Origin of the sequence: Pannonibacter sp. XCT-53 (assembly GCF_009915765.1) — a bacterium.
Classification (GTDB): Bacteria; Pseudomonadota; Alphaproteobacteria; order Rhizobiales; family Stappiaceae; genus Pannonibacter; species Pannonibacter tanglangensis.
In genome coordinates this window covers 1-112,470 of the sequence record NZ_JAABLQ010000004.1, presented here as the reverse complement: position 1 = coordinate 112,470, position 112,470 = coordinate 1, and the positions used below count along the sequence as shown (strand labels likewise).

Below are 112,470 nucleotides of genomic sequence, written 5' to 3'. Positions count from 1 at the left end.
CGCGGCCGCGTCGAGCGCCGACAGGTTGGTGAGGAGCCGCAGCAGCGCGAAGGCGATGAAAGGCAGCAGGAACGACAGCAGGACACCGGTCAGCAGGGACAGTGCCAGCGTCGTGTCGAAGCCGTGCGCGGCCACGCTCACCCCGCCCTTGAAGCCGATCGAGAACAGCAGGTAGAGCGACAGGGCCTTGGCCGCGGCTTCCGGAACCGACAGGTCGGAGCGGGCCAGCGCAGCCCCAAGGCCCAGCGCGAATGACAGGATGATCGGCGAGATCAGGTTCTGACCGGCCAGGGCAAGGAAGCTCTCCATCCAACGATCCTCGAATGCGGGCAAAGGGAGGCGGCCCGCCGGCAGTCCAGAAGCCGGCTAGGTAGTCCCACGTACACGCCCGTCCCCGGCGGAGCAATGGGAAAGCTGGCTTCGGGCCCTCCGACAAAGGTCCCTATTGCTTCGCAATGCAGCATGGGTTCACTCTCTGGTGCAACTGCCTGAATGCGACGCGGTGCCGGCGACGGTGCCGGTGCATCGGCATCACCGGAACAGGCTGCGGCCGGGCGCGACATGCCGCCGGCAACCGTGGCCAGACAGGGGAGAGAACCGGCGTGACCAAGACGAATCCGGGCAACTTCTTCGAGGATTTCTACGTCGGCCAGGTGATCCGCCATGCCACGCCGCGCACCGTCACCGAGGGGGACGTCGCGCTCTACACGGCGATCTACGGCCCGCGCTTCGCCGTGCAGTCGTCGGACGCCTTTGCCCGCAAGCTCGGCTATCCGCGCGCGCCGATCGACGACCTGCTGACCTTCCACATCGTCTTCGGCAAGACCGTTCCGGACATCTCGCTCAACGCCGTGGCCAATCTGGGCTATGCCGGCGGCCGCTTCCTGGCCCCGGTCTATCCGGGCGACACCCTGTCGGCCGTCTCCGAGGTCATCGGCCTCAAGGAAAACTCCAACGGCAAGACCGGCGTCGTCTATGTCCGCTCCACCGGCTACAAGTCCGACGGCACGGAAGTGCTCGACTACGTCCGCTGGGTGATGGTCAACAAGCGTGACCCCGGGTCGGCCGCGCCGGTTCCGGTGGTCCCCGTCCTGCCGGAGAGCATCGATCCGGATGCCCTCGGCGACGCCTGTCCGCTGCTCTCGGCGCACGGCTGGGATCCGGCGCTGGCGGGCAGCCGCTTCCGCTTCGGCGACTATGTCGCCGGCGAGCGCATCGACCACGTTGATGGCATGACGGTCGAGGAGAGCGACCACATGCTGGCCACCCGCCTCTACCAGAACACCGCCAAGGTGCATTTCAACCAGCACACCGAGGGTCAGGGCCGCTTCGGGCGCCGGCTGATCTATGGCGGCCATGTCATCTCGCTGGCCCGCGCCCTGTCGTTCAACGGACTTGGCGCCGCCTTCCACATCGCGGCAATCAACGCCGGGCGCCATGTCGCCCCGCTGTTTGCCGGCGACACGGTCTATGCCTGGTCGGAAGTCATCGACACCGCACGGATCGAGGGCCGCAGCGATGTCGGCGCCCTGCGCCTGCGCCTTGTCGCCACCAAGGACCTGCCCTGCCGCACGTTCCCCTATGCCGACGACAGCGGCGTCTATGCCGCCAATGTGGTGCTCGACTTCGACTACTGGGCCCTGATGCCGCTCTGAGCCTGCGCGCGACCCGGCTGCGGGCAAGGCGGGGTGCGATGCTCCCGCCGCCCGCGGTGCATCGCCATAGGCAGACCTCCCGAAGCTTGCTAACCTTTGCCGCTGAAACCGGAGGTTTGGCGGGATCGGGAGGGGGCGATGGTGACAGGCTTGTCGGCACGCGAGGCAGGGGCGTTGTGCCGTTTGCTTACAGATCTCACGCACCCCCGGGACAGGCGTGAGCTGCGCGAGGTCATCGGCGTCCGCCTGCTCGACCTGTTGCGCGCGGACCATTTCGCCTCCTACGTCTGGAACCCGGACAACCGTGCCTATGAGGACGGGGTCAGCCTCAACATGAGCCCGGACAACCTGTCGGCCTATGTTGCCCATTTCCAGTTCCGCGACCCGATCACCGCGCGCCTGCGCCAGCGTGCCAGGGCAACCCACGTCAACGAGATCCTGCCGCAGGCCGAGCTGGAGCGGACCGAGTTCTTCAATGATTTCCTCATCCGGGACGGGCTTTGCCACGGCATGAATTTCCACGCCCATGATGGCGCCGCCCATCTCGGCGACATCCGGATCTGGCGCGGCCGGCACCGGTCGAGTTTTGACCGCCGCGACGTCGAGCTGCTGGGGCTCATTGGGCCTGCCTTTTGCAACGCCCTGAAAACCGCCCGCCGGCTTGAGAGCCTCACCGCGACGCCTGCGCCGCTCCCTGCCGGCCTTGGCGAAGCTCTCGACGGTTTCGGCCTCACACCGCGTGAACGGTCCGTGGCCACCGAACTTCTGGGCGGCAAGCGCGACAATGACATTGCCCTGGCCCTCGGCATCGGCCCGGCGACGGTCCGCAGCCATCTCGGCCAGCTGTTTGCCAAGACCGGCACCGCCGGCCGTGCCGCCTTCATCGCCCGCTTTGCCCGGCTGAATTGACACCGGACTCTCGCGCGATCTCCCCGGTTTCGAGGAGGCGCGGCCGGTGCAGCTGCGCTTGGATTGCCCTGTCGGTCCAGACAGGGGGACACAGGGATGCAACGACATCTGACATTTGCGGCAACCGGCCTGGCCTTCGCCCTCGCCGGCCCGGCAGCGGGAGAGACAGCCATGCGCGATGTGCGCGAGATGACCATTTCCGACCTTCAGGCCGCCCGGACGTCCGGCAGCCTGACCACCACCGCCCTTGTGGCCGCCCTGCTGGAGGCCGCGAAGGCGCGGGCGGGCGACAACATCTTCATCACCCTCGACGAGGCCGGTGCGCGCGCGGCCGCAGCCGCGTCTGACGCAGCGGGAGCCGCGGCGTCCGGCCCGCTGCAGGGCGTGCCGCTGGTGATCAAGGACAACATCGCCGTCGCCGGCCTGCCCAACACCGCCGGAACGCCGGCGCTGAAGGACTGGGTGCCGGCAACGGATGCGCCCGTGGTCGCCCGGTTGCGCGCCGCCGGGGCGATCATCCTCGGCAAGACCAACATGCACGAGCTGGCCTTCGGCATCACCTCGAACAATGCCGCCTTCGGTGCCGTCGCCAACGCCCATGCACCGGAGCGGATCGCCGGCGGCTCCAGCGGCGGCACCGGCGCTGCCATCGGCGCGCGTCTCGCCCCGGCCGGCCTTGGCACCGACACCGGCGGCTCCGTGCGCATCCCGGCCGCGCTCAACGGCATCTGCGGCTTGCGACCGACCGTGGGGCGCTATCCGGGGACGGGCATCGTGCCGATCTCCCGCACGCGGGACACCGCCGGCCCGATGGCCCGCAGTGTCGCCGATCTTGCGCTGCTCGATGCGGTCATCACCGGCACGACCAGCGCGCTGGCGGACGTCGCCCCGCAGTCGATCCGCCTTGGCCTTGCCGCTCCCTTCACGCAAGATCTCGATCCGGAGACCGCTGCCGTGTTCGAGACCGCGCTCGACCGGCTGCGCCAGGCCGGCGTGACGCTTGTCCCGCTCGACCTGACGAACATCCGCGACCTCAGCGATCAGGCCGGCTTTGCCATCGCTCTCCACGAGATCCGCCGCGACATGCCGGCGTTTCTCGCGGAGCATCGCACCGGCGTGACGCTCGACAGGCTCGTTGCCGGCATTGCCAGCCCGGACGTTGCCCATGTCTTTGCGGAGTATGTCACAGGCACCGGCGCGATCCCCGAGGCGGTCTACAGGACAGCGATGGACGATCTGCGCCCCCGGCTCCAGGCCGCCTATGCGGAGGTCTTCACGCGCGAGCGGCTTGACGCGCTGGTGTTCCCGACCGTGCCGCTGGCCGCCACGCCGATCGCCACCTCGGACCGTACCGTGCGCCTTGATGGCGTCGAGGTTCCGACCTTCCCGACCTTCATCCGCAACACGGATCCGGGATCGAATGCCGGCATCCCGGGCCTCTCTCTGCCGGTCGGGCTCACGGCGCAGGGCCTGCCGGTCGGCCTCGAGATCGACGGTCCGGCCCATTCCGACCGGCATCTCCTTGCCGTCGCGCGGACCCTCGAGACCCTGCTGCCGGCAACGCCGCCGCCGGCCCTCACCAGGTCCCGCTGAGCCTTAAGCCTTCGCAAGCGGGTGATGTGTCTCGACGAGATCGCGCAGGCGCTCGTCGAGCACATGGGTGTAGATCTGCGTCGTCGAGATGTCGGCATGCCCAAGAAGCTGCTGCACGACGCGCAGGTCCGCTCCGTTCTGCAGCAGATGCGAGGCAAAGGCGTGCCGCAGCACATGCGGCGACACCTGGTCGGCCTGAAGTCCGACGCCCACCGCCAGGGCCTTCAGGTCGCGGGCGAAGGCCTGCCGGGTGACATGGCCGCTTTCCGAATGGGAGGGGAACAGCCAGGGGCTTTCGGCAAAGGCACCCTCCGCCTTACGCAGCGCCACATAGGCCCGCATGGCCTCCTGCGCGCGCGGGCTCAGCGGCACCAGCCGTTCCTTGCCGCCCTTGCCGCGGATCTCGATCAGCCGCGCATCGCGCAAGGCCGCCCTCACCGGAAGCGCCACCAGCTCCGACACGCGCAGGCCCGTGGCATAGAGCACTTCCAGGAGCGTGTAGAGCCGCGCCGCACGCAGCTGCCGGCCGGGTGTCTCGTGCACCTGCGTGGCGTCGAACCGCGCCGCCTCGATCAGCCGGTCCACCTCGGCGACACTCAGCACCTTGGGCAGCGCCTGCCGTTTTTTCGGCGCGGTGAGAATGCGTGTCGGCTCGTCCTTGCGCCGGCCTTCGGCAAACAGGAACTTGAAGAACTGCCGGAGCGCCGACAGCCGCCGCGCCTGGGACGACGCGGCAAAGCCCCGCGCCGCCAGGTCGCCGAGATAGGCGCTGACATCGTCCTGGTCTGCGTCCGACACCCGCGTCGAGCCCAGAAACTCGGCAAAGTCCTCCAGATCCCGCCGATAGCTCTCGAGCGTGTTCAGCGCCGCGCCGCGCTCGGCCGCCAGCATTTCCAGAAAGGTCTCGATGCCGGGATCGGCGGCCATTCCTCTCCTCCTGGGCGGGCGCCGCCTCAGCGGGCGAACCCGTCCTTCTGCACCCGGATGGTGATCTCGCGTTCCCGCGGCTCGACGAAGTTGGCCAGCGCGAAGACGGCGCCATAGCCTAGCGCCGCGAGCAGGATCACGGCGGCGATGAGGCGGGTCAAGGTGGGCACGGCGTCGTGAACTCCTGCGGACCTGGCCGGCATCGCACCGGATGCCCGCGCCTGGCCCTGTCCTGCGGGGGTGCGCGGCCTCCGACTCGGTTGCGACGCGCTTGCATTTTGTCGGAATATGATAAAAGGCGCGAAACGAGACACAAGGGAGGACCCGCCGTGGGGGCAGCCGGATCGGGCACAATCATCACCGACGAACGCGCAGCCCGGCTGGTCTCGGCGCTGGGACCGCGCTGCATCGTGCTGGTGGGCATCATGGGCTGCGGCAAGTCCAGTGTCGGCCGGCGCCTCGCCCAGCGTCTCGGCCTGCCCTTCGTCGATGCCGACACCGAGATCGAGACGGCCGCCAACATGACGATCTCGGAGATCTTCGCCGTGCATGGCGAGCCCGAGTTCCGCCGCGGCGAAGAGCGGGTCATCGCCCGTCTGCTGCAGGAAGGCCCGATGGTCCTTGCGACCGGCGGCGGCGCCTTCATGAGCGAGACGACCCGGCGGGAAATCGCCCGCGCCGCCGTCTCGGTCTGGCTGCGGGCAGACCTCGACACGGTCATGGCGCGGGTGCGCAAGCGCCCCACCCGGCCGCTGCTGCAGAACGCCGATCCCGAGGGCACCATGCGGGCACTGCTGGAGAAGCGCGAACCGGTCTACGCGCTGGCCGATACCTCCGTGTGGTCGCGCGAGGTGCCACACGAGACCGTCATGGAAGACATCATCCTGGCCCTTGAGGACTTCCTGTCCCTGCGGCCCGCGCCCGACGCGGCGTGACCCCCAACAGCGGACCTGCCCTCGACATGACCAGTGTGTCCCCGACTGAGCCCATCACCGTCCGCGTCGATCTCGGCGCCCGCTCCTATGACATCCTCATCGGCCGCGGCCTCCTCGCCTCTGCGGGAGAGCGCATTGCCGCGCTGATGCCGGGCGGCCGGCTCGCCATCATCACCGATGCCACCGTCGCCCGCCTGCATCTCCCCACGCTCACCGCAAGCCTTGATGCCGCCGGCGTCGGCTCCACGGTGATGACCGTTCCGGCGGGCGAACAGAGCAAGTGCTTTGCCGAGTACCAGCGCCTGTGCGACGAGGTGCTCGCGGCCCGGCTGGAGCGCGGCGATGCGGTGCTTGCGTTCGGCGGTGGCGTCGTCGGCGATCTCGCCGGCTTCGTGGCGGCCTCCGTGCGCCGGGGCATGAGCTTCATCCAGATCCCGACCACGCTCCTGTCCCAGGTCGACAGCTCCGTCGGTGGCAAGACCGGCATCAACTCCCGCCATGGCAAGAACCTCATCGGCGCCTTCCACCAGCCGGATCTCGTCCTCGCCGACACCGCCCTGCTCGACACGCTGAGCGAACGCGAGTTCCGCGCCGGCTATGCCGAGGTCGCCAAGTACGGCCTGCTTGGCGATGCTGCCTTCTTCGACTGGCTCGAGCAGAACTGGCAGGACATCTTCGCCGGAGGCCCGGCGCGGGAGGAGGCGGTGGCGCGCTCCTGCGCGGCCAAGGCCGCAACGGTCTCGGCCGACGAACGCGAATCCGGCCAGCGCGCCCTGCTCAATCTCGGCCACACCTTCGGCCATGCGCTCGAATCGGCGGTCGACTACGCCAACGAACGCCTTGTCCATGGCGAGGGCGTCGCCATCGGCATGGCGCTGGCGCACGAGTTTTCCGCCCGCCTCGGCCTCGTCGACGATGCCGTCGTTGCCCGCGTGGTCGCCCATCTGCAGGAGGTCGGCCTCCCCGTCCGGATCGGACAGATCCCGGGTCAGATGCCGCCGGCCGGCACGCTGCTCGACATCATCGCCCAGGACAAGAAGGTCAGCCGCGGCGCGCTGACCTTCATCCTGACCCGCGGCATCGGTCAGGCCTTCGTCGAGAAGGGCGTCGACCCCGCCGCTGTCCGGGACTTCCTTGAGGAGAAACTCCGCTCATGATCGAGACAGCGCTCTGGTTCACGGTCGGCGGCATCCTGTGCCTGCTGGTCATGTCAGCCTTCTTCTCCGGATCGGAGACAGCGCTGACAGCCGCGTCCCGGGCGCGCATGCACCAGCTGGAGAAGGCCGGAGACCGGCGCGCAGGGGTCGTTGCCCGGCTGATCCAGACCCGCGAGCGCCTCATCGGGGCGCTGCTGCTCGGCAACAACATCGTCAACATCACGGCGTCGTCCCTGGCGACCAGCCTGTTCCTGAGCCTGTTTGGCGAGGCCGGCGTTGCCATCGCGACGCTGGTCATGACCGTGCTGGTGGTGGTGCTGTCGGAGGTCATGCCGAAGACCTGGGCGATCTCCAATCCGGACCGTTTTGCCCTTGCCGTTGCACCGCTGGTCCGGATCGTGGTCGCGGTTTTCGGTCCGGTGGTCATCACCATCGAATGGATCGTGCGCATGATCCTGCGTGTCTTCGGCGTGCGGGTCGACGACAACGCCGCGGTCCTCTCCGCCCATGACGAGCTGCGCGGCGCTGTCGATCTGCAGCATCTGGAAGGCGGCCTCGTCAAGGCCGACCGCGACCGCCTCGGCGGCCTGCTCGATCTTGCCGAGCTCGAAGTCTCCGACGTGATGGTCCACCGCACCAACATGATGGCCCTCAACGTCGATGAGGACGTCTCGAAGCTCGTCGATGCTGCCCTTGCCGCGCCCTACACCCGCATGCCCCTGTGGAAGGGCGAAAGCGACAACTTCGTCGGCGTCCTGCATGCCAAGGACCTGCTGCGCGCCCTGAAGGCCGCCGATGGCGACTTCAGCCGGCTGGACGTGATGAAGATCGCAACGCCGCCCTGGTTCGTCCCCGACACCACCAGCCTGCAGGACCAGCTCAACGCCTTCCTCAAGCGCAAGTCCCACTTTGCCTTTGTCATCGACGAATATGGCGAGGTGCAGGGACTGGTGACGCTGGAGGACATCCTGGAGGAAATCGTCGGCGAGATCGCCGATGAGCATGACCTGGAACTGACCGGCGTCCGGCCGCAGGCGGACGGCTCGGTCATCGTCGACGGCTCGGTCCCGATTCGCGACATCAACCGCGCCAACGACTGGAGCCTGCCGGACGACGAGGCCACCACCATCGCAGGGCTCGTGATCCACGAGGCCCGCATGATCCCCGACGAGCGGCAGATCTTCACCTTCCACGGCTTCCGCTTCACGGTGCTGCGCCGCGAACGCAACCGCATCACCCGCCTGCGCATCCAGCCGCTCAACGGCAAGGAGACCAGGACACCCGGCAAGACACCCGACGCCCGCTCCGCCAGGCAGACGCCGTCACCGACGTCCACCGCCTGAGGGCCGACACTGCCCCGGACCCCCGCACCAGGCCGTTTCGCTGTCAGACCGTCCCGCTCACCCGGGCGGCACGCGGATCGGGCTCGTCCGGCGCCCGCACCTCGATGGCGAGGGCGTGCACGCCGGCCGCGATGCAGGGCGCCAGCACGGTGTTGATCGCCCGGTGACGGTCCACCCGTCCCTTGCCGGCAAAGGCTTCGGCGACGATGCGGACGCGGAAATGGGTTTCCCCGCCCTCGCGCCAGCCGCCATGGCCCTTGTGCTTGTCGGATTCGTCGATGACCGCGAGTTCGCTGGGCGCGAAGGCATCGGTCAGGAGGTCGGTGATCTGCTGGCGAATGGTCATGGGCTATGTTCTGTGCCTGTCCCTGTCGCGCGTCAAGCCTGTTGCCCCGATGCCCGCCGGACGGAAACCCTTTCTTTTATTCCGGTCGCTAACCTTGTTCGACCGAGCCACCCTGTCCATAATCGGGCCATGAAACTGGATTCCAAGCTGTTCGACCGGATCCGCGTCAAACCTGACCGGGACCGGCTGGACGAAGACGACTTTCCGCCCTGTCAGCACCCTGGCTGTACCCGCCCCGGCACCCACAAGGCGCCCCAGGGCCGGGACCGCGAGGGCAAGTATTTCTTTTTCTGCATCGACCATGTCCGCGACTACAACAAGTCGTACAACTATTTCACCGGCATGGATGACGACGCGGTGCGCATGTACCAGAAGGATGCGCTGACCGGACATAGGCCGACCTGGCGCATGGGCGTCAACCGCGAGGCCGCCCAGGGACCCGACGGGATCGACCCGCGCGCGGCCGGTCGGGCGCGGGCCTACGCCCGCCACGGCGGAACGCCGCAGGCGCGGGATCGCAAGCTGCTTGCCCTTGAAAAGCGGTCGTTTGATGTGCTCAATCTGTCGGAAAGGGCGCGTGGCGACGAGATCAAGGCGCGCTATAAGGAATTGGTGAAACTCCATCATCCGGACGCCAACGGCGGCGACCGGTCGTCCGAGGATCGCCTGCGGCAGATCATTCAGGCCTACAATGTCCTGAAGAAAGCCGGCTTCTGCTAGCTGGTGCGTTCGCGCCGGCTTCCCCCCAATGACCCTGACCCCGGCCCGGCCGAGGCAGCGGAGGACCGATGACTGACAAGATGACCGTGGCCGATGGCATGCCCGACACCGAAGTTTCCGTCGAAGAGGTGTTCGGCTTCCGCAGCGACCTGAAAGTGCCGGCCTACAAGACCCGGACCGAGCACGTGCCGGACGTGGATCCGGACTACCTGTTCGACCGGGCGACGACGCTGGCAATCCTCGCGGGCTTTGCCCGCAACCGCCGCGTCATGGTCACCGGCTTCCATGGCACCGGCAAGTCGACCCACATCGAGCAGGTCGCGGCCCGTCTCAACTGGCCCTGCATCCGCGTCAACCTCGACAGCCACATCAGCCGCATCGACCTGATCGGCAAGGATGCAATCGTGCTGAAGGACGGCAAGCAGGTCACCGAATTCCGGGACGGCATCCTGCCCTGGGCCTACCAGCACAACGTCGCCCTGGTGTTCGATGAGTACGACGCCGGCCGTCCCGACGTGATGTTCGTGATCCAGCGCGTGCTGGAATCCTCGGGCCGCCTGACGCTGCTTGACCAGAGCCGCGTGATCCGTCCCCATCCCTATTTCCGGCTGTTCGCCACCGCCAACACCATCGGCCTCGGCGACACCTCGGGCCTCTACCACGGCACGCAGCAGATCAACCAGGCGCAGATGGACCGCTGGTCCATCGTCACCGCGCTGAACTATCTGCCGCATGACAACGAGGTCGGCATCGTGCTGGCCAAGGCCAAGCATTTCCAGGGCGCCGAAGGCCGCGCGACCGTTTCCAAGATGGTCCGGCTTGCCGACATGACCCGTTCGGCCTTCATCAACGGCGACCTGTCGACCGTGATGAGCCCGCGCACGGTCATCACCTGGGCCGAGAACGCGGAAATCTTCGGCGACGTCGGCTTTGCCTTCCGCCTGACCTTCCTCAACAAGTGTGATGACACCGAGCGGTCGCTCGTCTCGGAGTTCTACCAGCGCTGTTTCGGCGAGGAACTGCCCGAGTCGGCCGTCAAACTGGTGATGAGCTGAGCACCATGGCAGGGCCAGGCAGCAACAGCGGCGGCGGCGGCAAGGGGCAGTCGCCCAATGAACCTTTCAAGCAGGCTGTTGCCGGCACGATGCGCGCCATCGCCGGCACTGCCGAGCTGGAGGTCATCTTCTCCGGCGACCGTCCGGCGCTGGTCTCCGGGTCGGCCCGCCTGCCCGAGCCGGCGCGCAAGCCCTCGGCCCGCGATCTGTCGATCACGCGGGGCCTGTCGGATTCCATGGCCCTGCGGCTCGCCTGCCACGATGCCCGCGTCCACAGCAAGGCCAGCCCGAAGAGTGCCGAGGCCCGTGCCATCTTCGACGCCGTCGAGCAGGCCCGCTGCGAGGCCGTCGGGGCCAGCCGCATGCCGGGCGTGGCGGACAACCTGTCCGTCATGCTCGACGACCGCTACACCCGCCTGGGGGCGATGGACGTGTCCCGCCGCGAGGATGCCCCGCTGACGGATGCCCTGTCACTGATCGTGCGCGAACGCCTCACCGGCGCTCCGCCCCCGCCGGCTGCACAGAAGCTCGTCTCGCTCTGGCGCGACTGGATCGAGGAGCGGGCCGGGCGCGATCTCGACCGTCTGGTCACCCGCCTCGACAATCAGGCCGCCTTTGCCGGACAGATGCGCCACGTGCTGACCGCCCTTGAGATGGGCGAGGACTTCGGCGACGAGCCGGACAAGGCCGAGGAGCCGGACGAGACCGACGACAGCGGCCAGAACGATGACGCCGAGACCGGCTCCGACAGCCAGGAGCAGGACGGCGAGGAAGAGACCGCGCCGCAGGAGACAGAGGTCACCGGCGAGGAAATGGCCGCCGGCGAGACAGAGGCTGCCGACAGCGACGCGTTCGACATGGAGGACCAGGACCTCGACATGGAAGCCGAGGAGCCGGGCGAGAGCCAGCGCCGCGAGCTGCCGCAGTCGAACAAGCCGGTCACGGACTACCGCGTCTACACCACCCGCTTCGACGAGGAGGTCTCGGCCGAGGACCTCTGCGACGTGGCCGAGCTGGAGCGCCTGCGCGCGTTCCTCGACAAGCAGCTCGTCAACCTGCAGAGCGCCGTCGCGCGCCTCGCCAACCGGCTGCAGCGCAAGCTCATGGCGCAGCAGAACCGCTCCTGGGACTTCGATCTCGAGGAAGGTATCCTCGACACCGCCCGCCTCACCCGCGCCGTCATCGACCCGATGCAGCCTCTGGCGTTCAAGCAGGAGCAGGACACCAAGTTCCGCGACACTGTCGTGACCCTGCTGCTCGACAATTCCGGCTCGATGCGCGGCCGGCCGATCACGGTCGCTGCTGCCTGTGCCGATATTCTCGCGCGCACGCTCGAGCGCTGCGGCGTCAAGGTCGAGATCCTTGGCTTCACCACCAAGGCCTGGAAGGGCGGACAATCGCGCGAGGCCTGGCTTGCGGCCGGCAAGCCGGCCCAGCCCGGACGCCTCAACGACCTGCGCCATATCGTCTACAAGGCCGCCGACGCGCCCTGGCGCCGCTCGCGCCGCAACCTTGGCCTGATGATGCGCGAGGGCCTGCTGAAGGAGAACATCGACGGCGAGGCGCTCGACTGGGCCCACCGCCGCCTGCTCGCCCGGCCGGAAAACCGCCGCATCCTGATGATGATTTCCGATGGCGCTCCGGTCGATGACTGCACCCTGTCGGTCAATCCGGGCAACTACCTCGAGCGGCATCTGCGCTTCATCATCGAGGAGATCGAGACGCGCTCGCCGGTGGAACTCATCGCCATCGGCATCGGCCATGACGTCACCCGCTACTACCGCCGCGCCGTCACCATCGTCGACGCGGAGGAACTGGCCGGCGCCATGACGAACCAGCTCGCCGACCTGTTCGAGGACACCTCGGCGCAGCCCGCGACAGGACGCGGCGCCGCACGAGGAAAAGGCCGCGGCCAGGCCCGGGGCGCAGGCCGCGCCCGGACGCGGGCCTGATGCGTCTGGCAGCCCTCCCACGCACGCTTGCCGCCGCGCTTCTCCTGTGCGGCGGCTTCGTCCTGCCGGCCGCTGCCGCCACGCTTCTCCTGTGCGGCGGCTTCGTCCTGCCGGCCGCTGCCGCCGGGCCCCTCCTGTCCGACGGCACGCCCGTTGCCCTGTCGGCGGCCCGCATCGAGCGGTTTGCGCGCGGGGAGGACACCACACGTTTCGGCCGCCTCACCTTCCTCGGCGGCCTCGACATCACCTCCGCGAACCGCGATGTGGGCGGCCTGTCCGGCCTCATCGTGCTGGACGCGGGCGCCGAGATCCTGGCGGTCACCGACAACGGGCTCTGGGTCACCTTCGGCCTCCAGCAATCGGCAGACGGCACGCCGCTGGCCCTGCGGGCGCCGCGCTTTACACCGATGCTGGACGCCAAGGGGATCGAGCTGCGCCGCACCCAGTCCAGTGACACCGAGGCGGTGACACTCGGCCGCAACCGCGGCAAGCAGGAGCTCTTCGTCAGTTCGGAGCGCAGCAACCGCATCCTGCGCTTTCCCTGGCCGCCTGCTGCCGACAGCCGTCTGATCTCGGGCGTGGAGACGCCGAAGGCCCTGCGCGAGCTGCGGGGCAACAAGGGTCTTGAGGCCCTGGCCGCCGCTCCGGATGCCGGTCCGCTTGGCGGTGCCCTCATCGCCATCGGCGAACGCGGCCTCAGCCAGACCCATGACCTGCCCGGGTTCATCATCGGCGGCCCCCGGGCCGGCACGTTCTCGATCACCCGCTCCGACAATTACGACGCCACCGACGCCGCCTTCCTGCCCGATGGCGACCTGGTGCTGCTGGAACGGCGCTTCAACCTGCGGGACTGGGTCGGCATGCGCCTGCGCCGCATTGCCGCGGACGAGATCCGGCCCGGCGCCGTGCTGGGCGGCGAGATCCTCATGGAGGCCGGCCCCGCGCATCAGATCGACAACATGGAGGGGCTTGCGGTGCATCAGGACGCGCAAGGACGCACGATCCTCACCATTCTGTCGGACGACAACCGCTCGCTGCTCCAGCGCACCCTGCTGCTGCGCTTCCGGCTGGAGGACTGAAATGCCGGAAACGGACAGGCCGATAGCCCACCCGCGTCATGCCATCCCGGCAGGGCGTGAGCATCTTGCTCCGTGTCACCCCGGCCGAGCACCGCGAGAGCCGGGGCCAACTCGTTTGCAGAGCCGAAGAGATGAGCCGAGGCGCAACGGCAGCCGCGTGCCTGACGCTGGAGCGAACCCTGCTGCTCTGTAAACGAGTAGACCCCGGGCCTCCGCTTCGCAGCCCCGGGTTGACGCCAGCTATACGTAAAAAAAAGCCCCGGACCATCGGCCCGGGGCTTTCTTGTTTCATCGGAAGCCGTGCTGTCAGGCCGCGCTCTGCTGCGGTGCCGGCACGAGGATGGCCATCAGCACGCGGTAGGGGGCAAGCAGCGCGATCGCCACCAGCATCTTCACCGTGAAATCGCCGAGCGCCCAGGAAATCCAGCGCGGCACGTCGGTGGCGAACACGCCGAACAGCGGTGCCAGCTCCAGCGCGAAGGCGTCACTGCCGCCGAACAGCGGCGAGAAGGCGATCGAGAAGAAGATCAGCGTGTCGACAATGGAGCCGAGCAGCGAGGAGATGAACGGTGCCTTCCACCAGGTGGCCTGACGCAGGCGGTTGAAGACCGTCACGTCGAGCAGCTGCGCCACGAGGAAGGCCGTCCCCGAGGCAATGGCGATCCGCGGCGTCGCCAGCCAGATCGAGAGGGCCACCGCCAGCACAAAGCCGGCATAGACCACCTGACGCGCGGCCTGCGGGCCAAAGCGCCGGTTGGTCAGGTCGGTGACGAGGAACGCCGCCGGATAGGTGAACGCTCCCCAGGTGAGCAGGTCGGCCAGCACGATGCCGCCGAGCGTGCCCTGCACGGGGAACTGCACCAGATAGTTGGACGCCAGAACGACAATCGCCATCGCAGTGACTGCGATGGCGATGCGACCGGCAGAGAAGGTCTCGGCCTTGTTCATCATGTCACCCTTTGGGTGTTGGTCACGTGTCGGTGTCAGGCCGCTTCGGCCTGACGACGCTTCACTTCAGCCTTGATCAGGCGTGCCTTGTCGGACAGCTCGCCGTCGGAAGCCTTGACGAGGAAGGCATCCAGGCCACCGCGATGCTCGACCGAACGCAGGGCATGCGCGGAGATGCGCAGCTTGAAGGTCGCACCCAGCGTGTCGCTGATCAGCGACACGTTGCACAGGTTCGGCAGGAACCGGCGACGGGTCTTGTTGTTGGCGTGGGAAACGTTGTTGCCGGACATCACGTCCTTGCCGGTCAGCTCGCAGCGGCGCGCCATGGGATCACCCTTTATTCTTCTGGCCGGGCCTCGGGAGGCCCGGTATGGTTACAGCCGATTTGCGGCGGACCGCGAGGTCCGGCAACGTCTCTACCGGCCAATTTCGGAAAAATCGCGCCTCGTATACTGGCCCCGGGCGGCATCGTCAAGGCTTCGCCGACGAACGAGCGCCAAACAATGGTTTTTCGCCGCAGAACGCGATATTTTAACCAAGCGGTTACCATGCTGCCCGGAAACTTGGGCCAGCATGTGATCGGGTGCCGGCACTTGCGCGGATCGCGCAGGGCCGGGGCCTACCAGAAACGGATACCGGCCCCTGCCGGACGGACTGCAGGGCTCCGAGGAGGACGAGTTTTGTCGAGGATGATGAAAGCCGGGTGGCGCACCGCCATCCCCGCCGTGGCTGCCATGCTCCCGGTCCTGTTCGGCGGCAGTGCAGCCGTGGCGTCCAGCACCAAGATCGGCGGCCTCTATGACATCACCGTGGCGGGCCTGACGGTCGGCCGGGGGACCATGTCGCTGGTGCTGCAGGGCAATGCCTATTCCGCGAAGGTCGGAATCGAGCCGGCCGGCATCGGCAGCGTCTTCTCCACCGGGCAGGGCGGCGCGGAAGCGTCCGGCTGGCTGGTGGGCAGCAAGGTGGTGCCGTCCAAGTACACCATGACCTCCAAGGCCGCGAGCCGCGACTTCTATGTCTCGCTGCTGCAGGGGTCCGGCAGCATCCGCAACTTCGAGGCGACGCCGCCGTTCAAGCCGGTCCCGGACCGCGTCGAGGTGACCCGCAAGCACCGTCAGAACGCGATGGATCCGCTCAGCGCCGCGCTCATGCCGGTCAGCTCGGGCAAGGAGGGCCTCGGCCCCGCCGCCTGCAAGCGCAAGCTGCCGGTGTTCGACGGCTGGACCCGCTTCGACATCCAGCTCTCCTACAAGGAAACGCGCGAGGTCTCCGGTCGCGGCTATGACGGCCCCGTTGTCGTCTGCTCGGCCAAGTGGATCCCCGTGGCGGGCCACCGTCCCGGCCGCGAACAGGTGCAGCAGATGGCCTCGGCCGACATCGAGACCTGGCTGGCGCCGATGGGACGTGACGACGTGCTCATTCCCTACCGCATCTCCATTCCCACCAAGAGCGGCCAGCTCGTGGTGGAGGCGAGCAAACTTCGCCTTAACGGAGAAGGCACGGATCACGCCGCGCGCTGACGCCCGAGCTTGCACCCCATCCGGCCACCTGATACAGGGCCCGCTTGACTTGGCGGGCCTTGCTGTCCAGTGTCGCGCCACGACATAAGGCCAGTCCCCAACGATCAGCCCGGGTGCTGCGCGAACCGCGCGAGCGCGCCCGGGCCTTCAGGTAACCGGTTCATGCACAGCTATCTGGAATTCGAAAAACCCGTCGCCGACATCGTGGGCAAGGCCCAGGAACTGAAGGCTCTCGCAGCCTCCGGCGAGGCCGTGGACGTGGACGGGGAAATCGCCCGCCTCGAAACCAAGGCGAACCAGACCCTCGCTGACATCTATGCGAAGCTCACGCCTTGGCAGAAGACGCTGGTCGCCCGCCATCCGGACCGCCCCCATGCCGCCCATTACATCGCGGCGCTGATCGAGGACTTCACGCCGCTGGCCGGGGACCGCAGCTTCGGCGAGGATCAGGCCATCATCGCCGGCTTCGGACGGTTCCGGGGTCAGTCGGTGGCCATCCTCGGCCAGGAAAAGGGCTCGGACACCGAAACGCGCCTGCGCCACAACTTCGGCATGGCCCGTCCGGAAGGCTACCGCAAGTCGGTCCGCATCATGGACCTCGCCGAACGGTTCGGCATTCCGGTCCTCTCGCTCGTCGACACCGCCGGCGCCTATCCGGGCCGCGGCGCGGAAGAGCGGGGCCAGGCCGAGGCCATTGCCCGCTCCACCGACCGCTGCCTCAGCCTGGGCGTGCCCAATGTGGCCGTGGTGATCGGTGAAGGTGGCTCCGGTGGCGCCATCGCGATCGCCGCCACCAGCAAGGTGCTGATGCTCGAACACGCGGTCTACTCGGTCATTTCGCCGGAAGGTGCAGCTTCCATCCTGTGGCGCGACAGTGCCCGGGCGCAGGAGGCGGCGACCAGCATGAAGATCACCGCGCAGGACCTGCTGCGCATGGGCGTCATCGACGGGATCATCGAGGAGCCGGTCGGCGGGGCCCACCGCGCCCGCGAGATCATCATCGACCGCGCCGGCACGGCGATCGAGACCGCGCTCGCCTCCATGGCCAGTCTCTCGCCCGACGAGCTGCGGCGTCAGCGCCGGGACAAGTTCCTCGCCATCGGCCGCTCTCTCTGAGCTGGCTGCCGTCGCTTTGCCACAGTTTCGGGGATCACTCCGGGTTCCGGACTGCGGCAGCCGCGGGGAAAAGGCCGGTTCGACGGATCGTAAGGTCTCGTAAACCATGCCCCCTTACGCTTAAGCTGAGCAGGACCGGGTGATGCTGCCATGCAGCGGGTTAGTTGGGTGTCTTGGATGATGGGCAAGGCCGAGCGGAAGAAGCGGACGTCAGGGCGGCTGATGCGCACGGTAGGCGCAGTGATGCTGGCGGGTCTCCTGGCAGGATGCCAGGCCGACGAACTCTACCTCGGTTCGGGACCAAAGCATCTGCGCGAGGTCTCGCCGGAAGTCCGGGCCAAGTTCGCGGAACTCAAGATGGAGCCGAACTCGCCCATCATGATCCGCATCTTCAAGGAAGAATCGACGCTGGAGGTCTGGAAGCAGACCCGCAGCGGACGCTTTGCCCTGCTGGAAGACTTCGAGATCTGCAAGTGGTCGGGCGAGCTCGGGCCGAAGTTCAAGGAAGGCGACCGACAGGCCCCGGAAGGGTTCTACGAGATCACCCCCGGCCTGATGAACCCCAATTCGAGCTATCATCTCGCCTTCAACCTCGGCTTCCCGAACGATTTCGACCAGGCCCACAACCGCACCGGTTCCAATCTGATGGTGCATGGCGCCTGCTCGTCGCGCGGTTGCTACGCCATGACGGACCAGCAGGTGCAGGACATCTATGCCCTGGCCCGCGACAGCTTCAAGGGCGGCCAGCGCTCGTTCCAGGTGCAGGCCTTCCCCTTCCGCATGACTGCGGAAAACATGGCCCGTCACCGCAACAGCCCGCACATCGAATTCTGGCGGATGCTGAAGACGGGCTACGATCACTTTGAAGTGACGCGCATGCCGCCGAAGGTGGATGTCTGCGAGAAGCGCTACGTCTTCGACGCGACGCCGCTGGTGGCCGGTGTTCCCTTCCGCGCCACGGCCCAGTGCCCGAAGTTTGACGTGCCGGATGCCATCGAGGTCGCCGTCGCCGCCAAGCAGAAGAAGGACGAGGCCCAGTTCCAGACGCTGGTTGCCGAACTCGACGCCAAGGACGCCCGCGAGAAGCGCTGGAAGGAAACCCAGACCAAGATCGCGGCCTTCGTCGGCAACCGGGATTTCGATCCGAGCGCACCGCTGCCGGCAGGGTCCGACGACGCGCCGGCGGCAGACGCGCCGCAGGTGGCTGCGGCCGCGCCTGCGGCAACGACGCCGGCACAGCCCGGCGCAATCACGCCCCCGGTTGCGGCGACGGCAACGGCCCAGGCCGGTGCCTCGGCGCCCGCGCAGGCCGTTGCTGCGGCGGGTGAGACGCCGCGCTCGGGCGCGACGGCTGCCACCCCGCGACCCAACGGCGCCTTCGCCAGCCTCTTCACCGGTCAGCAGACCCCGTCCGGTTCCGCCTCCGCTGCCGCTCCGGCCCCGGCAAGCCAGTCCGGCGAGGTTGCCGCGACCGCCTTCGCCGCCGAAGGCGCGTCTGGCCAGGGCGAGACCAAAGGCTTCCTGAAACGCTGGTTCTCCTTCGGCGACAGCGCCGAGGAGACGCCGGACCTGCCGCAGCTGACGCCGGAAGCGGCCGCTGCCGCCGCTGCCAACGCTGCCGCAGCCCCGGTCGCCCAGGTCTCGCGGGTTCCCGCCGCCAAGCCCTGAAGTCTTTGGGCTCAGGCCCAGATGGCCATCTGCAGGCCGCAGGCGTCGCGCTCCGGCTCTGCGGGGAAAGGCGTGGCCGTTCCCTCAAGCAGGCGGCGGGCGATCAGCAGGCAGACGCAGGCATCGACAAGGTCGTCGGCGGCCGCACCACGGGGCGGCCGCTGCTGCAGGACCTCCGCAGGCAGGCCCTCGGCGCGCAGCAGTGCCCGGCGTTCGTCAAGCCCGTCCGGATTGACCTTGCCCTTGATCTTTTTCGGCAACTGCATGGCCCGGCCGCCGTTGAGGCGCCAGAACGCGACCTCCGGATGGACCTCGTAGACCCGGTCGCTTGCCCCCGCGCGCAAGAGCCCGTCCAGCTCGCGGATCTTTGGAAACAGGTAGAAGGCTTGCTTGGACACCTTGCGCGGCGGCTCCGAGGTCGCCAGCGCCTCCGCGCAGGCCGTCGCGTAGTCCGGCGCATAGACTGCCCGGCGCGAGGGAATGGAGAACACCGAGGATTGCCGCGCGCCCAGATGTGGCCGGACCGCCGCCTCGGGGCCGCGCCCGCCCGGACGCGTGCGCTCCGGCAGACCGATGGGCATGTCGACGGCCAGCACCTCGACGCGCGGGGTCGCGTCCAGCAGCTCGTCCAGGCGGGGCACGACGCGCACCGTCGCCCGGGACAGGTCATCGGCCGGCGCCAGCACCGCGATCCAGCCTGCCGGGCACCCGTCCACGCCTGCAATCCAGCGCGGCGCGGCGGTCATGTCAGCGCACCGCGGCGGTTTCGAGCACCCGGCGGGTGCTGACGAGCGCCATCGGTCGCCCGATCGTCTGCTGCTCGGCGGCCAGCAGAAGCTCGCTGGACCCCTTGCGGACGCTGCGTGCCACCATCTCGAAGGTCGCCCCTGCCGCCCGCATCAGCGCCGTCTCGTCGTCCAGCCCTTCCAGCCGGCGGGCCAGGAACAGCGCCGAGAGCAGGTCGCCCGTTCCGTGCGGCGGGTTCTCGACGGCCGCGTGTTCGGCTGCGATTGCCCCGCGCGGACCCACCAGCAGGTTGGAGATCGACTTGCGCCGCATCGCCGGCGCCGAGGTGACGATGACCCGTTCAGGTCCGAGCCGCCGCGCGGCCGACAGGGCCTGCAGCTCGGTCTCGACCTCGCGCCCCGTGAGCCAGGCAAGCTCGTAGCGGTTCGGCGTCGAGATGTCGGCCAGGGGCAGCAGGTTGTCCCGGATCGAACGCGCCGTTTCCTCCGGAACATAGAGGCCGCCAAGATCGCCGATGACCGGGTCGCAGAGATAGGGCACGTCCGGCGACACGGCCTTGACGGCCTTGACCAGTCCGGCAACGGCTTCGGCCTGGGCGGCGTCTCCGAGATATCCGGTGAGGATCCCGCCGATCTCGCCCAGTTTCGGCGACCGGGCAAGGTCCCCGGCAATCGCGCCAAACTGCTCGGCCGGCGCAACGATCCGGGTGCCGCGTCCCTGCCCCGGATGCCAGGGCAGCAGCACCGTGGGCAGGAACCAGACCGGAAAGCCCAGGCGCTCAAGCGCAAAGACCGCGCCCCGCGCCCCGATCCCCCCACGCACGACCTGGGACGTGATCACCAGGATGGCCGGACGATCGGCCACGGGTTCGCTCGGGGGGGTCTGCATGGGGGAACCTGTCCTTGTCGCTAGTCGGCCGAGGTCCGGATTTCGGGCACAGCCCGGGCACCGCGGCCAAACCGGCGCTCGATGTAGTCGAGCACCATCGTCTTGAATTCACTGGCGATGTTTGGACCGCGCAGCGTCGCGACCTTTTCGCCGTCGATGAACACCGGCGCCGTCGGGGTCTCCCCGGTGCCGGGCAACGAAATGCCGATGTCGGCAAACTTCGATTCGCCCGGGCCATTTACGATGCAGCCCATGACAGCCACGTTAAGGTTCTCGACGCCCGGGTATTTCTCGCGCCACTCCGGCATGGAGTCGCGGATGTGATCCTGGATGTCCCCGGCCAGCTCCTGGAACACCGTCGACGTCGTCCGGCCGCAGCCCGGACAGGCCGCCACCACCGGAACGAAGGCGCGGAAGCCCATCACCTGCAGCAGTTCCTGCGCCACCTGAACTTCCCGCGAGCGGTCCCCGCCCGGCTCCGGCGTCAGCGACACCCGGATGGTGTCCCCGATGCCCTGCTGCAGCAGGATGCCCATCGAGGCCGAGGAGGCCACGATGCCCTTGGTTCCCATGCCGGCTTCGGTCAGGCCGAGGTGCAGGGCGTAGTCACACCGGCTGGCGAGATCGGCGTAGACGGCGATCAGGTCCTGCACCTGGCTCACCTTGGCCGACAGGATGATCCGGTCGCGGCGCATGCCGAGCTCCTCCGCCCGCGCCGCCGACAGCAGGCCGGACTGGATGATGGCCTCCCGCATCACCGCTGCGGCGGAGATCGGATTGGCGCTCACCGCATTCTCGTCCATCAGCCGGGTGAGCAGCTCCTGGTCGAGCGACCCCCAGTTGACACCGATGCGCACCGGCTTGTCATGGCGCAGCGCGATGTCGATGATCTGGGAAAACTGGGTGTCGCGCTTTCCCTTGAACCCGACATTGCCCGGGTTGATGCGGTACTTGGCAAGCGCCTCGGCGCAGGCCGGAAAATCAGCAAGAAGCTTGTGACCATTGTAGTGGAAGTCGCCGATCAGCGGCACGTTCACGCCGATCCGGTCGAGCCGCTCGCGGATGCGCGGCACGGCCATGGCCGCTTCCTCCCGGTCAACCGTGATGCGCACAAGCTCGGATCCGGCCCGGGCGAGCGCCGCCACCTGGGCAACGGTGGCGTCGGCGTCGGCCGTGTCGGTGTTGGTCATCGACTGGACCACGACAGGCGCGTCGCCGCCCACCATGACATGCCCAACCTGAACGGCAACGGACCTGCGGCGCGGCAGGCGCATCGGTGTGTATTCGGTCATTGCACAGGCCAACCTGTTTTCGTCCGCATGGGAAACGCCCCTCACGCCCCCGCGACTGCTTAATTTGCCTTTGCGAAAAGGGCAATCAAGAAGCGCGCTGCAAGAAACTGGGGCATTCCGGCAGGAATAGGAAGACGCATGCCGTGGAAAAGGACAGGAACACGGGCTAAGGTCATCCCGGCCGGAGTCGCCCCCTCGCGGCCTGCTGCCCGGAGCCCTCTGATGCCCCCGCTGAAGTCCAGCCCCTTCCTCGACGATCCTCACCAGGCACCGGTCGGGGAGAGCCTGCGGCGCGCCTGCGGATCTCGGCGGCCCGGGTCGTGTCCCTCGTCCGCTTCGGGCCCGCCAATGGCAGGGCCTTCGGCAGGCGCACGGCGCAGGTGCCGCCGGAAAATCGCGGACACCCGGTGTTTGCAGGCCATCGCGCCCTTACATGTCAACCGTCCCCAAGCTGGCCGGAGGCCGTCATGATCCTGTCCGTGCTCGAACGCGCCCTTGCCCTCGCCTTCGGCAGGATTGGCACCTTGCTTGCTGCAAGCTGGGGCTACATCCTGCTCATGGCCGGGCTGAACCTGGCGCTGAGCGGCCAGTTCCTGCCCGGCGACGGCTTCACGACTGTCTCCTATCTGACCGAACCGGTCGCCGCCGCCGATGACGGGGCGGTCCGGGTCCTGGCCGGCCTGGCCAACGTCCTGCTCGGCTTTGCCGCCGCCACGGCCTACATGCGCCGCATCCTCATCGACGCCCGCGACTTTCCCTTCTCCTTCGCACCGCGGGTGCTGAAGGTGATGATGAAGCTGCTCCTCCTCCTGCTTCTGGGCGGACTGCTGATGATCCCGCTGCTTGCCGTCGCGGGCGCCATCACGGCCATCACCGCCGGCTTCGGCATCATCGCCTTCCTCGCCACGCCATTTGTCGCCCTGATGCTGGTGCAGAAACTGTCGCTGATCCTGCCCGCGGCCGCGCTCGAGGACCGGCTCAGCCTGCGCCAGTCATGGAGCGCCAGCGCCGGTCTCGGCTGGCCGATGGCCCTGGCGGCGCTGGTCATGGGCCTGTTGTCGGTCGTGATCACGCTGGCCTGGATCTGGGTGCTCGGGCTGGTCAAGGCGGCCGTTCCGGACGCCACCACCGCGCTTGCGGTATCGGCAGCGCTGCCGCTCGGCAGCGTCGGGGTCAGCGTCTGGCTCTTCGCCAGCCTGCACGCGACCTGCTACGGCCTCGTCCGGGAGCGTTATGCCGAGCGGGTGGGCCTGACGCCCGGCATCACCGACGCCGCCCGGACCCGCCACGAAGCGGCGGCCGCGATCGCCCGCGTTCGCAACATCGGCAAGTCCTGAGCGCCTGCAAGTGACACGAAACCATCATCCTTTGCCGTGTTGCAGTGCAAGGTGATTTCGTGGGAAGCTGCCGCCACTGCTCAACGGGAGTCCCTTTGAATGCTGAAGAACAAGACCGCCGTCATCACCGGATCGACCTCGGGCATCGGCCTTGGCTATGCCCGCGCGCTCGCCGCGCAGGGCGCCAACATCGTCATCAACGGCTTCGGTGACGCGGCGAAGATCGAGGCAGAACGCAGCGCCATCGAGAAGGACTTCGGGGTTCAGTGCGCCTATTCGGCTGCCAACATGATGAACGGCGAGGAGATCGCCACCATGATCCTGAACGCCGAGAACGAGTTCGGGTCGGTCGACATCCTGATCAACAACGCCGGCATCCAGCACGTGTCCCCGGTCGATGAGTTTCCGGTCGACAAGTGGGACGCGATCATCGCCATCAACCTCTCGTCGGCCTTCCACGCGATCCGTGCCGTCCTGCCGGGCATGAAGACCCGTGGCTGGGGCCGCATCATCAACACTGCCTCGGCCCATGCGCTGGTCGCCTCGCCCTACAAGTCCGCCTATGTGGCGGCCAAGCACGGCATCGCCGGACTGACCAAGACCGTGGCGCTGGAAGTGGCGGAAAAGGGCATCACCGTGAATGCCATCTGCCCGGGCTATGTCTGGACACCGCTGGTCGAGGCGCAGATCCCCGACACCATGAAGGCGCGCAACATGACCGAAGACGAGGTCAAGCGCGAGGTGCTGCTCAAGGCGCAGCCGACCAAGGAATTCGTCACGGTCGACCAGGTGGCCGCCCTCGCCGTGTTCCTCTGCTCCGATGCCGCTGCCTCGATGACGGGCACCCTGCTGCCGATGGACGGCGGCTGGACCGCCCAGTAAGGCATGACCGACCACCCTGCCAAGACGACCGACGCGGCCGGCCCGGGTCCCCGCCGCAAGCGCATCAACCTGGCCCTGCAGGGCGGAGGCGCCCATGGCGCCTTCACCTGGGGCGTGCTGGACTGGCTGCTGGAAGACGACCGCATCGACATTGACGGCATCTCCGGCACATCGGCCGGCGCGATGAATGCGGTGGCGCTCGCCAGCGGTTATCACGCCGGCGGCAGTGCCGGGGCGAGGGAGATGCTGCACCGCTTCTGGAGCAAGGTCAGCGAGCACGCCCTGCTGAGCCCGATCCGGCGGTCGCCGCTGGACATGATGCTCGGGCAGTGGAGCCTCGACTTCTCGCCGAGTTTTCTCGCTTTCGACCTGATGTCCCGCTTCGCCTCGCCCTACGAGTTCAACCCGCTGAACATCAATCCGCTGCGGGAGGTCGTCGAGCAGGTGGTGGATTTCGAGGCCGTGCGCGCCTGCGACGGCCTGCGCCTGTTTCTGGCCGCCACCAACGTCCACAGCGGCAAGATCCGGATCTTTTCCGGCAAGGACATCACGCTTGATGCGGTGATGGCTTCCGCCTGCCTGCCGCAGATGTTCCAGGCCGTGGAGATCGACGGCGTGCCCTACTGGGACGGCGGCTACATGGGCAATCCGCCGCTCTATCCCCTGTTCTATGAGACACGGACGGCGGACACGGTGCTTATCCAGATCAACCCGGTCGTGCGCGAGGAGACGCCGCGCACGGCGCGCGAGATCGTCAACCGGCTGAACGAGATCACCTTCAACTCGACGCTCTTGCGCGAAATGCGCTCGATCGAGTTCGTCAGCCGCCTGATCCGCGAAGGCAAGCTCAGCAACGACGCCTACATGGACGTGCGGCTGCACCGCATCGACGGGGAAATGCTCAAGCCGCTTCAGGCCTCCTCCAAGGTCAACGCGGAATGGGCCTTCCTGGAGGAGCTGTTCCGCATCGGCCGCGAGACGGCGGCAGCCTGGGTGGAGCGCAACTTCGACAGCATCGGCCATCGGTCGACGATCGACCTCAGAAGCGAGTTCGAGTGAACGCCTGTTCCCGGGTGCCGGTTAACATCGGTTAACCGGCACCTTGCAGATTGCGAGGCGGTCTGCAAGCTTCACAAATTGAATACTTAATTTTTACTTATCACAAAAGATCGAATTCATTCGACAGGACCAATCTCACGCAAACCATTTGGCAATACATTTGACCTAGGTTGAATGTGCTGATTGTCAGGTTGTGCGTCGTCAGCGTCTGCGGACGGAAGAAAGTGGCACCTGCGACCCCGCCACTTTCTTCCGTGCCGCTCTGCCCCTCTCCTCCCCCCTTGCTTCTGGACCACCGAACGTCCTGCCCGCGCGCTGCCCGCGTCGGCAGCGCCCTTGCGTCGTGCGCACAAAGGTCTAGAACGTCGGGAGCATCAAGGAGACTGCCCATGGTAACGTCCCGTGCCTTTCCCGGTCTGGCATCCGCCCTGCTCGTCGTCGCACTCGCCGCCCTGCCGGCGGGGGCCCAGGATCAGACACAGGAAACGGCGCAGGACCCGGCCCGGGGCCAGGCCGCAGAGATCCTGCGCAATCGTGGCTGCCCGGACTGTGACCTGCGGCTCATCACCCTGCGCGGCCTGCAGATGGCCGGGGTGAACCTGGCGCAGGCAACCTTGCGCGAGGCGGATCTCAAGGAAATCGTCCTTGCAGGCGCCAGCCTTGCCGGTGCCGACCTGCGCCGCGCCGAGCTGGAGCGCGCGGATCTGTCGGGGGCCGATCTGACGGGCGCCTCGATGCGGGGCGTGGACATGGAAAAGGCCACCCTGCCCGGCGCCCTGCTGATCGAGGCAGACCTGCGCGACAGCGACTTGAACGAAACGCGCATGGAGAATGCCGACTTCACGGATGCAGACCTGCGCAATGCGTCCTTCATCCGGGCCGCCCTGATGCGGGCCACGTTTGCCGGCGCGAAGATGGACGGGATCGACCTGGAGCGGGCGGACGCCTCGGGAGCGAGTTTCGCCGGCGCCCGGCTGGTGCAGGCGGACCTCGACCGCGTCATCGCCCGGGGAGCGTCCTTCCGCGATGCCGACATGACCGGAGCACGGCTGAGCAGCGCCGACCTGTCCGGCGCCGACCTGTCGGGGGCCGATCTGACCGATGCCCTCCTGCGCAACACCCGGCTGACGGGCGCCGATCTCAGCACGGCGCGCGGCCTGTCGCAGGAGCGGATCATCAACGCCTGCGGCGACGCCTCCACCCGGCTGCCCGGCGGCATCACGCTGAAACCCTGTTCCTGAATGCAGAAAGGCCGGGCAAATGCCCGGCCTTGCGCAGATCCTTGCTCCGGACCGCTCAGAACAGGTCGAAGGAGAAGCGGTAGGTGACGCCCGTTCCGATGTTGAACTGGTCCTTGCTGCCGGCCTTGACCAGCGGGCTCTTGCCGGCATCGCCGATCAGGCGGTCGTATCCGCCCTGCAGATGCAGCTTGACCTTGTCGTTCAGGTCATAGGTGAAGCGGGTCTCGAGGCCGACGCTCTTGAAGCCGCCACCCGCCTTGTAGCGGGGCAGGCCGCTTGCGGCCGACTCGGCTGCCGACACGCTGAAATAGGTGTCCATGTACTTGGAGGAGGCAAAGCCCGCACGCGGACCAATGCTCCATTCAAGCCGGTCCATCGGACGGGTGATCAGGTCCGCCCCGAGCTGGCCGACCTGGCCGGTGTGCCCGTTGAAGCCCTGACGCAGCTCGGCGAACACGCGGAAATACTCCGCCTGGTAGCCAGCGCCGAGACCGGCTTCCAGCGCCCAGTTGATCTTCCGGGTGCCACGCAGGTCCTTGTCGTCGGACGGCTTGCGCTCGCCGACGAAGTTGAACGACGGGAAGAAGAACAGGCCGGTCTGCTTCTGGCCGTCCGCCACCTGGCCGAGGCCCGGCAGATAGAAGCGGCTCACGGCAAAGATCGGCATCGGCGAGATCAGGTAAGAGTCCGAGCCATCGTAGCGCGGCTTGGCCATGGCCCCCAGACCGATGTCGAGCACATACTGGGTCTGCGGCAGGGGAGCGGTGTCCTGGGCGAAGGCAGAGCCTGCCCCGAGCAGGACTGCGGCGGCGGAGCCGAGGGCGAGAAAACGAGACGAGAGCTTCATGTCGGATCCGGGTTAGAACTGACCGTGGCCGTCACATTACAGGACAAAAGCGACTGCAGGGTTACCGGTCTGTCAATTTCGTCGGACTGTGTCGGCAATGACACGCCTCATACGCGCAGGACGGCGGATGGTTCACCCGACCGAAGCAGATCTGCGTTTTCCTCAAGGCCGCAGCGAGACGATGTAGGCCGCGAGATCGCGGATATCCGGATTGGAGAGGCCCATGTCCGGCATTTTCGGATGCGGGTCAGCCAGAAAGGTCTCGATCTTCTCGCGCGTCATGTCCGGGTTTGCGGCGATGTCGAAGAACGACGGCACCCCGATCGTCGCCGCGCGGTCCTGATTCTGGGCAACCACATGACAGGCCGCGCACCATTGCCGCGCGAGGCGCCCGCCCGCGTCGGCCTGTCCGGCGCCAGCCGCGACCGGCGCAACACCGGCGCCCGACAGCAACACCAGCGACGCGCCCACCAGGACGCGCAGCCATCCCCGGCGAGGGGACGGGCGCAGCGGGTGGCCCGGACACACGGACCGCGGCAGGGGCATGGGCAGGAGTAGGGGCATCATCAGGTCCTCGGCAACCGGCCGCCTCAATCCGGCACGGAGGGCGAACCTAGGCTGCAGGACGACATGACGCCTTGCGCAAGATCAAGGCCTGCCCCCCGGTCGGCGAGCAACCGCCCAAGAAGCTCCGGGAACTGCGGCATCTCGGCCAGCACGAACCGGCTGCGGCGGGGATCGGAAAACCCAAGGACCGCATAGCCGTGCACAAGCGACCAGACGGCAATCTCGAGGGCCGGATCAGGCGCCGGCGCCCGGCTGGAAAACGGCAGGCAGGCGAGGCGCAGCTCCGCATAGGCCGCTTCGGAGGAGGCCATCAGGCTGGCGTTGGTGCGGTCGACCTCGCCGGTCAGGAACATGACGTGGAACAGGCCGGCGTGGTCGGCGGCAAAGCGGAGGTAGCCGGCACAGACCCCCTGCAGCCGGGCCATCGGGTCCGTGCCCGCGTCCCGGCGTGCCTCGCGCATGGCCTCGGTGAAGAGGTCGAAGGCCCGGGCTGCCACGGCAGTCAGGAGGTCAGGCAGGCCCGCGAAATGATGCGCCGGGGCCGCATGGGAGACGCCGGCCCGGGCCGCTGCCCGGCGCAGGGTCAGGCCCGCAGGTCCCTCGGCATTCAGAAGCTCGATCGAGGCCGCGATCAGGGCTTCGCGCAGGTTGCCGTGATGATGCGGACGCGGAGCGGCAGCCAGAGTCGAGGCCGGAGTCGTGGCCGGGGTAGAGGCCGGAATCAAGGCTGGAGGTGCAGGTGATGCCGGCGCACCCGCCTGTCCCGGAGTGGCCCCGTCGGCTCGAGGGTCCCGGGTCACGGCGCGGCCGGAGGGCGGTTTCGGGGTGGTCATGAGCCATTTAGGCCCGCCATCTTGACACTGTCAAGAAGTCTGCCACGATGCCGTATCTTTACAGTGTCAAGGAGACCTCGATGCCTGTTTCCCTCCGCTCGTCCCGCCTGGGCCTGGCCCTGCTCACGCTGTCATGCCTCGTCGTCGCGCTGGCGTCCTGGCGCACGGCGGTCGCTCCCTTCGAGCTGGCGATGGCGCACATGGTCCACTACCTCGACGGCTACAGGCTGCCGATGTATGCGCACATCATCTTCGGGCCGGTCGCGCTCGCGCTGGTTCCGTTGCAGGTCTGGCGCGGCTCGCGGCGCAGACCCGCCCTCCACCGCTGGAGCGGACGGCTCTATGTCCTGTCGATCCTTCTCGCCGCCCTCGGATCGCTGGCGATGCTGCCGGCCTACCAGGGCTCGACCTTCACCGCGGCCGGCTTCCTGACCCTTGCCCTGCTCTGGATCGCGACGACCGGAATGGGGCTCGTCCGGGCCCTGCAGGGCCGGTTCGACGATCACCGGATCTGGATGCTGCGCTCGGCCGCACTCACGGTCGCTGCCGTCACGCTGCGGCTGATCATGTTTCCGCTGATGGCCTCGGGGCAGTCCGTGCTGGAGACCTATGAGATCACGGCCTGGGGCAGCTGGCTGATCAATCTGGTTGCGGTCGAGGCCTGGCTGGCCTGGCGCGACCGCTGGCGCCTCGCCTGACCGCCCGGCCTGATCGCACCGCATGGTCGCCCCGCCTGATCGCCCCACGCCCGGGCCGGGACTGCGGGAAGCAACAAGGCCCACGTGCGCGGTGGACCGCTGAGCGCGCAGCGCCGGATCGGCTGTCGGCACGCGCAAGCCAGAGGACGGAGGACAGAAAAGCAAAAAGCCGCCTTCCGGCGGCCTTGTCGCTGCTCTCGACCCGAGAGAAAATGGAGCGGGCGAAGGGATTTGAACCCTCGACCCCAACCTTGGCAAGGTTGTGCTCTACCCCTGAGCTACACCCGCATCCTGCACGCCGGAGGGTAACCCGGCCGCGACCTCTGAACCACACTTCTTCCGCGGCCATGCGACCTGAGGAAGAAATGGAGCGGGCGAAGGGATTTGAACCCTCGACCCCAACCTTGGCAAGGTTGTGCTCTACCCCTGAGCTACACCCGCATTTTCCGGCGCCCGGCATTGCCGCCCGCCGTCGAGGTGGGGTGTATATGAACCAAGCCGGTTCAGATTGCAACAGGGTTTTTTGCGCCTTTTTCGCCCCTGCCGCCCCCCTTGTGGACGAGCTGTGGAAAGCGCGGAATGGGGCACCGGCCGGCCGGGGTTAAGCTTGGGGCAGAAGGGCGCACCGGAACCTTAGCGCGTCGCCTGCCGCCTTGAGCGGGGCAAGCCGCTTCGGCTAGAACATCGCCCACGACAGACGACCGCGCCGCCGTGCGCCCCCTGCAGGAGTTCCCGATGCCCGCGACCCGCGATGACCTGATGGCCTTCTTCGACAAGCTGGGCATCAAGACCACGACCGTCGATCATCGGCCGGTCTTCACCGTTGCGGAAGGCGCCGACATCCACGCCCGCATCCCGGGCGCGCACACCCGCAACCTCTTCGTCAAGGACAAGAAGGGCAAGCTGTTCCTGATCGTCGTGCTGCATGATGCGACGGTGGACCTGAAGCAGGTCCACACGCTGATCGGCGGGTCGGGCCGCGTGTCCTTCGGTTCGCCGGAGCAGATGATGCAGTATCTCGGCGTGGTCCCCGGATCGGTGACACCCTTCGGACTGATCAACGACACCGGTCAGGACCTGACGGCCATCTTCGATGCGGCGATGATGCAGCACGAGGTGCTCAACTTCCACCCGCTGTCGAACGACGCCACCACCACCATCTCGCGCGACGACCTGCTGGCCTTCGCCCGCGGCTGCGGCCACGATCCACTGGTGATTGCAGTCACCGAGGAAGCGAAAGCGCAGGGTTTGTAATTCTAGAGCCAAGCGTCCATGTTATGGACAAGACGACGGTCGGCGCCAATGAAACCAGCGCCGGACCAATGGCATGCGGCCGTCCTGGACGGCCGGAGTTCAAGGGACCTGAGGATCATGAGCACAGGGAGCTATTCGATGGGCGGCCAGGTCGGGGGCGGCTTCGGCGGAAGCTTTGGCGGCGGCGGCTTCGGGGGTGGCGGCGCACGCCCGGCGCAAACGCCGGCAGCAGGCGGCGACGACCTGATCAAGGACGTGTCGACGGCCAGCTTTGCCCGCGACGTTCTTGAGGCCTCGCGCCAGCAGCCCGTCCTCGTCGATTTCTGGGCCCCCTGGTGCGGCCCGTGCCGCCAGCTGACGCCGATCATCGAGGCTGCCGTCCGGGCCGCCAAGGGCAAGGTCAAGCTGGCGAAGATGAACATCGACGACCATCCGGAAGTCGCCGGCCAGCTCGGCATCCAGTCGATCCCGGCGGTCATCGCCTTCAAGAACGGCCAGCCGGTGGACGGCTTCATGGGCGCCCAGCCGGAAAGCCAGGTGAAGGCCTTCATCGACCGGCTGGGAGGCCCGGCCGCGCCTGGTGGTCCGGAAGACCTGCTGACCGAGGGGGAGACCCTGCTGGAGGCCAAGGACTTCGGCCACGCGGCCCAGATGTTCGCCGCCGTGCTGCAGATGGAGCCGGAAAATGCCCGCGCGCTGGCCGGCCTGTCCCGCTGCTATCTCGGCGCCGGTGACCTTGAGCGCGCCCGCCAGGCGCTCGACATGGTGCCGGAAGCCGGCCGCAAGGAGGCGGCCTATGCCGCAGCACAGGCTGCGCTGACCCTGGCCGAGCAGGCCGAAGCGCTCGGCGATCTGGCCGAGCTGGAGGCCCGGATTGCGGCGGATCCGGCCGACCACCAGGCCCGCTTCGACCTCGCCCTCGGGCTGAATGCCCGCGGCAACCACCAGGCCGCGGTCGATCACCTGATCGAGATCGTGCGCCGGGGACGGGACTGGAACGAGGACGCCGCGCGCAAGCAGCTGCTGCAGTTCTTCGAGGCCTGGGGCCCGAAGGAGCCTGCGACAAATTATGGCCGCCGCAAGCTGTCGTCCGTTTTGTTCTCCTGATCGTAGAAGGAGCGCGGGACAGACAGTCCCGCGCGCCAACGAAGCGAGGACGAGATCATGCAGGCCGGGAACGCCCACTACCGCACGCTGAAGGACCTGCCGGCAACGCTGCCGGTCTTCCCGCTGTCGGGGGCCCTGCTGCTGCCGCGCACCCAGCTGCCGCTCAACATCTTCGAGCCGCGTTACATCGCCATGATCGATGCGGCGCTGGCCGGGGCACGTCTCATCGGCATGGTGCAGCCGGCGCTCGGGCAGCCCGATGCAGCGCGTCGGCCGGCACTTGCCCGCGTCGGCTGCGCCGGCCGGATCACCAGCTTCCAGGAGAGTGGCGACGGCCGCTATCTGATCACCCTGCAGGGTGTCGCCCGCTTCCGGCTGGCGGACGAACTGGATGCCATCACCCCGTTCCGCCAGGCCGCCTGCGACTTTGCGCCCTTCGCCCGCGATCTGGAGACCGGAGCCGGCGAGAGCGAGGTTGACCGGGAAGGACTGCTGCGCGCCTTCCGGGCCTATCTCGATGCCCATGGCATGGAGGCGGACTGGGACAGCGTCGACAAGGCCGAGACCGAGGTCCTGGTCAACGCCCTGTGCATGATGAGCCCCTACGGTCCGGCGGAAAAGCAGGCGATGCTCGAGGCCGTCGACCTGAAGACACGGGCCGAGACGCTGGTTGCGATCACGGAGATTGACCTGGCGCGTTCGGCAGGCAATGACGGCGGCGCAACACTGCAGTGAAGCCCACAGGACTGGACAAGAGATGACCGACGACACCCCGCGCCACAGCGAGCGCAAGATCGACCGCAAGATGCTGGAGCTTCTGGTCTGTCCGGTGACGAAGACGACGCTGGAGTATGACGCCGCGCGTCAGGAACTGGTCTCCCGCGTGGCGAAGCTCGCTTACCCGATCCGCGACGGCATTCCGATCATGCTGGCCGACGAGGCGCGCAAGCTGGACGACTGAGGCCACCGCGCCTCCGGTGGCGGCATCAGGTTCAGGGCACCAGCAGACGGCGGAGACGGTCAGCCAGATCCGCCGCATCGCCGCTGACCCTCACCTGCTTCAGCCGGGCGGTCGCGCCGCCTTCGACCCGCACCAGGCTCTTGCCGAGCCCGAGTGCTCCGGCCAGCAGTGCCTCGAGCGCCGCATTGGCCGCCCCTTTTTCCGGCACCGCCCGCACCCGGGCCAGAAGCACCTGGCGACCGTCGGACAGCGTCCCGATCCCGTCAAGCGACTCGCGTGCGGCCTTCGGGGTCAGCCGCACGGACAGGACAAGGCCGTCCCGGTCGGCCCGGAACGGCAGGGCGGTATCGGCCACGACGGGAAACGCCGCAGGATCAGAAGACGTAGGGATAGACGTACCGCATGATCACGTTCTGCAGCAGGAAGATGCCGAGCAGAAGCACGATCGGGGACAGGTCGAGGCCGTTGAGCGAGGGAACGACACGGCGGATCGGACGCAGGACCGGTTCGGTGAGATTGTAGAGGACCTGCCCGATGGTCGCGATGAACTGGTTGCGGGTGTTCACGACGTTGAAGGCATAGAGCCAGGAGAAGATGGCGCTGGCGATGATCACATAGGTGTACATCGAGAGCACCAGGAGAAGCAGGTCGAGAATTGAACGCATCGTGGGGTCCGTGTCCGGTTTGGCCGTTTTGCATGATGTAGCGGCCCCCCTCTGCCCCTGCAAGCCGCGATCGTGCAATAGCCTTAAGCGAAGCGCTTGACAGGCTTGCCGGGCCTCTCCTAAATGCCCGCACCGGAATGGGGCCGTAGCTCAGATGGGAGAGCGCTGCAATCGCACTGCAGAGGTCAGGGGTTCGATTCCCCTCGGCTCCACCAGTTCCCCTCCGTCCCGATCCTGACCGCTGACGCAGGTGGCCCTGAGCGCCGCCCGATCATGCCTCGCGTCTCGCTGCGCGCGCGACGCCCCCATGCCGTCAGCACCTCAGCCTGTCGCCCGGTCGAACGCGAAATCGGCCGTCACAGCTGCGTGATACGAGGCCGCTGTGCCACCGGCAGCGAAAACCTCGTCAGGCAGACCGGCGTTGTGGACCTCCACCTGGATGGCCAGCTGCCGCAGCGCGGGAGAGACAAGGATGTGATCCAGCGTCTGGAAGCGACCGCCGTGCAGCACCGTCCCGCGCCGCCCATCCGGACGCACCCCGTCCAGCGCCGACAGGCTGCGGCCCGCGAGATCGGGGTTCCCGGTGTCGTCGGCACCGGCCGCCAGCAGCCGCAGGGCAGCCGACGACAGGTCGGCATTGAAGTCTCCCGCCAGCGCGATCAGCGCATCCGGATCGGCAGCGAGACGCTCCTCCACCCAGAGCCGCGCCTCGAGGGCCTGGGCCACCTGCTTCACCGCCGCAAGGAAATAGCCCTCCGCCCAGGCGGCGCTGCTGCCCCAGCGGTCAGCGGCAAGCTTGCCGCCCGCCACCGGCGCGGCGATGGGTGCCCGCAGGTGCAGGCACAGGACATGCAGCGGACGCCCGTCCGGCAAGGCGATCGTGACGGCCAGCAGCGGCCGGTCGAACAGGATCGGCAGCGGTGCCGCGACCGGCGGGTCCGCCGTCTGCGGACGCCACAGCGGCGGCATCACGCGGGTGTTCCAGAGCGTCTCCGCGCGCAGGATGGGGTGGCGCGAGACGACGGCCAGATTGTGCCGGTCCGCCGGACCATGCCCATCGGCGCGCAGGCTGGTGACCACCGGGAAGTCCGCATAAGGGGTGCCGGCCAGAAGCTGCTCCAGCGCCAGATGCTGGCGCAGCGTCGCCCCCGGCGGCTTCTGCGCGTTGATCTCCTGCAGGCACAGGACGTCGGCCGACAGGGCGACGAGCCTTGGCCGGAGCGCGCTGATTCGCGGCACGAGCCGCGCCGGATCGTCGGTCTCGGCGCCGAAGGATTCCAGATTGTAGGTGGCAATCCGCATGGACGCGCGCTCCCCGCCCGGATCAGGCACCCCAGCCTTGCGCGGACAGCGCAATCAGGCAAGGTGGCAGGAAACCGGACCGGACCTCGACCATGACCCTTGCTGCCCCCGACAAGCCCTGCCCCTGCGGCTCGGGCCAGACCCTTGCGCTCTGCTGCGGCCCCGCGATCAGCCGGGCCGTCCCGGCCCGGACGGCCGAGGCGCTGATGCGATCCCGCTACACGGCCTATGTGCTGCAGGACATCGCCTACCTGAAGGAAACCCTCTGGCCGAAGTTCCAGCCGGGCTTCGACGCAGAGGCAACCGCCCGCTGGGCCCGCGAGAGCCGCTGGACCGGGCTGACGGTGCTGAAGGTTGACCGCGGCGAGGCCCCGGCACGCGAGGGCACCGTGCTGTTCGAGGCCCGCTATCTGGCCGGCGCCGCGCTGCACACCCACCGCGAGCTCAGCCAGTTCCGCAAGTCCGGCGGCCGCTGGTACTATGTGGAGGCGCTTTCGGAGCGATGACATCTGCTGCCCGTTGAGCAAATCCTAAGGGCAGCCATGCCATGGATTGCAGCCGGAGCGGCGAGCGGAAGGGCAACACGGGGTGGCGGTGGACACAGGCGCAGGCAGGAAACCGGCGACCGGCGCCGGTGCGCGGCTGGCAGGGCTGCAGGCCCGGCTTGCGGCCCGGCTGCCCGGAGGCGGTGCCGGACGCATGGCGCTGGTCACATTCGGCATCCGGATTGCTGGCGCCGCGCTGGCCTATCTGTCCCAGGCCGTGCTCGCCCGCTGGATGGGCGCCCATGACTACGGCGTCTTTTCCGTCGTCTGGACGCTGGCGCTGGTGCTCGGACTGCTCGCCTGCCTCGGCTTTTCCGCCTCCCCCGGTCGCTTTGTGCCGCAGCATGCCGGCGAACCGGACCAGCGGCGCCTCAGGGGCTTTCTCGAGCTCAGCCGGCTGATTGCCCTTGCCGCCGCCTGCGTGCTGACCCTTGTCGGACTGGAGGTGCTCATCCGCGCGAGGGGGAGCGTGGACCCGGCCTATGTCTGGCCGGCGGCCTTCGCCCTGTTGGCGGTGCCCCTGTTTGCCCTCACGGCCGTGCAGGACGCGATCGCGCGCAGCTATGACATGCCGGCCCTCGGCCTGCTGCCCAGCTTCATCTTCCGCCCCCTGCTGCTGCTCCTGTTGCTGCTGCCCCTCGTCGCGACAGGCCATGTGGTGACCGCAACCCTGACCGCCGCCGCCGCCCTCGCGGCCAGCCTGCTCGTAACGGCATACCAGGCCCGCCAGCTGTCGCGGGCCCTGAAGACCCGCGTGGCACCGGGCCCGGCCAGCTATGACACCCGGCTGTGGTTGCGCGTCTCGCTGCCGCTGCTGATGGTCGAGGGGTTCCTCCAGCTCCTCAGCAGCGCCGATGTGGTCATGGTCAGCTTCTGGCGCCCGCCGGACGAGGTCGCGGTCTATTTCGCCGCCGCCAAGACCCTGGCGCTGGTACAGTTCGTGCATTTTGCGGTGCGCGCTGCCTCGGCCCACCGGTTTGCGGCGCTGGCGTCGGCTGCCGACCCCGGCGCCCTCAGCCACTATGCCCTGCAGGCGAGCCGCTGGACCTTCTGGCCATCGCTGGCGGCCGGCCTCTGTCTCGTGGCGGCCGCACCGCTGCTGCTGTGGCTATTCGGACCGGAGTTCCGGTCCGGAGCCCCGCTCGTGGCGGTCCTGCTCGTCGGCATTCTCGTCCGCGCAAGCCTGGGCCCGGTCGATGCACTCCTGTCGATGAGCGGTCACCAGATGGCCTGCGCTGCCGTCTATGGCGCTGTCTTCAGCCTGAATGTCGCGCTGAACGCGCTGCTGATCCCGAGCCACGGCCTGCTGGGCGCCGCCACCGCCACGGCGCTGGCGGTCGTGGCCGAAACCGTCGCGCTGGCGGTCCTGACCTGGCGACGGCTGGGCTTCGTTCCCTTCGCCCTGCTTCCCCTGCCGGCCACCGCGCCAAGAGGACCCCACGCCGGATGACCCCGACCCGCCCGCCTGCCGATACGACAGCCAGCCTGCCATCGACCCGCCCGGGTAGCGGGTCGGGGCGCCTGACGGCCCGCCTGCGCCCGGTCGAGGCCTCGCCCGCCTGGGCGGCGCTGGCGGAGGTTGCAATCGAGCCCAATCCCTTCTTCTGCCCGGCCTTCCTGCTGCCCTACGCCCGACACATGATGCGGGACCGGCTGATGCTGGCAACGGTCGAGGAGGCTCCAGATAACCATGGCGGCCAGGACGCGGCACGGGACATCGCAGCGGACGGCGGCACGGCCGGAGGACGCTGGCTGATCGCGGCCCCTGTCGGCCTGCAGACGGCAGGCCTCCTGCTGCGCAGCCCCGCGCTCTGGGCCTCCGACTATGGCCCCGTCGGGACGCCGCTGGTCCACCCCGACTGCACGCCGGAGGCAGCGGCGCTGTTTCTGCAGACAGCCGCCGGTCTTGGCCCCTGGCCGGGCGCGCGCCTCCTCGACCTGCCCTTCCTTGTCACCGGGGGACCGGTCATGTCGCTGCTCCGGGCGGCCACATCCGGCTGGTCGGGCCAGTCGATGGCCGGCCAGGCGGAACGGGCGGCCCATGCCGGCGGCACCGAGGGCGCCCGCCAGCATGACGAGGTGATGTCGGGCAAGCGGCGCAAGGAGTTCGACCGGCTGTCGCGCCGGCTGGCGGAGCTTGGCACGGTCACCGAGGAACGGCTGCGCGGTGCAGCCGCCTGCGATGCCTTTCCGGAGTTTCTCGCCCTCGAAGCCGCCGGCTGGAAGGGCGAGGGCCGCACGGCACTCGGATCAACCCCGGACACGCGCGCCTTCGCCCTCGCCTTCATCGCCGCCCTGGCAGGGCAGGACGCGCTCTGCCTCGAGGTCCTGAGGCTGGATGGCCGCGCGATCGCCATGCTTGTGCAGGTGGAACACCAGGGCCGGACGCACGCCTGGAAGATCGCCTATGATGAAGGCCTTGGCCGTTTCTCGCCCGGCCAGCGTGTGACGCTGCAGGCCCTGCGCCATGCGGCTGCCGATCCGCGCCTGCCGCTGGGCGGCGATTCGCTGGCTGTGCCGGATCACCCGATGATCAATCCGCTGTGGCGCGGCCGTCTGGCTTACGCAAGGCTCGAGCTGTCCGACGGTCCGCTCGCGCCCCTGGCCCGGCAGGCGCTCGCGGTCGACCGCCTGTGCCGTCGCCTCGCCCGCCACATCGTGCATCGCCTCCGGCGGCTCGCTGCCGGACGCCAGGGTTAGGCGGGGTCCAGGCGGGGGGCAAGGCCGGGGCCGGAGGCGCCCGCCCGACGTGCCTGTGCCCGATCCGCCCCTGCCCCGCCGGTCTGGCTAGTCGCCGGCCCGGGCCCGTTCACGCAGGGCACGGCGGATGATCTTGCCCGTGGTGGTCATCGGCAGTTCGTCGAGGAAGCTGATCTCGCGCGGATACTCGTGCGCCGACAGGCGCGTGCGCACATGCGCGCGGATCTCTGCGGCCAGCGCCTCGCTCGGCTGATGGCCGTCGGCCAGGACGATGTAGGCCTTGACGATCTCGGTCCGGAGCGGATCCGGCTTGCCGACGGCCGCCGCCAGCGCCACTGCCGGGTGGGTCAGCAGGCAGTCCTCGATCTCGCCCGGTCCGATGCGGTAGCTCGCCGAGGTGATGACATCGTCGTCCCGGCCGATGAACTCGACATAGCCGTCGGCATCCATGACGCCCTGGTCGCCCGTGGTCATCCAGTCGCCGATGAACTTTTCCGCCGTTGCCTCCGGCTTGTTCCAGTACTGCAGGAACATCACCGGATCCGGGCGCCGGATGGCGATCTGGCCTTGCGTGCCGCGCGGCAGTTCCGTGCCGTCGGGCGCGATGATCGCCACCTGATGCCCGGGAATGACGCGTCCGATCGCCCCGGCGCGCGACACGCCGAGCCCGGCGCAGGAGCCAAGCACGGCGTTGCACTCGGTCTGGCCATAGAATTCGTTGACCGGCAGACCAAGCTCGGCCTGCGTCCATTCAAAGGCCTCGCGGCCCAGCGCCTCGCCGGCCGAGCCGATGCTGCGCAAGGCAAGCGGAAACCGGCGGGCCGGTCGCTCGACCGACCGCATGATCTTCAGCGCCGTCGGCGGCACGAACACATTGCGCACGCCCTGCGTCGCCATCAGGTGGAAGGCCTGCTCGGGATCGAACTTCTGTTGCGCGAAGGCGATCACCGGCACGCCGAGATGCAGCGACGGAAACAGCGCGTTGAGCAGCCCGCCCGCCCAGGCCCAGTCGGCGGGCGTCCACAGGAGATCGCCCGGCTGGCCGAGGAATTCCTGCGACAGCTGGATCCCCGGCAGATGGCCGAGCAGCACCCGGTGTCCGTGCAGCACGCCCTTGGGCTGACCCGTGGTGCCCGAGGTGTAGATCATCAGCGCCGGATCATTGAGCCCGGTGTCGAGGCAGGCGAAGCGGTCGCTCGCGCGTGCGGTCAGATCGGCAAGACCGAAGGCGCCATCGCCCGGGCCGTCGATGCTGATCACGAGGCCGAGACCGGCAAGTCCGGCGCGCAGCGGCGCGATCTTGGCGAGCCCTGCCGCATGGGTGACGAGGGCGCGCGCGCCGGAGTCGGTCAGCCGGTAGCGCAGGGCATCAACCCCGAACAGCGCGGCGAGCGGCACCGCGACGGCGCCGATCTTGTAGACGGCCAGATGCACGACTGCCGTCTCCGGTGCCTGCGGCAGCAGCAGGGCGACCCGGTCGCCGGCCCGGATGCCATGCGCCTGCAGCGCATTGGCAAGGCGATTGGAGGCGGCCGCAAGCGCCCCGTAGCTCCAGTCGGTAACGCGGCCGTCGGCGGCGACCTGCCGGATGGCCAGCCGGCCGGGTTCACGCGCGGCCCAGTCATCGCAGGCCGAGCGGGCGATGTTGTAGCGCTCCGGCAGGCTCCAGGAGAAGCCGGCCGTGAGGCTGTCGAAATCCTCTGCCCGGCTGAGCATCGGCTGATCCTTTCCCCTGTGCGACGAGGCGGAGCCTAATCAGCCCCGTGCTGCAGCGCAATAGACGGCGAAGGACTGCCGTCGAGGCAGGAGATCTTTCAGTTCAGCGTCACGAGGCTGGCGTTGAGGGCCGAGGCATAGCCGACCCATAGCGCATAGGGCACGAACAGGAGCGCGGCGATGCGGTCCTGCGTCCAGGTCGCGCGGATGAACAGGACGATGGTGATGAGCATGGCCAGGATAAGACCTAGGCCAAGATCGAGCCGGTGCAGCGTGAAGACCACCGGGCTCCAGGCAAAGTTCAGGACGAGCTGCACAGTCCACAGACGGAACGGCGCGCGGGTGGCGCCGAGAGCGAGACTGCGCCACCCGGCCACGGCAATGGCGAGATAAAGAACGGTCCAGACGGGACCAAAGAGCCAGTTCGGCGGCGTGAACCCGGGCTTGACCAGGCCGGCGTACCAGGCGCCCGGCAGGTTGGTCGCCCCGATGAGCAGCCCGCCCCCGGATACGACCAGGATGAACAGACCAAGCGTGATCAGCGATCTCGGCGCCATGTGATGCTCCCGGATGCGCCGGCCGGCTGACCGCAGGCGGCAAGGACAGGCTGACGGGAAAGGAGGCGGACGCTGTCACGCCCGCCACCGGCTTCCCTGCCAGGGTTCAGTTTTCCAGCTTCTCTGCCATCACGCCGATGGTCTTCACATAGACCTCGGCCTTGTTCCATTCGCGCAGCACATCCTCGTTGGGCGTGCCCGGGCCCCAGCTCTCGCCGGTCCGCCACCCTTTCTGCTTCAGGTAGTTGGCGGTCGAGGCCAGAACGTCGGGAATGGAGCGGATGAGATCGCGCTTGCCGTCGCCGTCGTAGTCCACGGCATAGTTGAGATAGGAGGTCGGCAGGAACTGGGTCTGGCCAAGCTCGCCGGCCCAGGCGCCGCGCATGTCCTCGGGCTCCTTGTCGCCGCGCTCGATGATCTTGAGAGCCGCAACCAGCTCGCGGGTGAAGAACTCGCTGCGCCGGCAGTCGTAGGACAGCGTCGCCAGCGAGCGCACCACCTGCATCTTGCCCGATCCCGAGCCATAGCCCGTCTCGAGGCCCCAGATCGCGAGGATGATCTGCGGCGGGATGCCGTAGTCCCGCTCGATGCGGGAGAACAGGCCGCCATACTGGGCCCACAGGGTCTGCCCACGCTTGATCAGCGCATTGTTGACGCGGCGCTTGTAGAACTCGTCGAAGCTCAGCTTGAAGGAGCGCTGGCCCCGGTCGAGCTTGATCACCTGTGCGTCATAGGTGAGGCCGTCCAGCGCCGAGCGCACGGTGAAGGAGCTGAGGCCATGCGTGCTGGTCGCTTCGTCCTTGAACGCCTCCAGCCAGGCCGAGAAGCCGTTGGCATCCTGGCCGCATTTCGGAGCCGCAACAGCCGCTCCGGCAAGGGACACCGACACACCGAAAGACAGACAGGCAACGAACGAGCGCAGCGCCTTGCGCATGAGAGGACCTCCGACTGGAAAGAAGCGGCGCCCTGACGTGGCGCATCCCTCGCAACACGACAGGAATGTGGCGGATTTCCGTCCGGTTAACCCATCAGCCAGACGTTTTTTCTCCGGCAAGTGTTCCGCAACTTCTCTGGGGCAGTCTCGGGATCGGGTCAGGTCGCCCGACGCGCCGGCCCGTCGCCCTTGCGGGCCAGACAGAGGGAGGAGCCGGAATGCGTGCATCCGAACCGAACACCCAGACCGAATTCGAGCTGGAGCGCTACATCATCGAGCACCGCGACACCCGGGACGAGGCGGCCCCGGCGGCAGCGCATCCCGGGCTGCTGGCGATGCGCTACCTGTTCGAGAACGGACATCTCGCCGCATGCGGCTTCGCATCCGACGCAGATCCGTCCCGGCCGCTGCCGATGGACGCCCTCGCGGACGTCCAGGTCGCCGCACTCCAGACGACCCTTGCCGCACTGCGCAAGGCCGATGGCGCCCCGGTCGCCGCAGCAGTCCCGCGGGCCGGCTGAATGCTGCCCGCCGCCGGAAGAAAACCGGACAAGCTGTGACGCAGCGCACAGTCTGACGCAAGGCTCACGCCCATCGTATCCGCCGAGGCTGCGCGGACCGCAGCCAGGCGGGAGACGATGATGCGGGGACTGGCGTTCTGGTTCTTCATTTCGGCGATGCTCTATGGCCTCGGCGGCGTGGCCTTCGGACTGCAGATGGCCACGGCGCATGACCACAGCCTGGCGGCGGTGCAAGGCCACCTCAACGGTCTCGGCTGCCTCGCCATGGGCCTGTTCGGCCTCTATTACAACGCCGTGCCGCAGGCCGGCGAACGTCTGGCTGCCCGCCTGCACTTCCTTCTGTCGACCATCGGCCTGTGGCTGCTGATCCCCGGTGCGATCGTTGCCCTCAACGGCGGGCCTGCGCATCTCGCCAGCGCCGGCCTCGTCGTGACAGGCCTTGCCACACTGCTGTTTGCGGCCATCGTCGTGCGACACCGCCGGCCGGTTTCCCTGCGCGCCTGACCAGGACGCCGGCCGGAAAACCGGCCCCGCGACGACGCGTCCGGGCGGGCGGTGGCTTTTGTCCTTTTCAAGCCACCTGCGCCTGTGTAGCGATGGTGTCCGACGAGATCTGACCAAGAGATTGCGCATGTCCCTGGATGCCGATGCGATTGTCGACCGCCGCAGGCTGCGCCGGAAGCTGACCTTCTGGCGCCTTGCCGCCTTTGTCATCCTGGCCGCAGCCCTCGGCGCGGGCATCCTGGCCGTTTCCGGCCTCGATGTTCCCTCCAAGCGCGCGCCGCACATTGCCCGCATCGCGGTGGAAGGGGTCATCCTCGACGACCGCCGGCAGCTGGAGATGATCCGGGACATCGGCGAGTCCGGCACCGTGGAAGGCGTGCTCCTCTCGATCAATTCGCCGGGCGGCAGCACGACCGGCGGCGAGGCGCTCTTCGAGGCGCTGTCCGACCTGGCCGAAAAGAAGCCGCTGGTGGCCGAGATCCGCACCGTGGGCACCTCGGCCGGCTACATGATCGCCCTGTCGAGCGACCACGTCGTCGCCCGCTACAACTCGATCACCGGGTCGATCGGCGTGCTGTTCCAGTATGGCAATGTCGAAAAGCTGCTGGACACCCTCGGGGTCGAGATGGACGCAGTGAAGAGCTCGCCGCTGAAGGCCGAACCGGACTTCTACTCCTCCACCAGCCCCGAGGCACGGCAGGTGCTGGAGACCCTCGTCGGCGACAGCTACGACTGGTTCGTGCGTCTGGTCGCCGACCGCCGCGGACTGGACGAAGCGCGGGCGCGCGAACTGGCGAACGGCGCCATCCTCAGCGGCTACCGGGCCCGGGAAGTCGGGCTGGTCGATGCGATCGGCGGCGAGGAGACGGCCATCGCCTGGCTCGAGAGCGAGCGCAAGGTGCCGGCCAACCTCCCGGTCGTGACCTGGAAGGTCCCGGCCGAATCCGAGTCGCTGCCCTTCTCGATGCAGATCGGCCGCAGCCTCGGCGAGGGCGTCGCGAGCGCCCTGATCGGCCATCTCGCAGACGCTAAAGGATTGATTTCCCCGAGCCTTACGCTTGACGGGCTCGTCTCCGTTTGGCACGCTCCCAACGCGGCTGAGAAAGATGCAAGTCGAGGGGGCGGGGAATGATCAAGTCCGAGCTGGTTCAGCGCATCGCCGAACAGAACCCGCACCTCTACCAGCGGGACGTCGAGAACATCGTCAACGCAATCCTGGACGAGATCACCGAGGCGCTGATGCGGGGCGACCGCGTCGAGCTGCGGGGCTTCGGCGCCTTTTCCGTGAAGAACCGGCCCGCCCGCGTCGGGCGCAATCCGCGCACCGGCCAGAAGGTGGACGTGGACGAGAAATACGTGCCCTTCTTCAAGACGGGCAAGGAAATGCGCGAACGCCTGAATGATGGCGTCGACCACGGCGAGGACGACGACGACTGATCGTCGGCCTTCCAGCGAAAGGCTCCGGATTCGTGACAAGGTTCCTGAAGAACACGGTTCTCTTCCTCATCGCGCTCGTGCTGCTGCCCCTGTCCGTTGCCAACCGCCACGGCGTCGACATCGCGCTCAATCCGTTCGACCCGCAGGACCCCCGCCTCACGCTGACCGATGTGCCGCTGTTCTGGGTGATGTTCTGCGCCATCCTGGTCGGCATCGTCATCGGCGGCCTGGGGGCCTGGGCGAGGCAGGGCAAGTGGCGCCGGGAAGCGCGCGTGAAGCGCAATGAAGCCGACAAATGGCACCGCGAGGCCGACCAGCTGCGCGCTGCCGCAGCCGATCAGGCCGCAACCGCCTCTGCAGCCCTGCCCGCTCCGGGCAAGGACAGCCGTGCGGCCTGACGACGGCCGGACCAGAGCCTGTTTACAGTCTGAGCACCAGCCGCATCGGAGGGCAGGCGACCGGCAGCCAGCCTAGCGGGCAGCGGGCGGACGGTAGCTCGGCAGCGTCCAGCCGCGGGTGATCGCCCCCGCACGAAGGACGAATGCCGCTGCGGCCCCGATGATCGCGGCCGGCCAGAGGCTGAGGCCCAGGATCGTCAGGATCACGAAGACGGTCGAGCCGATCACCGCGGCTGAAATGTAGAGTTCCGGTTTCACGATCGCCGAGGGATCCCCCACGACCACGTCGCGCAGGATGCCGCCGAAGGTGGCGGTGGCCACGCCCATGAGCACCGCCACGACCGGCATTTCGGACACGGACAGGGCCTTGGCCGAGCCCATGACGCAATAGGCCGCAAGCCCGACCGCATCGGCCCAGCGCAGCGGCTTGCCCCAGCCCTCGACGATATGGGCGCCGAACCACATCAGCACGCTGACCGTGAAGCAGACCAGCAGGTAGCCTTCCGACCGGGTCCAGAACACCGGCACGCCGAGGATGAGATCACGCAGCGTTCCACCGCCGATCCCGGTCATCGTGGCGAAGAACAGGAAGGCGATCAGGTCCATGTTCTTGCGCGAGGCGACAATCGCACCGGTTACGGCAAAGACCGCGACGCCGAGATAGTCCAGGATCTGGAGGAAGTTGAGCAAGGGGTCGATCGGCAGGTCGAGCGGCAGGTCGAGCGGCTGGGCCATGGGCACTCGCGGGCTGGAAAGGCAGGGATAACAGACGGTACCACAGCGGCGCCCTCCTGTCCGGACGCAAGGTCCCGCAACAAAAATCCGGCGCGAATTGCTTCGCGCCGGACGTCAGGACGATGCAGCTGCGGCGTCAGCCGAGCTTGTTGCGCTTGGCGAGCGTGCGCAGGCGCAGGGCGTTCAGCTTGATGAAGCCGGCCGCATCCTTCTGGTCGTAGGCGCCCTGGTCGTCCTCGAAGGTGACCAGCTTGTCGGAGTAGAGCGACTTCGGGCTCTCGCGACCGATGACCATGACGTTGCCCTTGTACAGCTTCAGCGTCACCTCGCCCTCGACATGCTCCTGGCTCTTGTCGATGAGAGCCTGCAGCATCTCGCGCTCCGGCGAGAACCAGAAGCCGTAATAGATCAGCTCGGCATAGCGCGGCATGATCTCGTCCTTGAGATGCGCGGCGCCGCGGTCCAGCGTGATCGATTCCATCGCCCGGTGTGCCGCCAGCAGGATGGTGCCGCCCGGCGTCTCGTAGACGCCACGGCTCTTCATGCCGACGAACCGGTTCTCGACGAGATCAAGACGGCCGATGCCGTTGTCGCGGCCATAGTCGTTGAGCTTGGCGAGCAGCGTTGCCGGCGAGAGGCGCTCGCCGTTGATCGACACGGCGTCACCGCGCTCGAAGCCGATCTTGATGACGGTGGCCTTGTCCGGGGCAGCTTCCGGCGAGATGGTGCGCATGTGCACGTATTCCGGGGCCTCGACCGCCGGATCTTCCAGCACCTTGCCCTCGGACGACGAGTGCAGCAGGTTGGCGTCGACGGAGAACGGCGCCTCGCCCTTCTTGTCCTTGGCCACCGGGATCTGGTGCTTCTCGGCGAACTCCAGCAGGTCGGTGCGGCTCTTGAAGGTCCAGTCGCGCCAGGGCGCGATGATCTTGATGTCCGGGTTCAGCGCATAGGCCGACAGCTCGAAGCGAACCTGGTCGTTGCCCTTGCCGGTCGCGCCATGGGCAATGGCGTCGGCGCCGGTCTTCCTGGCGATCTCGATCAGGTGCTTGGAGATCAGCGGACGGGCAATCGAGGTGCCGAGCAGGTAGACGCCTTCATAGACGGCATTGGCGCGGAACATCGGGAACACGAAATCGCGGACGAATTCCTCGCGCACGTCCTCGATGAAGATTTCCTTGATGCCGAGCATCTCGGCCTTCTTGCGCGCCGGCTCCAGCTCCTCGCCCTGGCCGAGGTCGGCGGTAAAGGTGACCACTTCGGCCCCGAGCTCCGTCTGGAGCCACTTCAGGATGATGGAGGTGTCGAGACCGCCGGAATAGGCAAGCACGACCTTCTTGATGTCGCCATGGGCCATGAGAGATGTCCGATCGCTGTTTCTGATAAGTCCTGGCCGCACGGTGCGCTGACCGGGCCGGCCTGAAAAACCGGGGGCACTCTAGTCACGTGGGCCGGGGCTGGAAAGTCCAATTTGTGAGGCGGCTTCACCTTGTTTGTATTTGGCGGAATTGGGCACGATTCTGCCGCTTGCGGGCCCCTTGCCGCAGTTGTATTTTCCGCCGCCGCCGTGTGGGGAGGCGGAGGACCGCCCCCCTGCAACTTCAGGCGCATTTGCCACAAGGATGACCCATGCGTCTCATCGCTTCCTGTCTTCTGTTCCTTGGAATTCTCGCCGCCCCCGTCCTCCCGGCGGCCGCAGGCGAGCTCGCTGCCAAGCGCGGCCCGGCCGAGCCCTTCAGCTTCGATGCCGTGATCGATCAGGCCAAGGCGCTCGCTGCCAAGCCCTATGCCGAGCAGCGCACCCGCGCCGCCGAAACGCTCGAAAAGATCGATTATGACGCCCACTGGAAGATCCGCTTCGACGCGGACGAGACGGTGAACATCTCCGACAAGGCGCCGGTGCAGTTCTTCCACCTGGGCCGCTACTTCAAGCAGCCGGTGAAGATCTACGAGGTCAACAGCGGTGTTGCCCGCGAGATCCTGTACGATCCGTCCTACTTCAGCAGCCCGGACGACAGCCCGTCGCGCGACCTGCCGGCCGACATCGGCTTCGCCGGCTTCCGCATCATGCGCCCGGATCTCAAGACGGACTGGATCTCCTTCCTCGGCGCGTCCTATTTCCGGACCGACGGCCAGTCGAACCAGTACGGCCAGTCGGCCCGCGGCCTGGCTCTGAACACCGGCCTGTCGCAGCCGGAAGAGTTCCCGCGCTTCACCGCCTTCTGGCTGGCGCCGGGCGAGAACGCCGACGAGTCGCTGGTGCTTTACGCCCTGCTCGACAGCCCGAGCGTGGCCGGCGCCTACAAGATGACCATGCGCAACACCGAAAGTGAGGGGCAGACCATCGACGTCGACAGCCGCCTGTTCTTCCGCCAGCCGGTCGAGCGTCTCGGCATCGCGCCGCTGACCAGCATGTACTGGTACTCGGAGACCAACCGCTCCATGGGTCTCGACTGGCGTCCGGAAGTTCATGACACGGACGGCCTGTCCATCGTCATGGAGAACGGCGAACAGATCTGGCGTCCGCTGAACAACCCGAAGGGCCTGCGCACCTCCACCTTCCAGGCCTCGAACCTGCAGGGCTTCGGTCTGGCCCAGCGTGACCGCGCCTTCGAGAACTACGAAGACGACGGCGTGTTCTACGACAAGCGTCCCTCGGTCTGGATCGAGCCGATGGCTCCGTTCGGCGAAGGCGCCGTGCAGCTCGTCGAGATCCCGACCGACGACGAGATCTACGACAACATCGTCGCCTACTTCCTGCCGAAGACCCTGCCGGCCGCCGGCGAGGAGCGCCGCTTCGCCTACCGCATGCACTGGAAGGATCACCATCCGCTGCCGGGCGTGGGCTCCCGGACTGTCGCGACGCGCGTCGGCCAGGGCGGCGTGCCCGGTCAGCCGCGTCCGGCCGACCAGATCAAGATCTCGATCGACTTTGAAGGCCCGGCGCTCAAGGGGCTTGGTCAGGGTGACGGCGTGACCCCGGTCGTCGAGCTGTCGCGCGGCGAGGCGATCAACCCCTACCTGCTGCCGGTCGTCGGCACCGACCGCTGGCGCCTGATCTTCGACGCCAAGGTTGCCGACCACGACCCGATCGAGGCCCGCGTTTACTTGAAGCGCGGCGACGATGTGGTCAGCGAGACCTGGCTGGGCCAGATCACGCACGAACTGGTCGCACACCTGCGCTGACGCGCAGACCCGCGCCTTGAGACGGCGCACACGGACGCAGACGAATGGGGCCGGTTCACGCCGGCCCCTTTTTTGTGCCCGCCCTCATGTGTACCGGCCCTCAGGGATGCCCGATGGCGGAAGGAGCGGTGGACGGGGCTGCAGGTGTCGCGTCAGTCAGCCCGGGCGAAGGCCTTGATCATGAAGGCGACCGCATCGGCGACGATGGCCTGCATGAGATCCCGGTCCGGAGCGCCGCCGGTCAGCAAATACGGATAGAAGCCGCGCGCCTTGATCAGCGCCATGAACTGGGTCGCGGCCAGTTCCGGCGTGCCGGCAACCAGGGCCCCGTCGGCAAAGGCCGCGTCCATGAACGCGCCGAAGGCCCGCATCTTGTCGACACGCTGCGCGAACTCGGCCGCCAGAACGGGATGCCGGATGGTTTCGCCCATCAGCATCCGCGCCATCCGCATGAAACAGGGATCAACCAGCAGGTTGCCCTCGGCCCAGGCCAGGCGGGTAAGCTGGTCCCGCAGGTCCTCACCCGGAACATAGACCACATCCAGGGCTGCGGTCATGCGGTCGGCGAGACAATCGATGATGGCCCGGAACAGCACATCCTTGCTGGCGAAGTGATTGTAGACCGTGCGCTTGGACACGGTCGCGCGGTCGGAGATCCGGTCCATGCTGGCCCCGGCGAACCCCCGTTCCTGAAACTCCGCAATCGCCGCCTCGAGGATCTGCTGACGCTTCTGATCGCTGATCGAGACACCCTGAAAATCGCTCATGGGGGTTTGATCTCAAAATTTCGCGCCTATGTAAACTCGGGAGTTTACAGATCACGCCCCGGCAAGTAAACTGCACCGTGTAGTTTACTCCTTGAGCCAGGTTTTGCAGCCACGGGAGACGTGACATGCCAGTGACCCTCACCCTGAATGGGGAAAGCCGCGTCATCGACGCCGATCCCCAGACCCCCCTTCTCTGGATCCTCCGCGACACGCTCGGCCTGACCGGCACGAAGTTCGGCTGCGGCATCGCCCAGTGCGGCGCCTGCACGGTTCATCTGGACGGGGTTCCGACCCGCTCCTGCCAGACCTATCTCGGCGACCTCGAAGGCGCGAGCATCACCACCATTGAAGGCCTCGAAACCCCGGCTGCGGCCGCGATCCGCGCGGCCTGGACCGAGCTCGACGTGCCGCAATGCGGCTATTGCCAGTCCGGACAGATCATGGCTGCCACCGCCCTGCTGAGCGAGACGCCAAAGCCGACCGACGCGGACATCGACGCGGCAATGGACGGCAATGTCTGCCGCTGTGCCACCTATGCCCGCATCCGCAGCGCCATTCATCTGGCCGCAGAAAAGCTGGAGGGCTGACCCATGCTGCATCATCTTGCCAAGCCGCTGGAAGCCGCAGCCCCGAGCCGGCGCACCTTCCTGAAACTGACCGCCGGCGCGGCCGGCGGGTTGTTGCTCGCCCTGAAGCTGCCGGGACAGAAGGCGCTGGCAGCCGCGTCCTCCGACACGCTGGCGCAGCCCTTCGTGCACATCCGCGCCGACAACACGATCGTCGTGCTGTCGAAGCATCTGGACAAGGGGCAAGGCATCGCCACGGGTCTGGCAACGCTGGTCGCCGACGAGCTTGACGCCGCCTGGGAGCAGGTGAGTGTCGAGTTCGCCCCGGCCAATGCCGAGCTCTACAAGAACCTCTTCTTCGGCATGCAGGGCACCGGCGGCTCGACCGCCATTGCCAACTCGTTCCAGCAGTACCGCCAGGCCGGCGCCACCGCCCGCGCGATGCTGGTGGCCGCAGCCGCGAAGGCCTGGGGCGTCCCGGCCGCCGAGATCAGCGTCTCGTCCGGCACGCTGTCGCACGCCTCCGGCAAGAGCGCCACATTCGGCGAGATGGCCGGCGCGGCGGCGGCGCAATCGGTCCCGCAGGATGTCGTCCTGAAGACCCCCGACCAGTGGGTCTACATCGGCAAGTCCTTCCCCCGCGTCGACACCCGGTCAAAGATCACCGGTGCCGTCGGGGCCTACGGGATAGACCAGCGCTTCGACAACATGCTGGTGGCCGTCCTTGCCCGCCCGCCCCGCTTCGGCTCGAAGGTGGCGTCGGTGGATGACACGGCCGCCCGTGCGGTCGCCGGTGTGGTGGATGTGATCACCGTTCCCTCCGGCGTCGCCGTTCTGGCCACCGGCACCTGGGCTGCGATGCAGGGCCGCGATGCCCTGACCATCACCTGGGACGACAGTGCAGCCGAGATGCGCTCGACCGATGCGATGGAGGCAGAGCTGGCCGAGTTGGTCGGCAAGCCGGGCCTGAAGGCCCATGGTCATGGCGATGCCGCTGCGGCCATGGCGAAGGCTGCCCGGGTCATCGAGGCGGAGTACCAGTTCCCCTATCTGGCGCATGCGCCGATGGAGCCGCTGGACATCACGGTGCTGTTCGATGGCAGCAGCGCAACGTTCTGGACCGGAGCCCAGTTCCAGACCATCGACCAGATGGTGGCTGGCCAGGTGCTTGGCCTGACCCCGGACAAGGTTGCCATCAACACCCTGTGGGCGGGCGGCTCCTTCGGCCGCCGGGCGCAGCCGGACAGCCACTACTTCGCCGAGGCGGCGCTGATCGCGAAGGCGCGGCACGCGGCAGGCCATGCCGCGCAGCACATCAAGATCGTGTGGACTCGCGAGGACGACATTCGTGGCGGCTACTACCGGCCGATGATGCGGCACAAGGTCCGGGTCGGCCTCGACGGCACCGGCAACCTGCTGGCCTGGGAACACCGGATCGCCGGCAAGTCGATCATGATCGGGACGGCGATGGAACCCTTCGTCGTGAAGAACGGCGTTGACGAGACCATGGTCGAAGGCATCTCGGGCACAACCTACGCCCTGCCTGCCTTTGCCCTCGAGGTGCATGCGACCAAGACCCCGGTCCCGGTGCTCTGGTGGCGCGCGGTCGGTCACACGCACACGGCCTATGTGATGGAAACGATGATCGACCGTCTCGCCCGCGAGGCCGGGCAGGACCCGGTCGCCTATCGCATGGCACTGCTCAAGGATGACCCTCGCAGGCTGGGCGTTCTGAAGCTGGCGGCGGAGAAGGCCGGCTGGGGCACCCCGCTCCCCGAAGGCCGCCACCGTGGCGTTGCCGTCCATACATCCTTCAACAGCCATGTCGCCGAGATCGCCGAAATCTCCTTCCGCGACGACGGGACCGTGAAGGTGGAGAAGGTCGTTTGCGCCGTCGATTGCGGCATCCCGGTGAACCCCGACACGATCCGGGCCCAGGTGGAAGGCGCGATCGGCTACGGCCTCGGGGCCGTGCTGCGCAACGAGATCACCTTCACCGACGGTATGGTCGATCAGTCGAACTTCGACACCTATCAGCCGCTGCGCCTGACCGACATGCCGCAGATCGAGGTGCATATCGTGCCCTCGACCGAAGCCCCCACGGGCATCGGTGAACCCGGCACGCCGCCGGTCGGCCCGGCCGTCGCCAACGCGATTGCTGCAGCCCGTGGCGAGTGGGTGACCACGCTGCCGCTGTCCCGCAGCGGTCTCGCCTGATCAACAGACGCCGCGACACACCCCGGAAGTTGCAAAGGGCCGCCCCACCGGGCGGCCCTTTCCCGTTGCAGCTGCTCGACCCGGACGTGCACCTGTCAAAAAATGCAAGTCAGTATTACGTTACAAAAAAATACGGCCTCGTTTCGTACAGACTTCATTTACTACAGAATTAGAAACCGAACCCCAGAAAAACAGCGCAACATAACGCAAGGACTTCACGGGGCAAAGCGCGGGATTCTTTAGATATTTCTTAAACGGCCAGGTGTTTAGTCGCATCACGAATTCGGTTCTGCGTCCCACAGAGGCAAAAGTCAAAAATGGCTTTCTCACTTGCACGTCTCAGCTTCCGCCTCCCCGTTGCAATTGTCGGTGGCGCCCTGATCACCGGGGCCCTCATCGGCATCCTGTCCTATCAACGCAGCTCTGCCGAATTGCTCCATGACGCGGAAGTCCGGCTGGCGGCGCTCTCGGAAGCCCGCAAGACGGAACTGTCGTTGTATCTCAACAGCATCGTCGAGGATCTCGGGGTGATCGGGCGCAGCCCGATGGTCGCTTCGGCGATCGAATCCTTCGATCAGGCCTGGACCGACACCGGCGCGGAGGCGACGCAGACGCTCCAGAAGGCCTATATTCATGACAACCCGAACCCGCTCGGCCAGAAGGACGCCCTGACGACCGCAGGCGACAGTGCCTATGACCAGGCTCACGCCACCTATCACCCGTGGTTGCGCGACTTCCTGAAGACACGCGGCTATTACGACATCTTCCTCTTCAATCCGGACGGCGACCTGATCTACACCGTCTTCAAGGAACTGGACTTTGCCACCAACCTGAACACGGGACAGTGGAAGGACACCGACCTTGGTCAGGCCTTCCGCAAGGCATTGGCCCTGCCGGCCGGCGGAGTGACCTTCTTCGACTTCGAATCCTACGCGCCCAGCAACGGCGTCCCTGCGAGCTTCATCGCCACGCCGGTCTACCGGGACGGAACGCTTCTCGGCGTGCTGGCATTCCAGATGCCGATCGATCGCATCAACGCCATCATGCGCCAGACCCAGGGGCTCGGCAGCACGGGAGAGAGTGTCCTGATCGGCTCGGACGCCAGGTTCCGGGCCGACTCGGCCAAGACACCCGACGTGAATGACATCCAGACCACCGAACTGACCGGCGACCTGGTGCAGCAGGCCCTTGCAGGCCAGCGCGTCGTCGGTCAGATCGAGGGCTACCGCGACTCGAGCTTCGTTGCCGCGACCACGCCGATGGACTTCGAGGGCACCCGCTGGGCGGTCATCACGCTGCAGGCCTACGACGAGGTGATGGCCCCTGCCCGCGCGCTGCGCAACCAGATCATGATGATCTTTGCCGGCTGCGCCGTCGCGGCTGCTGTCGTTGGGCTCTTCATCGCCCGGGGCATCGTCCGGCCGATCCAGGGCCTGGTGAAGGACGCGACCGATCTGGCCGGGGGCAATGTCGACGTCGCCTTCCTGGCGGCCAGCCGCAAGGACGAGATCGGCGACATTGCGCAGGCGATTGCCGGGTTCCGGGACACGGTCGCCGAGCAGGCACGCCTCGCAGCAGCCGAAGCCCGCGAGCAGGAAGAGCGCCTCGCCCGCCAGAAGCGGATCGAGGACCTGCTGGACCAGTTCCGGTACCAGTCGGAGGAAGTGCTGAACTCCGTCTCGGCCAACATGCAGCAGATGCAGGCGACCGCTCAGAACCTGATCCGGATCTCGACCTCGGCTGCAGAAACCGCGGGCAGCGCCTCGCACGCCACCTCCACCGCGTCCGAGAACGTCCAGCTGGTCGCCTCGGCCGCCGAGGAACTGTCGGCCTCCATCACGGAGATCGGCGGACGGGTCAACGAGACGACGGCGGTGATCCGCACGGCGACCCTCCAGGCCAGCGAGAGCAACGAGAAGATGAGCAATCTCGCGACGGCAGCCCAGCGCATCGGTGAGGTGGTGACACTCATCCAGGCGATTGCGGCGCAGACGAACCTGCTGGCGCTCAATGCCACCATCGAGGCGGCGCGTGCCGGCGAGGCTGGCAAGGGCTTTGCCGTCGTGGCCGCGGAAGTCAAGGAACTCGCCAACCAGACGTCGCGTGCCACCGAGGAAATCAGCGCCCAGGTGGCCGAGATCCAGTCCTGGACCGGCGACGCGGTGCGCTCGATCAGCGGCATCAGCGAGATCATGGAACGGGCCAATGCCTTCACCGGGTCGATTGCCGCCGCGGTGCAGCAGCAGGATGCCGCCACCCGCGAGATCAGCCGCAGCGCCAGCGAAACCTCGACGAGCACGATTGCTGCAGCCCAGAACATGGGAGCCGTCACCGGTTCCGTCGCCGAAACCCGGACCTGCGCCGATGAGGTCGATGCTGCCTCGGGCTCGGTCGCCGGTCGGGTCAGCGAGCTCGGCACCCTGGTGAACACGTTCCTGCGCAACGTCGCGGCTGCCTGACCTCCCTCCCCGGCGCTCCTCGGGGACAAGACGAAAGGCCGGTGCCTGCGGGCACCGGCCTTTCTGTCATTTTGCCGATTGGTCGGGGAGGCGCGCGGCCGGGATCAGGCAGCGCCCTCGAGGGCGTCCCGGTCCTTCTTGCGCATCCGCTCGGACGCCGACTTGAGCTGGCCGCAGGCGGCGAAGATGTCGCGGCCGCGCGGCGTGCGGATCGGCGAGGCATAGCCCGCGCGGTTGACGATGTCGGCGAACTGCTCGATGCGCTCCCAGTCGGAGCACTCGTAGGCCGAGCCCGGCCACGGGTTGAACGGGATCAGGTTGATCTTGGCCGGAATGCCGGCCAGCAGACGCACCAGCTCGCGCGCATCGGCGTCGCTGTCGTTCACGCCCTTCAGCATCACGTATTCAAACGTGATGCGCTTGGCGTTCGACAGGCCCGGATAGCGGCGGCAGGCGTCCAGCAGGTCCTTGATCGGCCACTTCTTGTTGATCGGCACCAGCACGTCGCGCAGGTCGTCGCGCACCGCATGCAGCGAGATTGCCAGCATGCAGCCGATCTCGTCGCCGGTCCGCGCGATTTCCGGCACGACACCGGAGGTGGACAGGGTGATCCGGCGCTTGGACAGGGACAGGCCGTCGCCGTCCGAGGCGATCAGGAGCGCCTGCTTGACGTTGTCGAAATTGTAGAGCGGCTCGCCCATGCCCATCATCACGATGTTGGACACGAGCCGGCCCTCGGACGGCACGATGGCGCCCTGCGGGGTCGAGGCATCGGGGAAGTCGCCAAGCCGGTCACGGGCCATCAGCACCTGCGACAGGATTTCCTCCGCCGTCAGGTTGCGCACCATCTTCTGGGTACCGGTATGGCAGAAGGTGCAGGTCAGCGTGCAGCCGACCTGGGAGGAGACGCAAAGTGTCCCGCGCCCTTCCTCCGGAATGTACACGGTCTCGATCTCGACCGGCCGCCCGGCCCCGCGCGGCGGGAAGCGGAACAGCCACTTGCGCGTGCCGTCGACGGAAATCTGCTCGGAGACGATCTCCGGCCGCGCGATCGAGAAGTGATCCTGCAAGGTGTAGCGCAGATCCTTGGCGATGTTGGTCATCTGCCCGAAATCCGAGGCGCCGCGGACATAGAGCCAGTGCCAGAGCTGCTGCGCGCGCATCTTGCGCTGGCGCTCCGGAATGTCGATCGACGCCATGGCTTCGGCCAGACCCGCGCGGTCGAGGCCGATCAGCGTCGGCTTCTCGGGGGCCGCCACAAGGTCCGGCACGGGCTGGGTCGAGGCTGCGCGCTGCGCAAGATCAAGCGTGATCGCCATGTCGGTCGCTACTGTCCTGGTTCCGGAAACGGGAGGCGCGCTCCGCCACAGTGGCGTCGGCACCGCGCGGCCATCCTGCAACAGGCAGTCCGCGCCTCAAACAAAAAGAGCGCGGCGTCCTTGCGGAGCCACGGCCTGCATGGGGAGAAACCACAAAATGCCGCTGAAATCAACTCTCGACGCGGCGTCAGGCGGCCTCACCGGGCCACTCTGGGGGTCTTCCGGGGCCGCGCGGGCCCCGAAGGGCCCGCCAGTCCCGCAATCAGCGACAGCCGCGAGCTGCCATGTCGATCGCTGCCGAAACGCCTGCCAGCGAGAATTCGTAGCTGGTGCCGGTGCCGCGGGCCGACTGGGCCTTGATCACCATCTTCCTGCCAGCCCGCATCGCGGCAATCAGCTGCTGCTCGGTTGCTGCGTTTTCAACCCAGGCGCCGTCGCCCTTGGTGAACATGTTGAAGGTCTTGCCGTCGACGTCGACCACGGCCGGGGTGCCTTCCTTCAGCGGATACCCGACCTGGAAGCTCGGCTCGTTGGCGACGCCTTCGGCCTTGCGGGTCGACACGAAGAAGAACACCTCTCCGTGATTGCGGTCGCTTGGTGCCATGACCTTGGGCCGGGTCAGCGCGAAGCAGACCTTGCCGCCCCCGCTGGAATGCGTGAACGCTGCCCAATCCCTTGTCGGTTCACCCAGAGGCGTTGGGGCCTGGGCGAAGGCTGCAGCACCGGACAGAGCCAGAAATAGGCCGGCGGTAACCAGTGTACGTGCTTGCATCATCTCCACACCGTTTCCTTGCGCGTCTATCGCTACGTTTTTACTTAAGCTTCTGGAGCCTTATAAACAGTCCCTTAAGGCTACCTTGAAGACGGTTACGAAAGGGTTGAAAGCCAATTTCACCGATGGCGCGAAGCGTCGCAGGCGGTATTATCGGCTCCCAATGCGAGCACGCTGGCTGCATAAATCAGGCGAGAGTGTGACGGAAAAACACGTTATATCGAGAGCCAGGGTCAGCTAGACCTGTGGTCCGGGAGTTAAGTCTGCGGTGGTTCAGGCGCAGTATTTTTCAAGTCTGATCGAACGGGTTGCGCAGTCTCAGGACCAGTCCGCATTTGCCGAGCTGTTCGACCATTTTGCCCCGCGCATCAAGGGCTACCTGATGCAGCAGGGCAGCGACGCCGCATCTGCGGAGGAAATTGCGCAGGAGGTCATGGTGATCCTCTGGCGCAAGGCGGGCCTGTTCGATTCCTCCAAGGCGTCGGCCAGCACCTGGTTGTTCCGCATCGCCCGCAACCGGCGGATCGACGCGCTGCGCCGGCTGAAGTCGGCCGACCTCGACCCCGAAGATCCGTCGCTGCAGCCGTCAGCGCCGGACGACATCGACGGGATGATGGATACAACTCTTCGTGAAGAGCGTGTCCGCGCCGCGATCGCGCAGCTGCCCGAAAACCAGCGCGACGTCGTGCGCCAGGCGTTTTTTCTCGGGCTTTCCCACAGCGAGATTGCCGAGAAGACCGGACTGCCGCTCGGCACCGTCAAGTCACGCATCCGCCTCGCCTTTGCCCGGCTGCGTCAGGTCCTGGAAGCGGATGCGGCCATCGATCTGGACTGAGCCGCCGCCTCAGTCCTCCGTCTCGCCCGGGACGGTTCCGGCCTCTGCCTTTTCCCACCCCGGCACCTGCCGGCCCGTCCTGAAGATCGGTCCGCCATGCGCATGGCTCGCCCGCTCCTGCTTCGGCCCGCCGGCCGTGACCGGACGGTCGGCGTAGCGGCCCAGCGCCCGGTGCCGGTCATAGAGAACGATCGCCCCGGCCGTCGCCACGTTGATGCAGAACTTCGTCGGGATCCGGATGATGTGATCGCAGCGGGCCAGCATCGAGGAGGACAGGGAGCCCCGTTCCGGCCCCAGCACGTAGGCTGCCCGCAGCGGGTGCATGAAGCTGGGCAGGTCGATGGCGTCATCCGTCAGCTCGACGCCGACAAGCTGGCACCTGGATGGCAGGTTCATCGTCTCGACCGTATCCCAGGCAAAGACCGGCAGATGGTCCGGGCTGTTGGACGTGTCCGAGCGCGGCGCGCGGCGGATGGCCGGCCCCGCATCCACCGTGAAGAAGAAGCTGGCTCCGAAGGCGTGAGCCGAGCGCATCAGACTGCCCAGGTTCATCCGCTTCGACAGACCTTCCGCCCCCACTCCGAAATACCCGCGCATTGCCAGACTGCCTTCCTGTCGAAACCGTTGGCGACGTGTCCCGTCGCGCCAGACCAGGGCGCCTGTTTGCCCCAGCCGACCGTCGCATTCAACCCGGCGGGGCCGCATCTTTCGCAGCGCGGAATCTTTCCGCAGCGACATTGTCATGATACGCAATGGACCTGCGTGGTCGGGAATTCCGTCGGGGGGAATGATCGTGAAAGCAGTTCTGTGCCGCACTCTGGGTCCAGCCAGCGGGCTGACGCTCGAAACACTGGACGAGCCGGCTCCGGGACCCGGAGAGGTCAAGGTCCGGGTCAAGGCCTTCGCGCTGAATTTCTTCGACACGCTCATCATCGAAGGGCGTTACCAGATCCGGCCCGAACTTCCCTTCTCGCCGGGCGCCGAGTTTTCCGGGATTGTCGAGACCATCGGCGAGGACGTCGAACGGTTCCGGCCCGGTGACAAGGTGATCGGCTACATCCGCTTCGGCGCCGCGCGCGAGGCGGTCATTGCCGTCGAGGACGATCTGGTTCCCATGCCGGACGACATCTCGTTCGAGGCCGCCGCCGGGCTGTCGGTGACCTATGGCACCACGCTGCATGCCTTCCGCGACCGGGCCGGGCTGCAGGAGGGCGAGACGGTTGCCGTCCTCGGCGCCTCCGGCGGCGTCGGCCAGGCTGCCGTCGAGATTGCCACGATCATGGGCGCGCGGGTCATCGCCTGTGCCTCCTCGCAGGACAAGCTTGCCTTTGCGCGCAGCCTCGGGGCGGTCGAGACCATCAACTACGAGACCGAGCCGCTGAAGGACCGCCTGAAGGCCCTGACCTCCGGCATGGGCGTGGATGTCGTCTACGATCCGGTGGGGGGCGATCTGGCGGAGCAGGCCCTGCGCGCCACCGCGTGGGAAGGCCGCTATCTCGTGGTCGGCTTCGCTGCCGGGCAGATCCCGAAGATCCCGCTCAACCTCGTCATGCTGAAGGGCTGCGACATCCGCGGCGTGTTCTGGGGCGAGGCGATCATCCGCGATCCGGAAGGGCACTGGGCCAACATGGCGCAGATCCTCGACTGGGTGCGGCAGGGCAAGCTGAAGCCGCACGTCCACGCGGTCTACCCGATGGAGCGGACAGCCGAGGCGATCCAGGAGATCGCGGACCGCAAGGTCCGCGGCAAGATCATCGTGAAGCCGTGATCCCTCAGCCCTCGAGCACCGTCATGACCGGGACGTGATCCGAGGGCTTCTCCCAGCCCCGCGCCTCGCGCAGCACGGCGACCGAGCGCAGCGTGCCGGCCAGGGGCTGCGACAGCCAGACATGATCGAGACGCCGCCCCTTGTCGGCCGCGTCCCAGTCCTTGGCGCGGTAGCTCCACCAGGTGTAGAGCTTGTCCGTCGGCGGAACGACCTCGCGCATGGCGTCGATCCAGTTGCCGGCGCGGCGGATCTCCTCGAACAGCTCGGTCTCCACGGGCGTGTGCGAGACGACCTTCAGCAGCGCCTTGTGCGACCAGACATCATGCTCGAACGGCGCCACGTTCAGGTCGCCGACGACCACCGCCGGACGCCGCGCCTCCTCGCCCGCAAGCCAGCTCCGCATCTCGCCCATGAAGTCGAGCTTGTGGCCAAACTTCTCGTTGATCTCCCGGTCCGGCTCGTCGCCCCCGGCGGGGACATAGAAATTGTGCAGGCGCAGGCTGGTCCCGCCGAAGGGGACCGACACGGCAATGTGCCGCGCATCGCCCTTGTCGCAGAATCCCCGCCGCTCGACCTCCGCCAGCGGCCGTCGTGAGACCACGGCAACGCCGTGGTAGCCCTTCTGGCCGTTGATGGCGACATGCTCGTAGCCCAGCTTGCGGAAGGCCCCTTCCGGGAAGTTCGCGTCCGGACACTTGGTCTCCTGCAGGCAGAGGACGTCGGGACCATGATCGCGCAGGAGACGCTCGACGATCGGCATCCGCAACCGGACCGAGTTGATGTTCCAGGTGGCAATCGTCAGGCGGTCGGTCATGGCGGGCAGTCCGGAGAAGAGACAGGCAAGGGCCTTCTTCATAAGCGCCGGGGGCGTGGACGCCTAGTGCAAATTCAACCCGCCGAGGCAGGGAAAATCCGGCGCGACATGTTCCGTCGAGGAGGCAAATGCCCCATTCCGGCCATGATTTCTCTACGGTCCGTTAGGGAATTTCCCGCATTTTGAACGTCAGCTTTTGCAATTCGTTAACCCGTGGAGTTCCCGTGTTCGCGTTGTGGCGTCGTTTGGCCATCTTCCTGCTGACCTTCTCGCTTGGTGCCTGTGCTTCCTACGAGGATCGCGATCCGATCCCCGAGGATTTCCCGATCCACGGCATTGACGTCTCCCGCTGGCAGGGCGACATCGACTGGCACAAGGTGCGCAAGGCCGGCACCGAGTTCGCCTTCCTCAAGGCGACCGAAGGCGGCGACCACCTCGATCCGAAGTTCATCGAGAACTGGAACGGTGCCAAGGCCGCCGGCGTGCCCCGCGGTGCCTATCACTTCTACTTCTTCTGCCGGCCGGTCGAGGACCAGATCGCCTGGTTCATCCAGAACGTCCCCGTGGACCCGACCGCGCTGCCGCCGGTCCTGGACATGGAGTGGAACGGTGAATCGAGCTGCCGGGCCCGTCCGCCGCGCGGCAAGATCATCGCCGACATGACGCTGTTCCTCGACACGCTGCAGCGGCACTACGGCAAGCGCCCGATCATCTACACGACCGTCGACTTCCATCGCGAGATCCTCGTCGGCCACTTCACGGCGCATGACTTCTGGATCCGCTCGGTCGCCCGTCACCCGATGCACATGTACTACAAGCGCAACGACTGGGTGTTCTGGCAGTACACCGCCGAAGGCACCGTGCCGGGCATCAAGGGCGATGTCGACCGCAACGTCTTCTTCGGCACCAAGCGCCAGTGGCAGCAGTGGCTGCGCGGCGAACTGCCGAACCCGGCCCCCTGAACCGGGCACCTGAACCGAGCACCTGAACCGGGCACCCGAACCGGCTTCCTGAACCCGGCAAGCGGATGGGCGCAGCCGGTCGGCTCACCCGGGCAGAACGGCCGCAGTCGCGGGAGTGTGGCCCATCCAGACCCTTCGGGACGCCCGGCCAGGCCGGGCGTCCTGTCGTCTCCAGCGGGATCAGTCTGTCAGGCGGACAACCTCGTCCGTACCGGGACACGCCGCACGTGCGGCGGCCACGCTCAGTCCGTCCGTGATCACGGCCTCCGGCCAGATGTCGGCCAGCGGCACCAGGACAAAGGCCCGTTCGGCCATGCGCGGATGCGGCAGTGTCAGTTCGGGATGATCCAGCCGGACCCGGTCATAGAGCAGCACGTCGATGTCGATGAGCCGGGGCCCCCAGCGCACATCGCGGACCCGGCCCATGTCCTTCTCGACCGCCAGGCAGGCCCGCAGCAGCTCGACCGGCGACAGCGATGTCTCCACCACCAGACAGATGTTGCGATAGTCGTCCTGCGGCACCGGCCCCCACGGCGGCGTGCGATAGGCCGGCGAGACGTCGACGACGCGCAGGCCCGGCAAGGCATCGAGCCGGGCGACGGCCACCGCGAGGTTCTGCTTCGGATCACCCATGTTCGACCCGAGACCGAGGGCGGCCCGGTGCGGCAGCGCTCCGCCGGACGAGGGGACCGGGGAGGTGCGGGTCAAGGGCGGGCTCCTTCCGGCGCAACGGGGACATGCTCGGCGCGTGTGGCCGCCAGGATGGCCATGGCCTGCACATGCGGGCGCACGTCATGCACGCGCAGGATCGCGGCCCCCTTGGCGGCCGCCAGGAGATGCACCGCCAGCGAGCCGAACAGGCGCTCGTCCGTCGGCACGTCGAGGACAGCGCCGATCATGCGCTTGCGCGAGGCGCCCGCCAGGATCGGCAGGCCGTGCTTGGCCAGCGTCTCGAGCCGGTTCAGGATCTGGTAGTTCTGGTCCATCGTCTTGCCGAAGCCGAAGCCCGGATCAAGGATCTGCCGGGAGCGGGGAATGCCTGCCCGTTCGGCAAGGGTCATGGAGCGCTCGAAGAAGCGGTCGATGTCGGACAGGATGTCGATGCCCGCATCCGCCTCGCGCCGATTGTGCATCATCACCACCGGCACGCCGGCGGCCGCGACCGCGTCCGCCATCGCCGGATCCTTCTGCAGCCCCCAGACATCATTGACGAGGGCGGCGCCGAGGGCGCAGGCGCGGGCGGCGATTGACGCCTTGTAGGTGTCGATGGAAACGGGCACGCCGAGCGCGATCACTGCCGACAGGACCGGCTCGAGCCGGGCCCATTCCTCGGCCTCCGGCACGGCCAGGGCACCCGGACGGGTGCTCTCGGCGCCGATGTCGAGGATGTCCGCCCCTTCCGCGACCATGGCCTGCGCATGCGCCAGCGCCGCGTCGGCCGCCGCGTGACGGCCACCGTCGGAAAAGGAATCCGGCGTCACGTTCAGGATGCCCATGACATGCGGCCGGCCTCCGGCGGACACCGGCAGGGGCAGGGTGTAGGGGGTCGGCACCATCTCAGAGGCGTTTCCACAAGGCCGGCGGACAGGGCAGCAGGCCCGCCCGGCGGCAGCAATGAACAGGCGGGCGTCATCGCGTGTCCGCGCGTCCAGGTCAAGCCTCGGCGCGACGCCGGGCGGAGGCCAGGCGACATGGACCGCCGCCTTATCCCCGCGAGGGTCGCACCAGCGGTGTCAGCGCCAGATAGCAGCCGACCGCCAGCAGCGGCATTCCGGGAGCAACGATCAGGAGCGCCAGATAGGGATCGCCCAGTGCCGCAGCGACCAGACTGCCCACGATGCCGGACCCGAACTGCAGGAACCCGGTCATCGAGGCGGCAGCGCCGGCCATCTGCGGAAAGCCCTGCAGGGCCGCCGTCATGGCCGCCGGCAACAGCGTGGCCAGCGAGAAGGCGAACAGGCCGACCGGCAGCATCACGCCGAGAAACGACGGCTCCAGCAGCTGATGTGCACCGATCATCGCCACCGCAGAGGCGGTCAGGCCCACGAGCCCGGCCGGGATCAGGCGGTCGGCATCGAGGCGCCGCAGCAGCCAGCCGGTGATCACCGTGCCGGAAATGAAGCAGCCGGACTGAACCATCATGCCGACACCGAACTGGCTCGGCGACAGGCCGATCCGGTCAATGAGCACGAAGGGCAGGATCGTGGCCAGGGTGTAGATCGAGCCGATGCCGAAGCCGACCAGCAGGCTCGGCCGCAGGAAACGCGGATCGGCGAGCAGCGTCGCGTAGTTGCGCAGCAGCCGCCCGACCCGCAGGTTGGCGCGGTCGATGTAGCGGTTGGTTTCCGCCATCAGCGCAGAGACCGCCAGCATCAGCAGGACACCGTAGACGATCATGAACCAGAAGATCGGCCGCCAGCCGAGGTACTCCAGCGTCAGGCCGCCGATTGTCGGCGAGACTGCCGGACCGATGGCCAGCATGGTGCCGATGGCATTCATGATGCGGGCGGAGGTCTGGCCGGTGAACTGGTCGCGCACGATGGCGCGCGAGACCGAAATGCCGACAGCCGCCCCGACGCCCTGCAGGGTGCGGGCGACGATCATCCATTCGACCGTCGGCGCCAGCGTCGCCAGAACGGTGGAGGCGAGATAGATCACGAGGAAGGCCAGTGTCACGGGCCGCCGCCCGAAGGCGTCGGTCAACGGACCGCAGACAAGCTGCGTCAGGGCAAAGCCGGCGAAATAGGCCGTCAGCGTGAGCTTGATCATCGCGCGCGACGTCTCGAAGGCGTCGGCGAGGACCGGCATTGCGGGCGTGTAGAGTGCCATGGTCACCGGACCGATGGCGACAAGGGCAGCCCCGAGCGCGGCGGTCCGCCGCTCGGTCATCAGGGGTTCGGGCTGGTCACGCATCGGCGTTCGATCCGGCAGGCGCGCCGGCGGCTCCGGTCCGCTGGTCGGCATCGCACAGGTTGGCTTTCAGGGTCAGGAGCAGCTGCTGCAGCTGGCTCTCCTCGGCAGGGGTGAGGCCGGCGGTCAGCTCGGCCCGGACAAGGGCCAGGCCCTCGTCGATGCGCTGCATCACGACATCGGCCTCTGCCGTCAGCTCGATGATGCGCGCGCGGCGGTCACAGGGATCCACGACCCGGCGGATCAGTCCGCTGCGCTCCAGCCGGTCCAGATGCCCCACCAGCGTCATCGGTTCGACGCCCATCAGCTCGGCCAGCACGCCCTGGCGCCGGCCCGGCATCCGCCGGATCAGGTTGAGGGCGCGGGCCTCGGCCGGGGTCAGCCCCGTGTCGACACGCTCGAGCGCGGCATCGAAGCGGCGCCGCAGCAGGCGCGAGACGTCGGTGATCAGCCAGCCCAGCGTCGGCGCCGGAGTCGGCATCGGCCCGGGGGCAGCTTCGGCCTGCGGGGACAGCGGCACCGGGGAGGCGGGACGGGAAAGCTCGGGATCGGCGGAACTCATAAGGAACCTAGATAATAAGGATTCCTTATTAACTACTCCGGCTTCCACCTCGCGTCAACTGCAGCTGCCGCGTTGCACAAATCGGCCGTCCGCACTATACAGGGCGCGACTTTTCGTCCTGCCCGAACCGGGCCGGACGCCACGATGCAAAGACACGGGACTGCGGGCCACGGCGCCCGCAGTGTCTTTTGGAGCCATTAATGAAGCTGCGCAACATCGCCATCATCGCCCACGTCGACCATGGCAAGACCACCCTGATCGACGTTCTGCTCAAGAAGTCGGGCTCGTTCCGCGAGAACCAGCGCACGGAAGAGCGCATGATGGACTCCAACGACCTGGAGCGCGAGCGCGGCATCACCATCCTGGCGAAGGTCACCTCGCTGGTCTGGAACGACACCCGCATCAACATCGTGGACACCCCGGGCCACGCCGACTTCGGCGGCGAGGTGGAGCGCATCCTTCACATGGTCGACGGTGTGGTCCTGCTCGTTGACGCCGCCGAAGGTCCGATGCCGCAGACCAAGTTCGTGCTCGGCAAGGCACTCAAGCTCGGCCTGAAGCCGATCGTGGCGATCAACAAGATCGACAAGCCGGAACAGCGCGCCGAAGAGGTGCTGGACGAGGTGTTCGACCTGTTCGCCGCCCTGGACGCGAACGAGGAGCAGCTGGACTTCCCCGTTGTCTACGGCTCGGCCAAGCAGGAATGGATGGCGACCGACCCGACCGGGCCGGCCGAGTCCATGGCTCCGCTGTTCGACCTCATCATCAGCCATGTCCCGGCGCCGAGCGCCGAGGAAGGCTCCTTCCGCATGCTGGCGACCACCATCGAGAGCAACCCGTTCCTGGGTCGCATCCTGACCGGTCGCATCGTGGCCGGCGAGGCCGTGCCGAACATGCCGATCAAGGCGCTGTCGCGCGATGGCCGCGTGGTTGAATCCGGCCGCATCTCGAAGGTGCTGGCCTTCCGCGGTCTCGAGCGCCAGCCGATCGAGAAGGGCGAGGCAGGTGACATCGTCGCCATCGCCGGCCTGCAGGAAGCAACCGTGGCCGACACGCTCTGCGCCATGGATGTCAACACGCCGCTGACGGCCCAGCCGATCGACCCGCCGACCCTGTCGATGACGTTCTTCGTCAACGACGGCCCCCTGGCCGGCACCGAGGGCGACAAGGTCCAGTCGCGCGTCATCCGCAAGCGCCTGATGGACGAGGCCGAAGGCAACGTCGCCCTGAAGATCGAGGACACGCCCGAGGGCGATGCCTTCGTCGTCTCGGGTCGCGGCGAACTGCAGCTGGCCATCCTGATCGAGAACATGCGCCGTGAAGGCTTCGAGCTGTGCGTCGGCCGCCCGCGCGTGGTCTACAAGTTCGACGAGGCCGGCACCCGTCTTGAGCCGATCGAGGAAGTGACGATCGACGTGGACGAGGAGCACTCGGGCGTCGTGGTGCAGAAGCTGTCCGAGCGCAAGGCCGAGCTGCGCGAGATGCGCCCGTCCGGCGGCGGCCGCACCCGCCTGCAGTTCCTGGCTCCGACCCGCGGCCTCATCGGCTACCAGGGCGAACTCCTGTCCGACACCCGCGGCACCGCGATCTTCAACCGCGTGTTCCACGAATATGCGCCCTACAAGGGCGACATCCCGACCCGTCACACCGGCGTCCTGATCTCCAACGGGGACGGTGAGGCCGTGGCCTACGCCCTGTTCAACCTGGAAGACCGTGGCCCGATGATGATCGACCCGGGCGTCAAGGTGTACCAGGGCATGATCATCGGCGAGCACACCCGTGGCAACGACCTTGAAGTGAACGTGCTCAAGGGCAAGCAGCTGACCAACATCCGCGCTGCCGGCAAGGACGACGCCGTCAAGCTGACGACCCCGATCCGCCTGTCGCTGGAAGCGGCGCTGTCCTACATCGCCGACGACGAGCTGGTGGAAGTGACCCCGAAGAACATTCGCCTGCGCAAGGCGCTGCTCGATCCGCATGACCGCAAGCGCGCCGAGCGCGCTTCGGCCAAGGGCGCCTGATTACCGCTCCTTGCAGCACCAGAAATGCAAAGGGCCGCCCGTTCACCGGGCGGCCTTCAGACTGCTGACAAACCTGCTCACAGTCATCCCGGCCCAGCTGAGCGTCAGCGAAGCGCCGAGCCGGGATCCAGATATCAGCCGCGCGAAGCGCGACACACCAGCCGGTCGCAAGTCGTATCGAGGTGACGTGGTTTTGCGCTCGCTTGCGCTCGCACAGACATGCTGGATTCCGGATCTGCGGTTCGCTGAACGCTCACCTTGTCCGGAATGACGGCAAACTGACGAAACTCCGAAGTTTGTCATCAGTCTGAGGGCCGCCCGTTCACCGGGCGGCCCTTTTGTTTGGTGACCCTCGACCTAACCAGCGTCATCCGGCCAAGCGCAGCGCCGAGCCGGGACGAGCATCCAGGCTCGTCACTTGGCCGAAGGCTGCCAGCCGTCTGGCGCCATCTCGAAGGTATCGAACAGGAAGCCCGGCGCGACGGTGCAGCCCACGAGCGTGTAGTCGCCAAGGCTCTGGGCCTGCTGCCAGGCATGGCGGGGCACGATGGCCTGCGGCTGCTGTCCGGCCACAAGGTCGTCGCCGAGCGTGACGCGCTGCGTCGCCTGCCCGGTCTCGCTGATGAACAGCTCCAGCGGCGCGCCGCCGTACCAGTGCCAGACCTCGACCGCATCGATGCGGTGCCAGCGGGACACGACCCCTTCCGGCAACAGGAAATAGATCGACGTCGAGGCCGGGCGTCCCGCCTCGTCGGTCTGGGTGTCGCGGAAGGCCTCGACGTAATAACCCCCCTCGGGATGCGGCTGCATGCCGAGACGCGCGATGATGTCATTGAGCGAAAGATCCGTGAGATGCATGGGTCAGAACCTGTCCTTGGCGGCCCGCAACCGGGCGAAGACTTCGGCCGGCGTCGCACCGGTCATGCCGAGAACCGCCGCCATGTCGGCGGTGGCCGCCCGCAGGAACGGATTGGTCGCCTTTTCCTGGGCCATGGTGGTCGGGAGCGTGGGAAGATGTTCCTCCCGCAGCCGGTCCACCTCCTGCGCCCGGCGCCGCAGGGCCTCGTTGCGGGGATCGACAGAGAGGGCAAACCGGGCATTGGACTGGGTGTATTCATGCCCGCAGTGCAGGATCGTGTGGTCCGGCAGCGCCTGCAGCAGCTTGGCCAGCGAGGCCCACATCATCGCCATGTCCCCCTCGAACACGCGGCCGCAGCCCAGCGAGAACAGCGTGTCGCCGGTATGGGCAACACCGGCATCCGGGAAGTGCCACGAGATCTGGTCGAGCGTATGCCCCGGCGTGGCGAGGGCCGTGACGCGCACGCCACCCAGGTCGAGCTGGTCACCGTCCTCCACCACGTCGTCCAGATCCGGGATCTTGTCGCGCGAGAGTGCCGGCCCGATGACCCGGGCGCCGGTTGCCTCCTTCAGCGCCCCGAGACCCTGGACATGGTCCCAGTGGTGGTGGGTGATCAGGACATGGGTCAGCAGCCAGCCCGTCTCGCGCAGCTCCTGCAGGTAATGCGCGGCGTCCGGCACATCGATGGCGATGACCGTATGGCTCGCCTCGTCCTTGAGAAGAACGCCGTAGTTGTCCGTAAGGCAGATGAACTGCCGTCTGACCAGACGTGTCATGCAAGGCTCCCTGTCGCGTCGGCTGGCCGGAGAGTGGCAGGACGGCGGCACGGGAGCAAGCACCCGCTGGACGGGATGACGGCTTGCGTTGGGGGGCAAGGCAAGGTTCAATCGCCGCGACCTGAAGCGGATGGGCCATGTATCTCGACGTCGGCGACCTCAGAACCTTTTACGACCTGCCGCTTGGCCGCCTGCTGCGCAGCCTCGTCGGCGCGCGCATCCGTGCGCTCTGGCCCAGCGCGCGGGGCGAATCGCTGCTCGGCCTCGGCTATGCCGGCCCGTTCCTGCGTCCCTACATGGACGAGGCCACCCGCTGCATCGCCGCCATGCCGGCGCCGCAGGGCTGCGTTCACTGGCCACGCGAGCGCGCCAATGGCGCGGTGCTGGTCAGCGAGACCGACCTGCCCTTTTCCGATGCGGTGTTCGACCGGGCGATCATCGTGCACGCGCTTGATTTCACCGGCGATCCGGCCGCCATGCTCCGCGAGGCCTGGCGCGTGCTCGCGCCCGGCGGCAAGCTGATCGTCATCGTTCCGAACCGCAGCGGCCTCTGGTCCCAGTCGGAAACCTCGCCCTTCGGCTATGGCCGTCCCTATTCCAAGGGACAGATCCAGTCGCTGCTGAAGTCCTGCCAGTTCGACGTGCTGTCCAAGGAGGAGGCGCTCTACCTGCCGCCGAGCCGGTCGCGCTTCATCCTGCGCGGGGCCCGGACCTGGGAGAACATCGGCCGGGCGCTGTGGCCCGCCTTCGCGGGCATCCTCGTGATCGAGGCCGAAAAGCGGGTGCACCGGGGCGTTCACAGCGAAAGCGGCAAGAGCGTGTTCCGCGTGCTGCGCCCGGTGTTCATTCCGGAAGGCATGGCGGCGGGCATGAAACCGGCCAGTCCCGGATCGAGCCGCCGCCACCGCCACACGGCCCGCCGACGGCGGCAGCCGTCCGTCAGCGCTTGAGCAGGAACACCGCCTGCTCGCCGATCAGGTTCCACAGCCACCAGGGAGCCGAGAAGCCGATCCGGTCGCCGCGCCCGCTCAGGGCAACCGCCTTCACCACCGTCGCGTCCATGTCCTCGACCAGCGCGACAAAGTCGCGGATCGAGCAGAAGTGGATGTTGGGCGTGTCGTACCACTGGTAGGGCAGGTACTTCGTCACCGGCATGCGGCCACGCCAAAGCAGCTGCATGCGGTTGCGCCAGTGGGCGAAATTCGGGATCGACACGATCACCTGGCCGCCGATGCGCAGAAGCTGTTCCAGCACGCCCTTGGGATCGCGCGTCGCCTGCAGCGTCTGGCTGAGGATGACCACATCGAAGGCATGGTCCGGATAGTCGGCAAGATCCGTGTCGGCATCGCCCTGGACCACCGACAACCCGCGGGCCACGGCCTTGTTGACCCCGCTCTGGGACAGTTCCATGCCGCGTCCGTCGATCTGGCGGCGTTCGGTCAGGAGTTGCAACAGCGCGCCGTCCTCGCAGCCCACGTCCAGGACGCGGGCGCCGGCGGGCACGAGGTCGCAGACCACAAGATGGTCGCCGCGAATGGCGGTCCCGGTGGCAGGGGTGAGGGACAGGGTCATCAGGCCGCTCCTCCGGGGGCGGGAATGCCGCGGGCATGGGCGGCACCGGTCAGGAAACCGCGGACCGTGCGGAACATCTCCGGTTCATCGAGCAGGAAGGCATCGTGCCCCCGGTCGCTGTGAACCTCGACGAAGGACACGTTGGCTGCCGCCGCATTGAGCGCGCGCACCACCGCCTTGCTCTCGGATGTCGGGAACAGCCAGTCCGTGGTGAAGGAAATGACGCAGAAGCGCGTGCTGGTGCGCAGGAAGGCGCGCGCCAGCGAGCCACCGTGCTCGGCAGCCAGATCGAAGTAGTCCATCGCCCGGGTCACGTAGAGATAGGAATTGGCATCGAACCGGTCGACGAAGGTGAGACCCTGGTGGCGCAGATAGCTCTCGATCTGGAAATCCGCATCGAAGCCGAAGGTCGGTGCCTCGCGGTCCTGCAGGTTGCGCCCGAACTTGCGGTGCAGCGAGGTATCGGACATGTAGGTGATGTGCGCCGCCATGCGCGCGACGGACAGGCCCTTGCTGGGGCGCCGGCCGGCCGCGATGTAGTTGCCCCCGAGCCAGTCCGGATCGGCCATGACCGCCTGTCGCCCCACCTCGTGGAAGGCGATGTTCTGGGACGAATGCCGCGCACCCGTGGCGATCGGGACCGCAGCGAAGACCTTCTCCGGATAGAGCGAGGCCCATTGCAGCACCTGCATGCCGCCCATGGACCCGCCGACCACCGCAAACAGCGTCTCGATGCCGAGATGCTCGACCAGCCGTGCCTGGGCCCGGACCATGTCGCGGATGGTGACCACCGGCATGGACAGCGCATAGGGCGCTCCGGTTTCCGGATTGGTCGAGGCGGGACCCGTGGTTCCCATGCAGCCGCCCAGCACGTTGGCGCAGATGACGAAGTACCGGTCCGTATCGACGGGCTTGCCCGGACCGACCAGCATGGTCCACCAGCCGGGCTTGCGGGTGACCGGGTTGGTCGAGGCGACATACTGGTCGCCGGTCAGGGCGTGACAGATCAGGATCGCGTTCGACCGGTCGGCGTTGAGAGTGCCATAGGTCTCATAGGCGATCTGCCACGGCGCCAGCGTGACGCCGGCATCGAGCGGCAGCGCGTCGGCCGGACCGAAGCGCATCACCTGGCTGCTGGGCGTGTCGATCTCGCGCCGCTGCGCCTGCTCGAGATCTGCGGGAGTGAGCCCGGCCGGCGCCGGACTGTCCTGAACTGGTGTGTCGCTCATGGCTCGCGGCAACGTCCCTGCGCTCTGGGGGATGGCTCAGGCAAACCACCCGTTTCAAGGGGTTGTTAGCTAGGGTTGCACCCCCGCCGGTGTCAATGTTTTCTTTTGCTTTCCCGGTTTCTCCCTCCTATGACTATCCGCCGCGACGACAGCGTTTCAGGAAGGTCCACCCCCGTCATGACCACCGACCAGGCCCCCTCCCCGGCCCTCGACGCCCTGCGCCAGCGCATCGACACGATCGATGCAGAGCTGCACCGGCTTCTGATGGAGCGCGTCCGCGTGATCGACGGCATCGTCGCCGCCAAGCGCGCCAGCGGCGCCGACGGCGTCATGTTCCGCCCGGACCGCGAGGCCGACATGATGCGCCGCATGGTCGAGCGTCATGCCGGCACCTTGCCGCTGACCAGCGTCGAGCATATCTGGCGCGAGATCATCACCGCCTGCACGCGCCTTCAAGGTGATTTCCGCGTCTTCATCGACGGCAGTGCCGATGTCGCCGACATGCGGGATCTCGCGCGCTTCTATTTCGGCTTCTCGGTCGAGATGGACTGCCCGGGCGATGCCTCCGACGTGGTGGGCACGGTCGCCGCGTCCCATTCCGACCTCGGGCTCGTCGCCCTGACCGAACGGTCCGAAATTCCGTGGTGGCGAGGTCTCGGCCTCGAGGGCGCGCAGATCATTGCCCGCCTGCCGTTCCTGGTGGCCCACGAGCGTCCGGCCGATCTTGACGGGCTGGTCATCAGCCGTCCGGTCCCGAATGCGGGCGAGCCCGACACGCGGGTGTTCGACGCGCGCTGGACCGGTCTGCTGCCGGGCAGCCTGATGAACACCGGCATCGAGGTGCTGAGCTTCTTCCGCACCGCCGACGGGGTGGATGCCCTGCTCGCCGCCTCGGGCGAGATGAGCGAGGCCGACGTGCTGGCGCTGTGCGCGGCAGCCGGGGCCGAACCCGACGTGATCCGACCGGTCGGCGGCTATGCCTCGCCGATCGACATCGAAACCGATTCTGACGGCGACGAGGATTTCGACACCGGCGCCGACTGAGCCGGCCGGCCTGACCATCCCCGGTGCAGCGGCAACGCCCCGCCCCAGCGGGCCGGTCGCCGCCGCCACCCGCGGGACACGCGGGCCAGCCCACATGACCCTGACGAGGATCTGAGATGAGCACTACCGCCAAGAGCCGCCCGACGCCCCGCGCCGGCATTCTCGACATCGCCCCCTACGTGCCCGGCAAGTCCAAGGCCAGCGGCGGCGACAAGGTCTACAAGCTGTCCTCCAACGAATCACCGCTCGGCGCCAGCGAGGCGGCCAAGGCTGCCCTGGCCAGCGTCGCCGGCTCGCTGGAACTCTACCCGGACGGCTCCTCGGCCGCGCTGCGCGAGGCCATCGGCGACGTGACGGGCATTAACCCCGATCGCATCATCTGCGGCGCCGGATCGGACGAGATCCTGTCGCTGATCGCCAACACCTATCTCGCCCCGGGCGACGAGGCGATCTATTCCGAGTTCGGCTTCCTCGTCTATCCGATCGCCATCCGGGCGGCCGGCGCCAGGCCGGTCGTTGCCCCGGAGCGCAATCTCACGGCAGATGTGGACGCGATCCTTTCGCTGGTGACCGAGCGCACCAAGGTCGTCTTCCTCGCCAACCCGAACAACCCGACCGGCACCTATCTGCCCTTCGACGAGGTTCGCCGCCTGCATGCCGGCCTGCCGGGCCATGTTGTGCTGGTGCTCGACGCGGCCTATGCCGAATATGTGCGTCGCAACGACTACGAGAGCGGCCTCGAGCTGGTGGCCAATTCCAGCAACGTGATCATGACCCGCACCTTCTCCAAGATCCATGGTCTGGCGAACCTGCGGCTTGGCTGGTGCTTCGGCCCGGCCGAGATGATCGACGCCATGAACCGGATCCGTGGTCCGTTCAACGTGTCCGGCCCGGCCATGGCCGCCGGCATCGCGGCGATCCGGGACCGCGACTTCGTCGAGCGCGCCATCGCCCACAACGACACCTGGCTGCCGTGGGTGACCGGCGAGCTGGAACAGCTTGGCCTCAAGGTGACCCCGAGCGTCGGCAACTTCGTTCTCGTGCATTTCCCGGACGTGGACGGCAAGCGGGCGAAGGATGCGGATGCCTATCTGTCCGGCCGCGGCTTCATCCTGCGCGCGGTGGCGAACTACGGCCTCCCCGGGGCCCTGCGCCTGACCATCGGCACCGAGGAAGCGAACCGCAAGGTCGTCGCCGCCATCGCCGATTTCATGCGCCAGTAAACACCGGCAGAGCCGGGCAGGACGGGCCCGTCCCGGGTCCCGCCGCCCTCGTCCCGGCTCGCAGCCGGATCCAGACCGCCGGCCGGCAGGACATCCCTGCCGGACCCGGCAAGCCTTCAAGACAGAACCATGCCCAGCGCCCATTTTGAACGCATCGCCCTCATCGGCATCGGCCTGATCGGCTCGTCCCTCGCCCGCGTGATCCGCGACAAGGGGCTGGCCCGGGACATCGTCATCTCGACCCGCTCGCCGGCCACACTGGCCCGGGCTGCGGAGCTGGGGCTGGGCGACCGATATTGCGCCGATGCAGGCGAAGCGGTCGAGGGCGCGGATCTCGTCATCGTCAGCGTCCCGGTCGGCGCCAGCGAGGCCGTGGCACAGGCCATCGCGCCGCATCTGAAGCCGGGCGCGATCCTGACCGACGTGGGCTCGACCAAGGCCTCCGTCGTGGCCCAGATGGCACCGCACGTGCCGGCCGGCGTGCATTTCATCCCCGGTCACCCGATCGCGGGCACCGAGCACTCCGGCCCGGACGCGGGCTTTGCATCGCTGTTCCAGAACCGCTGGTGCATCCTGACCCCGACCGAGGGCACCGATCCGGAGGCGATCGAACGGCTCGCGGCCTTCTGGCGCGACTGCGGCTCGAATGTCGACGTGATGGATCCGCAGCACCATGATCTGGTGCTGGCGATCGTCTCGCACCTGCCGCACATCATCGCCTACAACATCGTCGGCACCGCCGATGACCTGGAGACGGTCACCAAGTCGGAAGTCATCAAGTATTCGGCTTCCGGCTTCCGCGACTTTACCCGCCTCGCCGCGTCCGATCCCACCATGTGGCGCGACGTCTGCCTGCACAACAAGGAGGCGATCCTGGAGATGCTGGCCCGGTTCTCGGAGGATCTGGCGGCGCTGCAGCGGGCGATCCGCTGGGGCGATGGTCAGGCGTTGTTTGATCTCTTTACACGCACGCGTGGTATCCGCCGGTCGATCATCGAGGCCGGACAGGAAACCGCTGCCCCGGACTTCGGCCGCCAGAAGGTCTGACAGTAACCGTTTCTTATTCATAGCGCCGGATGCCCCAGCGTCCGAATAGAATGTCTTAGGGAGTCTGCTGCAAGGATCCTCGCAACACGCGAGGGATGACATGCAGATTTATGGGTGGCACAAGGACAACCGGCTTTGGGTCGGCATGGCGTTCGGCGCCATGGCCTTCCTGTTCGGAGCGTTCTTCCTGACCGGGCTTGCGGTCAACCACTGGATCGCAAAGGATGCGGAAGCGCACTCGAGGCTGTGGGCCCACACGCTTGCGGACCACCTGCCGGACCTGAAGGCGATTGCCAACGGCGCTCCGCCCTCGCTTGAGTCCCTCGACATGATCGAGATGGCCGAAGGCATGGGCAAGGTCTTCCGGTTCAAGATCTTCGACCGGGAGGGCACCGCCCGGCTGATTTCCGACCGGAACGGCATCGTCAGCACCACCGAAGAAACGCTGGCCGAGCACAATTCCAAGGCCGCGAAGGTGATCGCCACCGGCAAGCCCTACACGGTCGTCAAGGACGGGCGGCCGGAAGGCCGGCCGGCTGTCTATGCCTCCACTTATCTGCCGATCCTGGAAAACGGCGAGATCATCGCCGTCGTTGAAGCCTATGTCGACGAAGCGGAGACGGCGGCCATGTTCCGGCGCGAGCTGACGCTCGCGGGGATCGGCATCAGCCTGCTGCTCCTCGTGCTCATCGTGGCGCCCTTCGTTGCGCTGCGCCACCTCGCGAGGGCCAAGACCCTGAGCGACGCGCGCGCCAACTTCCTGGCCGAACACGACAGCGTCACCGGCCTGCTCAACCGCGCGGCCTTCCTGCAGCGCCTGGACAAGCGCATCGGCCGCCCGGCTGGCGGCACGTCGATCCTGGCGCTGCATCACATCGACATCGACGGCTTCAAGGGCCTGTCGGAGGAACTCGGCCCGGACCTGAGCGATGCGCTGATCCGGCTTGTCGCGATCCGCACCCGCGAGATGATCCGTCCCTATGACTTCGTCGGCCGGCTGGGCAGCGACGAGCTGCTGGTCACCCAGTGCGGCATCGCCACGCCGCAACAGGCCGAGGCGCTGGCCGCGCGGCTGATCCGGCGGCTGTCCGAACCCTACATTCTCGACGACCGCGAGGTCCGTCTGACGATCAGCCTCGGGTCGGCCATGTCGCCGTCCGATGCGGAGACGGCGCGCGAGCTGGTGCACAAGGCCGGTATCGCCCTGCTCTTTGCAAAGGGCGCGGGCGGCAACAGCCACAGCGCCTTCCGCGACACGATGGAAGACGACATGCAGAAGCGCCGGCAGCTGGAGCGCCGTCTGCGCCAGGCGGCCCGGGAGGACGACTTCGCCCTGTTCTTCCAGCCGATCATGAGCGTTGCCGACGCCAGGGTCGTCGGCTTCGAGGCGCTGCTGCGCCTGCCGGACGGCCAGGGCGGCCTGATTCCGCCCAACGACTTCCTGCCCCTGGCGGAGCGGCTGGGTCTTCTGCCGCAGATCGGCGAATGGGTCCTGCGCAAGGCCTGCGAGGCGGCGACCAACTGGCCGGACACGATCTCGATCGCGGTCAACCTGTCACCGTCGCAGTTCGAGACCGGCAAGCTGCCCCAGCTGCTTGCACAGATCCTTGCGGAGACAGGGCTGACCCCGAACCGTCTGGAGCTGGAGATCACCGAGCACCTGCTGCTGAAGCACAGCGACAACGTGCTGGCGCAGCTCAAGGAGCTGAAGGCACTCGGCGTCAGCGTCGTCATGGACGACTTCGGCAGCGGCTACTCCAGCCTGAGCTACCTCTGGCGCTTCCCCTTCGACAAGATCAAGATCGACCGCAGCTTCATGGCCGGCTACGCGGAGTCTGCCGAAGCCATCCAGAAGATCCTCTCCGCCACGGTGGCGCTCGGCCATGCCCTCAACATGCAGGTGACCATCGAAGGCGTGGAGACGGTGTTCCAGGCGCGGGCGCTCGAGGCGGTGGCCTGCGACCGGCTGCAGGGCTATCTGGTGGGCAAGCCGATGGCCGACATCGAGATCCCGGCCAGCCTGCTGAAGGAATTCCTGGTCACGGTCAACCAGCTGTCCGACCTGTCCTCGCCCGGCGCATCGACACCGGCCGAGGCCACGGCCCAGAGCGAAGCGGACCGGGTGCAGGCCGTGACCGGCTGATCTCCGTTCGTCCCGGCCCGTCTCAATGCGAGCGGAAGGCGACAAACGCAGCAATGCCCGCCAGCCGCTCGCCGGCAGGCCCGAGCCCGGCGACCAGCGTGGTCGCCTCCTCGACCAGACCAGCGAGGATCTGGCGCGTCCGGTCCGCCCCGTAGAGGCTGACCAGCGTGGCCTTGCCGGCCTCGGCATCCTTGCCGGTGGCCTTGCCCATGACCTCGGGCGTCGCCTCCAGATCGAGAAGATCATCGGCCAGCTGGAAGGCGAGACCGATCACCTCGCCGTAGCGGCGCAGCCGCGCGACGTCCTCCGGGCTGGCGTTGCCCAGCCGCGCGCCGGCCTCGCAGGCATAGCGCAGCAGCGCCCCCGTCTTCATCGCCTGCAGGGTCCGGATCTCTTCCTCGCCGAGCGTCCTGTGCTCGGCCTGCAGGTCCAGCATCTGTCCACCCGCCATGCCGCCGACGCCGGCCGCCCGGGCCAGATCCTGCGAAAGGCGCAGCCGCACGGCCGCATCCGGGTGAACCGAGGGCTCCGCGATCAGGTCAAAGGCCAGCGTCAGCAGGCTGTCGCCCGCCAGGATCGCCGTCGCTTCGTCGAAGGCCTTGTGCACGGTCGGCTGGCCGCGGCGCAGGTCATCGTCATCCATGGCCGGCAGGTCATCATGGACGAGCGAATAGCTGTGCAGGCACTCGAGCGCCGCTGCGGCCACAAGCACCCCGTCATCCGCACGGCCGAAAGCCGCGGCGCATTCCGACATCAACAGCGGGCGCAGGCGCTTGCCGCCATTCAGGGTTCCGTGCTGCATGGCCGCCAGCAGCCGCTCCGGCCGCATCAGCTCGCCCGCGCGGGGCTCGGGCGACAGGGCAGCGCGGATCGCAACATCCATGCGCTGCGTCATGTCGCGCAGCGCCTCGTCAAGCCAGCTCATGCCCTACCCCATCCGGATCCCCAAACCGGCCTGCCGCCGATGACGCCAGACCGCAATCGCCGCCTTGGGTGTCCGGTTTTCACACGCCCGTCAAGCCTCTTGGCACGACAGGTCCGCGGCGGCGCTTTGACGCAACCGGCAGGCGCATGTAGAAGGCTGACAGGCCTCGCAACCGGCAAGGCATCCGGTGCGTCAGAAGAAAGGTTTCCGACAGGGCGATGCTTGAACCGGTGGCGGACAACGGCGGGCAGCGGCACCCCGACGACACGAACGCCGAAGAGGTGGCCCCGGTGACGGCCCGGCGCCCGCGCAGGGGCCTCGGCCGCCGCATCGCCCGCGCCGTGATGATCACGCTGCTGGCGCTGGTCCTCGCCCCGCCGGTGCTCACGGTCCTGTACATGCTCATCCCGCCGGTCAGCACGCTGATGCTCGGACGCACGGTCCAGGGCCTGTGGGTCGACCGGCAGTGGCGCACGCTCGACGAGATCTCGCCCAATCTGGTGCGGGCGGTGATCACCTCGGAGGACAGTGGCTTCTGCAGCCACAACGGCGTCGACTGGGAGGCCCTCGAAGGACAGATCGAGCGCCTGAACGCCGGCAAGGAGGCGCGCGGGGCAAGCACGATCACCATGCAGCTGGCCAAGAACCTGTTTCTCTGGGGCGACCGGAGCTTCGTCCGCAAGGGCATGGAGCTGCCGCTCGCGCTGATGCTGGATGCCATGCTGAGCAAGCGCCGGATCATGGAGCTCTATCTCAACATCGCCGAATGGGGCGAGGGCATCTTCGGCGCGGAGGCCGCCGCGCAGGCCTGGTTCGGCAAGCCGGCGGCGGCGCTCACGACGGCGGAGGCGGCCCGTCTGGCCACCGCGCTGCCCAACCCGATCCTGCGCAATCCGGCCAAGCCGGGCCGCGGCCACGCCCGTCTCGCCAGCACCAACCAGAGCCGGGTCACCCAGGCCGGAGACATTTTCTCCTGCGTGCTCACCCGTCCTTAAGGGGCAAAAGAAAAATTCGGCTTTCCTCTGGCAAATCCCGGACATTGCCTGTATAAGCCCCACCATTCCGACACGCTGCGTGGTGCCACGCCCCGGGCAAACCCGGTCCGGGCCGCGTGGACTATGGACTACGGAGAACAAGAACATGGCCGTTCCGAAGAGAAAAACCTCGCGCATGAAGCGCGGTTTTCGCCGTTCCGCGGACGCCCTGAAGCAGCCGACTTACGTCGAGGACAAGGATTCGGGCGAACTGCGCCGCCCGCATCACGTCGACCTCAAGACCGGCATGTACCGGGGCCGTCAGATCCTGCAGGTCAAAGACGACGTCTGATCCCAGGATCGCTGCGGCGACTGAAATCCAGATCAAGGCCGGCGGAAACGCCGGCCTTTTTCGTTGCCGGCGCCCTCCCCGTCCCTGCCGGTGGGTGGCGGACATGTCGCCTCCTGTCAATTTCCGCAGGCGCGGGCCGACAGGGGCGTCGATGTGGTGTACAAGTCGCAGACACAGACGACCGACACCGGACCAGCGCCGCCTGGCTTCCGGCTGATCCGGAGGGGACCGATGCCGACACTGCTGTCCATCCCGCTGACCATCGTGCCGTTGATCCTCTACAACTTCGTCGCGTTCGGCTGGTTCGGTCCGCTGCAGGGCGACCCGTGGTACATGCCGGTCCTGACGATCGAGATGGTCTCCTCGGCGCGGTTCACGCTGGTGATGGGCGACCTGATGCTGAGCGTGGCGCTGGTCCTGCTCTTCGTCGAGATCCTCAAGGCCACCCGGACGGGTGCGGCGGTGCTCTCCGACCACATCCTGTCGATGCTTGTCTTCGTGGCCTATCTCATCGAGTTCCTGACCATCCGGCAGGCGGCGACCTCGACCTTCTTCCTGCTGCTGGTCATTGCCGCGATCGACGTGATCGCAGGCTTCACGATCACCATCACCGGCGCGCGCCGCGATGTGAGCTTCACCGGCCGGGACGAGTAGCGCCCGTCCTGCTCAGGCATCCGGCCGCGTGTCGGGCGCGCCAGGCTCGGGCAGGGCGTGGCGCTGGATCAGCGGCAGCTGGAACATGGTGAAGACCAGCGTGATCGGCATGATGCCGAAGACCTTGAAGCTGACCCAGAAATCCGTCGAGAAGCTGCGCCAGACAACCTCGTTGACGACGGCGAGGAACAGGAAGAACAGGCCCCAGCGCAGCGTCAGGATGCGCCAGCCCTCGTCCGTCAGCCGGAAGGCGCTGTCGAAGACATAGCCCAGCAAGGACTTGCCGAAGGCAAGCCCGGCGAGAAGCGTCACGCCGAAGAGGGTGTTGATGATCGTCGGCTTCAGCTTGATGAAAAGCTCGTCATGCAGCCACAGCGTCAGCGCGCCGAAGACGAAAACGATGACACCCGAGACCAGCGGCATCACCGGCAGGCGCCGGGTCAGCCACAGGGACACGCCGAGCGAAAGGGCAATGGCGACCATGAAGGCGGCCGTGGCCAGGAAGATCGGTCCGCCGAAGACGGCCAGCTGCGGCAGGGCGGCGGCGATCTGTTCCCCGCGCGAGTTGAACAGGAAGAACACGCCGAGCGGCCCCAGTTCCAGCGCCAGTTTCAGCAGGGGGGACATCTCCTTGCCCCCGGTCTCCTTCAGCCGTTCGGGATCGTTGGGCGCGCGTTCCAGGTCCATCTTGTCTCCACGGGCGCTGAGGCCCTGTCCAGCATGTGTCTGCGCAGATAGGAACAGGGACACCGTCGGGTCAACAGGCAAGGACGCGGAAAACGACCTTGCCGATGATATGGCATCGCTTTCCCGATGAGGCAGCCAAGGACCGGGCTGACTGCAGGACCCGGCGGCAGGCCATGAAAAAGGGCGCCCGGGTGGGCGCCCTCGGACTTGCAGCCAGACTTGCAGCCAGACTGGCCGTTCGCGCTGCGCTGCCCCGCAAGGGGCGGCAGCCGCATCCCGTCAGCCGTTGGCGATGTACTGGCCACCGTTCAGCGTCAGGACGGCACCGGTCATGAAGGCCGCACTGTCAGCCGCCAGGTAGACGACGGCCTGCGCGACTTCCTCGGGGTGGCCGAGACGGCCGACCGGGATGCCGGCCACGATCTGCTGCAGCACCTTCTCCGGCATGGCAGCGACCATGTCGGTGTTGATGTAGCCCGGGCAGATGGCGTTGACGGTGATGCCCTTGAAGGCGTTCTCCTGCGCCAGGGCCTTGGTGAAGCCGATCACGCCGGCCTTGGCGGCGGAGTAGTTGGCCTGCCCCATCTGACCCTTCTGGCCATTGATCGAGGAAATGTTGATGATGCGGCCGAAGCCACGGTTGCGCATGCCTTCGATGACCGGGCGGGTCATGGTGAACATGCTGTCGAGGTTGGTCGACAGCACCGACCGCCACTGCTCGAAGGTCATCTTGTGGAACATGCCGTCACGAGTGATGCCGGCATTGTTGACCAGGATCTCGACCGGGCCGAGGTCCGCCTCCACCTGGGCAATGCCCTTGGCGCAGTCTTCCTCGTGGGAGACATCCCACTTGTAGACATGGATGCCCGTCTGGGCCTTGAAGGCCTCTGCCTTTTCCGTGTTGCCGGCGTAGGTCGCGGCGACCGTATATCCTGCTGCCTTGAGGGCGAGAGAGATGGCTTCGCCAATGCCTCGCGTTCCGCCGGTGACCAGTGCGACCTTGCTCATGCTTGTCTCCCCAAATGCATCGGGCCTTGTGACACGCGGCCCTGTTCCATTCCTAATCCTTCAGTCCGGACGGGGGGCCGCAGTCCGCCCTTCGGCGCAGGCCCGGCCGTCAGCCGCATCGCGGACGCAGGACCTTGCCTGCGGCCGCGAAACCTGTGTCATCCGCATCGCGCCGGCCCGGTGTCCGGCGGAGGCGGGAAACCGGACCCGACTTGCCGTCAGGCGCGCTCGAGGCACATGGCAACGCCCATGCCGCCGCCGATGCACAGCGTCGCCAGACCCTTCTTGGCGTCGCGGCGGCCCATCTCGTGCAGCAGCGTCACCAGGATGCGTGCGCCGGAGGCCCCGATCGGATGGCCGATGGCGATGGCACCGCCGTTGACGTTGACGATGTCCGGGTTCCAGCCCATGTCCTTGTTCACGGCGCAGGCCTGCGCGGCAAAGGCCTCGTTGGCTTCCACCAGATCCAGGTCGGACACCGACCAGCCGGCCTTTTCCAGCGCCTTGCGCGAGGCCGGGATCGGGCCGGAGCCCATCACGGACGGATCGACGCCGGCGGTCGCCCAGGAGGCGATGCGGGCGAGCGGGGTAAGGCCACGGCGGGCCGCCTCGGCCGCGCTCATGACGACGAGCGCGGCGGCGCCGTCGTTGATGCCGGAGGCATTGCCCGCGGTCACGGTGCCGTCCTTGGTGAAGGCGGGACGCAGCTTGGCCATGCTGTCGAGCGTGGCGCCATGGCGGATGTACTCGTCATCCTCGATGACCTTGTCGCCCTTGCGATCGGCCACGGTCACCGGGGTGATCTCGTCCTTGAAGCGGCCGGCCTTCTGGGCAGCCTCGGCCTTGTTCTGCGACGCGAGAGCGAAGGCGTCCTGCTCGTCACGGGAGATCTGCCACTTCAGGGCGACGTTCTCGGCCGTCTGGCCCATGTGGTAGCCGTTGAAGGCGTCCCACAGGCCGTCCTTGATCATGGTGTCGATCATCTTGTAGTCGCCCATCTTGTAGCCGGACCGCATCGGCGCGCAGTGGGGCGAGAGCGACATGTTTTCCTGGCCGCCGGCGATCACGACGCGGGCATCGCCGGTCTGGATCTGCTGCGCTGCAATGGCAACGGTGCGCAGGCCCGAGCCACAGACCTGGTTCAGGAGCCAGGCGGTGGAGCTTTCCGGCAGGCCGGCGGCGATGGCCGCCTGACGGGCCGGGTTCTGCCCCTGGCCGGCGGTCAGGACCTGGCCGAACACCAGCTCGTCGACGTCGGCGGCAGCAACGCCCGCCTTGGCGAGAGCGGCCTTGATGACGGCCGCGCCCAGCTCGTGAGCCGGAACATTGGCAAAGGAGCCGTTGAAGGAACCCACCGCGGTGCGGGTGGCACTGACGATTACGACGTCGGTTGAAGCGCTCATGAAGACCTCCGGATGACTGATTCCCCCCGGGACATGCCAGCTCCCCCTCTGGTTTTTGCGGATGCGGGTGCCCCTACTCAGCTGCGACTAGAGACCGCCAGCTGGCGCAAGTCAACCGGGGCAGCAAGCGCTATTGCAGTGCAAACCGTCATCCTTTCGTCAAGCAACATGAAAGGGGTGGCCAGACACGCAAAGATTGGCATAGTCTCGCAACAGGAGGAGCGGCGATGGCCCGAAGGGCTTGTCGCCAAACAGGAACTTGCCGCCGCGGCGCGTGAACCGAAGACGGGGACGCCGACGGTATGCCGGGAGTACGCACGAATGGCAAAGACCAGTGAGCCGACGATCATCAAGAAATACGCCAACCGTCGCCTCTACAACACCGGCACCAGCACCTACGTGACCCTCGAGGACCTCGCCGTGATGGTGAAGGGCGAGGAAGATTTCGTCGTCTATGATGCCAAGACCGGCGAGGACATCACCCGGTCGGTGCTGACGCAGATCATCTTCGAGCAGGAAGGCAAGGGCGGCCAGAACCTGCTGCCGATCACCTTCCTGCGCCAGCTGATCCGCTTTTATGGTGACAGCCTGCAGGGTCTGGTGCCCAGCTATCTCGAGTACTCGATTTCCTCCCTGACGCGCGAACAGGACAAGCTGCGCAGCCAGATGTCCGACGCCTTCGGCGCCTCGGCCTTCGAGGCCATCGAGGAGCAGGTGAAGCGCAACACCGAGATGTTTGAACGCGCCATGAAGATGTTCCTGCCGTTCGGAATCGGCGGTGCTGCCCCGGCTGCCCCGGGCGCCGCCACCGACACGGCAGCAGCCGCGACCGCTCAGAAATCGGCGCCGCGCGCCGCACCGGCCGCGTCCGAACTCGACGAGATGAAGCGCCAGCTGTCCGAAATGCAGGCCAAGATCAACGCCCTGTCGCAGAAGTGAGCAAGGGCGCGGCCGGCGGCGTCAGGCTGCCAGCAACGCCGGAGGAGACGCGCGGGCGCATGCCTGCGCCGGAGTGCAAGGGCATCGCCGGCGCCGGGCCGTCCGCGCGACCCGGCTGAACCTGCGAAAGACTGACTGCGACAGACTGGCCGCGAAAGACTGGCCGAGGGACAGGCAGACGGGGCGAAAAGGCTGACGGTCAGAAGGGCTGACGGTCAGGAATGCTAGCCGCAGTCGGCGACCAGACCCACGGCCGCGATGCCGGCCACTGCACAGGCCTCGTCATGGTCGGAGGTGTCGCCGGTGATTCCCACCGCCCCAAGCACCTCGCCCCCCGCATTGCGGACCAGCACGCCACCGGGAACCGGGACGATGGCCCCGCCCGACACGCCGTTCAGCGCCTGGACGAAATGTGGCCGCGTCTCCGCATTGGCCTGCAGCCAGCGGGTTCCCGTCCCGACGGCCAGGGCGCCATAGGCCTTGCCCGTGGCGATCTGCGGTCGCAGGATCGACGAGCCGTCCTGACGCGCGAAGGCGATCAGATGGCCGCCGTCGTCCAGAACTGCGACACTGATCGGCTTCAGCGACAAGGCGGCCGCTTTTTCAAATGCGGCGGAAATGATTGTCTGTGCCGTCGCAAGTGTCAGCTTTCCCATGACCGGAGGTCTCCGCTAAGAATTGATCCCGATATCGAAGGGCTAGCATGACACGTCGGCGAAACACAGGAAGCCCGACCGGAAAACTCTTCCGCCGGCGCGGAACAAATTGAACTTGGGGGAACAGTCTCGTGGCTCGCAACTTTGACTTGCCCGGCCGGTCGCCGGTCATCGCCACCCGCGGCATGGCCGCAACATCGCATCCGCTGTCGACCTCGGCCGCCATCGAGATCCTGCAGGATGGCGGCAACGCGGTCGATGCTGCCATTGCCGCCGTCGCCGTGCAGTGTGTCGTCGAGCCGCACATGACCGGACTTGGCGGCGACTGCTTCGCCATCGTGACCGAACCGGACGGCCGCATGGCCGGTTTCAACGGCTCCGGCGCCGCACCGCGCGCCGTCAGCACTGCGCGGCTTCTGGAGGAAGGCCTTCGCGAGATCACGCCCGAGAGCGTGCATGCTGTCACCGTGCCCGGCGCGGTCCGCGCCTGGGAGACCTTGCTCAAGGCACATGGCAGCAAGCCGCTGAAGAAGCTCCTGCGCCGGGCCATTTCCTATGCCCGCGACGGATTTCCGGTCACCGCCCGCGTTGCGCGTGACTGGACCCACAGCGTCGGCAAGCTGGCCGCAGATCCGGCCAGCGCGGCCGCCTATCTGGTGAAGGGCGAAGCACCGCAGGCCGGCGACATCATCCGCCTGCCGCGTCTCGCCGACACGCTCAGCGCCATCGCCAGCGGCGGTGCGGACGCGTTCTACACCGGCGAGATTGCCCGCGACATCGTCGACACGCTGAAGGCCCGCGGCGGCCTGATGACGCCGGAAGATCTCGCCGCCTGCCACACGACCGCGGTCGCACCGGTCTTGCGCGACTACCGCGGGCACACGCTGGCAGAACTGCCGCCCAACGGACAGGGTCTTGTGGCTCTCATCATGCTCGGCCTGCTCGAGCGGCACGATCTGGCCGCGCTCGATCCGCTCGGGCCGGAGCGCCTGCACCTGGAGATCGAGGCAGCACGGCTCGCCTATGCGATGCGCAACCGCTTCATCGCAGACCCCGGTCACATGGACGTCTGCCACACGGACCTGATCCGCCCGGAGACCCTGGACCGGCTTGCCGCGCAGATGTCTCCCGACAAGCGCAATCCGGCCATCCAGGTGCCCGAGAGCCTGCCGCAGACCGACACGGTCTATCTCAGCGTCGTCGACAAGGACGGGCTCGCCGTTTCGTTCATCAATTCCATCTTCAAGGAGTTCGGGTCCGGCATCACCGCGCCAAAGTCCGGCGTGCTGCTGCACAACCGCGGCTGCAGCTTCCGGGTCCAGCCGGGCCATTCCAACACGATCGAGGGCGGCAAGCGACCGATGCACACCATCCTGCCGGCCTTCGCGCTGAAGGATGGCGCGCCGTGGCTCTGCTTCGGCGTCATGGGCGGCCATTACCAGCCCTGCGGTCACGTGCATGTGCTCACCAACATGATCGACCACGGCATGGACGTGCAGGAAGCGATCGACGCGCCGCGGCTGTTCCTTGATGACACCTTCACCCGCCTGCAGGTCGAAAGCGGGATCCCGGAGAAGACGGCGGCCGGACTGGCGGCCCGGGGCCATGACGTGGTGCGCGCAGCCTCCCCGATCGGCGGCGCCCAGGCGATCCAGATCGACCGCAAGCGTGGCACGCTGACCGGTGGGTCGGATCCGCGCAAGGACGGGCACGCGGCCGGCTACTGACCACAGCGGCTCCCCTGGGGAGCCGCAGGATCGGGGGAACAGGGTCAGGGCACCGGAGAAGGCGCAGGGTGGGGCGGCAGGCGGAGGCGACCGGATGGACAGGTCAGCGTCCGCCGCCCCGGCTGTTCTCTCAGAGATGCGTCGAGACGACGTGGCCCGGCTGGCGGCGACGCGGGGACGCCGCAACGCTGCGATAGCTCGAGACCTGGCTGAGTGCCTCGGACGGCACCACCGCAAGCGCCACGCTTTCGGCCTCGCGGGCGGCAATCAGATGGGCGAGGAACGCGGCATCGGGGCGATAGAGCCCGAACCCGGCGTGACGGTCCTCGACACCGGCGACAAGCGGCGCCGGCAGGCTCAGCGGGGTGCGGGCGGTTTCGGCCACCTCGTCGGCGGTGGCGGCACGCGCACGCGCCTTGGCCCTCACCTGGGCACGGGCCTGGGCCCTGCGACGGTCTGCAACACGGTCAAACGGGCGGAATGGATCGATACGCAACGGATCTGCCTTTGCCTGTTCCGGTTCGGGACGCCCGGCTGGACGTACCCTTCCTGTCGCAAGCCTCATGCCAGCCGCTGGCGCGCGTTAACGATTGACCGCTGATTTCCTTTGGCTTTTCCCTGAAATGGTTAATGCCGCTGCTGGTGTTTTAGACAAATCCGCCCGGCGCCCGGCCGCATCGGCCGGGCCAAACGAAAAGGGCGCCTCCCTTGCGGGAAGCGCCCTTCGTCAGACGGTGAACCGTCGATCAGGCTGCCAGAGCGGCCTGCGCCTTTTCGACCAGGGCCTGGAAAGCGGCCGGCTGGTTGATGGCGAGATCGGACAGAACCTTGCGGTCAACTTCGATGCCGGCCTTGTTCAGGCCGTCGATGAAGCGGCCGTAGGTCAGGCCATGCTCGCGGGTGGCAGCGTTGATGCGCTGGATCCACAGCGAACGGAAGTTCCGCTTCCTGACCTTGCGGTCGCGGTAGGCATACTGAGCTGCCTTCTCGACGGCCTGCTTGGCAATGCGGATGGTATTCTTGCGGCGGCCGTAGTAGCCCTTGGCAGCCTTGATAACCTTCTTATGACGGGCATGGGCCGTTACGCCCCGCTTGACACGCGCCATTGGTAAACTCCTTGAATGTCAGGTGGCGTTAGGCGTTCGGCATGTACTGCTTCACGATCTTGGCGTCCTGCGGCGCCAGCGTGGTCGTGCCACGGGCGTTGCGGACGAACTTGGCCGTGCGCTTGATCATGCCATGACGCTTGCCGGCCTGACCGGTCTTCACCTTGCCGGTCGCGGTCAGCTTGAAGCGCTTCTTCGCTCCAGACTTCGTCTTCAGCTTGGGCATTTTGCATCCTTTCATTGGTGCGGGACGGTAAACCGCCCGCTCGTTTGTTGGTGCATCGAGAGGTCGCCACGGCATGCCCTGGTTTCGCAGCGCCACGCCTTCGCGCCGGAGACTGGCTCCAGACAACAGAAGAGCGCGCCCGCAAAGAGCCGGACGACTCTGGACCGGTGGCTTATAGGGGCGAGCCGGGTGGATTGCAACCGGAATCGACCGGGCGCGCGTCGTGCCGGTCACCACCCCGACAGCGGGCATCGGAAACAGGTCACCCGTCGGAATCTGGCCAGCCGGATCGCCCCGGCCCCAGCCGGGGACGGCTTGCCCCGGAATGCAAACAGCCCGGGCACAGGGCCCGGGCTGCCGGATTGCGCAGGCGGATCGCACCGCGTCGCCATTCGTCGATTTCGGACCGGACCCGCGCGTCAGCGCTGGATCGGAGCCAGAACCATCACCATCTGCCGGCCTTCGAGACGCGGCGCGGATTCGACCTTGGCGATGTCTGCCGTCTCGTCGCGCACCTGCATCAGCAGCTTCATGCCCAGATCCTGGTGTGCCATTTCACGGCCACGGAAACGCAGGGTGACCTTGACCTTGTCGCCTTCCGCGAAGAAGCGCTGGATCGCCTTCATCTTCACCTCATAGTCATGGGTGTCGATGTTCGGACGCATCTTGATCTCCTTGATCTCGACGGTCTTCTGCTTCTTGCGCGCCTCGGCCGCCTTCTTCTGCGACTGGTACTTGAACCGGCCGTAGTCAAGGATCTTGCAAACCGGGGGTTCCGCGTTCGGCTGGATCTCGACCAGGTCCATTCCGGCTTCGATAGCCAGATCCAGGGCCTCGTGCGTGGGGACGATGCCCCGGTTCTGGCCCTCGTGGTCGATCAACTGGACTTCGCGAACGCGAATCTCATCATTGGTGCGCGGGCCATCCTTCGTAGGAGGCGGGGCGCGGAATGGACGGCGAATGGTCGCTATCTCCTCTGTCGTTGCAATCAGGCAGCTGCCCCAGTGAGCGCAATACGCCAAAAACCCCGTACGCAAGCGCCGAGGCCAATGACCACCCGCTGATGGTCTGGAGCGCCTTCAAAATCTGCCTATCCTGACCGAAAGTCAACAGCCGAAGCGGCAGAAAGCCTCAGGATCGCGGTGCCGGCACCCGCTCCACAAGCCCGGCGTAGGCTTCGAGCGTCGAGCGGCACATGGCCTCGACGGTGAAATGGGTCTGCACATGGCCCAGCGCCCGGGTCCGCAGCGCCGACAAGTCGGCCGGATCGAGCGAGAGGACCTCGATGATTGCATCGGCAAGCGCGCCCGCATCCCCCGGCGGAACGCGCCAGCCGGTCCGCGCCGGCGCGGAGACCTGCGGGGGCGCCAGCACCGTCTCCGGCACGGCGCCGAGATCGGACACGATCACCGGAACCCCGGCCGCCTGCGCCTCGACGGCGGCCCGGCCGAAGGCCTCCGGTTCGGTCGAGGCCACGACACTGAGCCGGCTCAGCGCCATCGCGGCCGGCACGTCGGCGCAGTGACCGACCAGCCGCACGTCGGCTCCGAGCCCGGCGGCGCTGATGCGCTGCATCAGCTCCTGGCGATAGCTGTCACGACCCTGGTCATCGCCGGCCAGCACCGCCAGCGGCAGTGGCACACCACGCCGTTTCAGCTCGGCCATCGCCTCGATCACGACACGCTGGCCCTTCCATCCGGTCAGCCGGGCGAGCTGCAGCAGGACAGGCCGGCCGGGCTCGACGCCGAACTGACCGGCCATGGCGGCGCGGCGTGCATCGGAGACGGTTTCAGGGGCCAGCGCGGCCAGATCGGATCCGCGATGGATGACCTTGAGGCGCTCCCGGGCAAAGGGGTGGCGCGCGGCGATCAGGTCGGCGGTGTAGCGCGAGTTGGCGATCACGACATCACCGCGGGCCATGACGGAATTGTACCAGGCCTTGACCGCGTTGGTCTGCTTGTAGATGCCGTGATAGGTGGTGACGAAGGGCAGTCCGAGCGCACGGGCTGCCAGAAGCGCCGACCAGGCGGGCGCGCGGCTGCGGGCGTGGATCACCGAGACCCCGCGCTCGCGGGCGAGCCGGGCAAGCCGGCGCGCATTGGCGAGGATGGTCACCGGGTTCTTGGAGCCCACCGGCAGAACCACATGCTCTGCCCCGGCTGCCTCCAGATCCGGGACGAGCCGCCCGCCTTCACTGACGACGAGCGCCCGCCAGCCCCGCGCGACCACGGCCGCCGCCACGTCGACCGTGGTGCGCTCGGCCCCGCCGGTCTCGAGATCCGGTATCACCTGCAGGATGAGCGGGGATGCGTCGGGTCGGGTCAAGCCTGTCTCCGCAATGCCGGGCCTTCTCTGGCAGGCCGGACTGTGCCAAACCGGCGACACGCATGGGGTCAGCCGGAAGGGAGCCATACAATGGGCGATGCGACGCCGCAATTCCTCACGGTCGGGTCCGGCGCGGCGCGGCGCGAGATTGCCGTGATCCGGCAGGAGGGCCGCACGCCCGGGCTGTTCTGGCTCTCGGGCTTCAAGTCCGACATGACCGGAACCAAGGCGGCAGCCCTTGCCGAACGGGCGGCCAGCACGGGGCAGGCGGTGACGCGGATGGACTACTCCGGCCACGGGCAGTCTGGCGGCCGGTTCGAGGAGGGCACGATCAGCCGCTGGCTCGAGGAGGCCCGCGCCGTCTTCGACACGGACGCTCCGGGCGAGCGGATCCTGGTCGGCTCGTCCATGGGCGGCTGGCTGGCGCTGCTCCTGACCCTGGCGCATGTCGCCGAAGTTGGCCTAGAGCGCAGCCGGATCCGTGGACTGGTCCTGATTGCCCCGGCCACGGACTTCACCGAAGAGCTGATGTGGCGCCAGCGGTTTGACGACACGATCCGGGAGGAGATCCTGCGGACAGGCCGCTACGCGCGGCCTTCGGCCTATGGTGACGGTCCCTATGTCATCACGCGGGAGCTCATCGAGGACGGGCGGCGCCACCTGCTGCTTGGTCGTGCCCTGCAGCTCGGCTGCCCCGTCTCCATCCTGCAGGGCCGACGGGATCCCGACGTGCCCTGGACGCATGCCCTGCGCCTGGTCGAGAGCCTGCCGCAGGATGACGTGCGGCTCACGCTGGTGCCGGATGGCGACCACCGGCTGTCCCGACCACAGGACATCTCGCTGCTGCTCGACCTGATTGCAGGAATTTCATCGTAAATCCTGCATTGCATATGCGGATTGAATTACTCAGAAATAAGCAGAAACAATTGATGCACGTATTTGCCCTTATCTGGACACGCGACAGTATTGCGGCATAACGGAATAAACTATACTTTAACTTCGTGTTTATTGTCAGAGGCGCATCACGTCCCCGTAGGAATTCTTGGGGATCGAATCATGCGCCTGCAATTATCGAGTGTGATGCTGGGAATCTTCGCGCTCGTCCTTGTGTCATTGGCCGGAGTGAGCCTGACGGCCCAGTCCGGCATCACCTCCGTCAACGATCGCACCGAAGAGATCATCGACATCTGGCTGCCCAGCGTGTCGATCAGCCAGTCCGTCGAAGCCCTGAGCTACAAGCTGCAGGCCGATCTCCTGTTCCATGTCACCTCGGGCGACGACCAGGCATTTGCTGGCATCGAACGCGACATGCAGGACACCCGCGCCCGGATCGACGTCCTGTTCGACGACTACGAAAAACTCATCGTCAGCGACGGCGAACGCCAGCTCTTCAATGACATGACCGCCCGGTGGCGCGCCTTTGTCCAGGTTGCCGACCGGATCGTCGGCCTCTCGCGCGACCACCGAAACGCCGATGCCGCCGCGCTGTTCGCCGGCGAGGGCCGCGCCCGCTACACGGAGGCTGCGGCCGCCCTGCGCAAGATCGTCGATCTCAACCTGACCGGGGCTGCGGATGCCGGCAAGGCCGCCCGTGCAACCCAGTCGTCCGTCGAAAGCTCGCTGCTTCTCGCCGCCGCCGCCGTCTTCCTGCTGATCGTCGGCGCAAGCGTGTTCGTCATCGCGCGGGTGACGACGCCGATCAAGGCACTGACCCGCTCGATGCAGACGGTGGCCAGCGGCATGCTGGAGACGCGCATCCCGCACGCCACCATGCGCAACGAGATCGGCGACATGGCGCTGTGCCTCGAAGGTTTCGTCGCCGACCTGAGAGCCGGCCGCAAGGCGCAGGCCGAGCAGGCGGAGACGGAACGGCGCGCCGCCGAGCAGATGGCGCTGGAGCGCCAGAAGATCGCGGACACCTTTGAACAGAAGATGGGCGCACTGGCCGAGCAGTTCCATTCCGCATCCGAAGCCCTGGCCGGATCCGCCCGCAACCTGTCGGCAACGGCGGAAGAAACGGCGCGGCAGACGCAGGTCGTGGCGGGCGCTGCCGAGCATGCCTCGGACAACGTCCAGACCGTTGCTGCCGGCACCGAGGAACTGACCGCCTCGATCCGCGAGATCAGCTCGCAGGTCTCGCGTTCAAGCACCATCACCGAGGCTGCGGCCCGCGACGGCTCGGATGCCAGCACCAACATTGCGGCGCTCTACTCCTCCGCGCAGCAGATCGGCGAGGTGGTGGAGCTGATCAGCGACATCGCGGCCCAGACCAACCTGCTGGCGCTCAACGCGACGATCGAGGCGGCGCGCGCCGGCGAGGCGGGCCGCGGCTTCGCTGTCGTTGCCTCGGAAGTGAAACAGCTGGCCGCCCAGACCTCGCGCGCCACCGAAGAGATCGGCCGCAAGATCGGCGAGATCCAGACCGCGACCTCGGGCTCGGTCGAGGCCATCCGGCGGATGGTCACCACGATCGAGGACATTCGCGCGCTGACCTCGAGCATCGCCGGGGCCGTGGAGCAGCAGACCGCCGCCACGGCGGAAATCGCGACCAACACCCAGCGCGCGGCGATGGGTGCCGGCGACGTCAGCCGCAACATTTCCGGCGTCGGCACGGCAGCGGAAATGACCGGGGAAGCAGCCACCCAGCTGATGACGCTGTCAGGCGACCTGTCCACCCAGTCGACGACCCTGCGCGAGGAAGTGCGCAGCTTCGCCACGAGTCTGCGCCGGGGTTGACCGGGCCGGCCCGGAGCGCGTCAGCCCCACCCCGGCCATCCAGACGGCAACGGCCGCGCGATCCCGCGCGGCCGTTCCTGCTTGTCCGGTCCGGTCGGCTCAGCGGGCGAAGACGATCGTCTTGTTGCCGACGATCATGACCCGGTTTTCGAGGTGGAACTTCACCGCGCGGGCGAGCACGCGGGATTCGATGTCGCGGCCGCGAGCGACGAAGTCGTTGGCAGACAGGGAGTGGTTCACGCGCTCGGCGTCCTGCTCGATGATCGGGCCCTCGTCGAGGTCAGCGGTCACGTAATGCGCCGTCGCGCCGATCATCTTCACGCCCCGCTCGTGAGCCTGGTGATAGGGCCGTGCCCCCTTGAAGCTCGGCAGGAACGAATGGTGAATGTTGATGACCTTGCCGAACAGGCGCTTCGACAGGCTGTCGGACAGGACCTGCATGTAGCGGGCCAGAACGACAAGATCCGCTCCCGTTTCCTTGACCAGCGCCAGCAGCTTCTCTTCCTGCTGGGCCTTGTTCTCCTTGTTGACCGGCCAGTAGTGGAAGGGAATGCCCTCGATCTCGGCGGTGCGGCGGCTGTCCTCGTGGTTGGAAACGATGGCTGCCACGTCGGCATCCATCCAGCCGACCCGGATCTGATAGAGAAGATGCAGCATGGCATGGTCGAACTTCGAGACCATGATGATGATCTTCTTGCGCTGTGACTGGTCCGTCAGCTCGGTCTTCATGTCGAAGCGGGCGATCGCCGGCGCCAGCGCACGGGAGATCGTGTCCCGGGTCACGCCCTCCGGCGCGAGGAAGGCGATGCGCATGAAGAAGCGGTTGCTGACCTGATCCCAGAACTGGTCGCTCTCCGCAATGTTGGCGCCCATGTCGGCGAGTTCGGTGGTCACGGCCGCGACGATCCCCGGCCGGTCTTCGCAGGACAGGGTGAATACAAAGGACTTCATCGACAAGGCGGATCCCTTTCCGGTTCGTGGGGCGTGTCTTTTACCACAGCACCTGCCGGAGGAAAGGCATGCCTGACGACTGCATCCGGCCGCCGGCGCCGCTCCGGGCTGTGGACCCGCCACAGTGTTGCCCGTCGCCCTGCCCGCTCGCGCAAGGGAATCCGCCACCGTTCCCCGAATATGCGACATGCTGCCGACCGTGATCCGGGGCAGCTCCTGCAACCGCTGCCGGACCGGACCTTTACGCAGCATCGTCAATAAGAACAATGATGTTTATAGTGCGCAATCCCGGTCTTAAATTTCAGAACAACGAATCTATACAGCGTCGACTTCGGAAAGTCATAATGTCGCAGGTAATGATTAAAAAATGAGCGTTTCGTTTACCCTGATCTGCAACGTAAGAAATATTTCGTTAACCATTGCAGCAACAATCATGGGATGCATGAAGGAGACGATTCGCCATGAGGTACTTGCCCCTCGCTGTTGCGTTTCTGTGTCTAGCGTACCCAAGAATTTCAGATGCCAACGAGTTCCAGGTCGAACTGGAAACCCTCGCGTCCAGCCGCGTCGCAACCCTCGCGGCGGCACCGGAAGTGATCGCGGCCGTGCTCGATCACAACCGGAAGTCTGCCTCACTCGATGCGGATGCCATCGAGGGGCTTGATCAGGTCTGGCGCGCCGAGGTCGATTCGATCGTGCAGCCGACGATCGACGCCATGATGAGCAATTCCCTGTCGCAGTTCCTCGCCCGCCAGCAGGAGGCCAGTGGCGGCCTGTTCACGGAGATCTTCGTGATGGACGCCAAGGGCCTGAACGTCGGCCAGAGCGAACTGACGTCCGACATCTGGCAGGGCGACGAGGCCAAGTGGCAGGACACGTTCCTGAAGGGCCGCGACAGTCGCCACATCAGCGACATCGAGCAGGACGATTCGACCCAGACGATCCAGAGCCAGATCAGTCTGCCGGTCGTCGATCCTTCGACCGGAACCCCCATCGGCGCGATTACCGTCGGCATCAACATCGAGCGGCTCTGACGAGCCAGCGCACAAGTGCGTACGCCCCAGGAAGGTGGTCTACATGCGCATCTCCCGAAAACTGCCTGCAGTCATGATCTCGCTTGGCCTGCTCTGTGCCGCAGGCGTCGGCATCGCCAGCTATTTCTCGGCCGCCTCGATCATGATGCAGCAAGGCGAAGAGGGCCTGTTCGCTCTGGCGGAGAGCGAGGCAGGCGAGGTCGAGAACTTTTTCCAGGACGTGACCACGGAAGTGTCCGGCTTTGCCGACAGCATGTCGGTGATCTCGGCCTACCGTCGGCTTGGCGCCGGCTACGAGAAATATGGCGCAGATGCCCCGCGGATCCTGACGGAGACCTATGTCACGGCCAACCCGCATCCGCCGGAGGCACGCGACGCGCTCGTGAAGACGGGCTACAAGCCCTATGACACCGCCCACAAGACGTATCACCCGATCCTGCGCCGTTTCGCCCAGACATCGGGCTTCGGCGACATCCTGCTGATTTCGCTCGACGGCGAGGTCATCTATTCGCTGCGCAAGCGCTCCGACTTCACGGCCAATCTCCGCGACCCGGCCTGGAGCGGGTCGCCGCTTGGCCAGGCATTTGCCCAGGCGATCGCAGGCCAGCCGGATCAGGCCCACATCCAGGATGCCGCGCCGCATCCGGCCCGCAACGGCATTCCCACCGGCTACATCGCCACCCCGATCTCCATCGGTCGCAAGGCCATTGGCGTGATTGCCTTCGAGACGCCGTCCAAACGGCTCGACAGTCTGCTCGGCACCTACGCCGGCATGGGCGAGACGGGCAACATGTTCCTCGTCAACGAAAGCGGCGAGGCCCAGAACGACAGTGCCCGGACGGCCGCGGTGGACGAGCGCCGGATGATCGTGGTGCCCGCATCGGACGTCAACGAGTCCCTCTCCGGCCTGACCAAGCTGCACGAGCTGGACAACGGCGCGGGCGGGACTCTCGTCGCCGCGATGGTTCCGGTCGAGGCGCCCGGCAAGCGCTATGCCATGCTGGTGGTGCAGGACCGGGACGAGCTGCTGAGCGGCCTGACAACGCTGCAGAACTGGGCGCTGCTGATCTGCCTGATCGGTGGCATCTCGACCGCTGTCGTCGCGATCGTCTTCTCCGGCCGGATGTCCCGCCGCATCCGGAACCTGTCGACCGCCATGCAGCAGCTGGCTGCGGGCCGGATCGACACGCCGCTGCCGGCCGACAACCGCTCGGACGAGATCGACGACATGACCCGCACCGTCGTGGTGTTCAAGGAGAACCTGATCCGCCGCGAGGAACTCGAGGCGGGTGCCAGGATCGAGCGGGACAAGGAGCGGCACCGGCAGGCACATGTCGAGGCAATCATCCTCAAGTTCCGCGACCTGATCGGGGAGATGGTCACCCGGGTGGATGCAAAGACCGGCGTGCTGACGGTCAGCGCCGCCAACATGAACCGGATCGCTCTCGACGCGTCCAGGCAGGCCTCCTCGGCGAGCCTCGCCTCGGCGCACTCCTCGGAGAACGTGCAGACGGTCGCAGCGGCTGCAGAAGAGCTGACCACGGCAATTTCGGAAATCCTGTCGCAGTCGGGACGCGCAGGTCAGATCGTGGAAGACACCACGGCGACCGCGCGCCAGACGGACGCGGAAGTTGCCAGCCTGGACGAGGCCGCCGAGAAGATCGGAGCCGTGGTCGGGATGATCCGCGAGATTGCCGAACAGACCAATCTGCTGGCCCTCAATGCCACCATCGAGGCCGCCCGCGCCGGCAGCGCCGGCAAGGGCTTCGCCGTGGTTGCCGCCGAGGTGAAGGCCCTGTCGGACCAGACCGCGCGCGCAACCGAGCAGATCGGCCAGCAGATTGCCGGGGTCCAGCGGCTCACGAAGAGCGCGATCGGCGCGATCCGGCGGATTTCCGAGCAGATCGAGAGCGTGCATGTGGTGACCGGCGCGATCACCTCCGCCGTCGGCGAGCAGCGCAAGGCAACGCAGGAGATCACCCAGAGCATTGCACTGGCCGCCAGCGGCTCCAGCGAAGTGGTCAGCAACGTCGGTCAGGTGACGGAAGCGATCCAGATCACCCTCCGTGAAGCCGGCTCCGTCGATCAGGTGAGCGCCGAGGTCAAGCATGTGTCGCAGGACCTGATGCAGGCGGTCGAGGACTTCCTGTCCGAGATGCACCGCGACGTGGCCGAACGGCGCAAGGCGCTGCGCATCCAGGCCGGCGAGGAAACGGTGACCATCGACAGCCAGCGCGGCACCTTCGAGGCAGACGTGCGCGACGAGTCGCCCGACGGTCTTGGCCTGCATCCGGTGCCGGGTCTCCTCCCCGGGCTGGACGTGGTCATCCGGCGCGGCTCCGGCCGGCGGCAGACAGGCCACGTGGCCTGGTCCTCCGACAAGGGGGTGGGAATTTCGGATCTGCGGGACATCGCCTGACGCTGTCCGCACCGGATCACGATGTCGGCAGAGGCGGCCCGTCGCATTGACGACCGGCCGCCTCTCGCGTCTCATGTCGGCCCATGCCTTCGGCAGGCGTGTCCTCGGCACGCGTGTTCTCGGCACATCGGGCGGACACCGGAATGCAGGCCTTTCTTCTCGAGCATGAACAGACCTTGCGGCTGGGCGCCTTTCTCGGCGTTCTCGTCCTGATGGCCGGATGGGAACTGGCGGCGCCCGCGCGCCGGCTCGAGGTTCCCCGTCTTCTGCGCTGGTCGAACAATCTGGCGCTGGTTGTCCTGGACACGCTGCTCGTCCGCCTGGCCTTTCCGGTGCTGGCCGTCGGGCTGGCGCTGAAGGCAGAGGCCGGTGGCTGGGGCCTCTTCCATGCGCTTGAGATCCCGGTCTGGCTGGCTGTGGTCCTCGGCGTCATCCTGCTCGATCTGGTGATCTACCTGCAGCATGTGCTGTTTCACTTCGTGCCCGGCCTGTGGCGCCTGCACCGGGTGCATCATGCCGATCTCGACATCGACGTGACCACCGGCCTGCGGTTCCACCCGGTCGAGATCCTCCTGTCGATGGGGCTGAAGCTGGCCGCGGTCGCGGCCCTTGGCGCGCCGGCCCTGGCCGTGCTGCTGTTCGAGGTGCTGCTCAACGCCTGCGCGATGTTCAACCACTCGAACATCCGGCTGCCCGCGCGCGTCGACCGCGTGCTGCGGCTGGTCCTGGTCACGCCGGACATGCACCGGGTCCACCATTCCGTGATCCCGCGCGAGACGAACTCGAACTTCGGCTTTTCCCTGTCGTGGTGGGACCGGTTGCTCGGCACCTATATCGCGCAGCCGGCTGAGGGACATGAGGGCATGCGCATCGGCGTGCCGCAGTTCCGCACCCGCCGCGATCTCTGGCTGGACCGGATGCTGTGGCAGCCCGTGCGTGGCCCCGCCTATGGCTCCCCCCGCAACACCGACGACACGGGCACGGCCAGGACAGAACCGGAGGCCTAAGGCCTCCGGTCCGGCTCGAGCACGAACCCACCAGCCGTCATCCCGGCCAAGCCAAGCGGCAGCGAGGCGCTGAGCCGGGATCCAGATGACAGCCGCGCGCAGCGCGACACAATCCAACGAAAGCAGACCTAATCCCGCTGACTTGTCTTGGGGCTCGCCTGCGCTCGCACAGACGTGCTGGATTCCGGATCTGCGGTTCGCTGAACGCTCACCTTGTCCGGAATGACGGAAAACATCGAGATTCAGGGGCTTGTCGGCAACTTGAACCGGAGGCATGAGGCCTCCGGTCCGGTTTCAATCAGCGGGACATCACGCGCGAAGCTGGATCGGCCGTCCCTGCGTGATCCGGGCGGCAGCAGCCACGATGGCATCCGCATCGATGCCGAAATGCCGGTAGAGATCGGCAATCGTGCCGGTCTGGCCGAAATGCTCGACGCCGAGCGGGATGGTCCGGTGACCGGCCACCGCGCCGAGCCAGGACAGCGTCGCCGGATGGCCATCAATCACGGTGATCAGCGTGCAATGCGGCGGCAACTGGCCCATCAGCCGCTCGGCAAGGCTCGTCGCCGTCTCGTGGCCCCGGGCCCGCGCCCGCCGCGCCGCCGTCCAGCCGGCGTTCAGCCGGTCGGCGGAGGTGACCGCCAGCACGCCGATGTCACGCCGCGCACCCATCATGCGGCCGGCCGCCTCGATGGCCTCGGTCGCCACCGTGCCCTGATAGGCAATGACGACCTCGGCATTCGGGCCCGGTTCGCGCAGCCAGTAGGCGCCGTCGATGACGCCCTGCTGGAAGCCCGGATCCGGCCGGCGCAGCACCTGCTCGACCGGACGCGTCGACAGGCGCAGGTAGACCGAGCCGCCGGTCTCCTCGCGCAGCCAGGTGCGTTCGTCCAGATCGCCCTTGCCTTCGCGCTGCATGTAGTCGAAGGCCCAGTCCATGATGATCGCCAGCTCGTCCAGATAGGCCGGCTCGAAACTGGCAAGGCCATCCTGCGACATGCCGATCAGCGGCGTACCGATGGACTGGTGCGCCCCGCCCTCCGGAGCCAGCGTGACACCGGACGGCGTGCCGACCAGCAGGAAGCGGGCATCCTGGTAACAGGCATAGTTGAGGGCATCGAGGCCGCGCACGACGAAGGGATCGTAGACGGTGCCAACCGGGATCAGGCGCTCGCCGAACAGGCTGTGCGACAGGCCCGCGGCCCCCAGCATCAGCATCAGGTTCATCTCGGCAATGCCGAGTTCGATATGCTGGCCCTGCGGCGAGAAGGCCCATTTCTGCGCCGACGGAATGCGCTCGTCGCGGAACGTGTCGCCACGCGGATCACGGGCAAACAGCCCGCGCCGGTTGACCCAGCCGCCGAGGTTGGTCGAGACGGTCACGTCCGGCGAGGTGGTGACGATGCGGTCGGCGAGCGGGCCGCCCGCGCGCGCGATCTCGTCCATGATCTTGCCGAAGCCAGCCTGGGTCGAAAGCATCTTGTCGGACAGCGCCACGACACCCGGCGCCGGCAGGGTCTCGGCGGTGTAACGCCGGCGGCCCCGGGCAAAGAACGGCACCGTGCCGAGGAAGGCCTTCAGCCCGGCCACATCCTCGACGGCGGCAAAGGGCTCCCACTCCGCGCCGTGCGGCACGCCCATGCGGCCGCGGAATTCTTCCATCTGCGTCGGCGTCATCAGGCCGGCGTGGTTGTCCTTGTGCCCGGCCAGCGGCGTGCCCCAGCCCTTGATCGTGTAGGCAAGGAACACGGTCGGCCGCTCGTCCTGCGCACTGTCGAAGGCGTCCTTCAGCGTGTCGAGGCAGTGTCCGCCGAGGTTCTCCATCAAGGCGGCAAGCTCTGCATCCGAGCGGCGGTCGATGAGCGCGGAGACAACCCCCTGGTCGCCCAGATCCGCCATCAGCCGCTCGCGCCAGGCAGCCCCGCCGCGGAAGGTCAGCGCGGAGTAGAGCGCATTCGGGCAGGCGTCGATCCAGGCACGCAGCTTGTCGCCGCCAGGCTCGGCGAAGGCGGCCCGCTGCAACGCGCCATGCTTGAGACGCAGCACACGCCAGCCGAAGGCGTCGAAGATCTGCTCCATGTGAGCCCACAGGCCCTCGCGGACGACGCCGTCAAGGCTCTGGCGGTTGTAGTCGATGATCCACCAGACATTGCGGACCTCGTGCTTCCAGCCCTCCTGCAGCGCCTCGTAGATGTTGCCTTCGTCCAGCTCGGCGTCGCCGATCAGCGCCACCATGCGGCCCTTCGGCTGCTTCAGCCAGCCGTGGCCTTCGAGATAGTCCTGCGTCATCGAGGCGAAGATCGGCAGCGCCACACCGAGGCCGACCGAGCCGGTGGAGAAATCGACGTCATCCACGTCCTTGGTGCGCGAGGGATAGCTCTGCGCCCCGCCATAGGCGCGGAAATCCTGCAGCTTCTCCAGCGTCTGGTTGCCCATGAGATACTGGATCGCATGAAACACCGGCGAGGCATGCGGCTTCACCGCCACCCGGTCTTCCGGCTTCAGCGCATGGAAATAGAGCGCGGTCATCAGCGACACCATGGAGGCGGAGCTGGCCTGATGGCCGCCGACCTTCACATCGCCGTCGCCCTTGTCGCGCAGGTGGTTGGCGTTGTGCACCATCCAGCAGGCCAGCCACAAGAGCCGCTGCTCGATCACCTTCAACTGGTCCATCATCCTGTCTCCTCGCCACGAACCGTACCGTTCGGTACCGCTTCCAGGCCCAAGTCATGCCAGCATTTCACAGCAAGATGTTACCGGATCGTGCGTTCTTCAACGCCCGAACCGGAACACCATTTCGCAATTCTGCTGCCGAGAGGTTTTTCTTCACCGCTTGCAGCGAGGGGCAAGGAAATCAGGCTGCCGCTGCGTCCCGGCCCGCCAGCGCGCTGTCCAGATCGCCAAGGATGTCGGCGACGTCCTCAAGGCCCACAGACAGGCGGATCAGACCTTCCGCAATGCCATGCGCGGCCCGCTCTTCCGGCGTGTAGGTGGAATGGGTCATCGAGGCCGGATGCTGGATCAGGCTTTCGCAATCGCCGAGCGACACCGCGCGCCGGATCATCATCAGGCGGTTCATCAGGGCGGAGCCGGCGGCAAAGCCACCCTTCAGTTCAAAGGCGATCATGCCGCCGAAGCCCGGCATCTGGCGGCGGGCCAGCTCATGCTGCGCGAAGCTTTCGAGACCCGGATAGTAAACCTTGGCCACCGACGGATGCACCTCCAGGAAGCGCGCCACCTCCATCGCGGACGCGCAGTGGCGCTCCATGCGCAGTTTCAGCGTCTTGAGGCCACGCAACACCAGATGGGCATTGAACGGCGCCATCACGGCGCCCGTCATGTCCTTCATCCCGACCAGACGGATCTGCTGGATGTCCGCACCCGGACCCACCGCAATGCCGCCGACCAGATCGCCGTGGCCGCCCATGTACTTGGTCGCCGAATGCACGACGATGTCGGCGCCCAGCTCGATCGGGCGGGTCAGCACCGGTGTCGCATAGGTGTTGTCGACCACGGTGCGCGCACCCGCCTTGCGGGCAATGGCGGAGATGGCGGCGATGTCGACGAGCCGCATGTTCGGGTTCGCCGGCGTCTCGAAATAGACGATCTTCGTCTTGTCGCTGATCGCCGCTTCCAGATCGGACGGGCTCGTCAGGTCCACATGGGTGATGGTGATGCCGAAGCGGGCAAGGCCATGGCGCAGGAAGGCGAAGGTGCAGCCATAGAGCGTCTTGTCGGTGATGACCTCATCGCCCGGCGCAAGAAACGTCCACAGCACCGAGGTGATCGCGCCCATGCCGGAGGCCAGCGCAAGGCCGGCTTCCGCCCCTTCGAGCACGGCGCAGCGCCGCTCCAGCAGGTCGAGCGTCGGGTTGGAAATGCGCGAGTAGAAATAGCCGCCCTCACGGCCGGCGAAGATCGCAGCCCCCTGCTCGGCGCTGTCGAAGGCGAAGGTGGAGGTGAGGTGCATCGGCGGCGTCAGCGCGCCCTCGTTCTCCATCGGGTCATAGCCGTGATGGATGGCGCGCGTTGCAAAGCCGGCGTTGGACTTCAGGGTCATGGGCAACTCCTCCAGATCAGATGATGCAAGGAGAGTACTGCTGACGGACTGGCATGTGCTTTCAAGATATGCCACGCTGACAATCCCAATTGGCAGAACCTGCCAAAACCAGCCCGAGCACAACCGTGATGCCACCGCTTGATACCAAGGATCGCCAGATCATCCGTGCCTTGCAGGAGGACGGCCGCCTCACGAACCAGGACCTCGCCGAGAAGGTGAACCTCTCGCCTTCCCCCTGCCTGCGCCGGGTGCGCTTGCTGGAGGAGCGCGGGGTCATCACCGGCTATGCGGCCAAGGTTGACGCAGCCGCCTGCGGGCTGGAGATCACGGCCTTCATCCGCATTTCCCTGCAGCGGCACGAGGGCGCGAATGTCTCGGACTTCGAGGCCCGCGTCCGCCGCATCCCGGAAATCCTCGCCTGTTATCTGATGACCGGCGAGGCGGACTACCTGCTGCGCGTGGTCGTCGCGGACCTCAAGGCCTACGAGGCGTTCGTGCGCGACCAGCTGCACCACATCCCGGGCATTGCGTCGATCAACACGAGCCTCGTCTATGGCGTCGTCAAGGAAACCAGCGTGTTCCCCTGACCATGCCTCGCGGAGGCGCGCGCCAGACCCAAGCTCCCACAGCCGCCCTCAGGTGCCCTCGGGCGTCCTCAGGCGCACACGGCCCCAGACAGCTGCAGGGGGCGCTGTTCCGCGGGCTGCTCGTCTGCAAGATTGGCGGACAGGAGACGGCCGAACACGGAGCCAAGACCGATCAGCACCGGGGCGTCACCAAAGCCGGCCATCGTTTCGCTGGTCAGGTCGGCCATCGTTCCGGTCCAGATCCGCTCGTCGGGCCGGCTGACATTGGCATGGACGACGACCGGCAGATCCGGGCGGACGCCTTCGGCCAGAAGCCGCGTCCGGAGGCTGTCGGCCATGCGCCGGCCCATGTAGAAGACCGTGGTCGCCGCCTCGCTCGACACTGCGTCAAGATCCAGCGTCCCGGGCAGGCCGCCGGACCGTGAATGGGCCGTCATCAGGCGCAGTGTCTGGGCGTGATCACGGTGGGTGAGTGAAACCTTGAGCCGCGCCGCCATGGCCGAGGCGGCGGTGATGCCCGGCACCACATGCACGGGAATGCCCTCCGCCTCCAGCCGGGCGATTTCCTCGCCCGCCCGGCCGAAGACCATCGGGTCGCCCGACTTCAGCCGCACCACCTTGCGCCCCTGGCGGGCCAGCGAGACCATCATGTCGTTGATGTCACCCTGCGCGCAGCTCTCGCGTCCGCCGCGCTTGCCGACCAGGAGGCGCTTTGCTTCCCGCCGGGCGAGTTCCAGCACCTCGGCGCTGACGAGGTCATCAAACAGGATCACATCTGCCGCCTGCAGCGCCCGCATCGCGGCAAGCGTCAGGAGCCCGGCATCGCCCGGCCCCGCCCCCACCAGTGTCACCTCGCCGACGGTCGTCGTCCCGGCTGCCAGACGGGCGACAAAGGCCGGTGCATCTGCCTCGACCTCCCCTGACGGCGCAGCGGTTGCGGCAAAGGCGAGATCGGAAAAGCGCTGCCAGAACTGGCGGCGCTGACGTATCTGGCCCAGCGCGGCAGCGACATGCCCCCGGATCCGCCCGGCAAAGCCCGCCCAGGCCGACAGGCTGCGCGGTAACAGCGTCTCGATGCGCTGGCGCACCGCCTGCCCCAGCACGGGTGCGGCCCCGTCGGTGGAAATGCCCACCACCAGCGGCGAGCGGTTGACGATGCCGCCGAACTGGAACTGGCAATGCTCTGGCCGGTCAATCACGTTGACCGGAACGCCGGCCGCCCGCGCAGCAGCCACGAAGGCTGCGGCCTCTGCCTCTTCCGCGACCTCGGCGACCGCCAGGGCCGCGCCATCCAGATCGGCGGGCGTCCAGTCCCTTGCAGAATGACGGATGCGCGGAGCCAGCGCGGGATCTGCAATGAGGTCGGCCAGATCCGGGCACGGGTCAGAGGCGAGCAGGTGCAGCTCCGCCCCGGTGGCCAGCAGCAGCTCGGCCTTCCAGGCCGCCGGCTCGCCGCCGCCAGCGAGGACCACCTTGCGCCCCGCCAGGGGCAGGAAGACGGGGAGAACGGCCAGAGGGTCCATCCGGGCGACGCGTTTGCGAGACGCAGCAGCATGCAATTCAGGCTGAACGGGCAACATGCGAGGCCTCCTCCTGCAGTTCCATCACATTGGCAATCAGCCGGGCGATTTCGGAGCGACACGAGCCGCAGTTGCTGCCCGCACCGAGGCGCGCACCGATCCCGGCGACGGTCGTGACCCCGGCCACGGCTGCAGCGCCGATCTCGTTGGCCCCGACCTGAAAGCACGAGCAGACAATGGCGCCCTTGTCCGGCTGGTCAGCCGCCGGCCGTCCGGCCAGCAGGTTCCAGCGGGTGGCCGGCATCGGCACGGCCAGGCCCATGAGGCCGCTGGCCCAGCTGCGCGACACGGCAACCGGCTGGCGCGCCAGGAACACCGCGCCGACGAGCCGCCCGTCCAGGAAGGCCATCGCCCGGTAAAGACCATCGCCGCGCGACTGGAACGACAGGCTCTCGGTCCCATGGCCACAGCGCTGCAGCACCTCGGCGGCCAGCGCCTCGGGTTCCGCGTCCTCGAGCGCAGCGAACTCCAGCCGCTGGCCATCGACGCGGCGGCCGGTTCCGAGGGGAGCAACGGCCCAATAGGCAAATGGCAGGTGAGCGGGCACCCCGGCGAGAACCGCAAAGCCATACCAGCGTGCCTCCAGACGGCGCAGGCCGACGATGCTGCGCTTCAGGCCCGGCTGACCGGACTGCGGATCGGTGGCCGCCGACACGAGCACGTCGATGCGCGACCTTGCGGAAAACTGGCCAGTCCAGTGCATCGGCGCAAACACCTCGCCGGGGCGCACCCGGTCGGTCACGACCGCGCGCAGGACAGCCTCGCCCTGTGCGTTGTCCAGCACCACGAGATCCGCCGCCGCGATTCCCCGCGCCTGCGCATCATCGGGATGGATCTCGGCAAACGGCTCGGCGATATGCGCAAACAGCCGCCCGGTGCGGCCCGTCCGGGTCATGGTGTGCCACTGGTCGCGGATACGGCCGGTGTTGAGGACAAGGCTGCCCGCACCGACCACCGCCGGGACTGGCGGCGTCACGGCCACAAGCCGCGCCCGGCCATCGGACGTGAAGAAGCCGCCGTTGGCGAACAGGCGCCCGCCCTGCGCTGGCAGGCTGGTTGTCTCCGCAGGTTGCGGCCAGAGGAAAGGGGCAAGGGCATCATAGGCCTCGGCCGAAATGCCGGCATGGGCGCTGATGTCGAAATCCCGGCTGCCATGGTTGCCGGTGCCGGACAGCCGCGCGTGCTCCGAAAAGATCGCCGCCGGGCCGTCATAGGCAAAGCCCGCGGCGTGCCCCATGCGCCGCGCGACCGCGGACAGGATTGCCCAGTCAGGCCGTGCCTCGCCCGGCAGCGGCAGGAAGGCACGCTGGCGCGAAATGCGCCGTTCGGAATTGGTCACCGTGCCCTCCTTCTCGCCCCAGGCCGCCGCCGGCAGCAGCACATGGGCATGACGGGCGGTGTCGGTGGCACGGATGACATCGGACACGACAACGAAGGGACAGCGGCTGAGCGCCTCCGCCACCCTGTCGGCATTCGGCAGGCTGTCGACCGGGTTGGTGCCCATGATCCAGACGGCCTTGATCCGGCCGGCATGAATGGCCTCGAACAGGTCGACCGCCTTCAGGCCCGGCCTGGCCGCAAGGCGCGGTGCCGCCCAGACGGCCTGCACGATGTCCCGATGCGCCGGGTTGTCGAGATCCATATGGGCGGCCAGCATGTTGGCCATGCCGCCCACCTCGCGCCCGCCCATCGCATTGGGCTGGCCGGTGACGGAAAACGGCCCCATGCCCGGTCGCCCGATCCGGCCCGTGGCCAGATGGACATTCAGGATGGCATTGACCTTGTCCGTGCCGCAGACAGACTGGTTGACGCCCTGGCTGTAGACGGTCACGACCTTTTCCGTGCGGGCAAACAGCTCATAGAAGCGGCCGACATCGGCGGCGGCAAGACCGGCGGCAGCGGCGACGGTGGCGATGTCGCAGGCCGACGCCGCCGCAAGCGCTGCCTCCGCCCCGTTGGTGTGCCGGGCCAGATAGGCCTCATCGAGCCGCCCGGCCAGTCGGCCACGAGATAGTAGTTCAGCGCCGGCCGGCACTTGGCGCAGCCGCCGGAGGAGGACCAGCCAAGCTCCTGCATGACGGCGGGGATCGATTTCAGCTGCCTGGCCTTGATCAGCCGCCGGACATCATCATGGCTGTGCGTGGTGCAGCCGCACATCGGCTTCACGGCCTGCGCCTGGAACCGGTCGCCGAGGGTCAGCTGCATCACCTTCTTGACAAGGCCCGTGCAGCTGCCGCAGGAGGCCGAGGCCTTGGTATGCGCCCTGACGTCCTCCAGCGTGGTCAGCCCCCTGGCGGTGATGGTCGAGACGATGGTTCCCTTGCACACGCCGTTGCAGCCGCAGATTTCCGCATCATCCGCCAACGCTGCAACGGCCGCCGTAGGGTCCAGCGCGCCCCCCCCTGATAGGCCTGGCCGAAGATCAGGGTGTCGCGCAGGTCCGCAACATCCGTCGCCTTCTTCTTCAGGTCCGTGAACCAGGCCGCATCGCCGGTGTCACCGAACGGGACCTAGCCGATGATCCGGTTGTCCCTCAGGATCAGGCGCTTGGCAGCCATGCCTTGCGCAATCCGGGTGTCTTCGCCGGGCTGATCAAGGCCGGGAAGATCATGGCGTGCTGCATCGAACTGCATCAGCCCGGTGGCGGTTGGGCACCGGGCGCTGCGGGTGTTTCGGCCTTCATCGGCGAGGCTGAAGCTGCTGCCTGGGCGGAGGCCCCTCGCCGCATTTCGCGGCACAGCTTCTCGATCTGGAGGCCGCCGGATCATCCGTCCTTCTGGCGCCATCGGCCATCGGACGCGCCAATGCCGGCGGCGGTCTCAATCTTTTTGTTCTTGGGTTTGCCTGTGCCTTTGCACCGGGTTCACCGCTGGTTCCGCCGCTGCTGACGCGGGCGATCGAGCATTTTGTGTCCTGCCATCGCGGCTACTTCCTGAAGCGGCTGATGCGTGAGGACCCTGCCCGGGTCGCAGAAATGTTTGTGCGCTCGGGCATGCGCAGCATTGGCAGCTTCGCGACGGCGGACGGAGCGCGCGTGGCAACGCTGATGGAGCGGTCAGATACATCCCCGCTTTTTCCGCATTCCCCGGCTGCAGTGCTGTTCCAGTTCCTGCCACCGCTGATCGGCTTTTCTGCCTCGGAGCGGCGTGTGCTGGAGCTGGCGCTGGACGGACTTTCGGATGGCGAGATCGCAGCCGAGCTGTCGCTGTCGCCGCATACGCTCAAGCGTCTTTGGCGGCTGGTATTGTCCCGGTGTGCCGAAGCGTTGCCGGACGTGTTTGAAGACTGCGGCACGATCAGCGGCATCACAGGTGTCCGCGGCCCGGAAAAGCGCCGCCATGTCCTCCGCTATGTCCGCCACCATCCGGAGGAACTGCGCGCCTATCGCATGGCCGTCCGGGTTTGAGGGTTGGGCGGCGCGCGCTCCGGGGATTATAGAAAAACAACGTCCCCAACCAAAGCCATCATCCTGTGGCGAGATACCTCGCCCGTGGAGCCGAGACAGTCCTCTTCGTCCTGGCTGAAGCCATGGAAGGCGCGCAGGTGAATGGTCCGGGGGATATATGGAAGGTCACTCACTGCGCAGCCTCCTGCAGCGCGTCCGCATCCACCGGTGCCAGCGCCTCGGCCAGCAGCGCGTCGAGCAGTTTCTTCCGCGTCTCATCGGCGCTGGTCAGGCTGGTTTCCAGCTGATCGCAGAGCGCCATGAGTTCGTCGACCTTGGCGACGATGCGGCGTTGCTCGGCGAGCGGTGGCAAGGGGAAGCGCACCTCTTTCAAATTTGAAGCACTTACGCCCCAATTCCCCACGGTCGTAGCGCAAATGCTCTCGATTTCCGCTCGCACCAGATCACTCTCTGATGCTAATCTTAGGTACTCTGGAATAGCTACGCTGCGGTCGGTACGTATCCTAATTAGCTTGTCGGGATAGATCGGCTTTAGGCCGAGGTAGTCACGGAAGATCGTCATCCTCCCCACATAGGCCTTGTTGCCGTTGAAGCGGCAGGCCAACAAATCACCGGGCTGCAGGCCGTATTGGAGGAGCGCTTTTGAATCGATTCCGCTGATGAGTTTGTGCTCCTCTTCAGCCAGCACTCCATCCTGCCTAATGGTACCCGCGCTTATTCGGAGTATTGGGTGGCCATCGAGAGCGTCATCTGGCTTGCGGGAGTAACCATTCCTCGTATCCTCCGACAGCAGATTCTTCAGTCGGGCATAGGACCAGTCTAGGGGGATCGCCTCATGCTGGTCGCTATCGGAAGGCGGACGCAGATTGCTTTTCTCATCCGCCGGGTCCTGCGGCACGAGCTTGCCGCGGACGGCGAGGTTGAGGATGGTCTGGCGCAACTGCTTGATCTGGTCCGGGCGGGCGGTGAGTGCCGGCAGGGCATCGAGCGCGAAGCGGGCGTCATCGCGGAAGGTTTCCGGGTCGGGGGTGTTGAGCCGGGCAAGGCTTGCCGCCGCCAGCCGGTCTCGCTTCGTTTCCCGCTCCGTTCGCGCCCCTTCCAGTTTGTCGCACAGCGCCATCAGTTCATCGACTTTGGCGACGATGCGGTGTTGTTCGGCGAGGGGTGGGAGAGGGAAAGGCAAAACGGCAAAATCAGCGTCGTTAATGGCTGGATACGCGAGCCCACGCTGAGTCTCTTCGACGCATTCCACCATAAACGGGCTTCTAAGGACCGTCCAAATGTAGCGCGGCACGACATATCCGTGCCCGTTCAACACTGCAAATGCCGTGCTTGCAATCGGCTTCGGCACGAAGTCCGTATCGATCACCGCAATATTCAAAAGGTAAGGGCGAACACAGGAATAGATTACGTCTCCCCGCCTGACCACCTTACGCGCTCGGCTAGGGGCATCATTTGCGTTGAGGATACTTGGCTCGCCAACAACACCTTCTTCTTTATTGATCGCGCCGACATCGATGTAAGTGAAAGCGTCGGTTGGCACTTCTTGTCCACGATCGCTTGTTACCTGCCGAATGCGAACCCAGTTCCAAGAATGAGGTAGCTCAAACGGTGGTCTATCGACCGGCTCAAGAGCTTTCGGCTTTCGTATCTCACCAGCTTTGGCCAAGCGCTCTTTCTCGACCATGATCCTCTTCAACAACTCCGACGCCGGTTCATCCGACGGGTCCTGCGGCACGAGCTTGCCTCGCACCGCCAGATCGAGAATGAACCGTCGCAGCCGGGCAATCGCATCCGGGGCATCGGCAATCTGTTCATAATGCTGCAACAGGCGCTCGGCGTTCATCGGGCCAGCGCCTCGGCCAGAATGCTCTTCAGCTGGTCGCGCAGGCGGGCCGCGCTGGTCTCGGCCGCCATCAGCTCTTCCAGCAGGGTCTCCGGGTCGCCATGGTCATCGGCCACTGTGTGCGGGTTCTTGAAATCGAGATTGTAGCCGCGCCCCTTCACCTCTTCGAGGGTCACACGCCAGGCCTGTGGGCCTTCCTCACGGCCCTTGCGCTCCTTGCCGCCCCACCAGTCGACGCAATCCTGCAGGTGCTCCTGCCGGATCGGCTTGGTCATGGAATAGGCCTTCTGGCCCTCCGGCACGCGGTGTTCCCAATACCAGATGTCCTTGGTCGGCGTGCCCTTTTCGAAGAACAGCAGGTTGGTGCCGATCGAGGCATAGGGTTTGAAGACGGAATTGGGCAGGCGGACGATGGTGTGGAGATTGCACTCCTCCAGGAGATGCTCCTTCAGCCGCGTCTTGATGCCCTCGCCGAACAGCGAGCCATCCGGAAGGACGACTGCGGCGCGGCCGCCATCCTTCAAGAGGCGCACGATTAGCGCCAGAAACAGGTCTGCGGTTTCCTTGGTGCGGAAGGTCGGGAAGTTGTTTTCGATGCCATCTTCCTCGCGTCCGCCAAAGGGCGGGTTGGTGAGCACGATATCGACGCGCTCATCCCGCCCCCAGGAGATCAGCGGGCGGGCCAGCGTGTTGTCGTGACGCACGAAGCTCGGGTCCTCGATGCCGTGCAGCAGCATGTTGGTGACGCAGAGCATATGCGGCAGCGGCTTCTTTTCCACGGCGCGCAGGCCGGCCTGCATCTTCTCGCGGTTCTCGGGCGTGCGCACATGGGTCTTCTCCATGTGGCGGATGGCGCAGGTCAGGAAGCCACCGGTGCCGCAGGCGGGGTCGAACAGGGTTTCGCCGGGTTTCGGGTCGATGCGCTCCACCATGAAGGATGTCAGCGCGCGCGGGGTGTAATATTCGCCCGCATTGCCGGCCGATTGCAGGTCGTTCAAAATCTGTTCGTAGATTTCGCCGAAATGCTGGCGCTCCGTCAGGCTGTTGAAATCGACATCGCTGATCTTGTTGACCACCTGACGGATCAGCTGGCCGGATTTCATGTAGTTGTAGGCGTCCTCGAACAGTTCGCGCACCACGCGGCGGCGGTCGCCCGCCTGCGCCGAGATCGGCAGGCCTTTCAAGGCCGGAAAAAGCTGGTTGTTGACGAAATCCAGCAGCGCCTCTCCGGTGATGCCTTCCCGGTCTGCCGCCCAGTTGCGCCACCGGAACTTCTCCGGGATCGGCGAGACGTAGTCGGCCTGCGTCAACTCCAGTTCCTGGTCCTGATCGTCCATGATCTTCAGGAAAAACATCCAGCAGAGCTGGCTGATGCGCTGCGCATCGCCATCAACGCCGGCATCCTGGCGCATGATATCCTGGATGGATTTGACGGTGTTACGGACGGACATGGGGCTGCTTCATTCTGCTGTTGGCGGCATGGGCACGTCGGAGGGTGTAGCCTCAGGAGGCATCCTCGTAAATTGCGTTCTGCATCGCATGGACCGCCTGTTCAAATGCGGCCTTGCCGCCAAAGGCGCGGACAAGCTCGACAGCGGTGCCGAGCGTGTTGGCCGGCGGTATCTTGAGCACATTCGTATCGTCGAGGTTCAAGACGCCTTCATCGGCATATTTGGACAAGAGCACATCCAGCACGGCTCGCGCCTTGCCCTCATAGCGGGCAAAGACATCGCGCTTCTTCACGTTGTCGGCGCGCTCCCGCCGGGTCAACGGCTTTCGATCAAAGGCAATGTGGCAGACGAGATCGAAGGGATCGAGGTCGATGCCAAGCTCCTTGGCGATCATGTCCAGCGGCAGGCCCTCAGCCGCGAGTTCCTTCACCAACGCGTCCTTGCGGCCCTCGGATTTCCAGCGTTTCAGGAAATCGTCGAGGCTGGCGAAATGGCGCAGCAGTGCCGCCTTGGTGAAATCGCGCAGGCTTTCGGTGACGAGCTTGCCATTGGCATCCAGGTATTCGACACGCTCGGCGACAACCGTTGCACTGATGCCATCGACATACACCTTTTTCTGGGCGTTTGTGCCGCCCGCAGGAAATGTAGCGTTTGCACCAGGAGCGGTTGGCGGTGCGGTGGTGTATCCTTCTTGGTCTGGGTGTGCAAAACCGGTGTTGTCATCATCGGGCGGAGTGATCGGACTGCCAGCTCCCGCCACATAAATCTGCACCGGATCACCATCGAATTCGGGATCGGCGAAGTGGTTCGCCGCCCCCCGGAAATCCATCAGCGTGAAATAGTATTTCTGCGTATCCTCGTGGATCCGCGTGCCGCGTCCGACGATCTGCTTGAACTCCGTCATCGATCCGACCGGGCGATCCAGCACGATGAGGCGGCAGGTCTGGGCATCTACGCCGGTAGAAAGCAGCCGAGAGGTCGTCACGATCACCGGGTAGCGCGATTCCGGATCGATGAAATTGCCGATCTGTGCCTGACCGAGCGTGTCACTTCCGGTGATGCGCATGACATAGCGGGCGTTTTCGTCGCAAAGGTCCTTGTTATCGTTGATCAGCGCCTGACGCATGCGGGCCGCATGTTCTTCGTCAACACAGAAGACGATGGTCTTCTGGAAGCGGTCCCCGCTGTCCTTGAGAAACTCGGTCACTCTGGCGGAGACCAGCTTGGTGCGATCATCCAGAACCAGCGTGCGGTCGAAATCCTTGGCGTTATAAATGCGGTCCTCGACCTCCTCGCCATTGCGGTCCAGCTGGCCCTTTTCCGGTCGGTAGCCGTCGACATCACGGTCGATATGGACCTTGATCACCTTGTAGGGTGCAAGGAACCCGTCGCTGATGCCTTGCTTCAGCGAATAGGTGAAAACCGGTTCGCCGAAATAGGCGGTGTTTGACACGTACTCAGTCTCTTTCGGCGTCGCCGTCAGACCGATTTGGGTCGCAGCAGAGAAATACTCGAGAATTTCACGCCAGGCGGAATCCTCCGCAGCGCTGCCGCGATGGCATTCGTCGATGACAATCAGATCGAAGAAATCCGGCGAGAATTCACGGAACAGCTTCTGCCGTTCCTCCGGGCCGGTGATGGCCTGATAGAGCCCAAGATAGATTTCAGACGACGTGTCGATGCGGCGTCTGCGATCAAGCGCCAGTGGCAGCGCCTCTTCGGTTCCGTCCGGACGCTCAATCGTCTTCGACTTTGTCGACAGCTTGGCCATCGCGCCGCCGAAGGGGCGGAAGTCGTTGACCATTGTCTGGTCGATCAGCACGTTGCGATCAGCCAGGAACAGGATGCGCTTCTTGCGCTTGGCCTTCCATAAACGCCAGATGATCTGGAAGGCGGTGTAGGTCTTGCCCGTACCGGTTGCCATGACTAGAAGGACACGATCCTGTCCCTTGGCGATGGCCTCGATGGCAGCGTTGACCGCGTTGACTTGATAGTAGCGCGGAGCCTTGCCGGTACCGTCGTCGTAATAGTCCTGCAGCACAAGCTCTTCTGCAGAGGTATCCAGCTTCTTCCATCGGCTGTAGAGCTTCCAAAGTTCATCAGGAGACGGAAACTGGTCCAGGCGAAGGTTTTCCTCCTTTACATTCCGCAGGCCGGTACGGTCATGGAATACGAAGCCGTCGCCGTTTGACGCAAAGACGAAGGGAATGGCGAGCGTCTCCGCATAGTCCAGTCCTTGCTGCAAGCCATCGCCCACCGCGTGACTGTTGTCCTTCGCCTCAATGAGCGCAATCGGGATATTGGGCTTGTAGTAGAGGACGACGTCCGCCTTTTTGGCGTTGCCGCGCGCGACGAGCTTGCCACGCACCGTGATGCGGCCCTTGGTGAAGAAGAGCTCTTCCCGGACCTGCAGCATCATATCCCAGCCGGCCTGCTTGACGGCTGGCAGAATGAATTTCGTGCAGATATCGCGTTCCGTCAAAGAGCGCTTGTCCATTCGGGTGCTGTCCCTCACGATCCCATTGAGCACTCAATATGAATAGTGTTCGAGGGGGTAATGCAACCCTGAGATAGCTAGTCACGTACTGCCAGAACGGTCAGGCTTTCAGGGCGCCTTTCGCGAGCTGCCTGTTTGGTGATCTTTGTTTCCGCGCTGGCCCCTGTCTCCCTTCGCCCCTTTTATGTTCACTTTTTGTTCTCTTTCACA

The 112,470-nt window shown here is 66.8% G+C and carries 106 protein-coding genes, 3 tRNA genes and 1 pseudogene (1 of these 110 only partly in view); 56 read left to right on the top strand and 54 right to left on the bottom strand.

Annotation, left to right across the window (positions count from 1 at the left end; translation table 11 throughout):
- Positions 1–309, bottom strand: partial view of a sodium-dependent bicarbonate transport family permease gene (locus GWI72_RS19120; protein ID WP_161709664.1) — the 5' end (the start) only. The gene continues 681 nt to the left of window position 1, outside the view; only the first 309 of its 990 coding nucleotides appear in the window; its start codon is at positions 307–309; its stop codon lies beyond the left edge, outside the window.
- Positions 310–602: 293 nt separating this feature from the next.
- Between GWI72_RS19120 and GWI72_RS19115 the strand changes: the two genes are divergently transcribed.
- From GWI72_RS19115 to iaaH, 3 genes are all read left to right on the top strand, one after another.
- The gene (locus GWI72_RS19115; protein ID WP_161677883.1) at positions 603–1,655 is read left to right on the top strand and encodes a MaoC/PaaZ C-terminal domain-containing protein; all 1,053 of its coding nucleotides are present in this window, start codon (positions 603–605) and stop codon (positions 1,653–1,655) included.
- A 183-nt stretch (positions 1,656–1,838) separates the two neighbouring features.
- Positions 1,839–2,564 carry a helix-turn-helix transcriptional regulator gene (locus tag GWI72_RS19110; RefSeq protein WP_161709663.1) on the top strand — a complete coding sequence of 242 codons (726 nt, stop codon included), beginning with the start codon at positions 1,839–1,841 and terminating at the stop codon, positions 2,562–2,564.
- Between the two features lie 96 nt (positions 2,565–2,660).
- The gene (gene iaaH / locus GWI72_RS19105; protein WP_161709662.1) at positions 2,661–4,157 is read left to right on the top strand and encodes an indoleacetamide hydrolase; all 1,497 of its coding nucleotides are present in this window, start codon (positions 2,661–2,663) and stop codon (positions 4,155–4,157) included.
- 3 nt (positions 4,158–4,160) lie between these two features.
- Here iaaH and xerD read toward each other — a convergent pair whose 3' ends face one another.
- Complete coding sequence (gene xerD / locus GWI72_RS19100; protein WP_161709661.1) at positions 4,161–5,084, bottom strand: site-specific tyrosine recombinase XerD; 924 nt, start codon at positions 5,082–5,084, stop codon at positions 4,161–4,163.
- Positions 5,085–5,110: 26 nt separating this feature from the next.
- Complete coding sequence (locus GWI72_RS19960) at positions 5,111–5,254, bottom strand: hypothetical protein (RefSeq protein WP_179956248.1); 144 nt, start codon at positions 5,252–5,254, stop codon at positions 5,111–5,113.
- A gap of 159 nt (positions 5,255–5,413) precedes the next feature.
- Here GWI72_RS19960 and GWI72_RS19095 point away from each other — a divergent pair, with 159 nt between their 5' ends.
- From GWI72_RS19095 to GWI72_RS19085, 3 genes are read left to right on the top strand one after another with little or no spacing between them, the layout of a single operon-like run.
- Positions 5,414–6,019: a shikimate kinase gene (locus GWI72_RS19095; protein ID WP_348272722.1), complete on the top strand. Its 606-nt coding sequence runs from the start codon at positions 5,414–5,416 to the stop codon at positions 6,017–6,019.
- A 26-nt stretch (positions 6,020–6,045) separates the two neighbouring features.
- Positions 6,046–7,176 carry a 3-dehydroquinate synthase gene (gene aroB, locus GWI72_RS19090; protein WP_161709660.1) on the top strand — a complete coding sequence of 377 codons (1,131 nt, stop codon included), beginning with the start codon at positions 6,046–6,048 and terminating at the stop codon, positions 7,174–7,176.
- Positions 7,173–8,519, top strand: coding sequence for an HlyC/CorC family transporter (locus GWI72_RS19085; RefSeq protein ID WP_161709659.1), 1,347 nt, complete (start codon positions 7,173–7,175; stop codon positions 8,517–8,519). Before aroB ends, GWI72_RS19085 begins: the two co-directional genes overlap by 4 nt.
- Positions 8,520–8,562: 43 nt before the next feature.
- Here the strand turns inward: GWI72_RS19085 and GWI72_RS19080 are convergent, their stop codons facing one another.
- A complete protein-coding gene (locus tag GWI72_RS19080) occupies positions 8,563–8,865 on the bottom strand; it encodes a BolA family protein (protein ID WP_161677876.1) in 303 nt (100 codons plus the stop codon).
- 129 nt (positions 8,866–8,994) lie between these two features.
- Between GWI72_RS19080 and GWI72_RS19075 the strand changes: the two genes are divergently transcribed.
- The 4 genes from GWI72_RS19075 (at position 8,995) to GWI72_RS19060 (ending at position 13,671) form a co-directional block, all read left to right on the top strand.
- Positions 8,995–9,585 carry a J domain-containing protein gene (locus GWI72_RS19075; RefSeq protein ID WP_161677875.1) on the top strand — a complete coding sequence of 197 codons (591 nt, stop codon included), beginning with the start codon at positions 8,995–8,997 and terminating at the stop codon, positions 9,583–9,585.
- 68 nt (positions 9,586–9,653) lie between these two features.
- On the top strand, positions 9,654–10,640 hold the full coding sequence (gene cobS, locus GWI72_RS19070; RefSeq protein WP_161677874.1) for a cobaltochelatase subunit CobS: 987 nt from the start codon (positions 9,654–9,656) through the stop codon (positions 10,638–10,640).
- A 5-nt stretch (positions 10,641–10,645) separates the two neighbouring features.
- Entirely contained in the window at positions 10,646–12,592 is a 1,947-nt protein-coding gene (gene cobT, locus GWI72_RS19065) for a cobaltochelatase subunit CobT (RefSeq protein WP_161709658.1), read from the top strand.
- On the top strand, positions 12,592–13,671 hold the full coding sequence (locus tag GWI72_RS19060) for an esterase-like activity of phytase family protein (protein WP_161709657.1): 1,080 nt from the start codon (positions 12,592–12,594) through the stop codon (positions 13,669–13,671). The genes cobT and GWI72_RS19060 overlap by 1 nt, the downstream gene beginning before the upstream one ends.
- Before the next feature lie 306 nt (positions 13,672–13,977).
- Here the strand turns inward: GWI72_RS19060 and GWI72_RS19055 are convergent, their stop codons facing one another.
- Both GWI72_RS19055 and rpmB read right to left on the bottom strand, forming a co-directional pair.
- A complete protein-coding gene (locus GWI72_RS19055) occupies positions 13,978–14,619 on the bottom strand; it encodes a queuosine precursor transporter (RefSeq protein ID WP_161677943.1) in 642 nt (213 codons plus the stop codon).
- 35 nt (positions 14,620–14,654) lie between these two features.
- Positions 14,655–14,945, bottom strand: a complete 291-nt coding sequence (gene rpmB / locus GWI72_RS19050) for a 50S ribosomal protein L28 (protein ID WP_161677871.1) — start codon at positions 14,943–14,945, stop codon at positions 14,655–14,657.
- Between the two features lie 363 nt (positions 14,946–15,308).
- Between rpmB and GWI72_RS19045 the strand changes: the two genes are divergently transcribed.
- The 3 genes from GWI72_RS19045 (at position 15,309) to GWI72_RS19955 (ending at position 18,926) form a co-directional block, all read left to right on the top strand.
- Positions 15,309–16,142 carry a DUF3108 domain-containing protein gene (locus GWI72_RS19045; protein WP_208995979.1) on the top strand — a complete coding sequence of 278 codons (834 nt, stop codon included), beginning with the start codon at positions 15,309–15,311 and terminating at the stop codon, positions 16,140–16,142.
- Between the two features lie 162 nt (positions 16,143–16,304).
- Positions 16,305–17,258: an acetyl-CoA carboxylase carboxyltransferase subunit alpha gene (locus GWI72_RS19040; RefSeq protein ID WP_161677869.1), complete on the top strand. Its 954-nt coding sequence runs from the start codon at positions 16,305–16,307 to the stop codon at positions 17,256–17,258.
- A 222-nt stretch (positions 17,259–17,480) separates the two neighbouring features.
- Positions 17,481–18,926, top strand: coding sequence for a L,D-transpeptidase family protein (locus tag GWI72_RS19955; protein ID WP_179956250.1), 1,446 nt, complete (start codon positions 17,481–17,483; stop codon positions 18,924–18,926).
- Positions 18,927–18,937: 11 nt separating this feature from the next.
- Here GWI72_RS19955 and GWI72_RS19030 read toward each other — a convergent pair whose 3' ends face one another.
- From GWI72_RS19030 to ispG, 3 genes are read right to left on the bottom strand one after another with little or no spacing between them, the layout of a single operon-like run.
- Complete coding sequence (locus GWI72_RS19030; protein WP_161709656.1) at positions 18,938–19,672, bottom strand: DUF429 domain-containing protein; 735 nt, start codon at positions 19,670–19,672, stop codon at positions 18,938–18,940.
- A gap of 1 nt (position 19,673) precedes the next feature.
- On the bottom strand, positions 19,674–20,561 hold the full coding sequence (gene pdxY, locus GWI72_RS19025; RefSeq protein WP_161677867.1) for a pyridoxal kinase: 888 nt from the start codon (positions 20,559–20,561) through the stop codon (positions 19,674–19,676).
- Positions 20,562–20,581: 20 nt separating this feature from the next.
- Positions 20,582–21,853, bottom strand: coding sequence for a flavodoxin-dependent (E)-4-hydroxy-3-methylbut-2-enyl-diphosphate synthase (ispG, locus tag GWI72_RS19020; protein ID WP_161709655.1), 1,272 nt, complete (start codon positions 21,851–21,853; stop codon positions 20,582–20,584).
- A 467-nt stretch (positions 21,854–22,320) separates the two neighbouring features.
- On the opposite strand from ispG, the gene GWI72_RS19015 reads away from it, so the two are divergent.
- The 4 genes from GWI72_RS19015 to GWI72_RS19000 all read left to right on the top strand — a co-directional run bounded on the left by GWI72_RS19015 (position 22,321) and on the right by GWI72_RS19000 (position 26,372).
- Positions 22,321–23,190, top strand: coding sequence for a 4-hydroxy-3-methylbut-2-en-1-yl diphosphate synthase (locus GWI72_RS19015; protein WP_161709654.1), 870 nt, complete (start codon positions 22,321–22,323; stop codon positions 23,188–23,190).
- Between the two features lie 99 nt (positions 23,191–23,289).
- Complete coding sequence (locus GWI72_RS19010; protein ID WP_161677864.1) at positions 23,290–24,072, top strand: 3-hydroxybutyrate dehydrogenase; 783 nt, start codon at positions 23,290–23,292, stop codon at positions 24,070–24,072.
- 3 nt (positions 24,073–24,075) lie between these two features.
- A complete protein-coding gene (locus tag GWI72_RS19005; protein ID WP_161677863.1) occupies positions 24,076–25,131 on the top strand; it encodes a patatin-like phospholipase family protein in 1,056 nt (351 codons plus the stop codon).
- 389 nt (positions 25,132–25,520) lie between these two features.
- The gene (locus GWI72_RS19000; RefSeq protein WP_161709653.1) at positions 25,521–26,372 is read left to right on the top strand and encodes a pentapeptide repeat-containing protein; all 852 of its coding nucleotides are present in this window, start codon (positions 25,521–25,523) and stop codon (positions 26,370–26,372) included.
- A gap of 55 nt (positions 26,373–26,427) precedes the next feature.
- Here the strand turns inward: GWI72_RS19000 and GWI72_RS18995 are convergent, their stop codons facing one another.
- The 3 genes from GWI72_RS18995 to GWI72_RS18985 form a co-directional block, all read right to left on the bottom strand.
- Positions 26,428–27,219 carry a MipA/OmpV family protein gene (locus GWI72_RS18995; protein WP_161677861.1) on the bottom strand — a complete coding sequence of 264 codons (792 nt, stop codon included), beginning with the start codon at positions 27,217–27,219 and terminating at the stop codon, positions 26,428–26,430.
- A gap of 162 nt (positions 27,220–27,381) precedes the next feature.
- On the bottom strand, positions 27,382–27,690 hold the full coding sequence (locus GWI72_RS18990; RefSeq protein ID WP_348272721.1) for a cytochrome c: 309 nt from the start codon (positions 27,688–27,690) through the stop codon (positions 27,382–27,384).
- 119 nt (positions 27,691–27,809) lie between these two features.
- Positions 27,810–28,511, bottom strand: coding sequence for a TetR/AcrR family transcriptional regulator (locus GWI72_RS18985; protein ID WP_161709652.1), 702 nt, complete (start codon positions 28,509–28,511; stop codon positions 27,810–27,812).
- A gap of 188 nt (positions 28,512–28,699) precedes the next feature.
- Between GWI72_RS18985 and GWI72_RS18980 the strand changes: the two genes are divergently transcribed.
- Complete coding sequence (locus tag GWI72_RS18980; protein WP_161709651.1) at positions 28,700–29,317, top strand: DUF2306 domain-containing protein; 618 nt, start codon at positions 28,700–28,702, stop codon at positions 29,315–29,317.
- A gap of 213 nt (positions 29,318–29,530) precedes the next feature.
- On the opposite strand, the gene GWI72_RS18975 is transcribed toward GWI72_RS18980, so the two are convergent.
- Positions 29,531–29,605: transfer RNA gene (locus tag GWI72_RS18975), tRNA-Gly, on the bottom strand.
- A 78-nt stretch (positions 29,606–29,683) separates the two neighbouring features.
- A tRNA-Gly gene (locus tag GWI72_RS18970) sits at positions 29,684–29,758 on the bottom strand.
- Between the two features lie 294 nt (positions 29,759–30,052).
- On the opposite strand from GWI72_RS18970, the gene GWI72_RS18965 reads away from it, so the two are divergent.
- The 4 genes from GWI72_RS18965 (at position 30,053) to GWI72_RS18950 (ending at position 32,639) form a co-directional block, all read left to right on the top strand.
- A complete protein-coding gene (locus GWI72_RS18965; RefSeq protein ID WP_161677858.1) occupies positions 30,053–30,571 on the top strand; it encodes a prolyl-tRNA synthetase associated domain-containing protein in 519 nt (172 codons plus the stop codon).
- Between the two features lie 117 nt (positions 30,572–30,688).
- Entirely contained in the window at positions 30,689–31,678 is a 990-nt protein-coding gene (gene trxA / locus GWI72_RS18960; RefSeq protein ID WP_161677857.1) for a thioredoxin, read from the top strand.
- A 57-nt stretch (positions 31,679–31,735) separates the two neighbouring features.
- Positions 31,736–32,413, top strand: coding sequence for an LON peptidase substrate-binding domain-containing protein (locus GWI72_RS18955; RefSeq protein ID WP_161677856.1), 678 nt, complete (start codon positions 31,736–31,738; stop codon positions 32,411–32,413).
- 22 nt (positions 32,414–32,435) lie between these two features.
- Positions 32,436–32,639, top strand: a complete 204-nt coding sequence (locus GWI72_RS18950) for a Trm112 family protein (RefSeq protein WP_161709650.1) — start codon at positions 32,436–32,438, stop codon at positions 32,637–32,639.
- A 31-nt stretch (positions 32,640–32,670) separates the two neighbouring features.
- Here GWI72_RS18950 and GWI72_RS18945 read toward each other — a convergent pair whose 3' ends face one another.
- Positions 32,671–32,994, bottom strand: a complete 324-nt coding sequence (locus GWI72_RS18945) for a DUF167 family protein (protein ID WP_161709649.1) — start codon at positions 32,992–32,994, stop codon at positions 32,671–32,673.
- Between the two features lie 19 nt (positions 32,995–33,013).
- On the bottom strand, positions 33,014–33,304 hold the full coding sequence (locus GWI72_RS18940; RefSeq protein ID WP_161677853.1) for a YggT family protein: 291 nt from the start codon (positions 33,302–33,304) through the stop codon (positions 33,014–33,016).
- A gap of 139 nt (positions 33,305–33,443) precedes the next feature.
- Here GWI72_RS18940 and GWI72_RS18935 point away from each other — a divergent pair.
- Positions 33,444–33,519, top strand: a tRNA-Ala gene (locus tag GWI72_RS18935).
- Between the two features lie 106 nt (positions 33,520–33,625).
- Here the strand turns inward: GWI72_RS18935 and GWI72_RS18930 are convergent.
- Positions 33,626–34,606 (bottom strand): endonuclease/exonuclease/phosphatase family protein, encoded by a 981-nt coding sequence (locus tag GWI72_RS18930; protein ID WP_161709648.1) that lies wholly within the window; start codon positions 34,604–34,606, stop codon positions 33,626–33,628.
- Between the two features lie 92 nt (positions 34,607–34,698).
- Here GWI72_RS18930 and GWI72_RS18925 point away from each other — a divergent pair, with 92 nt between their 5' ends.
- The 3 genes from GWI72_RS18925 (at position 34,699) to GWI72_RS18915 (ending at position 37,851) form a co-directional block, all read left to right on the top strand.
- Positions 34,699–35,112, top strand: a complete 414-nt coding sequence (locus GWI72_RS18925; protein WP_161709647.1) for a YchJ family protein — start codon at positions 34,699–34,701, stop codon at positions 35,110–35,112.
- 193 nt (positions 35,113–35,305) lie between these two features.
- Positions 35,306–36,601, top strand: a complete 1,296-nt coding sequence (locus GWI72_RS18920) for a lipopolysaccharide biosynthesis protein (protein WP_161709646.1) — start codon at positions 35,306–35,308, stop codon at positions 36,599–36,601.
- The gene (locus tag GWI72_RS18915; RefSeq protein WP_161709645.1) at positions 36,598–37,851 is read left to right on the top strand and encodes a GNAT family N-acetyltransferase; all 1,254 of its coding nucleotides are present in this window, start codon (positions 36,598–36,600) and stop codon (positions 37,849–37,851) included. The genes GWI72_RS18920 and GWI72_RS18915 overlap by 4 nt, the downstream gene beginning before the upstream one ends.
- An 87-nt stretch (positions 37,852–37,938) precedes the next feature.
- Here the strand turns inward: GWI72_RS18915 and GWI72_RS18910 are convergent, their stop codons facing one another.
- From GWI72_RS18910 to GWI72_RS18900, 3 genes are all read right to left on the bottom strand, one after another.
- The gene (locus GWI72_RS18910) at positions 37,939–39,567 is read right to left on the bottom strand and encodes an AMP-binding protein (RefSeq protein WP_161709644.1); all 1,629 of its coding nucleotides are present in this window, start codon (positions 39,565–39,567) and stop codon (positions 37,939–37,941) included.
- A gap of 98 nt (positions 39,568–39,665) precedes the next feature.
- Complete coding sequence (locus GWI72_RS18905; protein WP_161709643.1) at positions 39,666–40,124, bottom strand: TspO/MBR family protein; 459 nt, start codon at positions 40,122–40,124, stop codon at positions 39,666–39,668.
- A 106-nt stretch (positions 40,125–40,230) separates the two neighbouring features.
- A complete protein-coding gene (locus GWI72_RS18900) occupies positions 40,231–41,058 on the bottom strand; it encodes a lytic murein transglycosylase (protein ID WP_161709642.1) in 828 nt (275 codons plus the stop codon).
- Positions 41,059–41,276: 218 nt separating this feature from the next.
- Here GWI72_RS18900 and GWI72_RS18895 point away from each other — a divergent pair, with 218 nt between their 5' ends.
- The 5 genes from GWI72_RS18895 to GWI72_RS18875 all read left to right on the top strand — a co-directional run bounded on the left by GWI72_RS18895 (position 41,277) and on the right by GWI72_RS18875 (position 43,918).
- Complete coding sequence (locus tag GWI72_RS18895) at positions 41,277–41,579, top strand: hypothetical protein (RefSeq protein ID WP_161709641.1); 303 nt, start codon at positions 41,277–41,279, stop codon at positions 41,577–41,579.
- 120 nt (positions 41,580–41,699) lie between these two features.
- Positions 41,700–42,083, top strand: coding sequence for a hypothetical protein (locus GWI72_RS18890; RefSeq protein WP_161677844.1), 384 nt, complete (start codon positions 41,700–41,702; stop codon positions 42,081–42,083).
- A 127-nt stretch (positions 42,084–42,210) separates the two neighbouring features.
- A complete protein-coding gene (gene sppA, locus GWI72_RS18885) occupies positions 42,211–43,215 on the top strand; it encodes a signal peptide peptidase SppA (RefSeq protein ID WP_161709640.1) in 1,005 nt (334 codons plus the stop codon).
- Positions 43,212–43,520, top strand: coding sequence for an integration host factor subunit beta (locus GWI72_RS18880; RefSeq protein WP_161677842.1), 309 nt, complete (start codon positions 43,212–43,214; stop codon positions 43,518–43,520). Before sppA ends, GWI72_RS18880 begins: the two co-directional genes overlap by 4 nt.
- A 32-nt stretch (positions 43,521–43,552) precedes the next feature.
- Complete coding sequence (locus GWI72_RS18875; RefSeq protein ID WP_161677841.1) at positions 43,553–43,918, top strand: LapA family protein; 366 nt, start codon at positions 43,553–43,555, stop codon at positions 43,916–43,918.
- 72 nt (positions 43,919–43,990) lie between these two features.
- Here the strand turns inward: GWI72_RS18875 and GWI72_RS18870 are convergent, their stop codons facing one another.
- A complete protein-coding gene (locus GWI72_RS18870; protein ID WP_161709639.1) occupies positions 43,991–44,653 on the bottom strand; it encodes a trimeric intracellular cation channel family protein in 663 nt (220 codons plus the stop codon).
- 136 nt (positions 44,654–44,789) lie between these two features.
- Positions 44,790–46,010, bottom strand: a complete 1,221-nt coding sequence (locus tag GWI72_RS18865) for an argininosuccinate synthase (protein WP_161677839.1) — start codon at positions 46,008–46,010, stop codon at positions 44,790–44,792.
- 272 nt (positions 46,011–46,282) lie between these two features.
- Here GWI72_RS18865 and GWI72_RS18860 point away from each other — a divergent pair, with 272 nt between their 5' ends.
- Entirely contained in the window at positions 46,283–47,839 is a 1,557-nt protein-coding gene (locus GWI72_RS18860) for a glucan biosynthesis protein (protein WP_161709638.1), read from the top strand.
- A 152-nt stretch (positions 47,840–47,991) separates the two neighbouring features.
- Here GWI72_RS18860 and GWI72_RS18855 read toward each other — a convergent pair whose 3' ends face one another.
- Positions 47,992–48,606 (bottom strand): TetR/AcrR family transcriptional regulator, encoded by a 615-nt coding sequence (locus GWI72_RS18855; RefSeq protein WP_161677837.1) that lies wholly within the window; start codon positions 48,604–48,606, stop codon positions 47,992–47,994.
- Positions 48,607–48,731: 125 nt separating this feature from the next.
- On the opposite strand from GWI72_RS18855, the gene GWI72_RS18850 reads away from it, so the two are divergent.
- From GWI72_RS18850 to GWI72_RS18840, 3 genes are all read left to right on the top strand, one after another.
- A complete protein-coding gene (locus GWI72_RS18850) occupies positions 48,732–49,193 on the top strand; it encodes a (2Fe-2S)-binding protein (RefSeq protein WP_161677836.1) in 462 nt (153 codons plus the stop codon).
- Positions 49,194–49,196: 3 nt separating this feature from the next.
- The gene (locus GWI72_RS18845; RefSeq protein ID WP_161709637.1) at positions 49,197–51,389 is read left to right on the top strand and encodes a xanthine dehydrogenase family protein molybdopterin-binding subunit; all 2,193 of its coding nucleotides are present in this window, start codon (positions 49,197–49,199) and stop codon (positions 51,387–51,389) included.
- 317 nt (positions 51,390–51,706) lie between these two features.
- The gene (locus tag GWI72_RS18840) at positions 51,707–53,848 is read left to right on the top strand and encodes a methyl-accepting chemotaxis protein (RefSeq protein ID WP_161709636.1); all 2,142 of its coding nucleotides are present in this window, start codon (positions 51,707–51,709) and stop codon (positions 53,846–53,848) included.
- A 104-nt stretch (positions 53,849–53,952) separates the two neighbouring features.
- On the opposite strand, the gene rlmN is transcribed toward GWI72_RS18840, so the two are convergent.
- Complete coding sequence (gene rlmN, locus GWI72_RS18835) at positions 53,953–55,167, bottom strand: 23S rRNA (adenine(2503)-C(2))-methyltransferase RlmN (RefSeq protein WP_161677833.1); 1,215 nt, start codon at positions 55,165–55,167, stop codon at positions 53,953–53,955.
- A 262-nt stretch (positions 55,168–55,429) separates the two neighbouring features.
- The gene (locus GWI72_RS18830; RefSeq protein WP_161677941.1) at positions 55,430–55,942 is read right to left on the bottom strand and encodes an invasion associated locus B family protein; all 513 of its coding nucleotides are present in this window, start codon (positions 55,940–55,942) and stop codon (positions 55,430–55,432) included.
- Positions 55,943–56,207: 265 nt separating this feature from the next.
- Between GWI72_RS18830 and GWI72_RS18825 the strand changes: the two genes are divergently transcribed.
- The gene (locus GWI72_RS18825) at positions 56,208–56,774 is read left to right on the top strand and encodes a sigma-70 family RNA polymerase sigma factor (protein WP_161677832.1); all 567 of its coding nucleotides are present in this window, start codon (positions 56,208–56,210) and stop codon (positions 56,772–56,774) included.
- Between the two features lie 9 nt (positions 56,775–56,783).
- Here the strand turns inward: GWI72_RS18825 and GWI72_RS18820 are convergent, their stop codons facing one another.
- A complete protein-coding gene (locus tag GWI72_RS18820) occupies positions 56,784–57,371 on the bottom strand; it encodes an RNA methyltransferase (protein WP_161677831.1) in 588 nt (195 codons plus the stop codon).
- 196 nt (positions 57,372–57,567) lie between these two features.
- On the opposite strand from GWI72_RS18820, the gene GWI72_RS18815 reads away from it, so the two are divergent.
- Complete coding sequence (locus tag GWI72_RS18815) at positions 57,568–58,542, top strand: zinc-binding dehydrogenase (RefSeq protein ID WP_161709635.1); 975 nt, start codon at positions 57,568–57,570, stop codon at positions 58,540–58,542.
- A gap of 4 nt (positions 58,543–58,546) precedes the next feature.
- Here GWI72_RS18815 and xth read toward each other — a convergent pair whose 3' ends face one another.
- Positions 58,547–59,356, bottom strand: a complete 810-nt coding sequence (gene xth, locus GWI72_RS18810; protein WP_161677829.1) for an exodeoxyribonuclease III — start codon at positions 59,354–59,356, stop codon at positions 58,547–58,549.
- A 224-nt stretch (positions 59,357–59,580) separates the two neighbouring features.
- Here xth and GWI72_RS18805 point away from each other — a divergent pair, with 224 nt between their 5' ends.
- Positions 59,581–60,318 carry a GH25 family lysozyme gene (locus GWI72_RS18805; RefSeq protein WP_161677828.1) on the top strand — a complete coding sequence of 246 codons (738 nt, stop codon included), beginning with the start codon at positions 59,581–59,583 and terminating at the stop codon, positions 60,316–60,318.
- Positions 60,319–60,498: 180 nt separating this feature from the next.
- Here the strand turns inward: GWI72_RS18805 and folK are convergent, their stop codons facing one another.
- From folK to GWI72_RS18785, 4 genes are all read right to left on the bottom strand, one after another.
- On the bottom strand, positions 60,499–61,026 hold the full coding sequence (gene folK, locus GWI72_RS18800) for a 2-amino-4-hydroxy-6-hydroxymethyldihydropteridine diphosphokinase (RefSeq protein WP_244314428.1): 528 nt from the start codon (positions 61,024–61,026) through the stop codon (positions 60,499–60,501).
- A complete protein-coding gene (gene folP, locus GWI72_RS18795) occupies positions 61,023–61,874 on the bottom strand; it encodes a dihydropteroate synthase (RefSeq protein WP_209000187.1) in 852 nt (283 codons plus the stop codon). The genes folK and folP overlap by 4 nt, the downstream gene beginning before the upstream one ends.
- A gap of 148 nt (positions 61,875–62,022) precedes the next feature.
- On the bottom strand, positions 62,023–63,231 hold the full coding sequence (locus GWI72_RS18790) for a multidrug effflux MFS transporter (protein WP_161709634.1): 1,209 nt from the start codon (positions 63,229–63,231) through the stop codon (positions 62,023–62,025).
- A complete protein-coding gene (locus GWI72_RS18785; RefSeq protein WP_161709633.1) occupies positions 63,224–63,709 on the bottom strand; it encodes a MarR family winged helix-turn-helix transcriptional regulator in 486 nt (161 codons plus the stop codon). Before GWI72_RS18785 ends, GWI72_RS18790 begins: the two co-directional genes overlap by 8 nt.
- 281 nt (positions 63,710–63,990) lie before the next feature.
- On the opposite strand from GWI72_RS18785, the gene typA reads away from it, so the two are divergent.
- Positions 63,991–65,811, top strand: coding sequence for a translational GTPase TypA (gene typA / locus GWI72_RS18780; protein ID WP_161677825.1), 1,821 nt, complete (start codon positions 63,991–63,993; stop codon positions 65,809–65,811).
- Between the two features lie 414 nt (positions 65,812–66,225).
- On the opposite strand, the gene GWI72_RS18775 is transcribed toward typA, so the two are convergent.
- Together GWI72_RS18775 and gloB are read right to left on the bottom strand one after the other, a co-directional pair.
- Positions 66,226–66,669: a cupin domain-containing protein gene (locus GWI72_RS18775; protein WP_161709632.1), complete on the bottom strand. Its 444-nt coding sequence runs from the start codon at positions 66,667–66,669 to the stop codon at positions 66,226–66,228.
- Between the two features lie 3 nt (positions 66,670–66,672).
- On the bottom strand, positions 66,673–67,446 hold the full coding sequence (gloB, locus tag GWI72_RS18770) for a hydroxyacylglutathione hydrolase (protein ID WP_161709631.1): 774 nt from the start codon (positions 67,444–67,446) through the stop codon (positions 66,673–66,675).
- A 137-nt stretch (positions 67,447–67,583) separates the two neighbouring features.
- Between gloB and GWI72_RS18765 the strand changes: the two genes are divergently transcribed.
- Complete coding sequence (locus GWI72_RS18765) at positions 67,584–68,396, top strand: class I SAM-dependent methyltransferase (protein ID WP_161709630.1); 813 nt, start codon at positions 67,584–67,586, stop codon at positions 68,394–68,396.
- Here GWI72_RS18765 and metW read toward each other — a convergent pair.
- Together metW and metX are read right to left on the bottom strand one after the other, a co-directional pair.
- Entirely contained in the window at positions 68,386–69,018 is a 633-nt protein-coding gene (metW, locus tag GWI72_RS18760; RefSeq protein WP_161709629.1) for a methionine biosynthesis protein MetW, read from the bottom strand. The genes GWI72_RS18765 and metW overlap by 11 nt on opposite strands.
- Complete coding sequence (gene metX / locus GWI72_RS18755; protein WP_161677820.1) at positions 69,018–70,247, bottom strand: homoserine O-acetyltransferase MetX; 1,230 nt, start codon at positions 70,245–70,247, stop codon at positions 69,018–69,020. The genes metW and metX overlap by 1 nt, the downstream gene beginning before the upstream one ends.
- Positions 70,248–70,424: 177 nt before the next feature.
- On the opposite strand from metX, the gene pheA reads away from it, so the two are divergent.
- The 4 genes from pheA to GWI72_RS18735 all read left to right on the top strand — a co-directional run bounded on the left by pheA (position 70,425) and on the right by GWI72_RS18735 (position 75,704).
- Positions 70,425–71,291: a chorismate mutase gene (gene pheA / locus GWI72_RS18750; protein WP_161709628.1), complete on the top strand. Its 867-nt coding sequence runs from the start codon at positions 70,425–70,427 to the stop codon at positions 71,289–71,291.
- A gap of 116 nt (positions 71,292–71,407) precedes the next feature.
- On the top strand, positions 71,408–72,514 hold the full coding sequence (gene hisC, locus GWI72_RS18745; RefSeq protein WP_161677818.1) for a histidinol-phosphate transaminase: 1,107 nt from the start codon (positions 71,408–71,410) through the stop codon (positions 72,512–72,514).
- 129 nt (positions 72,515–72,643) lie between these two features.
- Positions 72,644–73,561, top strand: a complete 918-nt coding sequence (locus GWI72_RS18740) for a prephenate/arogenate dehydrogenase family protein (protein ID WP_161677817.1) — start codon at positions 72,644–72,646, stop codon at positions 73,559–73,561.
- Positions 73,562–73,661: 100 nt separating this feature from the next.
- Positions 73,662–75,704, top strand: a complete 2,043-nt coding sequence (locus tag GWI72_RS18735; protein ID WP_161709627.1) for a putative bifunctional diguanylate cyclase/phosphodiesterase — start codon at positions 73,662–73,664, stop codon at positions 75,702–75,704.
- Positions 75,705–75,726: 22 nt separating this feature from the next.
- On the opposite strand, the gene GWI72_RS18730 is transcribed toward GWI72_RS18735, so the two are convergent.
- On the bottom strand, positions 75,727–76,629 hold the full coding sequence (locus tag GWI72_RS18730; RefSeq protein WP_161709626.1) for a polyprenyl synthetase family protein: 903 nt from the start codon (positions 76,627–76,629) through the stop codon (positions 75,727–75,729).
- Positions 76,630–76,847: 218 nt separating this feature from the next.
- Between GWI72_RS18730 and mtgA the strand changes: the two genes are divergently transcribed.
- The 3 genes from mtgA (at position 76,848) to GWI72_RS18715 (ending at position 78,609) form a co-directional block, all read left to right on the top strand.
- A complete protein-coding gene (gene mtgA / locus GWI72_RS18725) occupies positions 76,848–77,624 on the top strand; it encodes a monofunctional biosynthetic peptidoglycan transglycosylase (RefSeq protein WP_161709625.1) in 777 nt (258 codons plus the stop codon).
- 145 nt (positions 77,625–77,769) lie between these two features.
- Positions 77,770–77,955, top strand: coding sequence for a 50S ribosomal protein L32 (gene rpmF, locus GWI72_RS18720; protein WP_161677813.1), 186 nt, complete (start codon positions 77,770–77,772; stop codon positions 77,953–77,955).
- 231 nt (positions 77,956–78,186) lie between these two features.
- On the top strand, positions 78,187–78,609 hold the full coding sequence (locus tag GWI72_RS18715; protein ID WP_161677812.1) for a hypothetical protein: 423 nt from the start codon (positions 78,187–78,189) through the stop codon (positions 78,607–78,609).
- Between the two features lie 12 nt (positions 78,610–78,621).
- On the opposite strand, the gene GWI72_RS18710 is transcribed toward GWI72_RS18715, so the two are convergent.
- From GWI72_RS18710 to GWI72_RS18700, 3 genes are all read right to left on the bottom strand, one after another.
- Complete coding sequence (locus GWI72_RS18710; RefSeq protein WP_161709624.1) at positions 78,622–79,296, bottom strand: septation protein A; 675 nt, start codon at positions 79,294–79,296, stop codon at positions 78,622–78,624.
- A gap of 279 nt (positions 79,297–79,575) precedes the next feature.
- Positions 79,576–80,304, bottom strand: coding sequence for an acetoacetyl-CoA reductase (phbB, locus tag GWI72_RS18705; protein ID WP_161677810.1), 729 nt, complete (start codon positions 80,302–80,304; stop codon positions 79,576–79,578).
- A gap of 218 nt (positions 80,305–80,522) precedes the next feature.
- A complete protein-coding gene (locus GWI72_RS18700) occupies positions 80,523–81,707 on the bottom strand; it encodes an acetyl-CoA C-acetyltransferase (RefSeq protein ID WP_161677809.1) in 1,185 nt (394 codons plus the stop codon).
- A 321-nt stretch (positions 81,708–82,028) separates the two neighbouring features.
- On the opposite strand from GWI72_RS18700, the gene phaR reads away from it, so the two are divergent.
- Entirely contained in the window at positions 82,029–82,646 is a 618-nt protein-coding gene (gene phaR / locus GWI72_RS18695; protein ID WP_161677808.1) for a polyhydroxyalkanoate synthesis repressor PhaR, read from the top strand.
- 224 nt (positions 82,647–82,870) lie between these two features.
- On the opposite strand, the gene GWI72_RS18690 is transcribed toward phaR, so the two are convergent.
- Complete coding sequence (locus GWI72_RS18690; RefSeq protein WP_161709623.1) at positions 82,871–83,302, bottom strand: GlcG/HbpS family heme-binding protein; 432 nt, start codon at positions 83,300–83,302, stop codon at positions 82,871–82,873.
- 131 nt (positions 83,303–83,433) lie between these two features.
- Here GWI72_RS18690 and ggt point away from each other — a divergent pair, with 131 nt between their 5' ends.
- A complete protein-coding gene (ggt, locus tag GWI72_RS18685) occupies positions 83,434–85,029 on the top strand; it encodes a gamma-glutamyltransferase (protein ID WP_161709622.1) in 1,596 nt (531 codons plus the stop codon).
- A 130-nt stretch (positions 85,030–85,159) separates the two neighbouring features.
- On the opposite strand, the gene GWI72_RS18680 is transcribed toward ggt, so the two are convergent.
- From GWI72_RS18680 to GWI72_RS18660, 5 genes are all read right to left on the bottom strand, one after another.
- On the bottom strand, positions 85,160–85,525 hold the full coding sequence (locus GWI72_RS18680) for a hypothetical protein (protein WP_161677805.1): 366 nt from the start codon (positions 85,523–85,525) through the stop codon (positions 85,160–85,162).
- A 250-nt stretch (positions 85,526–85,775) separates the two neighbouring features.
- Positions 85,776–86,135 (bottom strand): 50S ribosomal protein L20, encoded by a 360-nt coding sequence (gene rplT, locus GWI72_RS18675; protein WP_161677804.1) that lies wholly within the window; start codon positions 86,133–86,135, stop codon positions 85,776–85,778.
- 28 nt (positions 86,136–86,163) lie between these two features.
- Positions 86,164–86,361, bottom strand: coding sequence for a 50S ribosomal protein L35 (gene rpmI, locus GWI72_RS18670; protein ID WP_161677803.1), 198 nt, complete (start codon positions 86,359–86,361; stop codon positions 86,164–86,166).
- A 419-nt stretch (positions 86,362–86,780) separates the two neighbouring features.
- Complete coding sequence (gene infC, locus GWI72_RS18665) at positions 86,781–87,323, bottom strand: translation initiation factor IF-3 (protein WP_161677938.1); 543 nt, start codon at positions 87,321–87,323, stop codon at positions 86,781–86,783.
- 169 nt (positions 87,324–87,492) lie between these two features.
- Entirely contained in the window at positions 87,493–88,686 is a 1,194-nt protein-coding gene (locus GWI72_RS18660) for a glycosyltransferase family 4 protein (protein ID WP_244314427.1), read from the bottom strand.
- 90 nt (positions 88,687–88,776) lie between these two features.
- Between GWI72_RS18660 and GWI72_RS18655 the strand changes: the two genes are divergently transcribed.
- On the top strand, positions 88,777–89,562 hold the full coding sequence (locus GWI72_RS18655) for an alpha/beta hydrolase (protein ID WP_161709620.1): 786 nt from the start codon (positions 88,777–88,779) through the stop codon (positions 89,560–89,562).
- Between the two features lie 204 nt (positions 89,563–89,766).
- Positions 89,767–91,422: a methyl-accepting chemotaxis protein gene (locus tag GWI72_RS18650; protein WP_161709619.1), complete on the top strand. Its 1,656-nt coding sequence runs from the start codon at positions 89,767–89,769 to the stop codon at positions 91,420–91,422.
- A 99-nt stretch (positions 91,423–91,521) separates the two neighbouring features.
- Here GWI72_RS18650 and purU read toward each other — a convergent pair whose 3' ends face one another.
- Positions 91,522–92,373, bottom strand: coding sequence for a formyltetrahydrofolate deformylase (purU, locus tag GWI72_RS18645; protein WP_390806987.1), 852 nt, complete (start codon positions 92,371–92,373; stop codon positions 91,522–91,524).
- 461 nt (positions 92,374–92,834) lie between these two features.
- Here purU and GWI72_RS18640 point away from each other — a divergent pair, with 461 nt between their 5' ends.
- The 3 genes from GWI72_RS18640 to GWI72_RS18630 all read left to right on the top strand — a co-directional run bounded on the left by GWI72_RS18640 (position 92,835) and on the right by GWI72_RS18630 (position 96,833).
- The gene (locus GWI72_RS18640) at positions 92,835–93,407 is read left to right on the top strand and encodes a PDC sensor domain-containing protein (RefSeq protein WP_161709617.1); all 573 of its coding nucleotides are present in this window, start codon (positions 92,835–92,837) and stop codon (positions 93,405–93,407) included.
- 43 nt (positions 93,408–93,450) lie between these two features.
- A complete protein-coding gene (locus GWI72_RS18635) occupies positions 93,451–95,826 on the top strand; it encodes a methyl-accepting chemotaxis protein (protein ID WP_161677797.1) in 2,376 nt (791 codons plus the stop codon).
- A gap of 143 nt (positions 95,827–95,969) precedes the next feature.
- Positions 95,970–96,833, top strand: coding sequence for a sterol desaturase family protein (locus GWI72_RS18630; RefSeq protein ID WP_161709616.1), 864 nt, complete (start codon positions 95,970–95,972; stop codon positions 96,831–96,833).
- 309 nt (positions 96,834–97,142) lie between these two features.
- Here GWI72_RS18630 and GWI72_RS18625 read toward each other — a convergent pair whose 3' ends face one another.
- Together GWI72_RS18625 and GWI72_RS18620 are read right to left on the bottom strand one after the other, a co-directional pair.
- A complete protein-coding gene (locus tag GWI72_RS18625; RefSeq protein ID WP_244314426.1) occupies positions 97,143–99,506 on the bottom strand; it encodes a 1-deoxy-D-xylulose-5-phosphate synthase N-terminal domain-containing protein in 2,364 nt (787 codons plus the stop codon).
- Between the two features lie 181 nt (positions 99,507–99,687).
- A complete protein-coding gene (locus GWI72_RS18620) occupies positions 99,688–100,893 on the bottom strand; it encodes a methionine gamma-lyase (protein WP_161709614.1) in 1,206 nt (401 codons plus the stop codon).
- Between the two features lie 128 nt (positions 100,894–101,021).
- On the opposite strand from GWI72_RS18620, the gene GWI72_RS18615 reads away from it, so the two are divergent.
- Positions 101,022–101,480 carry an Lrp/AsnC family transcriptional regulator gene (locus tag GWI72_RS18615; protein ID WP_161677793.1) on the top strand — a complete coding sequence of 153 codons (459 nt, stop codon included), beginning with the start codon at positions 101,022–101,024 and terminating at the stop codon, positions 101,478–101,480.
- A 68-nt stretch (positions 101,481–101,548) separates the two neighbouring features.
- Here GWI72_RS18615 and cysG read toward each other — a convergent pair whose 3' ends face one another.
- The 3 genes and pseudogenes from cysG to GWI72_RS18600 form a co-directional block, all read right to left on the bottom strand.
- Complete coding sequence (gene cysG / locus GWI72_RS18610) at positions 101,549–103,003, bottom strand: siroheme synthase CysG (RefSeq protein ID WP_161709613.1); 1,455 nt, start codon at positions 103,001–103,003, stop codon at positions 101,549–101,551.
- Between the two features lie 37 nt (positions 103,004–103,040).
- Entirely contained in the window at positions 103,041–105,095 is a 2,055-nt protein-coding gene (locus GWI72_RS18605) for a nitrate reductase (RefSeq protein WP_209000185.1), read from the bottom strand.
- Positions 105,053–105,612 (bottom strand): annotated as a pseudogene (locus GWI72_RS18600) ((2Fe-2S)-binding protein); the annotation flags it as partial. The pseudogene GWI72_RS18600 and the gene GWI72_RS18605, both read right to left, overlap by 43 nt.
- 482 nt (positions 105,613–106,094) lie before the next feature.
- Between GWI72_RS18600 and GWI72_RS18595 the strand changes: the two are divergent.
- Positions 106,095–106,466 (top strand): ECF-type sigma factor, encoded by a 372-nt coding sequence (locus tag GWI72_RS18595; RefSeq protein ID WP_161709612.1) that lies wholly within the window; start codon positions 106,095–106,097, stop codon positions 106,464–106,466.
- Positions 106,467–106,635: 169 nt separating this feature from the next.
- On the opposite strand, the gene GWI72_RS18590 is transcribed toward GWI72_RS18595, so the two are convergent.
- From GWI72_RS18590 to hsdR, 3 genes are read right to left on the bottom strand one after another with little or no spacing between them, the layout of a single operon-like run.
- Positions 106,636–108,312: a restriction endonuclease subunit S gene (locus GWI72_RS18590; protein WP_161709611.1), complete on the bottom strand. Its 1,677-nt coding sequence runs from the start codon at positions 108,310–108,312 to the stop codon at positions 106,636–106,638.
- Positions 108,309–109,763 carry a type I restriction-modification system subunit M gene (locus GWI72_RS18585; RefSeq protein ID WP_161709610.1) on the bottom strand — a complete coding sequence of 485 codons (1,455 nt, stop codon included), beginning with the start codon at positions 109,761–109,763 and terminating at the stop codon, positions 108,309–108,311. The genes GWI72_RS18590 and GWI72_RS18585 overlap by 4 nt, the downstream gene beginning before the upstream one ends.
- A 52-nt stretch (positions 109,764–109,815) precedes the next feature.
- Positions 109,816–112,260 carry an EcoAI/FtnUII family type I restriction enzme subunit R gene (hsdR, locus tag GWI72_RS18580; protein WP_161709609.1) on the bottom strand — a complete coding sequence of 815 codons (2,445 nt, stop codon included), beginning with the start codon at positions 112,258–112,260 and terminating at the stop codon, positions 109,816–109,818.
- Positions 112,261–112,470: the final 210 nt, after the last annotated feature.

Bases quoted from the DNA above. Each gene is read 5' to 3' on its own strand.
- xth (WP_161677829.1), bottom strand. From the start codon at position 59,356: ATGACCGACCGCCTGACGATTGCCACCTGGAACATCAACTCGGTCCGG.
- typA (WP_161677825.1), top strand. From the start codon at position 63,991: ATGAAGCTGCGCAACATCGCCATCATCGCCCACGTCGACCATGGCAAG.
- mtgA (WP_161709625.1), top strand. From the start codon at position 76,848: ATGCTTGAACCGGTGGCGGACAACGGCGGGCAGCGGCACCCCGACGAC.
- rpmB (WP_161677871.1), bottom strand. From the start codon at position 14,945: ATGGCGCGCCGCTGCGAGCTGACCGGCAAGGACGTGATGTCCGGCAAC.
- GWI72_RS18635 (WP_161677797.1), top strand. From the start codon at position 93,451: ATGCGCATCTCCCGAAAACTGCCTGCAGTCATGATCTCGCTTGGCCTG.
- GWI72_RS18785 (WP_161709633.1), bottom strand. From the start codon at position 63,709: ATGCCGACTCCGGCGCCGACGCTGGGCTGGCTGATCACCGACGTCTCG.
- GWI72_RS18840 (WP_161709636.1), top strand. From the start codon at position 51,707: ATGGCTTTCTCACTTGCACGTCTCAGCTTCCGCCTCCCCGTTGCAATT.
- GWI72_RS19060 (WP_161709657.1), top strand. From the start codon at position 12,592: ATGCGTCTGGCAGCCCTCCCACGCACGCTTGCCGCCGCGCTTCTCCTG.
- GWI72_RS18930 (WP_161709648.1), bottom strand. From the start codon at position 34,606: ATGCGGATTGCCACCTACAATCTGGAATCCTTCGGCGCCGAGACCGAC.
- GWI72_RS18710 (WP_161709624.1), bottom strand. From the start codon at position 79,296: ATGGACCTGGAACGCGCGCCCAACGATCCCGAACGGCTGAAGGAGACC.
- phbB (WP_161677810.1), bottom strand. From the start codon at position 80,304: ATGAGCAAGGTCGCACTGGTCACCGGCGGAACGCGAGGCATTGGCGAA.
- GWI72_RS18590 (WP_161709611.1), bottom strand. From the start codon at position 108,312: ATGAACGCCGAGCGCCTGTTGCAGCATTATGAACAGATTGCCGATGCC.
- GWI72_RS18940 (WP_161677853.1), bottom strand. From the start codon at position 33,304: ATGCGTTCAATTCTCGACCTGCTTCTCCTGGTGCTCTCGATGTACACC.
- GWI72_RS18820 (WP_161677831.1), bottom strand. From the start codon at position 57,371: ATGCGCGGGTATTTCGGAGTGGGGGCGGAAGGTCTGTCGAAGCGGATG.
- GWI72_RS18850 (WP_161677836.1), top strand. From the start codon at position 48,732: ATGCCAGTGACCCTCACCCTGAATGGGGAAAGCCGCGTCATCGACGCC.
- GWI72_RS18950 (WP_161709650.1), top strand. From the start codon at position 32,436: ATGACCGACGACACCCCGCGCCACAGCGAGCGCAAGATCGACCGCAAG.
- GWI72_RS19000 (WP_161709653.1), top strand. From the start codon at position 25,521: ATGGTAACGTCCCGTGCCTTTCCCGGTCTGGCATCCGCCCTGCTCGTC.
- GWI72_RS18995 (WP_161677861.1), bottom strand. From the start codon at position 27,219: ATGAAGCTCTCGTCTCGTTTTCTCGCCCTCGGCTCCGCCGCCGCAGTC.
- GWI72_RS18865 (WP_161677839.1), bottom strand. From the start codon at position 46,010: ATGGCCCATGGCGACATCAAGAAGGTCGTGCTTGCCTATTCCGGCGGT.
- rplT (WP_161677804.1), bottom strand. From the start codon at position 86,135: ATGGCGCGTGTCAAGCGGGGCGTAACGGCCCATGCCCGTCATAAGAAG.
- trxA (WP_161677857.1), top strand. From the start codon at position 30,689: ATGAGCACAGGGAGCTATTCGATGGGCGGCCAGGTCGGGGGCGGCTTC.
- GWI72_RS19055 (WP_161677943.1), bottom strand. From the start codon at position 14,619: ATGAACAAGGCCGAGACCTTCTCTGCCGGTCGCATCGCCATCGCAGTC.
- cysG (WP_161709613.1), bottom strand. From the start codon at position 103,003: ATGGACCCTCTGGCCGTTCTCCCCGTCTTCCTGCCCCTGGCGGGGCGC.
- rpmI (WP_161677803.1), bottom strand. From the start codon at position 86,361: ATGCCCAAGCTGAAGACGAAGTCTGGAGCGAAGAAGCGCTTCAAGCTG.
- GWI72_RS18715 (WP_161677812.1), top strand. From the start codon at position 78,187: ATGCCGACACTGCTGTCCATCCCGCTGACCATCGTGCCGTTGATCCTC.
- GWI72_RS18765 (WP_161709630.1), top strand. From the start codon at position 67,584: ATGTATCTCGACGTCGGCGACCTCAGAACCTTTTACGACCTGCCGCTT.
- GWI72_RS18690 (WP_161709623.1), bottom strand. From the start codon at position 83,302: ATGGGAAAGCTGACACTTGCGACGGCACAGACAATCATTTCCGCCGCA.
- GWI72_RS18955 (WP_161677856.1), top strand. From the start codon at position 31,736: ATGCAGGCCGGGAACGCCCACTACCGCACGCTGAAGGACCTGCCGGCA.
- aroB (WP_161709660.1), top strand. From the start codon at position 6,046: ATGACCAGTGTGTCCCCGACTGAGCCCATCACCGTCCGCGTCGATCTC.
- GWI72_RS19955 (WP_179956250.1), top strand. From the start codon at position 17,481: ATGCGCACGGTAGGCGCAGTGATGCTGGCGGGTCTCCTGGCAGGATGC.
- rlmN (WP_161677833.1), bottom strand. From the start codon at position 55,167: ATGGCGATCACGCTTGATCTTGCGCAGCGCGCAGCCTCGACCCAGCCC.
- GWI72_RS19005 (WP_161677863.1), top strand. From the start codon at position 24,076: ATGACCGACCACCCTGCCAAGACGACCGACGCGGCCGGCCCGGGTCCC.
- GWI72_RS18740 (WP_161677817.1), top strand. From the start codon at position 72,644: ATGCCCAGCGCCCATTTTGAACGCATCGCCCTCATCGGCATCGGCCTG.
- GWI72_RS18920 (WP_161709646.1), top strand. From the start codon at position 35,306: ATGGCGCTGGTCACATTCGGCATCCGGATTGCTGGCGCCGCGCTGGCC.
- metW (WP_161709629.1), bottom strand. From the start codon at position 69,018: ATGACCCTGTCCCTCACCCCTGCCACCGGGACCGCCATTCGCGGCGAC.
- GWI72_RS18730 (WP_161709626.1), bottom strand. From the start codon at position 76,629: ATGAGCTGGCTTGACGAGGCGCTGCGCGACATGACGCAGCGCATGGAT.
- GWI72_RS18790 (WP_161709634.1), bottom strand. From the start codon at position 63,231: ATGCGTGACCAGCCCGAACCCCTGATGACCGAGCGGCGGACCGCCGCG.
- GWI72_RS18845 (WP_161709637.1), top strand. From the start codon at position 49,197: ATGCTGCATCATCTTGCCAAGCCGCTGGAAGCCGCAGCCCCGAGCCGG.
- GWI72_RS18620 (WP_161709614.1), bottom strand. From the start codon at position 100,893: ATGACCCTGAAGTCCAACGCCGGCTTTGCAACGCGCGCCATCCATCAC.
- GWI72_RS18775 (WP_161709632.1), bottom strand. From the start codon at position 66,669: ATGCATCTCACGGATCTTTCGCTCAATGACATCATCGCGCGTCTCGGC.
- hsdR (WP_161709609.1), bottom strand. From the start codon at position 112,260: ATGGACAAGCGCTCTTTGACGGAACGCGATATCTGCACGAAATTCATT.
- metX (WP_161677820.1), bottom strand. From the start codon at position 70,247: ATGAGCGACACACCAGTTCAGGACAGTCCGGCGCCGGCCGGGCTCACT.
- purU (WP_390806987.1), bottom strand. From the start codon at position 92,373: ATGAAGTCCTTTGTATTCACCCTGTCCTGCGAAGACCGGCCGGGGATC.
- GWI72_RS18830 (WP_161677941.1), bottom strand. From the start codon at position 55,942: ATGATGCAAGCACGTACACTGGTTACCGCCGGCCTATTTCTGGCTCTG.
- GWI72_RS18905 (WP_161709643.1), bottom strand. From the start codon at position 40,124: ATGGCGCCGAGATCGCTGATCACGCTTGGTCTGTTCATCCTGGTCGTA.
- GWI72_RS19015 (WP_161709654.1), top strand. From the start codon at position 22,321: ATGATCCTGTCCGTGCTCGAACGCGCCCTTGCCCTCGCCTTCGGCAGG.
- cobT (WP_161709658.1), top strand. From the start codon at position 10,646: ATGGCAGGGCCAGGCAGCAACAGCGGCGGCGGCGGCAAGGGGCAGTCG.
- GWI72_RS18915 (WP_161709645.1), top strand. From the start codon at position 36,598: ATGACCCCGACCCGCCCGCCTGCCGATACGACAGCCAGCCTGCCATCG.
- rpmF (WP_161677813.1), top strand. From the start codon at position 77,770: ATGGCCGTTCCGAAGAGAAAAACCTCGCGCATGAAGCGCGGTTTTCGC.
- GWI72_RS19010 (WP_161677864.1), top strand. From the start codon at position 23,290: ATGCTGAAGAACAAGACCGCCGTCATCACCGGATCGACCTCGGGCATC.
- GWI72_RS18860 (WP_161709638.1), top strand. From the start codon at position 46,283: ATGCGTCTCATCGCTTCCTGTCTTCTGTTCCTTGGAATTCTCGCCGCC.
- folP (WP_209000187.1), bottom strand. From the start codon at position 61,874: ATGGTGCCGACCCCCTACACCCTGCCCCTGCCGGTGTCCGCCGGAGGC.
- GWI72_RS18895 (WP_161709641.1), top strand. From the start codon at position 41,277: ATGCGTGCATCCGAACCGAACACCCAGACCGAATTCGAGCTGGAGCGC.
- GWI72_RS18625 (WP_244314426.1), bottom strand. From the start codon at position 99,506: ATGGACCAGTTGAAGGTGATCGAGCAGCGGCTCTTGTGGCTGGCCTGC.
- GWI72_RS19085 (WP_161709659.1), top strand. From the start codon at position 7,173: ATGATCGAGACAGCGCTCTGGTTCACGGTCGGCGGCATCCTGTGCCTG.
- GWI72_RS18615 (WP_161677793.1), top strand. From the start codon at position 101,022: ATGCCACCGCTTGATACCAAGGATCGCCAGATCATCCGTGCCTTGCAG.
- GWI72_RS18890 (WP_161677844.1), top strand. From the start codon at position 41,700: ATGCGGGGACTGGCGTTCTGGTTCTTCATTTCGGCGATGCTCTATGGC.
- GWI72_RS18735 (WP_161709627.1), top strand. From the start codon at position 73,662: ATGCAGATTTATGGGTGGCACAAGGACAACCGGCTTTGGGTCGGCATG.
- gloB (WP_161709631.1), bottom strand. From the start codon at position 67,446: ATGACACGTCTGGTCAGACGGCAGTTCATCTGCCTTACGGACAACTAC.
- GWI72_RS18980 (WP_161709651.1), top strand. From the start codon at position 28,700: ATGCCTGTTTCCCTCCGCTCGTCCCGCCTGGGCCTGGCCCTGCTCACG.
- cobS (WP_161677874.1), top strand. From the start codon at position 9,654: ATGACTGACAAGATGACCGTGGCCGATGGCATGCCCGACACCGAAGTT.
- GWI72_RS19030 (WP_161709656.1), bottom strand. From the start codon at position 19,672: ATGACCGCCGCGCCGCGCTGGATTGCAGGCGTGGACGGGTGCCCGGCA.
- pheA (WP_161709628.1), top strand. From the start codon at position 70,425: ATGACCACCGACCAGGCCCCCTCCCCGGCCCTCGACGCCCTGCGCCAG.
- GWI72_RS18925 (WP_161709647.1), top strand. From the start codon at position 34,699: ATGACCCTTGCTGCCCCCGACAAGCCCTGCCCCTGCGGCTCGGGCCAG.
- GWI72_RS18655 (WP_161709620.1), top strand. From the start codon at position 88,777: ATGGGCGATGCGACGCCGCAATTCCTCACGGTCGGGTCCGGCGCGGCG.
- ispG (WP_161709655.1), bottom strand. From the start codon at position 21,853: ATGACCGAATACACACCGATGCGCCTGCCGCGCCGCAGGTCCGTTGCC.
- GWI72_RS18630 (WP_161709616.1), top strand. From the start codon at position 95,970: ATGCAGGCCTTTCTTCTCGAGCATGAACAGACCTTGCGGCTGGGCGCC.
- GWI72_RS18650 (WP_161709619.1), top strand. From the start codon at position 89,767: ATGCTGGGAATCTTCGCGCTCGTCCTTGTGTCATTGGCCGGAGTGAGC.
- GWI72_RS18880 (WP_161677842.1), top strand. From the start codon at position 43,212: ATGATCAAGTCCGAGCTGGTTCAGCGCATCGCCGAACAGAACCCGCAC.
- GWI72_RS18585 (WP_161709610.1), bottom strand. From the start codon at position 109,763: ATGTCCGTCCGTAACACCGTCAAATCCATCCAGGATATCATGCGCCAG.
- GWI72_RS18965 (WP_161677858.1), top strand. From the start codon at position 30,053: ATGCCCGCGACCCGCGATGACCTGATGGCCTTCTTCGACAAGCTGGGC.
- GWI72_RS18855 (WP_161677837.1), bottom strand. From the start codon at position 48,606: ATGAGCGATTTTCAGGGTGTCTCGATCAGCGATCAGAAGCGTCAGCAG.
- GWI72_RS18700 (WP_161677809.1), bottom strand. From the start codon at position 81,707: ATGAGCGCTTCAACCGACGTCGTAATCGTCAGTGCCACCCGCACCGCG.
- GWI72_RS18640 (WP_161709617.1), top strand. From the start codon at position 92,835: ATGAGGTACTTGCCCCTCGCTGTTGCGTTTCTGTGTCTAGCGTACCCA.
- xerD (WP_161709661.1), bottom strand. From the start codon at position 5,084: ATGGCCGCCGATCCCGGCATCGAGACCTTTCTGGAAATGCTGGCGGCC.
- iaaH (WP_161709662.1), top strand. From the start codon at position 2,661: ATGCAACGACATCTGACATTTGCGGCAACCGGCCTGGCCTTCGCCCTC.
- GWI72_RS18870 (WP_161709639.1), bottom strand. From the start codon at position 44,653: ATGGCCCAGCCGCTCGACCTGCCGCTCGACCTGCCGATCGACCCCTTG.
- GWI72_RS19080 (WP_161677876.1), bottom strand. From the start codon at position 8,865: ATGACCATTCGCCAGCAGATCACCGACCTCCTGACCGATGCCTTCGCG.
- GWI72_RS18900 (WP_161709642.1), bottom strand. From the start codon at position 41,058: ATGCGCAAGGCGCTGCGCTCGTTCGTTGCCTGTCTGTCTTTCGGTGTG.
- GWI72_RS19045 (WP_208995979.1), top strand. From the start codon at position 15,309: ATGATGAAAGCCGGGTGGCGCACCGCCATCCCCGCCGTGGCTGCCATG.
- GWI72_RS18910 (WP_161709644.1), bottom strand. From the start codon at position 39,567: ATGCTCAGCCGGGCAGAGGATTTCGACAGCCTCACGGCCGGCTTCTCC.
- GWI72_RS19040 (WP_161677869.1), top strand. From the start codon at position 16,305: ATGCACAGCTATCTGGAATTCGAAAAACCCGTCGCCGACATCGTGGGC.
- phaR (WP_161677808.1), top strand. From the start codon at position 82,029: ATGGCAAAGACCAGTGAGCCGACGATCATCAAGAAATACGCCAACCGT.
- hisC (WP_161677818.1), top strand. From the start codon at position 71,408: ATGAGCACTACCGCCAAGAGCCGCCCGACGCCCCGCGCCGGCATTCTC.
- GWI72_RS19075 (WP_161677875.1), top strand. From the start codon at position 8,995: ATGAAACTGGATTCCAAGCTGTTCGACCGGATCCGCGTCAAACCTGAC.
- sppA (WP_161709640.1), top strand. From the start codon at position 42,211: ATGTCCCTGGATGCCGATGCGATTGTCGACCGCCGCAGGCTGCGCCGG.
- pdxY (WP_161677867.1), bottom strand. From the start codon at position 20,561: ATGCAGACCCCCCCGAGCGAACCCGTGGCCGATCGTCCGGCCATCCTG.